General features: G+C 42.3%; 92 protein-coding genes (1 of these 92 running past the window's edge). 63 read left to right on the plus strand and 29 right to left on the minus strand.

Features of this window, described 5'->3' with window-relative positions; all coding sequences use genetic code 11:
* Positions 1-804: 804 nt before the first annotated feature.
* From BUB19_RS17105 to BUB19_RS24670, 4 genes are all read left to right on the plus strand, one after another.
* Positions 805-1,101, plus strand: coding sequence for a Bor family protein (locus BUB19_RS17105; RefSeq protein ID WP_073096039.1), 297 nt, complete (start codon positions 805-807; stop codon positions 1,099-1,101).
* A gap of 948 nt (positions 1,102-2,049) precedes the next feature.
* Entirely contained in the window at positions 2,050-3,270 is a 1,221-nt protein-coding gene (locus BUB19_RS17115; RefSeq protein WP_073096042.1) for a coiled-coil domain-containing protein, read from the plus strand.
* A gap of 283 nt (positions 3,271-3,553) precedes the next feature.
* Complete coding sequence (locus BUB19_RS17120; protein WP_073096044.1) at positions 3,554-3,811, plus strand: hypothetical protein; 258 nt, start codon at positions 3,554-3,556, stop codon at positions 3,809-3,811.
* A 61-nt stretch (positions 3,812-3,872) separates the two neighbouring features.
* On the plus strand, positions 3,873-4,112 hold the full coding sequence (locus tag BUB19_RS24670) for a four helix bundle suffix domain-containing protein (protein ID WP_262485843.1): 240 nt from the start codon (positions 3,873-3,875) through the stop codon (positions 4,110-4,112).
* Between the two features lie 272 nt (positions 4,113-4,384).
* On the opposite strand, the gene BUB19_RS17130 is transcribed toward BUB19_RS24670, so the two are convergent.
* The 6 genes from BUB19_RS17130 to BUB19_RS17155 form a co-directional block, all read right to left on the minus strand.
* Complete coding sequence (locus BUB19_RS17130; RefSeq protein ID WP_084097408.1) at positions 4,385-4,774, minus strand: hypothetical protein; 390 nt, start codon at positions 4,772-4,774, stop codon at positions 4,385-4,387.
* Positions 4,775-4,776: 2 nt separating this feature from the next.
* Entirely contained in the window at positions 4,777-5,229 is a 453-nt protein-coding gene (locus BUB19_RS17135) for a hypothetical protein (protein WP_178371523.1), read from the minus strand.
* Between the two features lie 217 nt (positions 5,230-5,446).
* Entirely contained in the window at positions 5,447-5,806 is a 360-nt protein-coding gene (locus BUB19_RS17140; protein ID WP_143156076.1) for a hypothetical protein, read from the minus strand.
* Positions 5,807-5,820: 14 nt separating this feature from the next.
* Complete coding sequence (locus BUB19_RS17145) at positions 5,821-9,960, minus strand: DUF6443 domain-containing protein (RefSeq protein WP_178371524.1); 4,140 nt, start codon at positions 9,958-9,960, stop codon at positions 5,821-5,823.
* Positions 9,961-9,964: 4 nt separating this feature from the next.
* The gene (locus BUB19_RS24230; protein ID WP_073096051.1) at positions 9,965-13,453 is read right to left on the minus strand and encodes a hypothetical protein; all 3,489 of its coding nucleotides are present in this window, start codon (positions 13,451-13,453) and stop codon (positions 9,965-9,967) included.
* Between the two features lie 79 nt (positions 13,454-13,532).
* A complete protein-coding gene (locus tag BUB19_RS17155; RefSeq protein ID WP_073096052.1) occupies positions 13,533-14,165 on the minus strand; it encodes a hypothetical protein in 633 nt (210 codons plus the stop codon).
* A 592-nt stretch (positions 14,166-14,757) separates the two neighbouring features.
* Between BUB19_RS17155 and BUB19_RS17160 the strand changes: the two genes are divergently transcribed.
* Positions 14,758-15,645, plus strand: coding sequence for a dienelactone hydrolase family protein (locus tag BUB19_RS17160; RefSeq protein ID WP_073096054.1), 888 nt, complete (start codon positions 14,758-14,760; stop codon positions 15,643-15,645).
* Between the two features lie 169 nt (positions 15,646-15,814).
* Complete coding sequence (locus BUB19_RS17165; RefSeq protein WP_073096056.1) at positions 15,815-16,969, plus strand: DUF4221 family protein; 1,155 nt, start codon at positions 15,815-15,817, stop codon at positions 16,967-16,969.
* A gap of 16 nt (positions 16,970-16,985) precedes the next feature.
* Here the strand turns inward: BUB19_RS17165 and BUB19_RS17170 are convergent, their stop codons facing one another.
* Positions 16,986-17,903 (minus strand): endonuclease/exonuclease/phosphatase family protein, encoded by a 918-nt coding sequence (locus tag BUB19_RS17170; RefSeq protein ID WP_073096249.1) that lies wholly within the window; start codon positions 17,901-17,903, stop codon positions 16,986-16,988.
* A gap of 642 nt (positions 17,904-18,545) precedes the next feature.
* Between BUB19_RS17170 and BUB19_RS17175 the strand changes: the two genes are divergently transcribed.
* The 11 genes from BUB19_RS17175 to BUB19_RS17225 all read left to right on the plus strand — a co-directional run bounded on the left by BUB19_RS17175 (position 18,546) and on the right by BUB19_RS17225 (position 34,466).
* Complete coding sequence (locus BUB19_RS17175; protein WP_143156077.1) at positions 18,546-19,088, plus strand: RNA polymerase sigma factor; 543 nt, start codon at positions 18,546-18,548, stop codon at positions 19,086-19,088.
* Positions 19,089-19,511: 423 nt separating this feature from the next.
* Positions 19,512-20,351 carry a FecR family protein gene (locus tag BUB19_RS17180; protein ID WP_143156078.1) on the plus strand — a complete coding sequence of 280 codons (840 nt, stop codon included), beginning with the start codon at positions 19,512-19,514 and terminating at the stop codon, positions 20,349-20,351.
* A gap of 194 nt (positions 20,352-20,545) precedes the next feature.
* Entirely contained in the window at positions 20,546-23,854 is a 3,309-nt protein-coding gene (locus BUB19_RS17185) for a SusC/RagA family TonB-linked outer membrane protein (protein WP_073096060.1), read from the plus strand.
* Positions 23,855-23,960: 106 nt separating this feature from the next.
* On the plus strand, positions 23,961-25,499 hold the full coding sequence (locus tag BUB19_RS17190; RefSeq protein WP_178371525.1) for a SusD/RagB family nutrient-binding outer membrane lipoprotein: 1,539 nt from the start codon (positions 23,961-23,963) through the stop codon (positions 25,497-25,499).
* Between the two features lie 16 nt (positions 25,500-25,515).
* The gene (locus BUB19_RS17195; RefSeq protein WP_245802888.1) at positions 25,516-28,569 is read left to right on the plus strand and encodes a PVC-type heme-binding CxxCH protein; all 3,054 of its coding nucleotides are present in this window, start codon (positions 25,516-25,518) and stop codon (positions 28,567-28,569) included.
* A 63-nt stretch (positions 28,570-28,632) separates the two neighbouring features.
* The gene (locus BUB19_RS17200; protein WP_073096063.1) at positions 28,633-29,997 is read left to right on the plus strand and encodes a neutral/alkaline non-lysosomal ceramidase N-terminal domain-containing protein; all 1,365 of its coding nucleotides are present in this window, start codon (positions 28,633-28,635) and stop codon (positions 29,995-29,997) included.
* Complete coding sequence (locus BUB19_RS17205; protein ID WP_084097420.1) at positions 29,994-31,358, plus strand: neutral/alkaline non-lysosomal ceramidase N-terminal domain-containing protein; 1,365 nt, start codon at positions 29,994-29,996, stop codon at positions 31,356-31,358. The genes BUB19_RS17200 and BUB19_RS17205 overlap by 4 nt, the downstream gene beginning before the upstream one ends.
* 7 nt (positions 31,359-31,365) lie before the next feature.
* Positions 31,366-32,610: a polysaccharide deacetylase family protein gene (locus BUB19_RS17210; RefSeq protein WP_073096067.1), complete on the plus strand. Its 1,245-nt coding sequence runs from the start codon at positions 31,366-31,368 to the stop codon at positions 32,608-32,610.
* Positions 32,611-32,674: 64 nt separating this feature from the next.
* Positions 32,675-33,337 (plus strand): hypothetical protein, encoded by a 663-nt coding sequence (locus tag BUB19_RS17215; protein ID WP_073096069.1) that lies wholly within the window; start codon positions 32,675-32,677, stop codon positions 33,335-33,337.
* 412 nt (positions 33,338-33,749) lie between these two features.
* On the plus strand, positions 33,750-33,944 hold the full coding sequence (locus BUB19_RS17220; RefSeq protein ID WP_073096071.1) for a hypothetical protein: 195 nt from the start codon (positions 33,750-33,752) through the stop codon (positions 33,942-33,944).
* 69 nt (positions 33,945-34,013) lie between these two features.
* On the plus strand, positions 34,014-34,466 hold the full coding sequence (locus BUB19_RS17225; RefSeq protein ID WP_073096072.1) for a phage tail protein: 453 nt from the start codon (positions 34,014-34,016) through the stop codon (positions 34,464-34,466).
* Positions 34,467-35,016: 550 nt separating this feature from the next.
* Here the strand turns inward: BUB19_RS17225 and BUB19_RS17235 are convergent.
* Positions 35,017-35,997, minus strand: coding sequence for a GlxA family transcriptional regulator (locus tag BUB19_RS17235; RefSeq protein WP_073096077.1), 981 nt, complete (start codon positions 35,995-35,997; stop codon positions 35,017-35,019).
* 445 nt (positions 35,998-36,442) lie between these two features.
* Between BUB19_RS17235 and BUB19_RS17240 the strand changes: the two genes are divergently transcribed.
* The 4 genes from BUB19_RS17240 to BUB19_RS17255 are packed head-to-tail and all read left to right on the plus strand — an operon-like array spanning position 36,443 to position 38,155.
* Positions 36,443-36,862 (plus strand): VOC family protein, encoded by a 420-nt coding sequence (locus tag BUB19_RS17240; protein WP_073096079.1) that lies wholly within the window; start codon positions 36,443-36,445, stop codon positions 36,860-36,862.
* The gene (locus BUB19_RS17245) at positions 36,852-37,229 is read left to right on the plus strand and encodes a DoxX family membrane protein (RefSeq protein WP_073096080.1); all 378 of its coding nucleotides are present in this window, start codon (positions 36,852-36,854) and stop codon (positions 37,227-37,229) included. Before BUB19_RS17240 ends, BUB19_RS17245 begins: the two co-directional genes overlap by 11 nt.
* Positions 37,226-37,510 carry a hypothetical protein gene (locus BUB19_RS17250; protein ID WP_245802889.1) on the plus strand — a complete coding sequence of 95 codons (285 nt, stop codon included), beginning with the start codon at positions 37,226-37,228 and terminating at the stop codon, positions 37,508-37,510. The genes BUB19_RS17245 and BUB19_RS17250 overlap by 4 nt, the downstream gene beginning before the upstream one ends.
* Positions 37,511-37,561: 51 nt before the next feature.
* Positions 37,562-38,155 carry a dihydrofolate reductase family protein gene (locus tag BUB19_RS17255; protein WP_073096082.1) on the plus strand — a complete coding sequence of 198 codons (594 nt, stop codon included), beginning with the start codon at positions 37,562-37,564 and terminating at the stop codon, positions 38,153-38,155.
* 155 nt (positions 38,156-38,310) lie between these two features.
* Here the strand turns inward: BUB19_RS17255 and BUB19_RS17260 are convergent, their stop codons facing one another.
* Together BUB19_RS17260 and BUB19_RS17265 are read right to left on the minus strand one after the other, a co-directional pair.
* Positions 38,311-39,759, minus strand: a complete 1,449-nt coding sequence (locus tag BUB19_RS17260; protein WP_073096084.1) for a zinc metalloprotease — start codon at positions 39,757-39,759, stop codon at positions 38,311-38,313.
* Positions 39,760-40,297: 538 nt separating this feature from the next.
* Positions 40,298-41,530 carry a cation:proton antiporter domain-containing protein gene (locus tag BUB19_RS17265; protein ID WP_073096085.1) on the minus strand — a complete coding sequence of 411 codons (1,233 nt, stop codon included), beginning with the start codon at positions 41,528-41,530 and terminating at the stop codon, positions 40,298-40,300.
* 421 nt (positions 41,531-41,951) lie between these two features.
* On the opposite strand from BUB19_RS17265, the gene BUB19_RS17270 reads away from it, so the two are divergent.
* The 12 genes from BUB19_RS17270 (at position 41,952) to BUB19_RS17325 (ending at position 51,369) form a co-directional block, all read left to right on the plus strand.
* The gene (locus BUB19_RS17270) at positions 41,952-42,254 is read left to right on the plus strand and encodes a hypothetical protein (RefSeq protein ID WP_073096087.1); all 303 of its coding nucleotides are present in this window, start codon (positions 41,952-41,954) and stop codon (positions 42,252-42,254) included.
* A gap of 86 nt (positions 42,255-42,340) precedes the next feature.
* The gene (locus BUB19_RS17275; protein ID WP_073096089.1) at positions 42,341-43,663 is read left to right on the plus strand and encodes a site-specific integrase; all 1,323 of its coding nucleotides are present in this window, start codon (positions 42,341-42,343) and stop codon (positions 43,661-43,663) included.
* An 18-nt stretch (positions 43,664-43,681) separates the two neighbouring features.
* A complete protein-coding gene (locus BUB19_RS17280) occupies positions 43,682-44,560 on the plus strand; it encodes a hypothetical protein (protein WP_073096091.1) in 879 nt (292 codons plus the stop codon).
* A gap of 70 nt (positions 44,561-44,630) precedes the next feature.
* Complete coding sequence (locus BUB19_RS17285) at positions 44,631-44,849, plus strand: hypothetical protein (RefSeq protein ID WP_073096092.1); 219 nt, start codon at positions 44,631-44,633, stop codon at positions 44,847-44,849.
* Entirely contained in the window at positions 44,843-45,175 is a 333-nt protein-coding gene (locus BUB19_RS17290) for a type II toxin-antitoxin system RelE/ParE family toxin (RefSeq protein ID WP_073096094.1), read from the plus strand. The genes BUB19_RS17285 and BUB19_RS17290 overlap by 7 nt, the downstream gene beginning before the upstream one ends.
* Positions 45,176-45,492: 317 nt before the next feature.
* The gene (locus tag BUB19_RS17295; RefSeq protein ID WP_073096096.1) at positions 45,493-45,774 is read left to right on the plus strand and encodes a helix-turn-helix domain-containing protein; all 282 of its coding nucleotides are present in this window, start codon (positions 45,493-45,495) and stop codon (positions 45,772-45,774) included.
* Positions 45,775-45,888: 114 nt separating this feature from the next.
* Positions 45,889-47,094 (plus strand): VapE domain-containing protein, encoded by a 1,206-nt coding sequence (locus BUB19_RS17300; RefSeq protein ID WP_073096098.1) that lies wholly within the window; start codon positions 45,889-45,891, stop codon positions 47,092-47,094.
* 209 nt (positions 47,095-47,303) lie between these two features.
* On the plus strand, positions 47,304-48,179 hold the full coding sequence (locus BUB19_RS17305) for a toprim domain-containing protein (RefSeq protein WP_073096100.1): 876 nt from the start codon (positions 47,304-47,306) through the stop codon (positions 48,177-48,179).
* A 529-nt stretch (positions 48,180-48,708) separates the two neighbouring features.
* Entirely contained in the window at positions 48,709-49,272 is a 564-nt protein-coding gene (locus BUB19_RS17310; protein WP_073096257.1) for a GNAT family N-acetyltransferase, read from the plus strand.
* Between the two features lie 5 nt (positions 49,273-49,277).
* Positions 49,278-50,198, plus strand: a complete 921-nt coding sequence (locus tag BUB19_RS17315; protein WP_073096102.1) for a helix-turn-helix transcriptional regulator — start codon at positions 49,278-49,280, stop codon at positions 50,196-50,198.
* A gap of 131 nt (positions 50,199-50,329) precedes the next feature.
* Positions 50,330-50,617, plus strand: a complete 288-nt coding sequence (locus BUB19_RS17320; RefSeq protein ID WP_073096104.1) for a DUF6922 domain-containing protein — start codon at positions 50,330-50,332, stop codon at positions 50,615-50,617.
* On the plus strand, positions 50,614-51,369 hold the full coding sequence (locus tag BUB19_RS17325; RefSeq protein WP_143156079.1) for a nucleotidyl transferase AbiEii/AbiGii toxin family protein: 756 nt from the start codon (positions 50,614-50,616) through the stop codon (positions 51,367-51,369). Before BUB19_RS17320 ends, BUB19_RS17325 begins: the two co-directional genes overlap by 4 nt.
* An 83-nt stretch (positions 51,370-51,452) precedes the next feature.
* Here the strand turns inward: BUB19_RS17325 and BUB19_RS17330 are convergent, their stop codons facing one another.
* The 5 genes from BUB19_RS17330 to BUB19_RS24555 all read right to left on the minus strand — a co-directional run bounded on the left by BUB19_RS17330 (position 51,453) and on the right by BUB19_RS24555 (position 60,745).
* Positions 51,453-54,470, minus strand: coding sequence for a DEAD/DEAH box helicase (locus BUB19_RS17330; RefSeq protein WP_073096106.1), 3,018 nt, complete (start codon positions 54,468-54,470; stop codon positions 51,453-51,455).
* Between the two features lie 467 nt (positions 54,471-54,937).
* Entirely contained in the window at positions 54,938-55,498 is a 561-nt protein-coding gene (locus BUB19_RS17335; protein WP_073096108.1) for a hypothetical protein, read from the minus strand.
* Positions 55,499-56,348: 850 nt separating this feature from the next.
* Complete coding sequence (locus tag BUB19_RS17340) at positions 56,349-60,101, minus strand: NACHT domain-containing protein (protein WP_073096110.1); 3,753 nt, start codon at positions 60,099-60,101, stop codon at positions 56,349-56,351.
* Between the two features lie 128 nt (positions 60,102-60,229).
* Positions 60,230-60,463, minus strand: coding sequence for a hypothetical protein (locus BUB19_RS17345; protein WP_245802894.1), 234 nt, complete (start codon positions 60,461-60,463; stop codon positions 60,230-60,232).
* A 15-nt stretch (positions 60,464-60,478) separates the two neighbouring features.
* A complete protein-coding gene (locus BUB19_RS24555) occupies positions 60,479-60,745 on the minus strand; it encodes an IS66 family transposase (protein ID WP_449390453.1) in 267 nt (88 codons plus the stop codon).
* On the opposite strand from BUB19_RS24555, the gene BUB19_RS24840 reads away from it, so the two are divergent.
* A complete protein-coding gene (locus BUB19_RS24840) occupies positions 60,632-61,234 on the plus strand; it encodes a hypothetical protein (RefSeq protein ID WP_449390452.1) in 603 nt (200 codons plus the stop codon). The genes BUB19_RS24555 and BUB19_RS24840 overlap by 114 nt on opposite strands.
* Positions 61,235-61,972: 738 nt before the next feature.
* On the opposite strand, the gene BUB19_RS17365 is transcribed toward BUB19_RS24840, so the two are convergent.
* From BUB19_RS17365 to BUB19_RS17380, 4 genes are all read right to left on the minus strand, one after another.
* Positions 61,973-62,704, minus strand: a complete 732-nt coding sequence (locus tag BUB19_RS17365) for a DUF5041 domain-containing protein (RefSeq protein ID WP_073096116.1) — start codon at positions 62,702-62,704, stop codon at positions 61,973-61,975.
* 481 nt (positions 62,705-63,185) lie between these two features.
* Positions 63,186-65,129 (minus strand): hypothetical protein, encoded by a 1,944-nt coding sequence (locus tag BUB19_RS17370; protein WP_073096117.1) that lies wholly within the window; start codon positions 65,127-65,129, stop codon positions 63,186-63,188.
* Positions 65,130-65,852: 723 nt separating this feature from the next.
* On the minus strand, positions 65,853-66,797 hold the full coding sequence (locus tag BUB19_RS17375; RefSeq protein ID WP_073096119.1) for a CPBP family intramembrane glutamic endopeptidase: 945 nt from the start codon (positions 66,795-66,797) through the stop codon (positions 65,853-65,855).
* Between the two features lie 597 nt (positions 66,798-67,394).
* Complete coding sequence (locus BUB19_RS17380; protein WP_073096124.1) at positions 67,395-67,745, minus strand: hypothetical protein; 351 nt, start codon at positions 67,743-67,745, stop codon at positions 67,395-67,397.
* A 982-nt stretch (positions 67,746-68,727) separates the two neighbouring features.
* Here BUB19_RS17380 and BUB19_RS17385 point away from each other — a divergent pair.
* Entirely contained in the window at positions 68,728-69,954 is a 1,227-nt protein-coding gene (locus BUB19_RS17385) for an IS4 family transposase (RefSeq protein ID WP_262485844.1), read from the plus strand.
* Between the two features lie 165 nt (positions 69,955-70,119).
* On the opposite strand, the gene BUB19_RS17390 is transcribed toward BUB19_RS17385, so the two are convergent.
* The 4 genes from BUB19_RS17390 to BUB19_RS17405 form a co-directional block, all read right to left on the minus strand.
* The gene (locus BUB19_RS17390; protein WP_073096128.1) at positions 70,120-70,707 is read right to left on the minus strand and encodes a DUF6904 family protein; all 588 of its coding nucleotides are present in this window, start codon (positions 70,705-70,707) and stop codon (positions 70,120-70,122) included.
* 670 nt (positions 70,708-71,377) lie between these two features.
* Positions 71,378-72,343, minus strand: coding sequence for a restriction endonuclease (locus BUB19_RS17395; RefSeq protein WP_073096130.1), 966 nt, complete (start codon positions 72,341-72,343; stop codon positions 71,378-71,380).
* A gap of 883 nt (positions 72,344-73,226) precedes the next feature.
* The gene (locus tag BUB19_RS17400; protein WP_073096131.1) at positions 73,227-74,714 is read right to left on the minus strand and encodes an ATP-dependent nuclease; all 1,488 of its coding nucleotides are present in this window, start codon (positions 74,712-74,714) and stop codon (positions 73,227-73,229) included.
* A gap of 682 nt (positions 74,715-75,396) precedes the next feature.
* Entirely contained in the window at positions 75,397-76,677 is a 1,281-nt protein-coding gene (locus BUB19_RS17405; protein ID WP_073096133.1) for an nSTAND1 domain-containing NTPase, read from the minus strand.
* Positions 76,678-77,219: 542 nt separating this feature from the next.
* Between BUB19_RS17405 and BUB19_RS17410 the strand changes: the two genes are divergently transcribed.
* The 27 genes from BUB19_RS17410 to BUB19_RS17535 all read left to right on the plus strand — a co-directional run bounded on the left by BUB19_RS17410 (position 77,220) and on the right by BUB19_RS17535 (position 97,590).
* Positions 77,220-77,600, plus strand: coding sequence for a plasmid mobilization protein (locus BUB19_RS17410; protein WP_073096135.1), 381 nt, complete (start codon positions 77,220-77,222; stop codon positions 77,598-77,600).
* Entirely contained in the window at positions 77,600-79,102 is a 1,503-nt protein-coding gene (locus tag BUB19_RS17415) for a relaxase/mobilization nuclease domain-containing protein (RefSeq protein WP_073096137.1), read from the plus strand. The genes BUB19_RS17410 and BUB19_RS17415 overlap by 1 nt, the downstream gene beginning before the upstream one ends.
* 12 nt (positions 79,103-79,114) lie before the next feature.
* A complete protein-coding gene (locus tag BUB19_RS17420) occupies positions 79,115-79,759 on the plus strand; it encodes a ParA family protein (RefSeq protein WP_073096139.1) in 645 nt (214 codons plus the stop codon).
* Between the two features lie 8 nt (positions 79,760-79,767).
* The gene (locus tag BUB19_RS17425; protein WP_084097440.1) at positions 79,768-80,079 is read left to right on the plus strand and encodes a hypothetical protein; all 312 of its coding nucleotides are present in this window, start codon (positions 79,768-79,770) and stop codon (positions 80,077-80,079) included.
* Between the two features lies 1 nt (position 80,080).
* On the plus strand, positions 80,081-80,431 hold the full coding sequence (locus tag BUB19_RS17430; RefSeq protein WP_073096143.1) for a hypothetical protein: 351 nt from the start codon (positions 80,081-80,083) through the stop codon (positions 80,429-80,431).
* Between the two features lies 1 nt (position 80,432).
* On the plus strand, positions 80,433-80,753 hold the full coding sequence (locus BUB19_RS17435; RefSeq protein ID WP_073096145.1) for a DUF4134 family protein: 321 nt from the start codon (positions 80,433-80,435) through the stop codon (positions 80,751-80,753).
* A gap of 54 nt (positions 80,754-80,807) precedes the next feature.
* On the plus strand, positions 80,808-81,113 hold the full coding sequence (locus BUB19_RS17440; RefSeq protein WP_073096147.1) for a DUF4134 domain-containing protein: 306 nt from the start codon (positions 80,808-80,810) through the stop codon (positions 81,111-81,113).
* Positions 81,113-81,424: a DUF4133 domain-containing protein gene (locus BUB19_RS17445; protein WP_073096149.1), complete on the plus strand. Its 312-nt coding sequence runs from the start codon at positions 81,113-81,115 to the stop codon at positions 81,422-81,424. Before BUB19_RS17440 ends, BUB19_RS17445 begins: the two co-directional genes overlap by 1 nt.
* Positions 81,396-84,044 carry a TraG family conjugative transposon ATPase gene (locus BUB19_RS17450; RefSeq protein WP_084097424.1) on the plus strand — a complete coding sequence of 883 codons (2,649 nt, stop codon included), beginning with the start codon at positions 81,396-81,398 and terminating at the stop codon, positions 84,042-84,044. Before BUB19_RS17445 ends, BUB19_RS17450 begins: the two co-directional genes overlap by 29 nt.
* Positions 83,935-84,567 (plus strand): hypothetical protein, encoded by a 633-nt coding sequence (locus BUB19_RS17455; protein WP_084097426.1) that lies wholly within the window; start codon positions 83,935-83,937, stop codon positions 84,565-84,567. Before BUB19_RS17450 ends, BUB19_RS17455 begins: the two co-directional genes overlap by 110 nt.
* 3 nt (positions 84,568-84,570) lie before the next feature.
* Complete coding sequence (locus tag BUB19_RS17460; protein WP_073096151.1) at positions 84,571-85,218, plus strand: hypothetical protein; 648 nt, start codon at positions 84,571-84,573, stop codon at positions 85,216-85,218.
* Positions 85,215-85,874 (plus strand): hypothetical protein, encoded by a 660-nt coding sequence (locus tag BUB19_RS17465; protein ID WP_073096153.1) that lies wholly within the window; start codon positions 85,215-85,217, stop codon positions 85,872-85,874. The genes BUB19_RS17460 and BUB19_RS17465 overlap by 4 nt, the downstream gene beginning before the upstream one ends.
* Complete coding sequence (locus BUB19_RS17470) at positions 85,871-86,668, plus strand: hypothetical protein (protein WP_245802890.1); 798 nt, start codon at positions 85,871-85,873, stop codon at positions 86,666-86,668. The genes BUB19_RS17465 and BUB19_RS17470 overlap by 4 nt, the downstream gene beginning before the upstream one ends.
* Complete coding sequence (locus BUB19_RS17475; RefSeq protein WP_073096155.1) at positions 86,665-87,837, plus strand: TraJ family protein; 1,173 nt, start codon at positions 86,665-86,667, stop codon at positions 87,835-87,837. The genes BUB19_RS17470 and BUB19_RS17475 overlap by 4 nt, the downstream gene beginning before the upstream one ends.
* Before the next feature lie 12 nt (positions 87,838-87,849).
* On the plus strand, positions 87,850-88,461 hold the full coding sequence (traK, locus tag BUB19_RS17480; RefSeq protein WP_073096265.1) for a conjugative transposon protein TraK: 612 nt from the start codon (positions 87,850-87,852) through the stop codon (positions 88,459-88,461).
* Positions 88,439-88,882 carry a hypothetical protein gene (locus tag BUB19_RS17485; protein ID WP_073096157.1) on the plus strand — a complete coding sequence of 148 codons (444 nt, stop codon included), beginning with the start codon at positions 88,439-88,441 and terminating at the stop codon, positions 88,880-88,882. Before traK ends, BUB19_RS17485 begins: the two co-directional genes overlap by 23 nt.
* Positions 88,869-90,080 carry a conjugative transposon protein TraM gene (locus tag BUB19_RS17490; protein WP_245802891.1) on the plus strand — a complete coding sequence of 404 codons (1,212 nt, stop codon included), beginning with the start codon at positions 88,869-88,871 and terminating at the stop codon, positions 90,078-90,080. Before BUB19_RS17485 ends, BUB19_RS17490 begins: the two co-directional genes overlap by 14 nt.
* Before the next feature lies 1 nt (position 90,081).
* Entirely contained in the window at positions 90,082-90,924 is an 843-nt protein-coding gene (gene traN, locus BUB19_RS17495) for a conjugative transposon protein TraN (protein ID WP_073096161.1), read from the plus strand.
* Between the two features lie 176 nt (positions 90,925-91,100).
* Positions 91,101-91,565, plus strand: a complete 465-nt coding sequence (locus tag BUB19_RS17500) for a hypothetical protein (RefSeq protein ID WP_143156080.1) — start codon at positions 91,101-91,103, stop codon at positions 91,563-91,565.
* Positions 91,566-93,548 (plus strand): type IV secretion system DNA-binding domain-containing protein, encoded by a 1,983-nt coding sequence (locus BUB19_RS17505; protein ID WP_073096165.1) that lies wholly within the window; start codon positions 91,566-91,568, stop codon positions 93,546-93,548.
* Between the two features lie 32 nt (positions 93,549-93,580).
* Entirely contained in the window at positions 93,581-93,760 is a 180-nt protein-coding gene (locus BUB19_RS17510; RefSeq protein WP_073096167.1) for a hypothetical protein, read from the plus strand.
* The gene (locus tag BUB19_RS17515; protein ID WP_073096169.1) at positions 93,750-94,757 is read left to right on the plus strand and encodes an ArdC family protein; all 1,008 of its coding nucleotides are present in this window, start codon (positions 93,750-93,752) and stop codon (positions 94,755-94,757) included. Before BUB19_RS17510 ends, BUB19_RS17515 begins: the two co-directional genes overlap by 11 nt.
* The gene (locus tag BUB19_RS17520; protein WP_073096171.1) at positions 94,754-95,662 is read left to right on the plus strand and encodes a DUF4099 domain-containing protein; all 909 of its coding nucleotides are present in this window, start codon (positions 94,754-94,756) and stop codon (positions 95,660-95,662) included. Before BUB19_RS17515 ends, BUB19_RS17520 begins: the two co-directional genes overlap by 4 nt.
* On the plus strand, positions 95,637-96,281 hold the full coding sequence (locus BUB19_RS17525; RefSeq protein ID WP_073096173.1) for a hypothetical protein: 645 nt from the start codon (positions 95,637-95,639) through the stop codon (positions 96,279-96,281). The genes BUB19_RS17520 and BUB19_RS17525 overlap by 26 nt, the downstream gene beginning before the upstream one ends.
* A 76-nt stretch (positions 96,282-96,357) precedes the next feature.
* Entirely contained in the window at positions 96,358-96,849 is a 492-nt protein-coding gene (locus BUB19_RS17530) for a hypothetical protein (protein ID WP_073096175.1), read from the plus strand.
* Between the two features lie 265 nt (positions 96,850-97,114).
* Positions 97,115-97,252, plus strand: a complete 138-nt coding sequence (locus BUB19_RS24235; protein ID WP_166144255.1) for a hypothetical protein — start codon at positions 97,115-97,117, stop codon at positions 97,250-97,252.
* A gap of 143 nt (positions 97,253-97,395) precedes the next feature.
* Complete coding sequence (locus BUB19_RS17535) at positions 97,396-97,590, plus strand: transposase domain-containing protein (RefSeq protein WP_073096177.1); 195 nt, start codon at positions 97,396-97,398, stop codon at positions 97,588-97,590.
* 664 nt (positions 97,591-98,254) lie between these two features.
* Here the strand turns inward: BUB19_RS17535 and BUB19_RS17540 are convergent.
* From BUB19_RS17540 to BUB19_RS17570, 6 genes are all read right to left on the minus strand, one after another.
* Positions 98,255-103,105 (minus strand): hypothetical protein, encoded by a 4,851-nt coding sequence (locus BUB19_RS17540; RefSeq protein ID WP_073096179.1) that lies wholly within the window; start codon positions 103,103-103,105, stop codon positions 98,255-98,257.
* A gap of 4 nt (positions 103,106-103,109) precedes the next feature.
* On the minus strand, positions 103,110-107,774 hold the full coding sequence (locus BUB19_RS17545) for a hypothetical protein (protein ID WP_143156081.1): 4,665 nt from the start codon (positions 107,772-107,774) through the stop codon (positions 103,110-103,112).
* Positions 107,775-107,783: 9 nt separating this feature from the next.
* Positions 107,784-108,911, minus strand: coding sequence for a hypothetical protein (locus BUB19_RS17550; protein WP_073096183.1), 1,128 nt, complete (start codon positions 108,909-108,911; stop codon positions 107,784-107,786).
* Positions 108,912-109,177: 266 nt separating this feature from the next.
* A complete protein-coding gene (locus BUB19_RS17555; RefSeq protein WP_143156082.1) occupies positions 109,178-109,729 on the minus strand; it encodes a hypothetical protein in 552 nt (183 codons plus the stop codon).
* Positions 109,730-110,011: 282 nt separating this feature from the next.
* A complete protein-coding gene (locus BUB19_RS17565; RefSeq protein WP_073096189.1) occupies positions 110,012-111,598 on the minus strand; it encodes a membrane dipeptidase in 1,587 nt (528 codons plus the stop codon).
* An 891-nt stretch (positions 111,599-112,489) separates the two neighbouring features.
* Positions 112,490-113,158, minus strand: a complete 669-nt coding sequence (locus BUB19_RS17570) for a transposase (protein WP_073096191.1) — start codon at positions 113,156-113,158, stop codon at positions 112,490-112,492.
* A 1,068-nt stretch (positions 113,159-114,226) separates the two neighbouring features.
* On the opposite strand from BUB19_RS17570, the gene BUB19_RS17585 reads away from it, so the two are divergent.
* Positions 114,227-115,343 carry the 5' portion of an amidohydrolase family protein gene (locus BUB19_RS17585; protein ID WP_178371527.1) on the plus strand. The gene runs 644 nt beyond the window's last position, so 1,117 of the gene's 1,761 nt are visible here — the first part of the coding sequence; it begins with the start codon at positions 114,227-114,229; its stop codon lies beyond the right edge, outside the window.

Below are 115,343 nucleotides of genomic sequence, written 5' to 3' on the forward strand. Positions count from 1 at the left end.
GCGGATTCTTTGAACAGTTGGAGCACCGAAAGTACTACAGTTTGGAAGTCGAGTGGGGAAGACCTGGAAAAATGGGCAGGATCAGAACAGTAACTGTCCTGATTTTCAGTATATTGTATTTTATCAAAGATTTTTTTTCGGACATTCGCAAGATATCTCCGTCGTGTTTTGGTTGGTATTTTGTACCTTCATAGCTATATGTTTAAGACAACATAATTTACCTAAAGTAGGCCGGTTTTCATAAGGAAAATCGGCTTATTTTGTCTCAAGAGGCCATTTTTTTCTTAACTTAATAGCATTGAAAACCAGGTGGCTCCGGCTAAACTCCATAGGGAATTTTTAATAGCACCCAGCCCAATTTATGCATATATCCTAAATCAACCGTTGGCGAAATGGTATTTTTCCGGTATATTGAAAGCAGGTTTTCAGGTAAAGGATTTTTAAAAGATGAAATGAAGAGGAATCAAGAAAAGTAGGGTAGGACTGCCCTGTATTAGCCTGTTTATATATTTTTGCAAACAAAAAGATGTAAAGCGATTCATACAGATAGAGGGGCTTAGGATGTGAAATCAAAAGATACTCGGAGATGGATATTAAGAAAAAAGATCTAATTGTGGTAATATGTAGTTGTTTTTTGCTTATTATTGCAGTTTGAAATAAGGATAATTAAACAGTTTTTTTTACTGCTACATTTTAAAATTCAGGCCTATGTGCCTGTTGTTGCCAATTAATTGTAAACAATATAGACCGAAAGCACTCAAAATGAGTATTATTAATATATGTTTAAATTAAATTTTTAAAAAAATGATTGAAAAAACAATGAAAATGATGGCAGTTGTATTTACTACATCTTTGTTATTAACTTCTTGTTATTCTTACACGAGTGTGGTAGGAGACGGAGCTCAGGGAAATCGTCAAACGACAGAATGGAATCATTACGTAATTTATGGATTGGCACCTGTAGGCGTGTCCGATTCAAATCAAATGGCAGATGGTGCTGAAAATTACACCGTTCACACAAGGCATTCATTTGTGAACGGCTTAGTTGCTGCGATTACATTCGGTATTTATACGCCGACTACCACGACTGTAACCAAGTAATATCTGAACTAGAGAGTTTGTTAGGGACTAACAAACTCTCTTTTTTTTAATCAATTTTATGAAAAAATGGACTTTTTATGTTTCATTAATAATATCAATTATTTTTCTGATAAACATTATTGAAATATTGATAAATGATTTAAATCGACTCACTGAATATGGCTATGGATATTTGGTGGGAAAAATTATTTTACTGCTGATTTTCGCTACAATTACTCTTCTGACAAGAAAATATAAAACTGAATCTAAAGAGGAGCTGTAAAAAGGTATTGTATACAACAACTAAGTTTTGTTGTCTGCCATTTTGGGAGATAATGAATGCACTTCTGCAAAACCTGTTATCTTTTAAGGGGAAAACCGCTGAAGTGCTTTGGTAGGATTCGAACTCTAGCAGTCCTTATGAGGCGTCAATTCAGGTTAAAAGTTGATTTTTTGTGCGGGGCATCCTGTGACAGGGGTGTAAAAAAGGGCCTATTTCCGTAAATTTATAGTCAGTTGGTTTCTTCTTCCAAAAACTCCTATTTCTACAGATAATTTTCATAGGGTACTTTAACTGTATCCACAAAATTTAATTCCATATCCTAAACCAACCGTTGGTGAAATGGTATTTTTCCGGTATATTGGACTTGTGTTTTTAAGTAATGGAGTTTTTTCAAAAGAATGAAAGACGGATTCCGGAAGAGCATACGTTGGGGGCGGGTATAGGACTCATTTTTCCTTTTGTGAACAATGGGGAACAGCACTATCCATGCATATGACCGGAAGGACAAGTTTCTATGTACGGTATCCCGAAAGGTATCCCGGAAGTAATTTATACCTGATAGGCTAGTTTGAAATAAGGATGATAAACTGGTTTTTATACAACTCTATTTTTAAAATAAGGAGATAAAATAGTAGCAATAAACAAGTTGTGCTTATTGCAAAATCGTATAACTAACTAACATTAAAATGAATAGTGAAAATTTTGAAAAACACGTTCTTTTTGACAGAATTTCTCAGTTAAGTGAAACATTACAAGAAGAAAAAACAGAAAGTAAAATCGACCTTGAAAAACTTTCTTTTTTCAGAACTGCGGTAAGTTATATTGAAGACAGAATTAATATTACATTCCCTGATCTTGTCCAAAAAAGTGAAATGGATGAATTGAGTGCTGAGCTTAATGCGGCAGTTTCACAGATTAATTCTTATATAGGAAATAATAATATTGGTCATTTAACAAATGCAACTAATAACTTCAATTCAGCTCTTAATAAGATTAGAAATTTTCCTATTCCGCTATCGAAAAGCAGTTTCAACTTTTCTAGAAAGATTGCGAATTTTGAAAAAATAGTCAAGAATAAATATAATGCCCTAGAGAAAGAAAAAGATGATTTAGGTAAAGAGATTTTTAAATTTAAAGAAGAATTAGACAAGAAAAACACCAATATAGAAGAACTTACAGAGCAATTAAAAATAAAACAAAATCAAATTGAGAATTTAAACTCAACTTTTCAAACTGATTTTAATAATATAAAGTCTCAACAAAATCAAGAATTTAAGTCCTCAAAAGAAACCATTCGTTCGGAATTTAATTCTATAAAAACCAATTTTGAAAAAGAGATTGAAGGAATTAAAAATACAATCGACAGTGATACAAGTTCATTGGTTCAAGATCTCGAAACAAAATTAGATGAAGCAAAACGCTTAGTAAACGTGATAGGCAATGTAGGTGTAACAGGAAATTATCAAAATATAGCAAATGAGCATAAAGTGACCGCAAATATTTGGAGAGTGCTGGCAATAATATTTATGGCAATCTTATCTGGTCTTTTAGTTTATACAATTTGGGATGTAAGTTCAGAAAATTATGATTGGATAAAATCTGTAATTCGAATAGTCGCTGCTGCAGCATTATCATATCCAGCAACATATGCTGCAAAAGAATCTAGCAAACATCGAAAACTTGAAACACTCAATAGAAAGTTGGAACTTGAATTGGCATCATTAACCCCATTCATTGAGATGTTACCAGAAGAAGAAAAGAGAGATATAAAGATTAAGTTAGTTGAAAAATACTTTGGGAACCATATCGAATTTGAAAAGAATGGAGATATTGGTAAAGAAGAATTATCTATCGGAGGATTCGAAAAGGTAATAAAATCTCTAATTCCAATTGTTAAAAATTCTTGATTAAATTACACTAATCATATCAATTAATAATACAAATTGCGGAATACTTTCCAAAAATGATATTTTTGACTGCTTTTTAAAAACAATGTGTAACTGATAAATCTGAGTCACTTAAGCCGCAACTTGCGATATTCGGAAATTTAATTCAACAATCTCCCCCCAACACCCCCTTACTCCCTCAAACTGAATTTTTAATCAAATTTCAACCCCTTTAATTTGTATTTTACATGCATAAAAGATATTTTCATTCTGTTAATTATGTTAAACCTAAAATCAATAGACCATGAGTACCAAAAACTCAATTTCCATTCAAATCCCTGAGGAGGAGCTGACAGCTATCAGGGACGCTCTAAACACACTTAAAACTACCCTCGGCCCCTATCTGGTAGCGCTTAGCCCTTCCGAGCGGCAGACCATTCCTAAAATGGGCGATGGCACTGCCCCCTTTGGAAAAGGTGATGGAATATGCGCAGAATTGCGGACAGTTTTTACCCCCTTTTCTGGATTTGCAGGAAATGGACAAGGACTGGACACGCTATAATACCGGGTCGGAACTGGGGATAGTCAATAAACTTAGCTATTGAATTTTACCCACTTCAATTGTGAATAAATGGGGTAATGGTAGCTACAGTGCACCATCACCATCCTACGACACATTCAAAAAAGCTATTGAGCACGCAGATCCGGAAATTTGTGCAAATGCCATGATAACGTTAATTAAAATCTGTACCTATCTCTTAAAACAACAGATTAATCAATTGGAAATTGCTTTTGTCAAGGACGGAGGGCTCCGAGAACGAATGACCCGAGCCAGGATTGAACAGCGAAAAAAAGACAAATAAGTTTTTGGGACATCTTGGGACACTTGGGATGCTGTTTCACGAGTCCCAAGTGTCTCGAAAAAATCAATTAGCCAAGCAGAAACACTGGAGACACCAATTGACCAAAACCCAACGCTATTGAGTTGGCCCGGAGTAATTACGAAACATTAAAAAACGAGACTCCTCTTGTACAAGGTCGCCAAGTGCCGCCTGGCAAATCCCCAGCTACCGGATTCCAGGGGTCAACCAAGTCAGTAGAGGAGAAGGTACTTCGCTAACCGAAAAAATTTAATTTAATCAAAGAGTTCCTGCTTTTTCAAAAACTCCGGTATTTCATCCCAGCCTTCATAAGGGGCTTTGAGCGTGTCCGGGACCGGATAATCCCAAAGAATTCGGCTTTTTTTGATATCCTTGATGGGAACTTCGATAAGATAAGTTACTTGGCCTTTAGAAATTTCATTTGAGCCAATAAAATTATCAGAATGAAATTTCTCACCCCAATATGTAAAATGAAAATTAATTCTACTTCCTTGGTTTGGAATTCGGTATTTTTCTCCCAAAACACCAACTGTATAATTTTTTTCAAGGGATTTGTAGTAGTTTTCAAAAATCATATTTCCAAAGTATACAACCAATAGAACAAATATGATTTTTGCAATGGTGAGAATGAGATTTTTGTTCATGATCAATATTCGGTTGTAGAAACTTTCCCAGTTAAAATTCGAGCTGAGCCATTTATATTGGAAATTATAGAAATCACATTTCTATTTATTTCGGAATGATCTAAAAGTTTGTTATAACCGAAATTAAATCCGCCTACACCTAAATCGATAGCAGTTTCCGAAAACTGTTTTTTATTCCCAATCCCGATCGACGAGCTAAATCCGTCCTTTGCATTAATATCTATTAACGCCTGTAAAAAAAAGGCGGATTTACCAAACAAACCTGCCATTCCAATATCCGCCAAATCCACTCCCGCCAAATCTTTATTAAATATTAAACTCATCCCCATCTGCAATCCTGCCTCCATTCCCATCCGCTGTACAACGCGGGCGCCTAATCCATCCACCAACCCCCAGACCAACACTGGCGAGGCAGCCGCAGCGACCATACTGCCGGTGATGCCGTAGGATACCATCCTGCCAATACCATCCAGGTATTTGCTGTTTCTGAAAGACTGGGCTTCGGAGGTGCTGAAATGCAGCTTCCTGCCGCGCTGGTACAAATTCCTGGTGGCACGCATCCCTTCGCGGTATGCCGTGAAGCACAGGTTAGCATAGATCGGACTGCGACTTTCCCGCATAAGTCGCTGATGCGACTCAAGCAGCATTCCTAATATTCCTGACTCCGTTACTTTATTCGTTATTCTTCAAGAACTCCGGTATTTCATCCCAGCCTTCATAAGGGGCTTTTAAGGTATCCGGGACGGGATAGTCCCAAAGGATTCGGCTTTTTTCGATGTCCTTGATGGGAACTTCGATAAGATATTTATTACTTTTTATTTCGTTGGTCCCTAGATAATTTGATGCTGTTTTGAGTTTGCCGTAATACTTAAAATTAAAATCGATTGAGGTTCCCTGCCCATACATTCTATAGGTGGCTCCTAATTCTCCTATTACGTAATTTTTTTCAAAAGAACGGTATCTATCTTCATACCATTGATTGCCGAAATAAGCAAATAAAAGAACGAAAATTATCTTTAAAGCCAATTTCATTATAGCATTTTTTTTCATTTTATTGAATGAATTTTCATTGTTTCACCAACTATCATTCTTGAAGTGCCATTGATTGAAGAAATAGTTTTTATTACATTTTTATTTATTTCTGAAGTTTTAAGCAATTGGTTAAAACTTCGATTATAGCCTCCGATTCCTATATCTATACTAGTTTCATAGAGTGATTTTTTATTGCCAATTCCAAGTGAGGTGGAGAATCCTTGGTCGGGTTTTATATCAATCAAAGCATTACTTGCAAAAGCCCATTTCCCAAATAAACCTGCCATTCCAATATCTGCAAAATCCATTTTCTTAAAATTCCCGTTGAATACCAAACTCATCCCCATCTGCAATCCTGCCTCCATTCCCATCCGCTGTACAGCGCGGGCACCTAAACCATCCACCAACCCCCGGAGCAGCACCGGCGAGGCAGCCGCAGCGACCATGCTGCCGGTGATGCCGTAGGATACCATCATGCCGATGCCATCCAGGTACCTGCTGTTTCTGGATGCCTGGGCATCAGTTTCGCTGAAATGCAGCTTCCTGCCCCGCTGGTACAAGTCCCTGGCGGCACGCATCCCTTCCCGATATGCCGTCATGCCCAGGTTGCGGTAAACGGGGTTGCGGCTTTGACGCATAAGCTGCAGTTGCGATTCCAGCTGCATCCGGCTGCTCCTGTCCGGCATGCTGCTGACCGTCACCGCCGGAAGCTGAAATTCAGGACATCCCTTACAATCTCCATATAATCCTGTGGGATCCGAAAAGAGCAAGGGATTATTGAAACCAAACGCCATGGGGCTAATAGAGGTGTACATATCGGATAGTTTGTCCATGCCCCAAAATCTTCCCAATGCCGGATCGTATAAGCGGTTTGGAGTTTGATACAATCCAATTCGTTCCAGCATATAACTTCCGCCGTTAAACCCATACCTGCTCTCCTCTCTATCCGCCGCCCGGTACTCCAGCCCGCTAAGTGGCAGACCCCAGGGATCGTAGTGGTCTTCCTGCACCACCAGGGCAGATTGGGTCTGCACCTGGAAATCGTCAAACCAGACATCGGCCTCCGTTTCGTTGACCAGAAAGGCTTCCAAATGCCCATCCTTCTCAATATAAAAATTTGCTTCCAATAATTCATGCTTGCCGGCAGCATTTTTTGTCAATGACCGCTTTTCTTTGCGGTAAATTTTGCCTTGCTCGTCGTAGAGTACATACAGCATGTAGGCCTCGGGCACCGGTTTGGTTTGCAGCTCTCTGATCAGCAGATCAGCCAGCGAAAACCAGAGCAGCGGGTTGCCGGCGGCCACCGGAGTATTTCTGAATTCCGTCAAATTGTCCAGGAGGCGCGTTCTGGCGCCGGTGGAGATGAAGGTCTCCGGTTTGATAGCGAGTCCCTTGCTGTCGCGGTATTTTCCTTTCACAGATAGCCTTACCTGCTCCCCGATCTGCACTTGCTGCCTGCGTGCAGGGCCCAGTATCCGGCCACGACTGGCATTCAGCCAGGCAGAATAGCTGCCCCCGGGGGTACTGTTATGTTCTATTCCGGCCTGCCGGTTCTGGTCTATTCCTTCAAAATATCTGATTTCTTCGTTACGTTTGACCGGCTCCATGCTGGCCAGTAAAGTAGTCGTCAGCGGTTTTCTGAGCACCTGTCGCACACTGCCCAGGTGGTCCCGTACAAAAAACTCCGGCAGCCAGTTTTCATTTTCATATACAAACCGGCCTTCAGGATGAAGGAGTTGATCACTATGGCCGTTTTTCAGTATCAGTTCACCGAGGTAATCAGTTCGCTCCACCGTTTTTCCATTTTTTTCCGCCTTTCTGGATAACAATATCCCCTCGGCCAAATAGGCAAATAGCAGTTTTTCACCCGTATCGAAAACCATCTCCTCGGGAAGGTCCAGGTGATTGTACCGGATATGGCGGATGCCCTTATCGGGATTGGCAATCAGGTTGCCGTTAGCGTCGTAACGGTAATGGTCACCGGCTGGAGATGCACTAAAATCGTTTGCTTCAAAGCCAGCGTTCGGCACTGCATCGCTAATGCTTTCCAGCCGGTTGCTGTGGGGTGCATAGCCGTAGCTGAGCCGGTCCACCTCCCCAAAGCGTTCAGCCGCTTGCCGGTTGCTGCGGGTTAGGGAGAGGATATTGCCGTTGGCATCATAGCGCAGGTCCCGGAGACTGTAGCGGTCCTGGTGTGCCGGGCTTCCGGGAACCGCATAGGTAGCTTCCCTCAGCCTACCGGCCGGATCGTAACCAAAGAGGTATTTTCTTTGTTGCCCATCCCTACCTTTCCAAACCATTTCAGAAATATGGCCATTGTAAAGGGGTTTGGTACCGGTCTCGTGCGAAAGCGTGAAGGAAAACAGACTGGGGTCTTTGCCTTCCGGGATGACGGCACTCGTCCAGCCGCGAATGTGACGTTGATGGTGGAAGGGTGCCAGTCCTCCCGGGTTTTTTGTGGCCAGCTCTCCGGTCATGCCGTAGGCATACCTTGCCACTAGGGTTTCCGTTTGCCCAGACATGCGTCGTTGTATGGTATTGAGATAGCCTTCCGGACTGTAGCTGTAGCTGTCCGAATAGTCCAGTGTCACTGATCCGTTGAGCCGGGTATTTGATTCAAGTATTCTTCCGCTAAAGTCGTAAGTAAAAGTTTGACGGCTTTCCCCTTCCAGGTGATCTTCTTTCAGCAGATTTATGACCCTGCCCTCCTTGTCGTAATGAACGGCCCTTTCAGTGAGCAGGTCTGCGCGTACCAGTCCACCCGTATAGAATCCTGTTGCGGGAAGAGAGGGAGAATTCTGAAAGGCCTTTTTGCTTTTGCTGTAATCATCATAATAGTTGACGGTAAGAACCCGACCTTCCTCGCGGGGGAAATTTCCGTCCGCGGTCATTTTCTCCGGTTGAGGACCTATATCTGCTGCAAAACTCCGTTTCCCCTGAGCGATAAAGTGAAATCCCGGTTTCAGGATCACCGCCTTTGCGGCGGTATAGCGCTCGTGGCCCTCAAAAGAGCTGCTGCTGATGGTCTGCCCGTACCGAACCCTTCCAGTTGCCGAAGTCGGCTGTTCATGGTGGGGGTCCTCCCCGTCCAGGATCTTTTGGAGGGTTTCCCTCTCCCGTTCATCGGTGGTGATTCCGGTTTTTACCGGGCGGTTGTGGACATCATATCGGGTATAGCGCCATTTACCTGCTGCCAGCAGGTTGCCATCCCTGCTGCCCACGAGCCGGTCGCGGCGATCGTAGAGATATTCTTCTTTTCCTTTTCCCGGGCTTTTCTTTTCGATCAACCGTTTTTTTCCATCAAATTGATAGAGGAAATACAAGCCTTCAGCCAGATCGGCATCGCCGGAGCGTTGCCAGTCGCTGTCCAGAACTTCTATTGCTTTGGGTGGGAGTATTGCACGCAGATCGCCTAAAATATCGTATATGTAATAGGTACAGTGCCATCCTGTGTGGGCCTGTGTGGGTTTATCCGTCGCCTGAATTTTTTTAAGTATTACTCTTCCCAGCCTGTCGGTGTACACCAGGCTGCGCATGCCTTCTCCGTCGGAAATGATATTTACCCAAAGCTTCCCTGCTTCAAAGCTTTCCTGGGTGAGGGGCAAGCCATTTTCGTCGATGGTCCATATCCTCACCTGCTCTTCCGCCAAATTGGGCCGCTGTTGATATTCCGTTTCTCTACCAGACCCTTGTTGCCAGGCTTTGCCGGGCGGAGATTGGGATTGAGGGATTTGGAGGGCAGAGGGCTGATAGGTTGTTTCCTGATAACCAAAGGCATCTCCTGCATAGTGTTGCTGATGAAAGGCAGCATGCTCGGCTTCAAAGCCGGGCCGGAAGTCCCCGGCAAGCTCAGGAGCTGCAATGGCATAGGGCATGTACTGCCGGCCCAGCCTGCCAAAGGCATCGTAATGGATGGGTTGCACGATGTCGCCCCCACCTGGGGAGGCACCCTGTTGGATAAGCTGTATTTCCCTGCCCAGACCGTCCAGATACAGGTTGGTTTTGATCATTGAGGAGGCAGTCTGCAGTGCAGCAACTTTTTTTACCGGCTCCTGAGGCCGGAAAGTACGTATATGGTTTCCCTGGGCGATAGCTGATATTCCCGGAAAAAAAAGCCATATCAGGAGGAAGAGTAGCGTGGATCTGGTTTTCATGGCTTTATCTGTTTTGGCTTTGATAGGTATAGGCATAATGTTCCAGAATGTCCCTATCCATGTTTCGGATGGTGGCCAGTCTCCCCAGGGCGTCGTATTCATAGTATTTGGTGTAGTGCCTTTGGTCTGTATGGCTGCTGATGCCAAGGAGGGGTTCGTAGGTGTAAGTCTCCATAAATGCATCTTTGGGATGCAGTCTTAACTCATCCACCAATACGCCCTGGCCTGCAAGGGTAACCCGGTCGTCTGTAACTTCTCTTTGGATCAGTTGCCAGTCATCGGTCAACATCTCTGTTTTACCCATAAAGGTCCATGCCCCGGAAGTCCTGCTGCTGGTTTTTTTAGCCCAGAAGGAAAGTAAAAAGAGGTTTTCCAGATCTGCAGGGATATTGGATTTACTAATGCTACCCCTTCCGAGGTGGTACAGGTTGTTCCCGGTTTTGGAACTTTTGTCGGAATACGGTTCTCCGCCAAAGGACCAACCTCCCTTCTCGGCAGACTCAAAGGAAGTGTAGGCAATTTCATTTGCAGCCGCATTTTGTACAGTTGCGGCCATCAGGCTACCTTCTTCAATCCAGAGAAAACTTTCACTGGGATCGGTTCTGGATTTTTGCTCCAGAATATTTCCGTAAACATCATAAGATAAAATGCTAAGTTCATTATAACTGGGCTGGTCAGCATGTTTTTTATGCAGTCCCACAGGTAAATTTTTCCCATGGTACCTTTTCATTTCCAACTGTTGTTGTTCCAGAAGTTTTCCACCTGATTTTTTAAGCTGGGCAAGATTGAGAGCTATCCTGTTGGCTTCCATCAGGCCGGCTAAAACTGCGGTCTGCCCGGCGGCATTCATACTTTCGGGGATATTGAATGGGTAATAATAATACTCTTCCTGAGTAGTGTTTTGAGATAAGAAAAAGGTCTTCTCAATGGGGAGCAGATAGGTTTCATCGTAGGTAATCCTGCTGACTTTTTCAAAGGCAGCACCTGTCTGGATATCATATTGAATTTCTTGAATTTCAATGAGTGGATTCCAGACTGTGGTATTGTAATATTTCAGGTAACGCACATCCTGGCACCCCCCTGGTCCGTATCCCATACAGGAGAAGGTAAAGTTCTCGTGCCTCAGCTTTTCACTTGGTTGATAGGAATAAACTAATTCTCTGGACTTTTTGAACCCCTCGTCGGTCTGCGCAAAATAAATTTCCCTTACCGGGACGCCTCGTTTGACTTCGTTGCTTCGGATAATGCCTGTTGGAGCAAGGTACCGTGTCTGGTCGGGGAAATCTTTTGGTGAAAGAAATTGGTAATCGGTACGAAGAATTACACCTTGTTCATTTTCCCTGATTTCCTTTACGTTGGCGTAGCCAAAGAAATCTGCGTTTGCAGATAGGGGAACCTGAGAAAATGACCGCAATTCGAATTTCATACAATGATCTACGAGGATATCATTTCTGCCCGGAACCTTTTCGGCAACTGTATTAAAAGTAACAAGGTCGTATTTTGGAAAGGAGGCAAGGGAGCCCGAGGAAAGGCTGTCTGCTTCCTGCTCGTAGCGGTATTCGATGGTTTCCGTTTGGTTGCCAAAATCTTTGGTAATGGATTTGATTCTTAGCCCACCTACCAGCACTTCAATCTGTCCGGTTTCCTCTTGTTTGGGTGGGTTTTTCCTTCCAGAAACGGAAGCGGATACTCCTGCTAGAATCCTTCTCGGCCCCTCCAGTACCAATTCGTATTGGGTACCTGCTTTTAACCATAGCTCACCTGAAATGCTCCCCTTTCTCATATTGTCGGAAAGCAAACTGATAAAGGACCGTTCAGCAGCAGAATACAAGTATATATCCAGTGTTCCAACGCAATCTTTCCCACGCCCGTCACAATCTCTCATATCATTCAAGTGGACGGTATATTGAATCAATTTTAGTGTATCAATAGGTGATCCCGCAGGTTCCACCTGGAAGATGGCTTTGGTGTTCTGGCTATTTACTGAGGCAGAATATCTGGGTTGATCTTCCTCGAGGACTATGGGACTGAAAAAATTGTAATACTCTCCTGAGCTGACCACCGCCTTATTGCTTTCCATTTCATAGGTAATGCTTCCTCCGGTTGGGTAGGTGATTTTCTTTAGCGAGCCTATCAATGCCTTGTCAGGTACAACCAACCGGTTGGCATTGGCATTACGGAATTTTAAATATTGGGGGATAAGGCTCTGATTGCTCTGTCCATTGTAGAAACCCCAATGATCCTGGGAATAGGAGAATAAATGAGGCAATTCATCGCCCCGATATTCTATTTGGTACAGCAATTCCGGGCTTGCCGTATTTTCCCGGATGTTCAGCAGGCGAAGCCTTTTGTTAGGGGTCGCCCTGGCAATAAAATCAGGAAGATCAATGTGCTGGTTTGATAAAGTGGACCGATAGTAATCATGGTCAAAGGAAAAGGATTTGATCAGTCGCCCCTGGCTGGATATCACTTTCAATCCGGAAAGCCTCCTGGCGCTGGCATCCTGCCGGTCATTCCGGCCTTCCAATTCAATTTTTCCCAAACCAAACTGTATAGAAATCAATTGTTTTCCCCTAACGGTAACCTCTGAATACCCATCGGTAATTTTGTCGGTTCCGCAGACGCCCTTGCCCGAACTTCCACTTAGGAAATACGAGGCCGATTGCGCGGACCTGGAGTAGTAAGATTCGGTATACCCTTCATAATGGAAGGTTATCTCCCGACCGCGGTAGCTAATGATCTTGGTCAGATGCCAGGCAGAAATGTAGTTGGAGCGGTAGGGAGTCGATCTGGCCTCAGAGATATCTTCTGTGACCGTTCGTTCCGTGTCCTGAAAGATATATTGGTTTCCATTCTCGTCCCGAACCTTCCAGCCAATAATGCTGCCGTTTAGCGTTTCATATTCAATTTTCAGATTGCTGGCATTCAGAAAGTTGATTGAACCGTTTTTCCCGAGTACAAATTTTCCCGAATAACTGCCGAAAGTGAAGTGAAATATGTCCTGCTCAAAATCAATTACTCCTGACTGGGACCGGTTGTAGTAATCCACTAACTCATTAAGCGATAGCTGGTCGGGAATAACGTGATGGTTGACATAACCACTTCGGGACCGGTCGGATTCGTCCGGAAGGCCCTTCAGCGTTCTGCTGATGCTCCCGCCCGCATTCAGGGCCCATCCCAGGCCTGCCCATCCGGCCCTTTCCTCTACCCGGATACCCCCGGCATGGTAGCTCATGGTTATGGGCATTTCAAGGTCTTGTTCTACAATAGTGTATAAAGGTATGTTGATATCGGGAATACCGGAATAGCGGGATATCCGGGTATCTGCAAATTTGGCTAAAGCACTCACTTCCGGAGAAGGTGGGAGGGTCTGTGTTTTGAGTTCGATTTGCTGGCCAACAGCCAAAGTAGGGATCAAATTCAATATAAGGATCAGCCTACCCAACATGGGAATGTCCCAAATGGAATTTTTGAAGATAGTAGGTGTGTTCATCTTAAAATTTATTGAGGTTTTGAAAAATAGGATTTCTGTTGTCGGTGGATACCCGTAACTTTCAGCTTGGTTTTACCGGTTATTCATCCTTTTTCCGGAGTTGAAGTTGGTTGACCTTCGCTTCCAGCGCTGAAATTTTCTCTTCGCACTGTATGAGGTAGAGGGTCAGTTCCTCTATCTTTTCCAGCAGGAGGCGGGATGTTTCGGCCAGTGGCAGCCCTTCCTGCTGGTAATGAGATGCAGGTTGAAATCCGGGAAGCCGACCATGGGATATGATGTGCTGCTTTACCTTTGCCAGGGGAGGGAGGTAGTAATCCGCAGAAAAAACATAATCCGGCCAGTTGGCGACTTCCAGTTTGAGCTCTCTGGCACGGATGTTCCCATTGACTGTCAGTCTTGCATCAGGCGTACTGGTGCCGATTCCTATTTTGCCGTTGTGTAGCAGGCGCATCAGGCTGCGGTTGCCGGTGGTCTGAATGTCGAGGCCGCCGGCAGCCCCTATTCCGTTGCCGCCAACGCGAATGCGAGCCGTATTTTCAAACCAGTTGAGCGAGGCCGTTGCAGATGGATTACCTGGATTCATGGCCTGCAGGTTGGATGTGGATCTGATATAGCCATCCACGATCAGGCTCTGATTGATTTTTTCCTGGGCATACAAATTTCCCAGGCACAGGCATAAAAGCCCGGTGAGGGAGGATAAAAAGCGTTTCATAAAATTTGAGGCACTATTCGGTTAATACATGATAATGCCGTACTCCTGTCTACAGGGTAAAAACAAGCTTGGGTAAACGAAGGCCTTTAGGCAATAAGGGTAAATGGCATTCAAAAAGTCACACGGGACTGCATCGACACCTGAAGGCTAATGAATTGGTAGATTTGTTTTTGAAAAAAGCTGTTTAATGTCAACAGTTTTCGGCTTTGCAGTTGATTGAAATACCTTTTTGCCCGAAAGTTCAACGGCTTTGGCAGCAAAAAGTACCCTTGACAATACAAATGTCAGCAAAGAATCGGCGGTAGTTAAATTGGCTATTGACAAATTACGGAGAGTGAAGTTAGTTAATTTATTCAAATATCCAAATTTTTTGATGAATAAATTCTGTTTATGTATTGGCTATGGCGTTTTCCCATTTCCCGCTGTTTACAGGTATGCGCTGAGCTAGTCCAAAGCTGCCGACAGAATTCAGTTCATCAAGTGGTATGCCTTAGCGGATCACAGAATGAAATACCCGGACATTACTTTAGCTGAGGATGTAACTTTTTCGATGGTATTCACTAAATTAACTTTTCATTCTAACCTACATCTCATGAAACCAATTGACAAAAAAGACCTGGACCAGGAAGTATTTGACCTGTATGACGATTATGCCCATAGCCGTATTGAACGAAGGGACTTTATACAGCGCCTGTCCAAATTTGCCGTAGGCGGCCTTACCGTATCGGCCATTATGGGCTACCTGATGCCCAACTATGCTGCGGCCCGCCGTTATACCCAGGACGATCCCCGGCTGATCTCCGAATATGTGACCTACAGCTCTCCCAAGGGTGCCGGTACCATGAAAGGCCTGCTGACAAGACCCAAGGACCATACCGGTCCGCTGCCTGGCATTCTGGTGGTACACGAAAACCGTGGACTGAATCCCTATATCGAGGATACAGCCCATCAGGCGGCACTAGATGGCTTTATCGCCTTTGCGCCGGATGCACTTACTCCCTTTGGGGGCTATCCGGGCACGGATGATGAAGGCCGCACCATGCAGTCCAAACGGGAGCGGGAAGACATGCTGCAGGATTTTATAGCCGGCTACGAAATGCTGAAAAACCATGAACATTGTACGGGTAAAGCCGGCGTAGTGGGCTTCTGCTTTGGCGGCTGGATATCCAATATGATGGCTGTCCGTGTGCCGGACCTGGACGCCGCTGTTCCCTTCTATGGCGGGCAGCCCACGGCGGAAGAAGTGCCCCAGATCCAGGCACCGCTGATGCTGCATTTTGCCGGGCTGGACACCCGCGTGAATGCCGGATGGCCGGATTATGAAAAAGAGCTGAAGGCGCACAACAAAGAATACCAGGCCTTTATGTATCCCGAGGTAAACCATGGTTTTCACAACCACTCCACCCCCCGCTACGATGAGGAGGCTGCCAAACTGGCCTGGGAAAGGACCATAGGGTTTTTTAAGGAGAAGTTGGGTTGATGTCCGGGCCTTGGGCGAGGATAATGGAGTGTACTGGTGCAGAAAGGAGAAGGGCTGCATTCTCCTTTCTGTTTCCTGGCTAAGAGTGGTGATGGTGGTTTTTATCGGCATAGACTCACCGACTGCCGACAGGCAAGCATCCGGCCTCAGAAAAACATAAAATAAAAACATGAAAAATTTCCTGTCTACACTACTGGTACCCATTTTCTTGCTGGCCTGCAAGAGCGATCCTTCGGCCTCTGAGAAGGTGGAGGGAATTGACCTATCCATCGATACGGTGATGATAGATACCGGAGAGGATATCATCAACCTGCGTTTTGGGATCTATTTTTCTGGTCTCAGTAAGGATGGGAAGTATCTTTACAATTCAGGAGGTACCAGTCCCTATCTGGAAAGAATCAATCTGGAGACCCTGGAATTTGAAGAGAAGATGGATTTTGAAACCGACGGGCCCAATGCTTTTGGTGCCTATGTATATGGGGTGAGTGCGGACGTCAATAATAACCTGATTTTGACAAGCTGGGATGGTACGAGTATATTTACCCGGGACAAACAAAAACTGAAAATGTACCAGCTAACCGGCAGGGAATTTGACGGGGATCGATTGGAGGGCAGAGAGCAATTTATTTCAAAAATTATCCCCTCCGGCGACTATAAGACCGTGTATGGCCTGACGGAGAATTATGAGACGAGCGATATCTTTTTTGCAATCCTGGATGAAGAAAGCGCTTCACTCCAGAAAATAAAACTGGGGGGATTTGAGAAGGCAAGTGAGTTTTCGGTAAGGCACAGTATGGGCGGCGGCGCCACCATTTCTCCCCAAAACACAGAAATAGCGAGGTTGGGAGATAAACTGGTCATTACCAATCCGGTATTCAGCAGGATAGCGGTTTATGATCTGGTCGATGAGAACCTGAAATATTACGATTGTAGACCCAGCCTCACTGCAAGCGAAAAGGTGGGCAAATATGTAGGGGAGGTCGATTCCAGAGAGGCTTTCGAAAGTGAAGTGGCCAAGATAAAAGAGGAGGTTACCTTCCTGCCCCTGATGTATGACGAGGACAATGACCGGTACCTGCGCCTGTCTCTCATAGGGCAATCAACGATAAACGAGGCAGGCCTGGAGGAAATTACCGATTATCAGGTGTTTGTCAGTATCCTTAACGGTGCTTTTGAAGTAATCAGGGAGGAGGAAATCGGGGATGAGGTGGGGAAACTTTTTTCTGCCGGTACCCAAAAGCCATTTGTGAAAGACGGGAAAATATGGCTGTATCTGAATGTCAATGACGAATTGGCATTTGTACGCCTGGGGCTGGCTGGGTAGAGATTTATTTCCGCTGTTATTCTTCCCAGCCAAACGAAGCGGCCACCGGGTAATGATCGGAAAGCCGGTCCGGTGCGCCGGAATTGATTACCTCCGCATGCGTGCAGGCAGCCTCAAACCAGGGACTTACCAGGATGTAGTCGATGCGCTGTTTGTATGCGGCGCGCTGGGCCGGATCGAGATCACGGGTGATCATGGGGGTAGGGAATGAAGACTTCCGGTTTTCCGCGGTGTGGACCTGTACCACATCGATCAGGGGGAGGGACAAAAACCTGGACATTACGCTGTAATCAAAATGGCCCCGGCGCAGGGTTTGGTAGGCATCCGGGCCCTGTTCGGCCAATCGCAGGCTGTCGCTTTGCTGATTTCGGCTCAGCGTTTCGGGATGTGCCCGGTCAAATCCGGCATCGAAAGGGGAGTGGGCATTAAAATCTCCTAGCACCATGAATTTTTTCTGATCATTTTTGATGAGCACATTTTCGATATAGGTGGAGATGATCTCTGCCTCAGATCGCCGGAATTGCCAGTCGTGCGGACTGAGGTGAACCACCAGAAAATCGATATCCCGGGTTTTGGCATGCAGCATGCCGTGCCATAATCCACCAAGCATGCGGCTTTTTAGTTCAAGCGGGGTTTTGGAGGTGATGCCAATGGGATAGCCATCTTCTTTCAAAAGCAGGCTGTAGGGATGCCCCCATTCCCGGGCCAGCCGGGCGAGTTTCTCCGGAGTAAAGGCATTGAGCTCCTGTAAACCTATCACATCTGCGTCTTGCTCTTTGAGCCATTGGACCATTGCCTGCTGCCGGTCCAGGTCCTTTCCCCAGTCAAATCCATTCCAGATGTTATAGCTGATGACTTTGAGGGATTGGTTTTGGGCGGATACTTCAGGCAGAAGAAATGCAAAAAGCGCAAGGATGATTATAGGTAGTCTCATGGTGTGTGGAGATGGTTTGGTATTTCCGATGGCAGCGTAGGGTGCAGAAAACTGAAAGCAGAAAGGTTTTTTGCGGAGATTTCCTTTTCCATGCACCTAAGTTACTAAATTATCCGGTTGACAGCAGGGTCCGGGAAGAAAATGATCAGCAGCAGGAGGAAAGAAAAGCTGGCATGCAAGGCGAAATCCGGGTGAACTGGTGGGGTTGACAATGCGCTTGCCTGACACGTTCCTATGCCGGGTTTTCTGCATTTGCCAAAGTCAGCAGGTTACCACAGTGCGGAGCAAAAGGGAGTTTCGAAATGGTATACTGCGCATAAAGCAGCCCGGATAGGGAGTAAAATTAAATCCTGATTGCGCCAATTTTTGCAAAGAAATATTCCCGGGTTGGATTTTTATCCACAGAGTGGATTTCATTTGGAAGGGTAAAAAATTGATGAAAAGAAGCGGATTAGGATAATCGGTTTAAATCAGCGAAGCAATGGTTTGTTTTGTATATCCTGATTTTTTACACTTTCCATTCCAAAATAATCTATTTTGGAAATAGCGAATTCTTTGATAAATTTATCACGACAGCTGTTTTATCACCTAATTGAAAAATCTATCAAAAATCACGGCAACCATACCGACGAAAACCTATTGATGCTTTTAAAAAAGGGCGACAGGGATGCCTTTAACTGTATCTACGGAAGGTATTGGGAGGAATTGTTTTTCTGTGCGCTTAAAAAATTAGGAGATAAGCAGGAGGCTGAAGACATTATCCAGGACTTGTTTGTTTCCATTTGGATGAAGAGAGCGGATTTTGAAATTACCTCTTCTTTAAGGTCCTATTTGTTTACGGCCTTGAAATACAAAATAATAAATTGCTTTGAGTCAAAAAAGGTGAGGAGAAATCACCTGGCTTCATTAAAACATGCGTTCGATGAATTGGATTGTGCCACCGAAAATAATTTACATATTGCTGAGGTAGAGAAGAGGGTGGAAATGGGCATCAACAAGCTGTCTCCGAAAGTGAAGCTGGTCTACCAATTGAGTCGGAATGAGCACATGTCCCTGGATGAAATTGCCGAAAAATTGGAAGTTTCGAAGCAAACGGTAAAGAATCAGATATCGAAAGCACTAAAGGTTATAAAGGCGCACCTGATACATAATTGCTTTTGGTTGATTTTTACACCCTTTGTTTGATATCCCGTTATTTTTTTCGCCGTGTGTAAAAAGCAATCTTAATTTGTTTTTTTTGAATTCGTCAACATTAAATTTATATAATATTCTTTCATTATTTACAGTTTGGAATAATATATCAGTAATTAGGTTTTGTGCAATTTTATTTTTTATTCATTTTACCCAATAGATTATATTTTTTTTGGTACCGGCTAGTACGATGCAGGTATTTAACTGACTTAAAAGTATTGGGGCATTTGTTTGAACAATTGAAAATCAATCAGTCTGGAATTGAAAATAAGAAGAATCAAGGAGATTTTAAGGAATTACCGATTTGGTCGCTCATCCGCCAAAGAGAATCAGGTGATAGACAATTGGTATGATTCCTTAAATAGTCATAAAAGCGAACTGTCTCGGGAAGAGATCGTCGACATCGGCCAAAAAATTTTGAAGCAGGTAAATGGGAAGATCGATGCCATGGCAGATTATCAATCTGAAAATTCGTCAAATCGACATCGTTTCCTACCTATTGATATCAGCTATGCCCTTAAAATTTCAGCAGTTTTCATTTTGGGCATACTAACATTTTCAGTGTTCGTAGGCAATCATACAACTTCTGAAAAAGGCAGTGCATCAGAGCTGGGTGTCCACGTAAACAAGATCAACTTATCTGATGGTAGTATAGTATGGTTAAAAAGTGATAGCAGACTATACTATCCGGAAAAGTTTGATCAGAATAGCAGAGAAGTTCGCTTGGAAGGAGAGGCTTTTTTCGATGTGGTCCATGATAAAAGCAGGCCATTTATCATCCATTCAGGCGATATGATCACAAAGGTCCTGGGGACAAGTTTTAATGTAAGGGATTACAAAAAGCAGGCCGAAAAGGCCGTTGAAGTATTGACAGGAAGTGTCAAAGTAACTTTAAACAGGGAGGACGGAACCCGGGAGAACGTGGTATTGAAATCGAGGGAGAAAGTCAGTTACAATAAGGCAGCTCCTTTCGGTGAGGAAGTGATAAAGAATGAACCACCCTTGATGTCGGGCGGATCAAACATGGATTTAAAATTTGAAGAAGCCTCTATTCAGGAAATTATAGAAAAATTGAATCATGTTCACAATGTCAGGATAAAAATAAAAAATGAAGCGCTAAGCGCTTGCAGTATTACTGCTGATTTGACAAACGAAACCTTAGATCTTTGTCTTGAAATCATCTCCAGGGCTATAAATGCGAAGTATTATCAAATAGATGATCAAATTTTCATTGATGGAAAAGGATGTATAAACTAAAAAAACAATAAATATGAAATAAATAAAAGAAAAGAAAAAAGGCCAAAAGTGTTGGAGCCACTTTTGACCTGATTGCTTCCCTAGTGCGAAGGCTAGATGCCTATAGGGACGTTTTTGCCTAAATTATTTTGTAACAAAAACTTTACAAATGTATGAAAATTCAAGTACACCACACTGCATTATTTATAAAAATAATGAGAATATCATTGGTTCAACTAATTATTTTACTGATAGTTACCGGGGTTTCGTTTGCAGGTCCTTCAAGTGCTCAGAACGTATTGAAGATCAATCTTTCACTGGAAATAGATGAGCGGCCAATAAAAGAGGTCTTGAAACAAATTGAGGAAATTGCTGATGTGAAATTTGCTTATTCGGTAGGGTTAGTGAATCCGAAAGAGACCATTTCTTTGAAAATCAAAAATGAGGAGTTAGGATTGGTCTTGGACAAAATGTTCAGATCGAAAGGTATCGAATATTTTGTTTTGGGAAAGCAAATCATTTTGAATCAATCATCTAATGATGAGATAAAAAACCGAATTTCATCGATAAAGTTAGTCCAAATGATCATTTCCGGTACGGTGACAACCCGTGATGGCGAGTCTTTACCGGGGGTAACTGTATTGGTAAAGGGCACGACCAACGGTACTGTCACGGACATTAATGGAGAATACAGGTTGGAGGTTCCGGGAAGTAGTGGAGTAATACTGGTTTTTTCGTCCATTGGGTTCAGGGACAAGGAGATTAGTGTATCGGAAACATCGACCATTGATATCGTTCTAGAGGAAGACGTTCAGAGTTTGAATGAAGTAGTGGTGACTGCTCTCGGTGTAGAAAAGGATCCCAAAAGCATCACTTATGCCACCCAGAAGGTTTCACCAGATGAAGCGATCAAAGTGAAGGATCCGAATTTCATGAATAGCCTGGCGGGAAAAGTTGCCGGAGCGGTTATTACAAAAGGTAACTTCGGGCCGGGAAGTGCACCGAGAATACTTCTACGCGGAAATAAATCTCTTACCGGAAATAGTGAGCCATTGTTTGTTTTGAATGGTGTGCCTATGGTAGGGGGTACAGACATTCTCTCCAATTACAATCCGGAAGATATTGAGAGTATTCAGGTCTTGAAAGGAGCGTCTGCAGCGGCTTTGTATGGAAGCGAGGCCGCAAATGGAGTTATTCTGGTGAATACGAAGAAAGGAATTCACGGAGAGTCCAAGGTGGAATTTTCCTCAACTTATACCGTCGAAAACGCGGTCGATTTACCGAGACTGCAAACTTCATACGGGCAGACAAATCCGGATTTTAATGACAGTTGGGGGGAACGGATTAATAATGGAAGCGATGGCCATCTGAAGGAATTTTTCCAGCCCGGGCAGACCATGATCAATTCGATTTCATTTTCCAATGGAAGTGACATTGGTCAGCTATACATGTCTTATTCCAATACCAATGCCAGCGGGATACTTCCTGAAAATGATTTAGAGCAAAACAATTTCACCGTAAGGTTAACCTCTCAATTTTTTAACGACAAGTTATCCGTAGATGCGGCTGTCAATTACACTGACCAGAAGATTTATAACCAAAATTCTGCAGGCGGTTATAGTGCGCTCCCGGGAATATATTCCTTTCCGGTAGGGGATGATTTCTCGAAGTACAACAAAGACAATTTTGAAGTATGGGATCCTGTAAGGGCCATGTATGTCCAGAACTGGCCCTATATACGGAATGAAACTTTCCCCAATCAAAACCCCTATTGGGTGCAGAACAGAAACCAGCGGGATTTTTTAAGGGACCATACCATTTCCGCAATTACAGCTAAACTTGAGCTTTACAGCTGGCTGGACTTACAGGGAAGGGTCACCTACGATAAAATTTTTGATAAATCCGAGTTCAGAAATTATGCCAGCACGCAGGGAACAGTGGCTGGTCCGAACGGCGGGTATGGAATCAGCAGGTCTGCGGTGAGAAATATTTATTCTGATTTGTTATTAATTGGCAATAAAAATATCAGTAATGATTTTAATTTATCCGGTACCTTGGGATTTAGCAATCGTGAGACTACCAGCGATGGATTAAATCTATCCAGCACAGTTGCCACCTCGCTTACATTTCCAAACTATTTTTCGGTTTTTGCGCTGAATGGACTCTTCAATAAAAGTGAAAGTCTGAGAAAGAGCATGACCCAGGCAGCATTTGGAAATGCAACACTTGGTTTCAGGGATAAAGTCTATCTGGATATTACAGGAAGAAATGAGTGGAGTTCAACTGTCTCTCAGCCTTTTTTCTATCCATCGGTTGGAGTTTCGTATATTTTGAAAGATGCATCTGCTAGCGGTGGAGGTTCATCAGGGGTTTTATCATTTGCGAAATTGTCATCCTCCTACGCGGAGGTTGGAAACAGTCTGCCTTTCGGAATAGCTAATTGGACACCCCCCATGTCCCTGGACAATAATGGAAATATTAACCCCAGAGGAACACTTCCCTATTTTGACGGAAGTGACACGCTGAACCTTAGCCCGGAGAGGACAAAGTCTTATGAAGTCGGTGCAGAACTCAGGTTTTTCAACAACCGGTTGAGCGTTAACTTGAATTATTATAATGCTACCACATATGATCAAATATTGCAAATTCAGGCTCCGGCTGGGGCAGGAGCCTCCAATTTCTGGATTAATGGAGGGATAATTCGAAACAAGGGCATTGAAGGTATCGTCAATTACAACACCGATTTGGGAGCTGTCAGATGGACCACATCACTTAATTTTTCCCACAATAGGAATCAAATCAGGCAGTTGAGCGACCTACTTGAAGCAGAGAGATTTGTGTTAACCAGCTTTAATCAGAGCAGGTTGGTATCCATATTCCTGACAAGACCTGAAGACGGAAAATATGGTGCATTTGGTGACATGTATGGGCGGACATACCAAAGGGACGACGAGGGGAATTTAATCACCAATGAGGCTGGAATCCCATTGGTTTCACCTAATCCCGACCAGTTTATAGGGAATGCAAACCCTGATTTTCTGGCAGGTTTAAACAATGCTTTCAGTTACGGGAATTTTTCATTGTCTTTCCTGATTGATAGCCGTTTTGGCGGAGGTGTGGTCAATCGAACTGAAGTTTGGTTGGATTATAAAGGGCTATCAGAGAGGACAGGATTGGCAAGGGATAATGGTGGTGTGATGGTAAATGGGCAGCTGGTGGATGCAAAAGAGTTTTACTTAAACCAAACTGGTGCCGGCGCAACGGCCATCGCCTCTGAATATTTTTATGACGCCACAAACGTAAGGTTGAGAGAGTTTCAAATCGGTTACAACCTGCCCTTCACTAATGATTTCATCAAGCAATTGAACCTTTCACTGATTGGGCGCAATTTGTTTTTCTTTTTCAAAAATGCTCCGTTTGATCCAGAGATCAGCGTAAATACATCTCCGACCTCTGAGGGTATAGCTTCGTTTAGTCAACCCCAAACCAGATCATTTGGTGCCAGTCTGAGGGCTGTATTTTGATCATTTAAAACGAGAGTTTAAAATGGATCTTTTCTGAGTCTGTCAACTTAAATAAAAGAAAATGAAAAATTTCATTCCAAATATAAAAAGTATCAGTGTCATAATCATGGCTGCAATTCTTCTGGTATCGGTATCTTGTGTAGAGTACATGCAAGATCTGAATCGGGATCAAAAGCTCATTACCGACGAATTACTACGTCACGATGCCAATGAGGGAGGGGTTTCTCTCCCGGGCATGCAACTCGGCATAATGGATGTACTCACCACCTGGCGCATTGAGATGCAGCAAAACTTAAATGCTGACAATTATGGTGGATATATGAGTCTGCCGGCACCTTTTTTTGATAACAGAAATAATGGAACCTATGCCATGGTCGATAGCTGGAACAATCAAATTTGGCTGGTACCGTCTGAAAAGGTATTGGATCAATGGGTGATGATGAAAAAAAAGGGGTTTGATGAATCTTATCCGGACCTTTATGCTTTGTCAATAATTTTTAAAACATTTGCAGGGCATCGACTTGCAGATATTTTCGGACCAATTCCCTATTCAAAATACGGTGAGTCAAGCGATGTGCGTTTTGATTCGGTGGAAGAAGCCTATGATGTATTCTTTGCAGAATTGAAAGATGCTGTAGCTGTCTTGAGAGAGGCTGAACAAGAAAATCCAGATGCAGATAAGGTCAGGTATGCTAAATTTGATAAGTCCAGATACGGGGGAGATTATGATACCTGGATAAAAGTTGCAAACACTCTAAGGTTAAGGCTTGCAATCAGGATTTCGAAAGTAGATCCGGAACGGGCCCGGCAGGAAGCGGAGAGTGCGCTGGCGGAAGGAGGAGTTTTGACAGCAGCAGATGTTTCTTTCGAAATGTCGACTGGTACCATACATCCTTTGGAAACAATTACTTCTGCCTGGCAGGAAACCCGAATCAATGCGATGGTTGAAACATTGCTCGGCGGATATAATGATCCCAGATTACCGGTTTATGCGGTACCTGCATCAGATCCCGATTTAAACGGGCAAATAAAAGGAGTTCGGTCCGGAGCTATTTTTGGTGCGCAACCTTACCTTGGTTTTTCTCAGGTAAACTTTTTTGGAAACCCCTATGTAAAGGTAATGGACGTAGCCGAGAGCTTCTTTCTCAGGGCCGAAGGCGCACTCAGAGGCTGGAATATGGGGGGTACAGCAAAGGATTTTTATGAAGAGGGGATCAGGGTTTCGTTCAATGCCAATGGAGTTGGAGGTGTAGATGAATACCTAAACAACAGTACTGGTACGCAATTGCCATATGTTGATCCTTATAATCCTGCAAATAACATAGCTCCCACCACTGACATCACTGTTAAATGGGAAGAGAATGATACATTCGAACGAAAGCTCGAAAGAATAATCACCCAAAAATGGATAGCCATGTATCCGGATGGGCAGGAGGCCTGGTCCGAATTCAGGAGGACCGGTTACCCAAAACTATATCCGGTTGCCGTCAATTACAGTGAGTTTACCGGAGGCGAATACATAAAACGGATTACATATCCCACCTCAATAACCAATAGTAGCCAGGCATCTGTGGAGGAAGCAATCGGCCTTTACTTAAATGGAGAAGACAATATTTTCACTCCACTTTGGTGGGATGTGGATTGAACGAATCAATAAAAATATGCTGAAAAAGAATTTGTGTGTACCTGTAGTTAACGTTTGTCTTTATCACCCTCGGATCCTGCCTCTTCTTTTGGGGGCAGGACTGATGGTTTTTGCTTGCCATTCCGGTGCACCGGCTGATGACAGATCTCCGGAAAATGCCTTGTCCACATTTACGCTCCAAGAAGGTTTTGAGATTGAGCTTGTTGCAGGGGAGCCATTGGTGGCAGATCCGGTAGCTATGGAGATTGATGAGCATGGCCGCTTGTATGTGGTTGAAATGCACGGATACCCGCTGGATTTGAGCGGGTCTGGCAAGGTGAAGCGGCTGACAGATACCGATGGAGATGGGAAAATGGATCAAAGTGTCATTTTTGCAGACAGTTTGGTGATGCCTACCGGGATCATGCGCTGGAAGCAAGGGTTGATTGTGACCGATCCGCCAAACGTGTACTACCTTGAAGATAGTGATGGTGACGGAAAAGCAGATATCAAAGATATCCTCCTGACAGGATTTGCGTTGTCGAATCCGCAACATAATGTGAATACCCCAAAACTAGCCTTAGACAATTGGATCTATCTTGGCCATGAACCTTCCGTAACCACCACTATTTATGAGGATAAATTTGGAGACAAAGGTACGGACGTCTATTTTCCCGAAAGGCCGGATATCAACAGGTTGCCGCAAAATGCAGGGGGAAGGAGTATCCGGTTTAAACCGGATACCTATGAACTGGAGTTGCTGAGCAGCAGGACCCAGTTTGGCCATACTGCGGATGCCTTCGGTCATCGGTTTTTGGTAAACAACAGCAACCATATCATTCAGGAGGTACTTTCTGCTGAATACCTGCAACGAAATCCTTATCTGGTAATTACGGAAGTTACACAGTCGTCCTCTGACCATGGCAGTGGTGCTGAAGTTTATCCCATTACCATCAACCCCCAACATCAGTTGCTTACAGACCTGGGAGTAATGACCTCTGCCTGCGGACTGACAGCTTACCTTGGTGGGGCCTTTCCGGAGCGGTACCACCAGGCGACTTTTGTATCGGAGCCGGTAAGTAATATTGTGCATGTGGATCTTATTAAAGAGGACGGCACTGGTTTTATTGCATCCAGAGAGCATCCTGACAAAGAGTTTCTGGCTTCTACAGATGCCTGGTTTCGCCCTGTGAATGCCTATGTCGGGCCGGATGGCGCCTTGTATATCGTTGATTATTACCGGCAGATTATCGAACATCCTGAATGGATGGCCGAAGAGGTGGTCCAATCCGGTGCTTTGTATAACGGAACCGACAAGGGTAGAATATACCGCATTTCATCTAAGGGCAGCCAACCCATAGCCTGGTCCGATAAATTGAAACTGGGAAATGCATCTCCAGAGGAGTTAATGGGCTACCTGTCTCATGAGAATGCCTGGTGGAGGATGAATGCCCAAAGGCTATTACTGGACCAGCAACCTCCTGCCCTGATACCCGCTCTAAAAGAGTTGGCAGTGTCCGGGGAAGACCCAATGGGCAGACTTCATGCATTGTGGACCTTGCAGGGTATGGATGCGCTGGACCAGCAAACCCTCAGCCATTCTCTGAAAGATCCGGTACCTGGGATTAGGGAAAATGCGATCAAACTCTCCGAGTTTTTTCTGGCATCTTCTCCTGAGTTGACCGACCTGTTGTTGACATTGAAGGACGATCCGGACCCAAAGGTCCGATTTCAGTTGATTCAGACGCTTGGGTATGTGGAAAGTGAACCTGCGTTTCTGGCTCGGGAAGAACTTTTGTTCCGGGATATTGATGACAAGTGGGTGCAATTGGCAGCGCTTTCAGCACCGTTTTCAGAAAGCAGCCGTCTTATTACACCGGTTCTGGACCAGTATACGGCCACACCGGCCTACAACAGTCTGGTGCAAAAGTTGGCCTCTATGGTGGGTTCCAGCATGGATGAGCAGGCTATTTTCACCATGGTCCATAGAGCGGTTCAAAGCAATACCCAGAATGAGTACAATTGGCAGCCCGCTCTGTTGCGTGGTTTGGCAGAAGGGATCAAAAGCAAAAAGCTGGAAGGAGCGCACGAAGCTGCTGCAGGTCTGCTGGCCTCAAGCGTTTTTGATCATCCTTCACCGGAAGTAAAGGCGGCGGCAATTCAGGTATTGGAAGGTATTGGACTGGAGCATGTGGAGCGAAAGAACGAAGCTTTGTCCAAAGCAAAGGCGATCGCACAAAACCAATCTTTAAGTGGAGAAGAAAGAAGCATCGGAATTCGTTTTCTGGCTTTGGGCAATATAGCAGAATACCAGGATATGCTGGTAGAAATGGTGGAAGTAATGGAGCCTTTGCCTGTTCAATTGGCAGCTTTTCGTGCTTTAAGTAAATCAGAGGATAGTTCTTTTTCAAAATTGGTGATCGACCGGTGGGAAAGCTTCACGCCCGAATTAAGGGATGCGGCTGTTAGTGCGATGATGATGAATGGGGAGCGGATTACTGTGTTACTGACAGCCCTGGAAGATGGATTGATACAGAAGGCCACTATTGGCTGGAGAAGAAGTGTAGGCTTGATGGCCAACAAAGACGAAACGCTCAGGGTAAGGGCCAGGGCTATTTTGACCCGGCCGGAAGGCGAAAGCGAGAAAATTATAGAGACCTACCAACCTGCTCTCGAACTTCAGGGGACCATAGATGAAGGTGCCGTAGTCTTCCGGAAAAATTGTGCTATCTGTCACCAAATGGGCGAGGAGCAGGGGATTGCCTTTGGGCCGGACCTTTCCTCTCTAAAAAACAGACGTCCTGCCAGTATTATGATGGATATTCTCAATCCTAATTTGTCCATTGCTGACGGCTATGATCTCTGGGAAGTAGAATTACAAAACGGGGAGCTTCATCAGGGGCTTATTTCCTCGGAGACTCCCACAGCAATCAACCTCAGGAACGCTGGAGGAATTGACAGGAACATTTCGAGGACCAACATAAAGACGCTGAAATTAGTAGAAATGTCTGCCATGCCCACGGGACTTGAGCAAGGTATTTCGGTCCAGGAAATGGCAGATTTACTTGCTTATATTCGTAAAGCAGAATGATACAATTGCATTACTTATTACAAATATTTCACAAGTAACCGAAAGAAAATGAAATTGCTATATATGAAAAGATTGATCCTATCGCTGCTGACTTTTGGAGCCTTTCAGCTGACTGGTTTTGGGTCAGCCCCCAAGCCTCTGAATGTAGGACTGGCAAGAGTAATTATTACTCCTGAAACGCCGGTTAGGCTAACCGGCTATTCCAGCAGGGATGTACCGTTTGAGGGTGTGCATCATGACCTTTGGGCCAAAGCGATGGCTTTTGGCGATGAAAAAAGAGGATACCGTATAATTATTACGGTAGACTTACTGGGTATTCCACATAAGATCACCGAAAAGGTGAGGGAAGCGCTCGCACAAGAGATAGGTGTTTTACCCGCCAATCTCTCTATCTGTGCTTCCCATACTCATAGTGGTCCGCAAATTGGGAATATTGTTTCCCATTTTCACAAGCCGCTGGATCCGGACGAGTTGGCAGAAATAGCCGTGTATGCCATGGGGTTGGTGCCTAAATTAAAAGATTTGGCGATGGATGCCATAGCAAATGCCTCGCCTTCCCTGGTATCCCATTCGAAAGGAGAAGTAGGTTTTGCAATCAACAGGAGAACCTCAATTAACCCAGAGGGGGTAACGGATCATTCTTTGCCGATCATGAAAATTACAGATTTGAATGGCGAAATTAAGGCCGTACTGGTAAATTATGCCTGTCATGCAGTAACACTGGGCCCCCTGAATAATGTGGTTCATGGGGATTGGGTTGGGGAAGCCCAGCTTCAGATGGAAGAAAACCTACCTCCCGGTGCCCTGGCCATGGTGGTCATCGGCTGTGGAGCCGACCAAAACTCCTCCCCGCGAATGAATACGGATAAGCCGGAAATGGATCTGGTTTATGCCAGAGATCAGGGAAAACAGATAGCAGATGAGGTCGATCGATTGCTGACTAAAGATGATTGGAAACCCATCCATCAGCTGCCTGAAGGCAAAATGAAATATGTGGAATTAAGCTTTGCGAGTATGCCTGATCCGAAACAATTGGCCGCCGATGCCAAAGGATCGGGACGGACGAGTAATTACTCACTTCTGTTATTAGGTAGAATGGCGAGAAGTGGCGATATTCCTGAGAAAATCAATTACCCGATCCAGGTGTGGGATTTTGGAAAAGACCTGGTGATGATTTTTTTAGCTGGGGAGGTCGTGGTAGATTATGCGCTAAGGCTGAAGCAGGAGTTGGGCGAAGACAGGGTATGGGTAAATGCCTATGCCAATGATATGCCCTGTTACATTCCATCGCTGAGGATATTGAGAGAGGGAGGGTATGAAGCGGAAACAGCGATGATTGGGTATGAGAAGCCCTCTAAATTTACTGAGGACGTAGAAGAGACAATCATGAATGGTATATATGCTATTTTACCTAAATCAAGTAAATGATGAGATGCTCTCAACTGATAGTTGCCACACCCCTTGAGTCTGACCAACAGAAAAAATCCATCGTGGTCTTTTTCCTGATGCTGCCTCTGCTTTTATCAACACATTTTTCTTTTGCCGGAGACTTTAGGGCAGCAGTGGTCAAGGAAAACATAACCCCAAAAGTATCCAAATTCCTTTTAGGGTATGGAGCCCGGCAATCCGAAGGGGTTCTGGATAGTATTTACCATCAGATTTTATTATTGGATGACGGTGAGTCTATCTTTGCGCTGGTGTCCACAGATATCTGTTTGATCTCTCCCGCTACCTATGACCAGGTAGCAAAATTGGTGGAGCAAAAGTTTGGGATAGCACGATCTCATTTCTGGTGGGCTGCCACTCATACGCATTCTGCACCGGAAGTAGGCGGGCCCGGACTCCCGGCGGCTTTTATGGGAGAGCGGTATACCCACCCCATTGATACCAGCTATACGGATTTGGTCACCTCCAAATTATTGGCCGGTATCGAACGGGGCATAAGGGAACTTGCGCCCGCAAGCCTCGGTGTTGGTTGGGGTCATTCATTCGCCAATATCAACAGGCGAGCCAGGGATATTGACGATATCGCTTTCCTGGGCCTCAACCCGGACGGAGCAGTGGACCGAAAGATTGGTATCCTGAAAATAGTGCAGCAGGAAGATCACCGGTTAATGGCTACAGTGGCGAATTATGCCATTCACGGGACCGTTTTGGGAGGACAAAATTTACTGATCAGCGGGGATGTCTCCGGAGTAGTCGCCAACTATGTGGAAGAAAAATCTGGTGCCCCCATGCTGTTTATCAATGGAGCGGCAGGCAATATCGCTCCTATTTACAGTGTATATCCGGATGCCAGATCAGGAAGACTGAATCAATTCAGAAGGCTTCTGGGAGATAAAATTCTGGAGGCCAATGCTCAGATCCTTAACTATGAAAACCAGGTTTCATTCACGGCTTCGGAGATGGAATTTTTGACGCCGGTGAAGGAGGGATTAAAATGGCCTGAGGCCTTAAATGATTACCTTGCGGATACCACTGCCGATGTAAAAATGATTAAAGTACCTGCGCGTTTCCTGAATATCAATGACAAAATAGGGATTTGGGCAAGTCCCCTGGAGCTGTTTTGTGAAATTTCGAATGAGGTCAGAGATCGGTCTCCTTTTCTCTATACCTTTTATTATGGCTATACCAATGGTTGGTTGGGCTATATGCTAACCGAGGAGGAGTGGGCTTATAAAGGTTATGAACCGACTGTATCGCCCTTTATTCCCGGTGCCGGTGAAAGATTCGGTGAGGCAGTTTTGTCTTACTTACAAAGTGAACTAAAAAGCAAAAAATTAAACTAATTTTGAGATGAAATCCTTATTTTCTGTGAGTGTACTTATCCCCGTCTTATCCATTTCCATGATTTTCAATTCCTGGGCCCAAAACCCGGATTTTCCCTGGCCGGAAGGGAAGAGGATGGCCCTGAGTTTGAGCTTTGACGATGCCCGGGCCAGCAATCCCGATCCGGGGGCTGCCTTATTGGATGAGTATGGGGTCAAAGCTACTTTTTATGTGGTTCCGTCCGGTATGGAAAGTGATATTGCAGCATGGAAAGAGGTTGTCGCCTCGGGACATGAGATTGGAAACCACTCCCTGTACCATCCCTGTAGTGGCAATTTTGTCTGGTCGAGAAATAAAGCCCTTGAGGATTATACCCTGGAGCGTATGCGTAGTGAATTGTCCGCTGCCAATGAGGAGGTAGAACGGCTCCTGGGGGTAAGACCGGAAGTCTTTGCCTATCCTTGCGGGCTTACCTATGTGGGCAAAGGGGAGCGTACCCAAAGTTATGTGCCTTTGATCGCAGAAATGTTTCTCTCGGGAAGGGGCTGGAAGGATGAAGCTCCCGTAGATCCCTATTATGCGGATATGGCGCAGCTCACCGGGATGGAAATGGACAACAAGTCCTTTGAGGAAATATTGCCTCTGATAGAGGCTGCTGCTGAAAACCGCCAATGGTTGGTCCTGGCCGGGCATGAGACCAGGACGGAGGGCAATCAGACCACTTACCTGAGCATGCTGAGAAAGCTGGCTGCTTACGCCAATGATCCGGCCAATGGCATTTGGATCGCTCCAGTCGGGGAGGTTGCGAAATATGTCAAGGAAAAACGGGCAGAAATGGAAGGGAACCTGAACATTCCCGGTATATCCCGGCCTGCTGAGGGAGAAACCATTTACCTTACTGCAGAAAAGGGCAAGGGTATAGGTCCGGATATCAAATACATGCCGGAATGGAATGCATTTGGCTGGTTTACGGCTGAGGATAGGGTGGAATGGGACCTGGACCTGCCAGAGAAAGGTAAGTATGAGGTTTGGATGGAATGGTCTGTATCCGACGAAGAGGCGGGCAAGCCTTTTGTGCTTACCTCCGGCGAACAGACCCTTGAAGGGATCGTAAAACCTTCCGGATCCTGGGAGACCTTTCAAAAAACGAAGATAGGGGAACTGGCATTGGAGGAGGATTTTAACCGGATTATTGTGGCTTCCGGGGAGGATTTTGATGAGGGGGCTCTGATGGATTTAAAAGCGCTGACGCTGGTGCCGGTAGGGAAATGATCAGAATTGGATAAAATTTATTATTTTTAGCCTGTATCTAAACCAATCATTTTTCAAAAACCGTATGGCTAAATTTCGTTTCAAGCAACGGATATTAAAATTCCTGAGGAGTTTTTCCAGGTATTTCATCGACCTACTAATTGTTGCTTTCGGGGTTTTCCTGGCCTTATATGTGGGTGAAAGGAATAACCAAAAGAAGACTGACCAAAATACATTAAACGCATTAACACAGATAATTTCCGAACTCGAAGCAAATGCCCGGAATTTAGAGAACAGCATTGCTTACCACGAAAAAATTAGCGTTGAACTGGATAGTCTAAGCAAAACACTGGATGAAGAAGACTATTTCTTACCGTTTCTGGAGCATTATAAGAAGTTTAATTTCACCAAGCTGCCCAGCTGGAAAGGCTATATAATTGCGAAAACAAACGCTACTTTTTATGAGAGCGCAAAGGTAAGCGGTATATTTAATGAATTGAATATCAATACCATTCAGGTAATAACCAATGTCTATGACTCTCAAAAGCAGTATTCAGACGTTGCCAACCTTTCATTGAACAAGTTACTGGACCTCGATTCCAATACAAAAATTGTAGATGTTTCTGTATTAATAGAACGGCTCGTAAAGGAAGACCTTTTTCACTTGGAGACTACTTTATTATCAGAGGCGAATGCAGGGGTTGAAAGATTAAAAGAGATCGTGGAAAGTAAGGGCTATAAAAAGTAAACAAGGAAACGGATGTTTTAAGAAAAGTAAAGCTAAATGGATTTGAGAAGGCAAAAGCTTTTACAATAAGATACCAGCAAGGAAGAGGGGCATCCGTTTCTCCCCAAAACACAGAGATTGTTCGATTGGGAAACAAACTCGTAATCACGAATCCCGTGTTTAGCAAAATAGCCGTATATGATTTAGTCGAAGAAAACTTGAAACACTACCCCTGCCTACCAACCTTAACCGCATCAGAAAAATCAGGGACCTATACCAGGTATGTCAATTCAAGAGAAGAATTTAACAGTCGAAAACCAGAGATCGGGAAAGAGGTCACCTTTTTACCTTAATGAGCGATTCGGCAAATAACCAGTAGGTTAGGGTTTCAATCGTAGGTTTACCAAGGAGGAATGACAAAGGGCTGCTGGAAATGTATGACCACAAGGTGTTAATCAGTATTCTCAATGATGCTTTTGAGGTAGTCAGAGAGACAGAGGTTGTAAATGGTATTGGTAAGCCTTTTTCGACTCCCATACCCCAGAGACCTTTCTTTAAGGATGGAATGGTATGGTTTTATTTGAATGTGAGCGATGAATTGGCTTTTGTTCGATTGACTGTGAAATGACATTTGTTTTGTGCACCACCTTCCATGTTATCAATCATTTAAAAATTAATAGCCTAAATTTAAGTTACCATGGCCGAAGAAGCAGAAGATAATATATGGCCTTTACCAAAGTTTTACTTCGAGGTAGACTTTGGAACCGGGGCTGCCGTTCCCTTTCAGGAGGTGAGTGGTTTGGAGACAGAACCACAACGAATGGAATACAGACATGGCAATAATCCGGTATTTGCTCCTATCAAAATGCCGGGAATGATTAAGTATGGCTGTGTGACTTTAAAGAAGGGCATTTTTAAGAGCGACCACCTATTTTGGGATTGGTTCAAAAAGGTCAGGATGAATACCATTGAACGCCGAACCCTAATCATCAAACTTTGTGATGGGAATGGTATTCCAACGATGACCTGGACCCTTAACAATGCTTTTCCTGTCAAAATAACTTCTTCTGATTTAAAATCAGACGCAGATGAAATAGCGGTGGAGGCGATTGAAATTTCATTTGAGGAGCTTTCCATGAGTAATGGTTAAACGATCACCACCCTCTGACTAAATAGGAATATAATTAAAAAGTCCCCAAGCTTTTCAAGGTCCGGAAATCGGAAACAACTACAGAAAACAGAAATCCCCAGGTCGGCCAAAGCCTGGATTAGTAGCATTTATTGAATTCAGGCAAGATAGGACCAGGGGACACCTTGGCTGGGTTACCTTTCAGCGGGCTAATTGGGAATATTAAAGAGAACTTCATTTTCTTTCATTTGTAAAACGGTTGGATTATATCCGTTTAACTTAATATTCTGCTTATAAAGGATGCCGTTTTGGAAAAGATAAGATAGTGGACAAAAATTGGTGAGGGTTTTATTATTCACAATGGTTAATATAAAACCACTTTCTGAACCCTATAAATTACCGACAGAAAATGGATTTTCCAAACCTTTCAGCTCAGCCTGGAACATCGTTTCAACGGATACATTTTTCGTTACTGCTTCTGTCAAAAAAATGATTTCCATTGCTTTCCACAAACTAGGGATTTCGATGAGTGGTTATCATAATGAACTGAATCTCCAGGCAGTAAACTGAACTATACAGGTGAAGTTCCGGTACGGACATGCTTCAGGCGGTAATCGGCCGGGGACATGCCCGAATACTTTCTAAACACATTCCGAAAAGCTTTGGTATCGGTGTACCCTACATCAAACATGATTTCATACACCGTCTTATGGCCGTTTTCCAACTCCCGCTTTGCACCCTCTACCTTTACCCGTTGGATGTATTCGACCACGGTGTTGCTTGTTGCCTTTTTAAACCTTCGCTCCATCGTTCTCCGGACCAGATTGAATCGTCCACATAATTCTTCCACGGTCATTTTTTCCTGGTAATGAGACTCGATAAAATGCTGAACCTGTTTTATCCGCTCATCCGCATGGTCTTTTTGCCCGCTAAAAATGATAAATGGCGACTGGGAGGTCCTGCCCATATCTATCTGGAAGATTTTGGAGCAATATATGGCGGCCTCCTTGCCTACGTACTTTTCAATCAAATATAGTATCAGGTTTGCTGATGAAAAAGCTCCCCCACCCGTGTAAATGCCGTCTTCATCTGTGAGTATTTTGTCCGGCACCAGATTGATTTCAGGAAACAGCTTTTGAAAATCTGCAGCTGCCCGCCAATGGGTTACACAACTCCTTCCATTGAGCAATCCGGTGGATCCCAGAATAAAGGCTCCCAGGCATAGGCTGGCCACCTGAGCGCCTTTGTCACGATTATTTCTGATCCAGGGGCAAAATCCCTGGTTCTTTTTGATGGCTTCGGCGGTTAAATGCTGCTGAACCGGCGGGATAAGGATCAAATCTGTCTTTTGGACTTCATGAAGTAAGCTGTCCGCTTCGATAGTGTAATGATTTAAACAGACTTTGCGTTCCAAGCCCACAAGCTCCACATTAAAAATGGCTGATTGCCCTTGCTGCTCCAGGTAGGCGTTGGCCTCAAGGAATCCCTGCCGTGCATTCTCCATTCCTGCCAGGTTTACGCCATGCAGGAGTAAGATAGAAACATGTTTCATCCTTAAAATTGTCTTGATGGTCAGATGTCGGCCCGAAAGACATAAGTCAGGCTGGGAATATTCATATAGGGAATAATTATCACCCTTTGTGAGGATTTCATCATGGCTAACTGACTTTAGGCAAGCTCGATTTCATGACGCAAAATAACTATCTTTTGTCGCATTCTTCCCTTTTCTTTGTCGTTTTTACACGCTAGTATCCTAATGCAGAAAGCCTATTTTTGTAAAGATGGATTTAAAGTAATCTATCAGCAGTTAAAAAAACATGAGCAAAAAAATTCCGGCCCTTGCTCGGGCCTCTGCCATGGATTAAAAGGCCGTTACTTATGCCTGTCGAAATGTGTGTGATTTAGTTAAGCCGGAAAAAAAATTAGAATAAAACGAATAGTGTTTCTTGCCAGAAATCAGATTTAGACGAAAAAAGATAGATAAAAACAACCGTACCATGAAAACCAATCCATATCTCAACTTTGACGGACAAGCCGAAGAGGCTTTCCGATTTTACCAGTCGGTGTTTGGTGGGGAATTGACTGTCATGAAAATGAGCGAAGCCCCGAACGTAGATAAACTTCCGGAAGAGGAGCGAAACCGTATCATGCACATTTCCCTGCCGATCGGCAAAGACACCATTCTGATGGCCTCAGATATCCTGCCTTCTATGGGGCATACACTAAAAAAAGGCAACAACCTGTACATCTCCATTCACCCCGAAAGCAAAGAGGAAGCGGATCGCCTTTTTGCCGGTCTTTCCGATGGGGGAGAAATTGAAATGGTACTTGAAAAGCAGTTTTGGGGTGACTACTTCGGAAGCTTCAGCGATAAATTTGGGGTGTTGTGGATGGTAAATTATAGTGATGAAGCATAAGATTTTAACGATTGTAAGCTTAATCTTCGGTTTACTGTTTATCAACGCCGGCCTCAACAAGTTTTTCTACTACATGCCGGTCCCCGATGATTTGCCTGAAAATATCCTAAAAACCATGGACGCTTTCAACATGATTGGTTGGATAAACCCATTGGTAGCTGTGATTGAGATTCTGGGAGGCCTGCTCTTTATTCCGGCAAAGACGCGAGCCCTCGGGGCAATGGTCATTTTTCCGGTAATGGTAGGAATCATCATCCATCATCTGGTGGTGGCGCCTGCCGGACTTGCGCTTCCAATCGTGTTGTTTGCGATTTTGGTTTGGGTGATCGTTGAGAATCGTAAAAAATACTTTCCGATGATCGCATGACGCATCTCATTACTGCTAACCAGAAGCATCAAATGGTAGAAGTCTTTAAAACCAACGTGAGCCACCCAAAAAACGCCAAATCGCTGGTCGAAATCATTCACAGGCAGTTCCCGGCGTATCGGGCCAACTTTGACCTTGAGGACTGTGACAATATCCTCCGGGTGGAATGTGCCGGAAAGCTACCCCATGCCCCTTATATTATTGAAACGCTTCAACGTACGGGTTTCCATGCGGAAGTACTGGCTGACGAGAAGGAAAATCAGGAAGATACCAGAGGGTGAAGTAACCCTATGGGCATAACTGTCGATTGTATTTCAAATAAATGATTTGTTATGAGAAGGATAATTGTGCTCTCATTCGTCACATTGGACGGTATCATGCAAGCACCCGGCGGACCTGAGGAGGATACATCCGGCGGATTTACTTATGGGGGTTGGCTGGCTCCGTTTTTTGATGAAACCTATGCTTCGGTCATGGAAAAGCAGTTGCGTCCCGCAGATCTGCTACTGGGCAGGAAGACGTTTGAAATATTTGCCTCGTATTGGCCGGAGCGTAGCGATGAATGGCCAGGTATCAATGATGTCACAAAGTACGTTTTGTCCAGGACGATGCAACAATCGGATTGGCAAAACTCGGTTTTCCTCAGCAGCCTGGAGGATATCAAACAGCTTAAAAATACGGAAGGGACGGATATTCAGGTTCACGGCAGCAGTAAGCTTATCCAGCTGTTGTTGAAACATGACCTGGTGGATGAATTATGGCTCAAAATTCACCCCCTGACTCTGGGTAGGGGTAAGAAATTATTTGACGCGGGTGTGATCCCTGCTGCATTTACGCTTACAGCAAGCACAGTGACACCCAGCGGCGTGATCATTGTTAATTACAAGCGAGCCGGAGGAGTGAAAACTGGTACAGTAGGGGACTAGGAAAGTGGCGTTGGCAGGGAGTGTTAGTTCCAGTAAATTTTCAGGTATATTTGGTTTAAAAGCATTAAGCAATAAATGTCCAATTATCTTTTGAAAGTGGCAAAGGAACACCGGTAGAAAGAGCCTGGCATCCTGCCATCTCCGAAGAGTTAATGCTATTGCAGGAAAATCGCCCGCGGCCGCTCCGGGGATTTATCCATCAAGTTTTCTCCATTTGCTGCGGTTCCGATCGAGATGGTCTGTATTTTCAAGCCATTGGCAAATGAAAGGTCTACCTGTCCTGTATCGCTATACCTTGTCAAGGCCTCCCGCAAGAGGTTGATCTCGATCTCCTGAAACACAGGAACACTGGTGCATTCTTTCTCCGAAGAAACGTACATTTCACTGGTGAAGAGCCCTGATCTTACCAATTCCCTAGTAAGAGAATGTGGCTGGAAGTCTCTTTCCCCGGCTCCGTACAAGGTGGTATTGCTTCGGCTTCCATTTTCACTCACTTCTACCTTAACAGCCATATCCACGCCTTCCTGATCGCTTCCTTCCACGATCAGACGACCGTTCCGTCCTGTATTTTCATTATTATCCAGGTCCAGCAAAACCCAGTATTCGGTTTTTCGAGGGCTAAAGAGACCATTTGTTCCCAGTAGCAGCTTCAGGTAGCCCCTTTCGGCAAGCTGGTCAAACACCATCGTTTTGTAGAGGTCAACGGAATTATCAGCAGAAGCAAAGCGTTCCGTTCCTTCGTCCATTAGGGAAACAATGCGGCTTCGAGTGCCATCTAAGGGGAAAAATAGGTCTGCATAACGGGTGCGCACTATATCACACTGATCCTCAACGAGGGTTCTACTGTTGGCTGTACTCCCGGCACCGGACATAAGATTTCCAAAATCGTCAAAATCGACAAAGCCGCTGTTGCAAGCCACCCCATCATCACCATTGGCGTGGCACAGTCCAAGGACATGTCCGATCTCGTGGGCCAATATCCTCTCGGTATTTCGCTGCATCTCCTGGTGGGAGGAAGGAAAGAATTCAAGGTCCCCAATAAACAAAAAAGGCCGGGTACCGGAATTGGCAAAAGCAATCCCGTTGATCGGGCTGGCGGAGCCATCGGCATTTACAAATTCACGAACAGCGATGGCGGCTATACCCGTAGGCTGCATATTCCAGTGGTTGTCGCAAAGGATGGCCAAATCCTCCATTTCCTGCGTTAGCGAGGTGTTGTGTACCACAACGTCACCTGCTGCCCCGACGGATAGGTCGGGGTCATTGAAGAGCCCGTAATTAGAAGTGGGGCCGAAAACGGTTCCCAGCAGGATCTTACACTGTGTCCAGTTACAGAGTCCTGCACGCAGATGCCGGTTTAGCAATACTTCATCAATGCTATCCTCGCAAAGGAGCGAAGGGTCGTCAATAGAAGGGGCGCCATTCAGTGCGTTCCATTTCATTTCCAGCGTTCTGAAAGGAATATCGTCGGCTAGAATGGATGGTAGCTGTAAATCGTCAGAACAGTGCGGGCAACCTGGTGGAGGGGGGTCGCAGGCGGAGATGAGCAGGACGGTCAGGGCACAGATCCAAAACCTGATTAACGGATAGGTGTTTGGTGTCATTGCTTGTATAATTTCAAATTGAAATTCAAATCATTCGCAATCGTATTATAGTTGTCATGCTCAACTATCCCCTGCAAGTGAAATCTTGCCTCTCAAATAATATATAGTTTTGGCGGTGGTCTATTTCACCGTTTCATCCGATAAAATAATTTCTTAATTTAATGATATATTGAATAGGAATAAAGATTTTTATTTGAAAATACAGTATTAAACTGCTTTTAATCAGAGAGTTTGGGTTTTGTATGCCTGGTTTTAATAGATTTTCGGTTTAAATGTGAATAACTCCAAGCAGACCGGTATGCCGGACAGCGGGTCAGAGAACCGTCCGGAAATCCAATAAAACAAGATGGATAGGGTGTAGAAAGCGATTAATGGTGGGTGTTCTTTTATCCGGAGAAACTGTCATGCACCTCTGAAACAGTCGCTACCATTGAGATGGTAAAGGATGACAGAACTAATTGATTTTGGTAAACCTTGTCCATTCACCTGTTCAGGTATTGAGCAAGAATAGAAAAAATACACACAGCCTGTATTTTTTTTACGCTGCTTTTTTAGAGAAATGCATACTATACCATTTTGTATAGGGTCCACTGGTAATCCCATGGGTCAGAGTAGAGCTAAAAACGATCAATGAAGGAATAGTCCAGTAAATCGGGTCATCGAGATGCTTATGCGCCAGCAGGGCATAGAGAATTGCAGCAACTCCAATGGGCCCAAACCAGCCTGCAAACCAAAAGTCAGCAGTTCGATTTAGGTTTTTGATCCCGCGTCGCGCAATGAGATAGGCAGGGATCCTGCGGGCAAGTAAAATAACAATAGGTATCACTACTGCGCTCCATCCGAGGGCCAGCCAATCATGCCAGGGAAGAACCAGGCCAAAAATAAAGAAGACGGGAATGGTAAAAAGACGCTCTACAGCCTCCTGGACACGTTCTTCTTCTAATTCATGACTCTCATCCAAGACTTTGTTCAATCCGAGTCCGGCTGCAAAGACCCCTATTATCCCATTGGCATTAACCAACTCCAACCCAGCCAGAACAAAGAATGCCAGAGCCACCGAAAACATCAGAAAAGCTTTTGCAGTCAACAGCTTTCGTTTGTACGAAAACTTAAGCAGATTGCCCGCTCCAACGCCCACCAGCGCACCAATCACTATGGCTCCTATGCTCTCCCATAACAGGGTATTAAACAGCCATTCAGTCCAGGCAGATCCGGAGGATTGTTGAAAAAGTAAAATCGGAAGCATGACAAAGGGCATTGCCAACCCGTCGTTTGCGCCTGACTCCATAGAAAGGGAATGCCGGATGGACCCAGGTATTCGTTCCCTGGCAACAGGTCCGGAAACAATAGACGTGGCAATAACCGGGTCGGTCGGGGCGATAATGGCCCCCAGGAGTATAGCGCATAGAACTGGGATTTCAAGGAAGACCCAAAAGGAAACCGCGGCAAAAACAGTCATTAAAGCCAACACGAGAGAGAGTACAACGGACATGGATTTCCAGTTTTGTTTTAGATAATTCTTAGGTAGGCGCAGAGCAGTCGCCATCAAAGCCATTGCAATGGAAGCTTCGCTAACAAGATGCAAAACCAGAAATCGATCGTTCCATTGGGATGGCTCTGAAAAATCTGACAATAAAAAACTGCCCATAATTCCGAAGATCATTGCAAGAAGGGGTTCCGATACCGGACCTTGCTGTATCTTTTTTTCAAAGAAAGAAAACAAAACAATTAATCCTGCGATAAGAAAAGCAGAAAGATGAAATAAGGGCATGGGAATGTATTTATTTTAGCCGAATGTTCTAATCGGAGCAGAAATTAGGCCTGTTTTTGGTTTTTAACGAATCTATTGCTAAAACCTGCATCTAGTCGGGATTTCTTTTCGGGTTGGTTTCAGGACTTTTAAATTTTTTATCTGCTATCAGTGACTGGTACAAGTCATCATTTGCGAGTAGCAAATTAGGAAATCAAGTTTTTGCTAATTGAAAAAGACTCATTTCCAATTAAACCTTTTTTCACACCCACTGTCTCTGCGCGTGGCCTTCCCCTCCAAGGGATCGAGGGGCGAGGGTGGGGTAAATATCACTTCACCTTTTTCTAAAAGAGAGTAATTATTTTGGAAATTGAAAGGGGCAGGGTGGGTGTAGGCTTTTGATTGTCCTGCACGGTTAAAATTAATTCAAAATAGCCCCCAAATGGCCCCTCTTTTAAAAATAAAATCCCTAGCCTACTATATTTTAAGTAGTTATGGTTTCGCTCAGCAGAGGAGGAGAGGACCGACCGTTAAAAAAAAGCTCCTGTGGAGCTTTTTAGGGAGGGGCCAGCTTGCTGGGCCGGTCCCGACGACTAGGAATGAAAAAGCCAGGCAAAATGCCTGGCTTTTGAATGCAGAGGAGGAGGGATTCGAACCTAACAATACTATTTTACCAAAAGGTATCATAAATGCCATATATACATATATATGGACATATTATATCTTGGTTAAAGATAAGTTTTGAACACATTTAATCATCTTTTTCGCCCCTGAATTCGCCCCTGAATTTTTTTATTCGTAAATTTAGCTATCATTATTTAAAATCAGGCGATGGAAGCATCATTGAGATATGAGTTAAGACGGGATTTGGAAAACAAAAGAGGGGAACAACCGCTCACCTTATTGATCCACCTGGCGAGCCAAAGGAAAAAAGTCGGTACAGGAATTAATTTGATCCCGGAACTTTGGTCAGGGGAGCGTCAGCAAATTTTAAACCTAACCAGAAGGCTTAAAATCCAACTCCAAAAAAAATATGGAGACAACCTCCCAAACAAGCATACCCTAATCCAGTACCAGGATGACCTTATTGAATTGAAAAACAAAGTCCGAAAATTAGAGGAGGGTTATAGGTCCAGGGGCATAGCCTATAGTGTAGAAATGCTGGTGGAAGGAATAAGGGATTCAAAAAAGCATCTCACCAAAAAGGAAGACCCCTCCAATCTCATTTATGATTTTGTAGACCGCTACATTCAGGAACACGAACTCACCAGGGTCAAGGGTAGTCTGGTGGTGTATAAATCCCTTAAAAAGCACTTAAAAAATTATGAGGCCAAAACCAGGAGCAAAATCCGGTTCGATAAAATCGATTACAACTTTATGCAGGCCTTTCAAAACCATTTGATTGGCTGGGAAGAGGTACATGAGACTACCGGCACGGTAAAAACCTTGAATAACATTACCATCGCCAAGCAACTGAGTACCCTTAAAACTTTCCTTGGCTATGCCAAACGGCAGGGCATCAAGGTCAATGATGGGTATAAGGAGTTTTCCATAAAGAAGGACAAGCTCGAAGTAATCGCCTTGACTCAGGGTGAATTGGACCTACTTTTTAATTTTAACCTGAGCTCCAACAAGCGTTTAGACCAGGTGCGTGATGTTTTCTGCTTTAGTTGTGCGACAGGTTTCAGGTTTTCGGACCTGCAGCAACTAAAACGAGAACATATCAAAGAAATGGAAATCCGGTTGACCATCCGAAAAACCAAGGAACCTGCCATTGTCCCTTTGAACCAGTATTCCAAAACCATCCTGGAAAAATACAAGGACCTGGCAAGCCCCATTCCGATGATCTCCAATCAGAAGTTCAACAAATACGTCAAGGAGCTCTGCAAGCTGGCGGGAATCGATGATCCCATAGAAATAATCCGGTACAAGGGTGCCACCAAGCAATCTACCATCTACAAAAAACACGAAATTATTAGTGCCCACACCGGCCGGAAAACCTTTGCCACCCTATCCCTGGAAAAGGGAATCCCTGCAGAGACGGTAATGAAGATTACCGGCCATGCCGATTACAAGAGCTTTCAACGTTATGTGAAGGTGACGGAAGAAAGAAAAAGAAACGAAATGCAGAAAGCCTGGGGAGCCCCGGTATGAAAAATTTAACATTGAGCCATGAAAAAGTTCGATCCAAAAAGGCCCCTTTGGCTGTACAAGCTCCGGGAGTACCTGCTGCTTTTTGACGGAAGTTCTGAAGAAGAAAGGATGCTGGCTTACCGGTACGGTTGGCATATTTTTTCCAGTAACCGACAACACTTTGAGGATTTTGCCCATTTCATCCGGCGGAGAAAATGGTTTATTTACTTGTCCTTAATCTATCCCATTATACTTACTTTTCTTAGCCTTTTGCTAGCCGTTTCGGTTTTGACGATTGACGTTACATTAAAATTACCCATGGCCCTGATTTTTTCAGGGATTACGGCGGGGATTATTTATAATCTGATTGGCAATACCCTTAAGAACATTCGGGAGACAGGTATTTTTCTAAAGTATGTAGATCCTACGGAGAAATTGGCCAATTTCCGGGAATTTGAAACCCTGGATTTTCTTGACAGGGAGGCTGCACTACTTTTCTATGAAAATATGCGGGCAAAGCGAGATTATGCCGTGATCGAAACCTCAGAAAACAAACTGGATAAAACGGAGAAATCACTGGCCATCGATTTTTTGTTGGGTGGACCGGGGACATTAAATGAACTGATCAACAAACTCTGCCTGGATCCAAATTGCAGTTTGTCGAAGGAAGGTGTTTACCGGGTGTTGGGAGAAATCCTGACAGCTTCTCCGGATAACATCAAAAAGGATATCACTAAAAAGGTAAGCGAAATCAGATATGGAGCAAATCTTTCACCCAAAAGGATCGATCAGCTTAGAAATGTCAAAGCAATATTCAATCAGGCAAAATTGGGGTCGAAGGCCAGTGAAATCGACAGACTTATTGACACCATGGAAAGTCCAAGGGTTGGATTGAAAAATGGGGTGGAATACCATTAACGGAAATAGTCAGAAAAATCTAAATTCCTTTAAAATCGTTATATTTGAAAAGACTTAAATATTGATAAGGATGGAAACAATTGCCGCCAGAAAATACGCGATTATAGAGAAGGTAATGCACTTGAATGAAGAAGAACTCACTGAATTAGAAACTTCTTTGATTAAGTTCAAGGAAGGTCCTATCAGCGTTGAGCAATACAACCGGGAAATGGATGAGTCTGAAGCCGAAATGGATCGGGGCGAATTCTACAGCCAGGATGAAGTAGAGAAAATGGCTAAAAAATGGTAGCGGATGATCCTATAGAAAATCTTCCTGAACATCCGCCTAAAGTTTCCTGGTCCAAAAGTGCCTATATTGCTTTTCAAAAAGCCTGCGAAAAAATTAAAGAAAGCTCACCGGTGAATGCGGAGAAGGTGAAAGCAACCATTTTTTTAATGACCCGGCAATTGCCGGATCACCCGGAAAAATATCCCTTGGACAGGTTTAAAAAAGACAACCCAGGGAATTACCGGGCTTTTGAAAAATACTCCTATCGGGTAGCTTACCGGCATACGGATAGCGAAATCAAAATCCTCCGGGTAAGGCATGTAAAACAAGAACCTAGGTCTTACTAAACTAACCCTACCAAGCTTCTGGTACAAAATTAAAGTTAGCAGAATCCTCATAAAAGCCCATTGGAAGCCGTTTGCGGCAAGCAATATCATTTTTCACGTTGGCTTTTTTCTCCTTTGAAAATCCGCAAAAGTTTAAATCCAATCTGGCTTTCTATTGATCGCCAATCTGTCAATTTCCTTTCGCTATTTTTTTTCATTAAAATCCCTCCATTCCAGCCATTAATGAAGCTTTTTGGAAACTTGGGGTACTACCCCAGCTAACTACCCCTGCCAAGTTCTGACCATATTCGGCCAACAAACCAAACAAAAAGCCGATTATGAACGACTTGATCTTTTCACCAATTGACAAAAGGCAACTCATCCAGGAGATTGCCGAAGAAGTGGCCTCAAGGATAATTCCCGAACTGCAGCCACCGGTACAGGAAGACGAACTGATACAGATCCCAGAAGCCATGCGGCTGCTGGGACGATCCCGCACTACCATCAATAACTGGCGCAGGGAAGGTTTCCTCAAAGAGCAGGTGATCAACACCAGGGTATATTTCAAAAAGTCGGATATACTCAATGCCGGTTACCAGAAAAACGGCCGGAAAAAATAAAAGCGGATCATGCCCGATCCGCTTGAAATAATGTCATTAGGAAATGGTATCCCTCTTTGAATGAGTCAAATATACCATTTCTGTGTGGATTTACCAACCCAAACCTACAGAATAATGGACGAGGAAAACCCTATCAGGAAGATAGATGAGAAATCTTCCAGCCCTACCATTCGGATGATCAGGTTCCTGATGTCAAAATACGACTTTAAGAATAACCTGGTACTAAACGAAGTCTTTGCCAGAGAAAAAGAAGGGAACAGCTACAGCCCGGTCAATCCCAATACCCTTTACATAGAATGCCGACAGGCCGGATACCGCACCTCGGTAGGCGAAATCAATACCTTTCTGTGTTCGGACTTTATTCCCAAAACCAACCCTTTTGTGGAGTATTTTAGACATGTCCGGAACAAATGGGATGACACCCTCCATGGAGACTATATCCAAAAATTCAGCGGCTATATCCAGGTACTTGGTCAGCAGCGCTTTGAGTTGCAGTTCAAAAAATGGCTGGTCCGCTGCGTGGCCTGTTGCCTACGGGATGACTTCTTCAATAAGCAGGCACTGATCTTTGTGCAGGAGCAGCAGAACAGCGGCAAGACAACCCTGACCCGTTTCCTGATCCCGGATCAATTGATGGCCTACCATGCCGAAAACATTTCGGTGGACAAGGACAGCCTGATCGCCTTAAGTCAGAATTTCGGGGTGATCCAGGATGAGCTTTCCACGCTTTCCAGAACTGAGATCAATGCACAGAAAACCTTGATGAGTAAATCTTATGTCAAAGTCAGGCACCCCTATGACAAAAAACCCAAAATGGAACCCAGGCGGGCATCTATTTGGGGATCCACTAATAAGGCCGAGTTCCTGACCGATGTGACTGGAAGTGTCCGCTGGCTCTGCTTTACGGTAAGGGCGATCAACTGGGATTATAAACGTGACATTGATATCGACCGGGTTTGGGCCCAGGCCTATCAGTTGTATCAGTCGGATTTCAAATACGAGATGACAGCGGGTGAAATTCAGGAAAATGAACTGATGAACAATCAGTACAAAACCATTTCCCCTGAAGTGGAACTGGTGCAGAAGTTCTTTTCCCCGGGTACCAAGGACAATCATGACAAATTTATGACGGCCACTGAGATTTGTCACCAACTGACCTTGAACCTTTCCGGAAACCTAAGGATCAGCCCGGTAGAAATCGGCAAGGCCCTGAAACTGCTCGGCCACATCCAGACCCAAGTGCGGAGAAGCGAAGCCCAAACCTTCCCCGAAAAGGGATATTACATTAAACAAAATCAACCTACTACTTACTACAAATAAGGCTTAAAAAAGTGAAAATCAAATCATTAGCATGTAGTAAGATAGAATAAATAAAGTTACTACAACCTACTACAAAAAGGATTTTTGTAGTAAGATGCTTTTTGATTTTCAACAGTTATAAATAACTGAATACCAAATAAATAACAACAAAATGTAGTAAGGTAGTAGGTGTAGTAGGTGGTTTTTTCAAAAAATTAAACTTCAAGACCATGAATGCCAAAGAAGCCAATAAGATATCCATAGTAACTTATCTCGATCAAATGGGAATAAAACCAAGCAAGGTAAAAGCAGGCTACTGTTTTTACTACTCCCCCTACAGGGAGGAAAAGACGCCTTCATTTAAAGTCCACCCCATCAAGAATCTCTGGGTGGATTTCGGAGATGGGAATGCAGGAGGTACGCTCATAGACCTGGTACTAAAAATGAATCCGGTCTTTACCATATCTGAAGCCATCCAGGAAATCGCCACCATAAGCGGGCCCTCTTTTTTTCTTCACCCGCCAATTCTTTCCAATGCGAAGCCTTCCGAAAAGGAACCACCTGGGATTACCATCTTTAAAACCAAGCCTCTTGGAAACAATCGTGCAATTACGGATTACCTGCACTCCAGGGGCATATCATTGGAGACGGCAAGCGACTTCTGCCGGGAGGTATATTACCGAATTGGGAACAAAAGGTATTTCGGGATTGGTAACGCAAATGAAAACGGCTGGTCCATACGGAACAAATACTGGAAGGGTTGCACCGCCCAGGGCTTTTCCCTTTACAGGAACAATGCGGCCCAACTTAGCCTGTTCGAAGGAATATTCGATATGTTGAGTTTTGCCGAGATGAAAAAGGGAGATCAATACAGGCAGGATTTTATGGTACTCAACTCCCTGGCCAATGTAAAACAAGCCCTTCCCGAAATCCGAAAGTACTCCCAAATAGATTTGTTTCTGGACCGGGACAAAGCTGGAAAAGGTGCTACGGAAGAATTAATGCAATCCCTATCGCAATGCCGGGATCAGTCAAAACTCTTCTCTCCCTACAAAGATTTGAATGAGTATTGGATGAGTAGCGAAAAACTTGGTGTAAAAAGATAATGGTCTGCTTGCAGGTGAAAATTTGGTTAGTGGATAGAAATCCAATTTCAACTATTTATGTATACCGAAATTCATATATACGCATAAAATTTGGTCTGTATGTCCCCATATATGGATGCCAAAAAATGGCAAATTTAATTTTAAAATTTTCCTATATGCGCATATAAAGGTATCAAAATACAGGAATACTATACTTTCATATTCAAATATCCGTTAAATAAATTACATATATTTGCTTTTATTTAGATATAAATTTATATTAGTTGGTAAAAATAGGATTATTCATTTAATCTACTATAGTAAAACCGTTCTTATTTACATCCCTGTAGGATGAAAGAACGTCCAAAAACGCACTTTGAATTAACCCTAAAACCCGCTGTGCGCGGTCCTTGCAAGTTGTGTCTTTGTCCGACAAAAAACCTCCCGGTTTTTATCAGCCAAAAACGAACTTGCCCCTCCTTTTCCCATACGGATTTGTGGGGGAGGAGGGGAGGAAAATCCTCGCAACTCGGATTTAAAAATGAAAATTATGAGAAGAGCAACCCAAAATGATCGGGAGAAAGTGGTAACCATACTGCTGGAAGCATTCAAAAAAAACAAGAGCGTCAACTACATTGCAGGGAAGCAAGAGAAAAAGATCCGCTATTTGATGGAGTATTCCTTTGACAATTGCATGGATACCGGAGAGGTATTTATTTCCGATGATGGCGAAGCTTGCGCCATGATCCAGTTTCAGGATCGGAAAAAGTTCTCCTGGAAAAGCACCTATCTGGATATACAGTTGATACTTAAAACCATCGGCCTGGGCAACATCCCCAAGGCCTTGGCCAGGGAATCTTTTATCAAAAAGCATTACCCCAGCGAACCATTTACCTACCTCTGGTTTATTGGTGTAAATCCGGAGCGGCAAGGGAACGGCTTTGGGACAGCAGTTCTGAAGCATGTATTGGATTACTCCAGGACGCTCGACCGGCCGGTCTACCTCGAAACCTCTACCGAGCGAAACCTGCCCTGGTACCAAAAACACGGCATGGAGATTTATACCGTTTCAGAGCGGTTTGGGTTTCCGTTCTATTTTCTAAAAACTGCCTGAACGCCATGACCGTTCTCAATACTGAAATACATATTGTAACCCTTCTGTTTGTAATTCTGGAAACGTTAATGTTTTCCCACCAACTGGTCTTTTACCTGCAAAAGCCCAAAGAGAAAAAGAGAAAATATTACCTGATCCTGCTATTCTTACTGATCATTTACAATCTTGCCGGGGGCCTCTTTCCCGACGAAAACCTACCCCTGTCGGTTGTGTTTCAATACATCCTGGCCTATGGGGCCGGTTTTTCCATGGGTGCCTATTTTCCTTATTATTTTTACCAGTCCTACAACATTACCCATCTTAAATTTCATGCCAAATATGGCGTGCTGATCTTCCTAATTTTGCCCTTTATCATTTTCTTCTGCATACTCTATCCACTTGGGTTGGATTTGATGACGGTCATCTATGTGGGAATGATTATTCCGTTTGCCTATGCGTTCTACATGGTATATAACATCCTTTGGGGCATTCGGCAGCGATACAAAAACAGAAAAGCCTCTTTCGATGCCATTTTATCCTACATTGCCGTAGCACCCTGGGCACTGATGCCCTTATTGGCCTACTTGCAGGTAACCCAACTTACTGAGGTGCTCTTTACCAACGGAGGATTCCTGATCATCACCTTTCTTTTTTTTCGGAACATGATTGAGGAAAACCGCAAGGATCTGGAAACACTGGACCTGATCCAAACCAAAAATGAAGAAGAAATTTTCGCCATCCGGTGTAAGAATTTGGGACTTACCAAAAGGGAAACGGAGATCTGCCAATTGGTCAGGGATGGCTACATTTACAAAGAAATCGGCGATACGCTGAATATCTCCGAAAGGACCGTCAACAAGCACATACAGAATATTTTCAAAAAGGCTGGAAGTAATAATAAGCTTGACCTGTTGAATAAGATTAGCAGAAGGGTGAAGTCGGCGTGACAAAATGAATGATTAAATTACTCCGGACCGCCTTACAATCGTTAGACAAAGTAAAATTACCAGAGGGTCGACGACAAACACCACCGCTCGGTTACGCATCTTTATTTATAAAATATCGTTAACTTTGTACTGTGAAGGAAAAAATCAACATAGCCAAAGTCTTCCCCAAACATCTATTTTGGGACATGGACCGTAGTGCGCTTGACTTTGAAAGGGACAAGGATATTATTATTCCACGTGCACTCTTTGCAACTACACCGGAAACTTTTGATACAGATATTGCTATTCTGGAAAACCTATATACCAGAAAACAGATCCTAAAACATCTCAAGACCACAAAAGAAAGGATAAGCAATGAGGTCTGCAGGCTGGTTGCCAACAGATATGATGTGGATATTTTCTTTCGTTTTAAACAATGAAAGCTGTTGACCCTTTATTGGTTTCAACAATCAAAGAACTTCAGCAACTCCCATCCCTTAACAGCTTTATGCTGGCTGGTGGTACCAATCTGGCACTTTTGTACAATCATAGGGTCTCTTATGATATAGATTTTGTATCAAACAACATTATCGGGAAAGACGGGTTTGAAAGAATCATAACAGAGGTAGCTGGCCTATATGGTTCAAAAAATATTATAGTAAACCGGATCAACCTGGAATTGGATGGACAGTTCATTTTTTTAAGACTATTTATTACCAAATCAGAAACTATCATAAAAATAGAATTGCTTCAAAACATCCAATACCTAACCGAACCTGATGAATTTGATGGAATGAGAATTTTATCCAAACAGGACATCGGACTGCTAAAGTTGATGAGTGCCTCCAACCGTTTCGCCAAAAAGGATATTTATGATCTGGATTACATTACCGATGAAATCCCTCTTGGAGAACTATTCAGTTTACTTCAAATAAAATCAGAGAAGTACAATAAACCGCAACACCGGAATATATTTGACCTGGACAATGAAATCAGCCCACTAACCAGGCCTGAGCTATTATTGGAATTTGACAAAAGGAAATATTCAAAAAACAAGCCCTTCCATTCCAACGACAGAATTGATCTCATTGATGGGAGCAAGTCCTGGCAAGAAGCCAGGATCAGTTGGAGGTTTAAAGTGCGGAAATTGTTCCAAGACTTGGGATTGGAATTCCCGTCTTCCAGAGGATAGTGATTCAATCTTAAAAACAGCCTTTTTTATTCGTTAAGAGAATTTTAACGATTTTGTAGAGCGAATTTTTGGACCCCTCGGTTTCAAAATAATCTTTCTTCTAAGTTATCTTTCCAAATGACAAATCCTTTTCTTTCGTCCGTATAGTCATGGAAGATTCGGCTGAAATTTTCTGGTTGCTTTTCCAGAAACATTTGTCTGCCTTTGTTTCGGATAATAGTTAGATCCTTGTCAATTGTTCGTAGCTTTTGTGGGAGCAGTTGCCTGTTTTTCGCAACATGCCAGATGTAAGTAGCTTCTTCGGAGTCCAGTGTTTCTAAAACAACATGATATTGTTCTGTGCCGGAAAGAAGGAACACGAATGAGAATGGATTTAAGACAAACCTGAGTTTTAATGTAGTGCCGTCATGCCTGGATGCCAGATATCGTAGGTGCCTGTAATGCCTCACTTTCTCATTTTTCAAAAGATCACTTAACAATTGTTCTTCTGAATCATAGAATGGTTTACCATTTTGTCCTTCCTGTATCTTGTCGAGCCCGAGTAAGTTTTCTTCCATACCTGGAACATATTGCTTACCGAGAATTCCCTGTTCAATAAATCGGAATTTTACGCTTTCAATGATCTCCCGGTTGATACTTTCCAGACCAGTCGAACTAGCTTTTTGTGAAACCAACTCGTTATTTTCAAACTCCGCAAAAACTTCAGCTTCCACGTATTTTGACTTTAATATTTTGGAGAAATATGGCTTCAAAACATCAAACTCAGGCCTCACCTCTTCATTTTCTATTTCAAACTCCACTTCCGTCTTGATCTCAGAAACTCGATAGCGGAAAGCAATTGCACCATAACGAAAATCCAATTGGTCAATAAGTACCTTGATTTTTTTATCAACTGTAAATGTTTGCCCGAAGGGGGGCTCGGCAATCGCTGTGTCATCAAATAATGTTGCCTGCCGATTAAGCTGTCGGTAATAGGTATTCCTTTTCAGAAATAACCGGTTCAGGTATTCAATTTTATGATCTCTGTAATCATAAATAACCGGGCTGATTTCAGATCGCTGAACACGACCAATATATTGAATCAGTTTACCTTTAAAAGAGAAGGGATAAACAAGGAAAAGGCAGGAGGCATTTTGCAAGTCGGTTCCCTCTCCGAAAAACTGTCCGGTTGTGATTAGTGCCTGGTAATTTCCACTGTTGAGTATTTGCCATTTTGCATTACGGTTGCTTTCCGAGTCTTTCCCAGAAAGTGTCACCACTTCAAAAGACTGTTTCAGTAACTGATAAAGCGCATCAATATGCTCTTTTCTTTCTGTAATGATAACAGCCTTTTTCCCATTATTCAATTCAGTGCTAATGTCCCCAAGTATCAACTTGTTTCTGGCAGAATCGTGAACCAATACCTTTGATAGGTTTTCAAACGGATCTGTTTTTGGATTGAAGGGAATATCTAAAGCCGTTTCCCTTACGATTATTTTTGCCTGCTTGTATTTTTCAATTTCCTGCGGTCTAATGTCTGCAATGATGTCGCCCAAATGGGTAAAAATTATTTTGCCATCATTTCCTTTCCGAAAAGGAGTTGCCGTTAACCCATATTGGTAGTAAGACGGAAAGTTTGAAATGGTATTTCGGAATGTTTCTGCTGGGATATGGTGGCATTCATCAACGATAATAATCCCGAAAGACAGGGCAAATTCATCTGTTTCCTGTTTGTCAAGATACTTACCCAAACTCTGGATCATTGCTACCGTAATCGCTTTTCCGGTTTTGGCATTTCCTTGTCCTATCCTACCAATCTCGTTTTTCGGTATGCCCAGAAAACCCTGAATCCGTTCAACCCATTGTTCCAGCAACTGTTTACGATGCACCACGATCAGAGCAGGTTGCTGTTTTTCAGCAATTATCTTCAACCCGATTACTGTTTTTCCGGAACCTGGAGGTGCGGTAATGACACCAAATTCTTTGCGGGAGGTAACTTCAATTGCGGATTTCTGGTGTGACTTTAGACTGAAATTTGTTGTGAATAAAACAGGATCCTGCTTCTTCCGTTCATCCTGAAATTCGAAATCAATGTTTTGCTGTTTGCAGTACCGGATCAATCTACCTATAAATCCTCTCGGAAGAATTATCTCATGCGTTGTTTCCTCTACAAACCGGAAATACCGCTCGGTTCCCCATGTGTTTCTGCCACTTTTCTTTTTAATGAAATATTCCGAATTGGCAAAATTTAATTCCTCTTTTAGAAAATTGATCAGTTTGGGTGTCATACCTGACCGATTAAGGTGAATTAAATTGTTGAGTTGTATATGCAGCTTACCTGAATTGACGTTGTTTGGAACCTGATCGTTCTTCGGTTGGAGTGGATGAAAGATCGTATCAAGATGAGATAAAGACACCCTCTTGATCGACGACAAAAATCCCCATTGATCCTGATAGGGGTTCAATTGTTCATCAACAAAACAACTGTTGCCTTCTTTCATTGTCGGTTTATATAGTGGTAATGCAATTAGATTACCCAACCTTTCTCCTGTCAGGAAATCCTGATTGGGGAAAAGTCTGTCAAAGCTGGAGCTTTTGTCAAATACAGAGAAGATACCTGCCTGTTCCAAAAGAGAGATTAAAATCTTACGACTTTTAATGGCAGGATAGGGCTCTTCGAAAAATATCCAGACGTGACCTCCTTTACCGGAACGGGATCGTTCCAGATAAGCCGGAATAGCATGTTCTTTGCAAATATTGAGAAATTCACGGCATTCCTCTGCCCATTTCTCTTTATCAAAATCTGCAGCAATGAACCAGGATGTATTGTTCTGTAGCAATGGATAAATGCCGATTAATTGTTTCCCATTGAAATGCTTTAGAAGTTGCTGATCAGTAAGTGGACGGTAGGTTTTGTCTTTATAGTCTTTGAAGGATCCCCCCTTCATTTTATGGAGCCTATACATGTAAGGGTCGTATTGATATGCAGGCATGTATCCGCTTTTAATCCTTCCACCAGCGGATTGGGCAGCTTTTTCCCAACGTATGGCAAAGACATCTTCCCTACCTTTGAAGAGGCTTTTGAACAGATTCAGTTTTTCATTTTCTGAATATTGGTTCATCTGTTTCGTTATTTATTTTGTTGGTACCGGGAATGTTATTGAATCCATTTCGAAATTATTTGACCAAAAGTTCTGTTTAAGTGCCAAATAACCACCTTATATCTGTCAATTAACCGCCTTCCTTTAACGCTTTGTTAGTATGCCACGACTTATGTTGGATGTGTGAACCTTGGATTGTGAATATAGGTCAAAAAGTTGACTGTTTCAACGAGTGAAATGGGCTTGCGCACGACGGTCGTTATCCGAAACAAAGTAAGTGGAAAGCCAGTCCCGCCGCTCCGGGGCTTTGCCGGGAGAGTTCAGAACGTTTAATAAAACCTGTATTTTTTTTAGTGAGGAGCCAGGCTGAAAGGAAGGGGACCGCCTGAAGCCTCAGGAAATACTATAACCCAGACAGTGGTGCCTGTACTGAGGAACTTACCGACTTTTTTTACCATTGGGATCTATGCAAAAAATTAGTTTGCATCTCACAGGGGCTTGGGCCTTGGAAGTGGCGAATCAATAAATTTGGGATGATTTTGAGAATGTTCAATCACTGTACTAACAAATTCATCACTAAATGAATAATTTTTCAATAATATTTCAGAATCAGAATCTAAGAGAAAAACACTATAGCCGTCCAATTTGGAAACAGTAGGATTAGCTTTCCGGAAAGCATCTTGGGAATCATATAATAGCGGATATTTAAAAAACAACCCCTTATCTCCGATGCCGTAACTAGCAGGATCAATATTATCCCCCCGGACATAAATCATAAAAGTGTATGGACTATGGCTACCAATCTTATCTATAGCCTTACCTATTTCTTTTAATTGAGCCATAAAATTAGGGTCATCACCATCAACTACAGTAACGATCTTATATCTGTTTTCTATATTCAATTCAGAAACGTCAATAACTTCACCAAATAATACCACTTCTATACTGTCTAAAACTAAGTTGATACTTCCTTGGTCAAAACAGTAATTTCTTGGTAAATGCAGTATAAACGCTAAGCAGGTTAACATTACATATGGATACAGTTTCATAGATTTTTACATGTTCAATTCTGGTTCAGACATTTCGGGTAAAATTGGACACCTTTACTGAAATATTTTGATTAAAGTGTCTTGAATGGTGAATATAGGTCAAAAAATTCACTATTCCAACGGGTGAAAGTCCCTATGTCCAGGAGTTCCCGATGAATTTCAGGACAGGCTGTTACCCCAAGCAAAGCAAGTGGCAAAGCCCGTCCCGCCAAAGCGGGGCTGGTTTGCAGTGAGGCATGCAGTGAAGTAACCTATCCTATGGTGTATGTACTGATGTACAGGCCCGAACACAGGAGTGTGAAGAGGGTGCATGTAATGCCATATACTGAGGCCATGAGGTCGCATGGGGTGCCACATCACACCTAACTGCATTGCTGATACCTCACTGGAAGCAGGCTCATTTTTAGGAATACCAAAAGTAAAATCAACAGGGCTGTTGCCGGGACAGCAAGGAAGTTGATGAACTTTTGTGCCCTAATTCCATTTTGGAATGCCCTTTCCAAGGCTGAAAATAAAAGTAGCCCAATTTATCAACCCGGTGTATAGGCAATGTGGTCACTTACACCAAAAGCCTCGGGTCTGAATATTAGCAAAGTCTAATTCGATAACTCAAAAAGCATAAAAGTAAATAGAAGTAGCAAAAAAGCCAAGAAGGTATATTTTTTTGGACCCTTTTTGGTCGTCTTTCACTGAGACGTAGACCGTGTGGGTTTTGCCATTTTAGTCTGCTTCTTTCAGTTTGGCAACGTTGAACTTGACGTAGGTTTCGCCTTCGTATTCTAAGGTATGGTTTTGAAGACGGTCTAATATTAAGCCTCCCAATTCAAAAGTTTATGGACATCAAAAAAGATCACCAATCTGGAGTTGAGAATTTCCTTTCTCTTTCATATTCAGCGTATCTATATTCTGCTTCGATCCTTTTCTTCAAAAAACCCTTAATGGGAATCATTGATAAAGTAGGATCAGACTTATTAACCAAATCCAAAATATTCCCCCATCGCTTGGCATTAAGCTCACCAAAATTAACGTCCCCCATGACAACCCCGACATTCCCGACCCAATCAATTGATTTAAACATCTCCAAATCAGAATTGATTGATAGAAAATCTAAAAATGCGATTTCAAACTTGTCTTTAAAACAACTCCTAATTGTTTGAAAATAGACTTGGATTTTCTTCGAATCCCTGCTGTGCCTTCGAATTTCATTTTGAACAAAGTCATATGCCTTCTCGATTGATTCTTGATTCAAATCCTGAAATAGAATAGAATGTGCATGATAGCTATAACCTAGGTATCTGTCATTCTCAGCGAAAAAATCGCTTACCTCTGATATAAATTCATCAACTCCTTCATATTTCCAAACAAACCCAAAGCTAATATCCTTTCCACCTCTCCCATTTCTTTCAATCTCTTCTAATTGATGTACAAAATCCATAAGAAATTCAGGATAGGATTTAAAAATTGCCTCAATCCCCTTACCCTTATAGTCAAATATTTGAAAATGGTTTATTCGAAACTGTTGAAAATAAGACTTCCTTATCAATTCATAATCTGAATCGAATAAATCTAGATTTTTTTCAAAGACATCACCCTCAAAGGCAATTACTAGACCTATGTCATCATTTTTCTTAGATATTTTTGTCAAAGCTGTTTTTGAGAAACCCTTATCAATCAAATTGAATCGAGAAAAGTCCTCGACATATAAATAGATATATCTATCAATACTATCAATCAAATGAAGCAAACAATCACAATAGAACTTGTCAATAAAATCAGTTGGAAGATGTCTAAAAAAACTAACCTTCCAAAAAGGACTACTTTCATTTTTCCATCTATCAAGCTCAGCCCAAATCTTCAGACACCAACTAGGTGAGCTTCTTACAATCACACTTATGGCTCTATGCGGAAACTGAAGCCCTTTTGGAAATTCTTCTAAAATTCTTCTAAATAAAAGAAATCCCAATTCATTATTTTTCCTAAAATTATCTTCAATGATAATATTTATTGATTGTCCAGCGGGAAAGTAATCCCTCTCCTTAACAGTTTGAAGATTTTCTATAGCAGTAAAAAGTTTAGGGAATTCGGACTCATTATCAAACAAGAAATAGTTCTTCAATTCCTCAGATTTAAGAGTCCCATATTCTTCCCAGTTTTCGAACTCAAATTCTTCTTTGTCTCGTAATTTATCCCAATCCAATTTTCGATAGTATAAATAATCCTCTGTTAAGAATTTTTCTTTTAGTTCCCTATATGATCTGTTGGTAATCCTTTCCTCCCTATCAAAGCGATATATCATCTCTTGCACACAATGCGCATACTTGAAAGTCTTTGGCGAAAAGTTTTCAGAAATAAACGGAACTAACAAACCTAAATCAAAGTCTAATACTTCGGGGTTTAATTCATGATAACTAGGTTTAAAATCCTTTATAACCCCGTAGACCTCCTCCGGGTAATTCTCAAAGCATTCAAAAAGCTTTTCCCAAATTAAAGTTCTCAATTCCTTAGTCACACTATACAACGGCAGCGGGTATTCATAAAATGAAATTGAGTGATTTCTTCCTCCTTCGGATACTTGAAAAGACTGTTGCAAAAAGAATTTTGAAAGGGTAAAAAAAGCAGCCATATAATGGGGATTTCCACTATGGGCATTATCAATAAGAATTTGTATAAAGTCCACCTGGCGTTTAAAACCATACTTTTCGTCACTATGTGCGAAATTTAAGGTTTCTTTAATGCGCCGAATATATTCCGGAAGATGCTCAGGCTTCTTTTTAATATATTCAAAACCTAAAAGAACAGCGGTATCAAACCAGCTGGTAATATGACGGAAGAATCTCGAAATAAAATCTAACGTCTTCTCTTTTTCAAAAACAAAATCATTAATCTCATATTTGGTCCTATAAACCGAAGAATAAGGTTCTGGTAATTCTGTGATTTTAGTGTAAAAATAAGTCAATGCATCTTCTGGTAAATAAAACCAAAACAAGTCGAGAAAATCGAGAGCTGCATCTTCATCTCCTGATTTTTGCTGAAAATAATTATTTAAATCTTGATGTATTTTTTTGAAAACATTCTCATAACCAAATGAATTATTCGCCGGAATGATTGAATCCTTGAATCTGGATTTCATAAGAGGATAAAAATTATTTATCAGGATATCAAATGATAAAATCTGATCCTTAATAAAAACCTTATAAAAAAAATAGGTTGCCATTACTTGTTCAGAAATGCGAACCCGATTGAACTGAACCTCAATTAACTCTCGTTTATGTAACTCTTCAACCGCCTCATTGAAATCGTAGTAACCAACTTCAAAATGCCTTGAAATTGACTCTAAAAGACTCTTATCATTGCGATTAATTGAGAAGAAAAAAGAAATTATCCCTAGTACCTTTAGAACGTTTTTATCATTAAACAAATCAAAATCAGACATAAAAGTCCCAAAGTAGGAGTCAAATAAATCCGAAACATCCCCGATCAAAAATTCCTCTTGCTTTTTGTTTGCTAGTCTGGAGGCCATTACAGCCAATCGGGCATTTCCATCACTTATTCCGACTATCCTCTTTTGGTATTCTGGATTAAGAATTTTAAATGAGTCACTTGATATAATCTGAATTATCTCCTCATCAGAAAATTTCTTTAAATCCATGACCTCTTTTTCGAGATCAGAGGTTAAATTTTTAATGTCATCGAGTGCATAATTTCTAACTGTGATAAGGATTTTTATTTTTCCTTTCCTTTCTTCTTTAAATAAGCCCAAAATTTGAGTCAAATTCGAAAGCTGTCTATTTGCATCATCAATGAGTAAAATATAATCCCTATCAACTTGGAGCTGAATTTTTAAATCGTCAAGAATGTCCACTCCTTTTTTAGCAATTGCAAAAGAAAAGTAAGAAGGATTAAGCTCGGTGAATTCCTGAATTACTTTTATCCCAATTTTGGTTTTCCCAATTCCCGGAGCTCCTGATATTATTAGTAAATCAGTTCTCTCCAAAAACCCAAGCTGCTCTTGAAGTTCCTTTTCTCGATTAAGAAACTCATTATCCAAGGGGGTAGATAATTGGTGAGCCTTATTATTGTACTCAGAAATAAACTTATCAAACGGTAAAATTTGCCCAGTTTCAATCGAAATACCCAAAAATTCTCTAGATAGTAGGAGATATTTTGATTGAATTTCAATAGCTAAAGTATCAATTCCAATTAGATCAATTCTCTTCACTACTTGTTGAGCAAAATCTTGGATTTCCGCTTCTTCCTCCAAAGTCAATCGAGAATTGAAGCAGACGATAATTTGATCCAATTTTTCAGCGTCTACTCCTGTTTTTTCCTCATCTAGGCATTTTTCGATATCTGCTTTAATTTTTGAAACTTTCGATTCTGCTTGCGTTGTGTACTCAATGCAGGCAAGTTTATTATCATCAAGTCTCACAAAACTATCAGGCGTACCTATTTTCGTTTTTTGCTTACCGACCTGGCTTCCAGTCCTATTGAAGCTGCGTATTCCTTCCTCCCGTAACATTAAATATGCGTCACAAAGGTTTTGAAATCCTGCTGGGTCTATGGCAATTAATTTTTGTTCGATAAGTTGAAGTCTTCCTGTCATAGTCAAATTATTCAAGATTATTTCAAATTAAGGATATGATTTAAAAAAACAAGCAGGATTTGAATTTGAAATGCATTTTAGCGCAATAATAGTTTTCATCCGACGAACCCGTTAAATTCCTGTAGGAATCATGGATTGGATTTTTTATTGGTCTGTTTTGGGCCGGTAGCTTTATTGGATTTCCTCCAACCACTTTCCCAGCCTATCCAGCACCGGTGAGCGTGCTCCATCCTTTTGCGTGTCCGTTCCTCCCGGCGGAGCCCTTCCTTCCTCATTTTCCTTTCGAAGGCATAGAGCACCCGTATCTCCTCCAGGACATGGTCGGCCTGCTTTGCGTGCATCGAAAAACTTGCGTCTGGCATGGGCCATGCAAAAGGTTAAATGGATGTCGGGATGGTCCCCAAAAAGGGAATCATATACCTAATAACCGTCCGTCTGGATGATCCCATGAAATCGGCAAGCATTTCCCTGGGGCCTGATCGGTCCCGGCCTTTTCTGTAATCGAAAAACACCAGCCTGTCCGCGGGGGCGTGGTACTGCCACATGTATCCATGGTGGATGCCCTTTGCCAGGTCCCTGTCCAGGAACTTTATCGGCGTTTTGTCATCCTGGTGGTACTTCTGGCCAGCGACGATCAGGAGGATCTCAAAGAGCGGGATGAACTGCTCCTAGCCCTGCATTATCCAGTCCGAGGCGCTTTGGGCGGGAACCCTTATCCCCATCTTGCCGTATTTGTCGATCTGCCTGTGCAGGGGCATGCCGTAGACATACTTGTCGACAACCAGTTGAGCGACCACGGATTCCGAGAGGAAGCCCTTTTCGATTACGGGGTAGGGAAGGGCAAGAAAGGGGGTGCCCCTTCCTCGGTGTTAAATTTTGGGTCCAGTTGTAAAAGGTGGTGCGGACCATGCCAACCCAATCTGCAAAGTCAGATTTGCTCTTGCCGGAAGACAACCATTCCCGATACAGATCCCTCCTTTTTTGTTCGATCTGACTTTTCATACCGCAAGATTAACCACAATCTGCCAACTGTGAAAGATGGGGTTTATCGGACGGATACTATTGTCCGGATAGCTTCGCACAATTCCGTTACCAGAAATGCACGTATCCTATTGATGGAACACAAGGTTTAATCGTTCTTTGCACGTTAGTACAATTATCTAAACGACTTGTCGCACTTCGGTGGTTTGAGAGCGTCAACCTGGGTATTAAAAATTTGCAATTACAGAAAGGAAATGACGGTATAGCCAGATAAGTGTCCTGAGCAACTTGCAGGTGAATTAATTATTGGAGCATTTTTTTAGAATAAAATATTGAATTAATTATATTTACAGAATAATTATAGAGCCGTCAATGGTAGCCATTTGGCTCAGTTCGGGCTACTCATTAGAGGCCGGGCGTTTTCGCTCTGGTTTTCACGGTTGTACTGATCAAATTTTCAAAACGTGAATGTCATCACCCAACGACCTGGACCAGATTCGTATATCCTGATCGAACCCCTTATGGTTTCAAGGATTGCCAGCTTCCGATGGATCACTATTTTCAGGGTTTTTCCGCCAGCTCCCCCAAAGCGGTCCGGGCCCTCTCAATCTTCATCTTAAAAGTCTTTTACTTCCGAAGACCAACCGCCCGGATTTATGAATCGACATACAGGACTTTTTGTTCACCCTATTTGGGACATGCCTCTTCCGGAATTCCTACCCTTTATTTGAAAAAAGCCGATTTCAGTCCTGAATTTTACGCAGGCCACCCTCGAAACGGTAAAAGCCCTCTGCCTTGGATGCCGGTAAATAACTCGAATCTGGTCCTTCGAGCACTTCCAAGTCACCCCTAACCGAATTAGGAGGCCGTCCTGCCATCTCAAACTTAACCTACTTGGCCAGAAATTTATTTGTTGTATGCCACTTTTTAGTTATTGTTTCTTGACAAATTTGACACCGATAACATAATGGTGGGGTATCTTTCAGTATTTGACTTGACATATTGGGGTCAATTTCTATCTCTCCACAAAATCGGAATACATTATATTTTTCATCGTACCAACCCGAGCCAAGTAAAATGAGAGGGATAAATTCTTCTTCCTTAAACGCAACTAATTTGAATGGGCGTGTAAAGTATAAAAACATCAGTTTATCCGAATCTTTTGTTGAAAGTCCTCTGAGTTTAAAAGGAATTCTGCCCATTTTAAGAAAGCCAGGAACCTCAAGTTGCATGGTTTTTGTAGAATCATTACCAGAAGGAAAGAATCCAAAACTAAACCTTTCAGCGTGGGAAATGGCTTGGGTTTTAGGGTCAATAACTCCACCCTCGTCTATTATTTTTTGCCTATGAGATTCTGGAATATCAGTCAAAAGACTTTTATTCGATACCGTAGCAAGGTCTGAAGACTTAATTTCTTTTCCTTTTAAAAACTCCTTTTTGGTAAACACTATATCATATCGCTCGTTGAGCATTTCTGTTATATCAAAGCTGAAAACCTCATAGCCAGAAGCACCGAGTAAGCTAATTATGTCGTCGAGTTCGACATTATTTTTTTTAATCTGTTGGCCATAAGCAGTGCAACACAAGACTAATATACAAGAGATGATTATAATTTTTTTCATTATTTTTTTAGTTCTATTTGTCTTTCAGCCCCTTCATTGCCTAAGTGTGGATTGTCCTCCAATGGCCCATAAAGTGATTCAGCGAGGAGGCAGCGGGCATTCTGAGCCATCATTTGAAAACTAAACTGCTCCGCCCGCTGGATCCAAGGTCATGTGTGTGCCTTGGATGGTGAATATAGGTCAAAAAGTTGACCGTTCCAATGGGCGAAAGCCTCTGCCGAAGCATTTCGGTGTCCCTTGTGTGCTGGATTCGTATCCTTAAGCATTTGCAATGTGCGAAGGGTGGTTGGGTTGTGCCTCAGAGTCCGTTTCTGATCACGACTATCACTTTTTCCCCCTGAGAAGAAAGGATTACTAATCCATGCTTTCCTAATTGCTCAAATTACAACCTTCAATCCAGTGAACTGGGGCTGAACGTTAAAAAATGATCCCTAGAATCATTTTAGCGAAGAGTCGGGATGCAGGGTGGTGCTCCGCAGGCTTATGGCCTGCGGCCATCCACTCGATTTGCAGCTGTTTTTTTATTTATAATTATATCATCCTCAATCTTTAACAAAGTAAGGATTATTATTTTAAGTAATAAGTAATAATCATTTTTATGTTTTTCTTCAGATTGAGTGTTTGTTCCGTGCGAATACTTATTTCTTAAATCATATCCGTTTGTATATATCTTTTTATTTAAATAAAAATTAAAATATTTTACTTCTTCTTTGGAAAATAAAGTATTCTCTACAAATAACTTTTTATCCTCAATTTGCAAGTCAATTTCGTCTCTAACGAATTTTGGATAATTCCAATAGTTTAATGATTCATTTCGATGTAATTCTCTTATGATGTAAATGAAAGTGATTTTATCTATTTCTACGTTATTTTCCTTATTGACTTTTAGATAACCATCTTTAATTAAACTCCGAATTATATCTTTTTGATAGTTTGCAAAATCTTCTATGTTAACTGTTTCCTGTGTTAATAAGTCAAACAGGTTAGTATGTTTTGTTCCGAAAGTCTCTGTGTAGTACATATGACTTTGGTCTGAAAAAAATATGTGCTTGAGCTGTAGAATTAGTCTTTCATTAGAATAAATATACTTTATTTTATTTTGACTGGTAATTTGATTAAATCCAAGTGGTTTAGAACTTACTTGAAGAAATTCAATATCAATAGCACCATCATCGGCTAAATTTTTATACTGTTTTAGTAAAAAATCAAAATCGGGTAAAAGAGTACGAATTTTGTCTAATTCAGGTAAGTCTGAAATTCTAACTTGAAACATTAAATTATTGGGTTCAAGTAGTGCGTTTATATAGGAGATAAAAGAATTAATTAATTGCTCAATTCCGCTACCTTTTCTTTTCAAATAATTTTCAATGAGATGTAACTGTAATATAGAAAGCATTTCCTTTCTCATAAAGACTTCACCTATTTCATACTCATTTTTTGATTTTAAACCCATTATACGTTCCATAACGTCTAATTCGCTTTCTTTACTCATTAAATAGATTAATGAGGTATCATCGGTGTAATTAAATAGATAACTAAAAGCTTTGAATAAAACAACTGGGTTTTCAATTCCATCTAGGTATTTTTCGCTGTAAATAGCTTCAATTAACCCATTTTCATTTTTAAAAATTACAGGCTCATCTTGGTCTTTACTAAGTCCACCTTGAACTCTTATACTCCAAGTGTGCCCTTTTTCTAGTATTTCTTTGTTTTGCTCCTCAGCCTTTTTCTTTGCCTTGTATCTTGTTTTATCTGAAAGTTTCAATTCACTAGAATCTTTTGATTTTTCGACTAATCCTACATAATTTAAATTCGAATCATAACCGTCTAAGTATGAGTTTATTATTTTTTCTTTATCTGCTAAACTTAAACTTTTTGGAAAGTAATATTTAGTTGATTTTTTGGCACTTTTTTTTTCTTCAAATTGTGACAGTAAAATTTCAGCTGAATTTTTATAAGTAAGTAAAAAATCTCTGATTTCTTTATTGAATTTCTGAACAATGTTCTTTTGTAGAAGGATATAGTTTATTTGAGATGAAAACTTTCCAAGAATATCGCTGAACGTTGAATGAGATATGTTTTTATAAATGCTCAGACTGTTAATTAACTCCCAAAAGTTATTTTTATACCTAAATTCTAAGTCGTTTAATATCCCCTCAATATTTAGGTCGTTTATTTTTGAAAATCTATTTTTTAGTATTAACCATTTTTTTTCTATAATTTGATTATACCTTTCTATATCTGATTTATTCCAATTCGTTAAATAAAGTTCGTTGTCAAAATGTAATTTTATATTGTAAAATTCAAGTAAATCATTAAATGTGAAATTTTGTTCGGGATTGAAACTATTTAATAGTTTTTCTGCTTTTATCAGGTTAGGATTTGTAGCCATATCCTCTTTCGAGTAAAATACTATTCTTTCCATTTCTGTTCTTGAATTCACATTTTTGTAAAATTGCTGCTAAAGGTCAAGTATAAGCGTGTGGGATTTCGGAGCCCTATCCACTTACAACAAACTTTGATAAATGGCAAAATACTCAATTTTAGACAATCGGCCTGCATTACGCTTATACAATGTGTGTACCTTGAATGGTGAATATAGGCCAAAAAGTTGATCGTTCCAACGGATGAAAGTCCCTATGCGAGGGGGTAACACTGACTTTTCACCGGGGTGGTCTGCCGTGAGAGGGCCAGCCGGGGGAATCGAAATCCATGTAGCAGAAACCGAAAAGCCTGCTGTCTACACCCCTTACCATTTTGGTCACAGCGTGTCAATGTCTTTCGCTGTTTACACGTCACGACTTTTATCGGAAGTTCAGATATGTTGACCAAACCCAAAACTCCCCCGCACCTGACGTTGGTGTGAAACAGAGATACTTCGCAGAATCCCTTTACAGGCTATATTGTCCGGATAGCTTCGCACAATTCCGTTACTAGAATTGCATGTATCACAATGTGATGGAACACAAGGTTTAATCCTTCAACGAACGTTAAACAGTAATCAAGGCGACTTCTTGTCGCACCTCGGTGGTGTGAGAGGTGCTCCGCAGGCTTAGGGCCTTCGACCATCCATCCGATTGTGCGCATTTTTTGGTGTTAATTATCCCGTATCATTAACCAAAATGGATCAAAGTTTTTAGTATTTTCGTTAATTTATTTTTTTATAACTCACCTTTCTTACCTTTAAAAAAAGTCGGTAGCAAGCAATAATTAAAAATATGCAAACTATAGTTGATAATACAGTAATTCCTAGTGAATCACTTGTGCTTAAAAGGATTTCATCTTGACGTTTTGAATAATTAATTAAAGCAAAAGTGAGTACATTGTTTACGAAATGTACAAATATTGGTACGAGTAAACTACCTGACCAGTAGTACAAATAACCTAACAGACCACCCAAAAACAATCGAGGAAGAAATCCCTGAAACTGAAAATGAATAAAGCTAAATAAAACTGCTGCAATCCAAATGGCAACATGGGGGTTTTTTAAAATGCTATGAATTTCATTTTGTATAACTCCTCGGAACAGCAATTCTTCTCCAATACCTGCTAAAACAGCTACTACAAACAAAATAGGAATTATCTCATACCAATAATCATAAAGCACAACTAATTCCGTAACTTTTTGAGCACGTTCTTCCATTTTGGAAAGAACTTCTTGCAGGTCTGACAGTCTTTCTGGTAGCTGGAATTGTTGATTAATTTCAATCAATTGAGATATGAAAGGTAATGCAGCTATAAAAATGAGAAGTGATATTAAAATAAAGCTTCCTAATCTTTTTTTTCTAATCAAAAAAATTTGTTTTAAATTCTTCTGTAAAAAAAATATGTAAAGTATTGGCAAGACAAAAAACACAAATATAGCATAGAGTGCTTGCATTAATAAAAACAAAAACCTCGCTTCTGTTCCATCTTCCATTTCAAATATCATTTTATCAGAATCAATAAGGTTTGGCCCAGTAAATGCAGACAAAAGCAACTGACTTAAAAAGGTTCCTACAATAACAAAACCCAATAGCCGTATAACTACTCCCGCTAATTGGAAAACCTTTAGTCTAATAGGATTGTCAAAATAATTGAATTGGTTCTCCATAACGTGTGCACTCGATGGTGAATATAGGTCAAAAAATTGACCGTTCCAACGGGTGAAAACCTGTGCCGAAGCATTTCGGTATCCCGAAGCACCGGGGGTAACCCTGACTGAGTCGGGGCAGGCTGTCCCGAAGGCAAGCCATTCGGAAAGCCCCCTGACTTTTCACCGGGGTGGTCTGTCGTGAGAGGGCCAGCCGGGGGAATCGAAATCCATGTATCAGAAACTGCAAAGCCTGCTAACTATACCCCTTACCGTTTTGATCACAGCGTGTCAACGTCTTTCGCTGTCTACACGTCACGACATTTATCAGCAGTTCACGTATGTTGACCATACCCAATACTCCCCCGCACCTGACGATGGTGTGAAACAGAGATACTTCGCAGAATCCCTTTACAGGCTATATTGTCCGGATAGCTTCGCCCAATTCCGTACCAGAAATGCAGGTATCCAACGTGAAGGAACACAAATCCTTTAGGAAATGTCTAATAGTAATCGAAGCCAATTTTGTCCCGCCTTGGTGGACATACCTGCGATTGATTAATGGTAGATTCTAATCCTGAAGTATTTGGCTCTGGTCTGGCCCAAAAAGAAGTAGTGTTAATTCCCTACTATTCTAACATAGAACCCTTCTTTTTCATTTTTAGTTAATATGGAGTCTCCTATTTGAGGATATTTTTTTATTTTAATGTTTATTAGATCATTTTCCCAATTCGGGATTATTTCAAAAGTAATTCTATGATCTTCATCGTCATTGTTTACGATAAAGTCAATTGGCTCATTAATTTCTTCAAAAATTTCCGGGACTGTTAATTTATTTAAAGGACCGGTAGAAATATCAAATCGTTCCTTATCCAAGTTTTCATCATGCTTCCAAATAATAGATGCGTATCTATTTGTACCTGTATTTTTAATATTCAAGGATACGCTTTGATTACCAAATTTTTTCATATCTTAAAATTTTTATGATTTCTCATTTTAACGTTCTTCGGGAAATGTTTGAAGAGAACGTCGATTAAATATAGTTCGTTTAATTTATTAATGTAGACAACACTAGAAGAGGGCGACAATTACTTATTTCACCGGTTCAAAAATTTCCTCATAGTGCTATCGCATCTAGAAAGATGAATATAGGCCAAATAATTAACAGCTCCAAGGGGTGGAATTGCTGTGCTGATATTTTTCGCTTTGTTTTACCGGAAATTTTCCGTTTGGAAAACGGATGGGGTTAGATTCTGCCTATTTGCCTGGAGAACAGGAATCTAAAAAGTAGGAACCGAAAAGCCTGCCAACAAGACCATTTTTTGGTCACAACCTGTCATCGTCTTTCGCTGTCTACACGCCACGACAATTATAAGCAGTTCACAAATGTTTATCCAACCAAATACTCCCCCGCACCTGACGATGGTACGAAGCAGAAATTCTTCACAGAATCTCTTTACGGGCTATATCGTCAGGATAGCTTCGCACAATTCCGTTACCAGAAATGCACGTATCCTATTGATGGAATACAAGGTTTAATGGTTTATGGAACGTCAAACAGTTATCAAAGGGACTTCTTGTCGTACTACGGTTCTGTGAAAGGTATAGGGGTGGGACTCCTCTTTACCTACTCGACTGGAGTCTGTTTTTACCATTTTATACTGTCGTAATCTATGTGGTCATCATCAATTTCCAATTCTGAAGGTTTGCAGTTCAATCTATTCGCATCCGCCTCCAAACGTCTATGGTGTTCGTTGTACTCCTCAGTCAATGCTATTAAGTTAAGAAAAAAAATGGCCTCAGGAGACAAAATAAGCCGATTTTCCTTATGAAAACCGGCCTACTTTAGGTAAATTATGTTGTCTTAAACATATAGCTATGAAGGTACAAAATACCAACCAAAACACGACGGATATATCTTGGGATTGTCCGAAAAAAAATCTTTAAAAAAATACAATCGTCTGAAAATCAGTACAATTACTGTTCTGACCCTGCCCATTTTTCCAGGTCTTCCCCGCTCGACTTTCAAACTGTAGTACTTTCGGTGCTCCAACTGTTCAAAGAATCCGCCGATTCTGATACTGAAGACGTCCTTTCCAAGCTGGGGAAACGAGAAGTCACCGGAAGTGCTTTCTCACAGGCGCGCTATAAAATTGAATGGCAATTTTTTTCTGATCTCTGCGCTATCAGTTCAGAAGATTATGACACGTTCACCACTGCCAGATGGAAGGGATACAGGGTTTTTGGTGGCGATGGAAGTACGCTAAATTTGCCAGCATCCAAGCAGATAAGAGGATATTTTGGAGTTCAATCCAGTAGTTCAAAGACCTCACTAGCCAGGATACTTCTTGTCTATGACGTACTTACCGGCCTTACGCTACAGGCAAGACTCGGAAGAATGAGTACCGGCGAATCCGGCTTACTCGATGACTGCCTGTTGGAAATTCCACCCAGGCCGGATGACCTTCTGGTGCTGGACAGGAATTTTGGAAACTTCCACATGGCACACAAAATGACCTGCGAAGCAAGACCCTTCTGCATCCGAATGTCTACCGGAATATCCAACTTTGCAAAAGCCGTAATGGCCGATAGCAGGATGGATTTTATCACCGAATGGGCACCAAGCAGATCGGAGAGGGAAACAGCCAAAACATCGGAACCGATACGGGTAAGGGTAACCAAAGCAGTTCTTGACTCAGGTGAAACCGAACTGCTGGTAAGCAGTCTACAGGATATGGAATCATTTAAAACTGAAGACCTTGTAGAACTTTATGGCATGAGATGGGGAGTTGAGGAAGGGATAAAAAATTTGAAGCCTAAGATTAAAGTAGAGCAGTTCGGATGTAGAAAGCCGCAGGGGATCTATCAGGAATTTTATGCCCATATCCTGGCCATGAACATGGTAGCACTTGCCGGCATAGCTGCTACTGAGCAGATTGAAAAGAAAAGTAGGTCCAGGAAAAAGAAACGGAAATTGACGTACAAATACAACTGGAAAAATGCTTTTCTACAACTCAGAAAAAGGATTGTGGAGTTGTTCAGCCGGGAAAGTGTGGAAAAAATACTGGAAACCCTGGTCAACAAGATAGCCCAAAAGCTGGTAGCGGTAAAGAAGGGAAGGAAATTTTCTAGAAAGGGTCTGGGAAAATCGGCAAGGACTAACCAATACTATAAATAGCAAAAAGCGGAAGGAAAGAGAAGAAAATACAACATATCGCACTAAAAATTGACACCTGCTTCAGGAGTAAGGAAGTCTATGCCCTAAACCTGATAAAAAGCCCGAAACCGGCAGGGAAAAATCAAAATTATTCCATTTTGAAACCAAAATAACAAACCAAAAAGCTTAACTTAATAGCATTGACTCCTCAGTATAGAAAATTCCACGCTTTAAAAGTTCTGGCAACTTCCTAAAAGCTTTCTTGCCACCTCCCAGCAAGAAGTATTCAAGGTTTGTTGTTCTCATGCATTGATAGATATATTCATTTGCTCCATGTAATCCATCATTGATAAATGGTATCAGATTTCTTGCCCCAGTTTCATCGTAGGAATTCATGGCCTTTTCAAGCCAAAATTCTATTTGAAGAATTACTGAAATATCGAATTTGTTTGTTTCGTAAAACTGCATGTTGTATTTCAGTGCTGATATTGAAAACAAGAAGTGTACCCATGAAAATTGTGTACCCAAATATTTTCCTTCTTCAAATGGATAAAGGTGATTGTTCTCCCTTTTTAAACGACTGTTATCTTTTGCTTTTCTTATTTCGAATGAAAAGTTACTTATCAATTTGTCTCGGTTTTCGAATCCTAGTTTTTCGGATGCTTTTTCGTCATTCCAAAATTTACCTATAACTTCATAAAAGTTATTTAAGTCACCGTAAGCTCCCCAGAGTTCAATTCCGATTCCTCTCTTAGTTGGAATTATATAAAGCATAGGTTATTACGTTTACACCAATAGAATAAAACGTTCAGCTAAAATATGTAGGCTGACCGCTTGTTAATTTATTAAAAGTACCCGATTCAAAAGCTCTTTGCAAATAGCTCATTAGCCTATGATTTTTTAGCATCTGTGTGTGCCTTGAATGGTGAATATAGGTCAAAAATTTGACCGTTCCAACGGGTGAAAATCCCTAATTGCGGGGAAAACGTCCCGAAGCCAACCAAGCAAAGCCTGTTCTATCTTTTCACAGAGGAGGCCTGCGGTGAGAAGGCTAGCTTTGGGAATCTCGATCAATGTAGCAGAAACCGAAAATCCTGCCAACTATACCTCTTATTATTTTGGCCACTTCGTGTCAACGTTTTTCGCGGTCTACACGTTACGACATTTCTTGGCAGTTTACATATGTTCATACCCGTAACTCCCCCGCCCCTGACGTTATTGCGCAACAGGCATTCTTCAAAGAATCCCATTACAGCCTCTATAATCCAGATAGCTTCGCACAAATCCGTTACCAGAAATGCAAGCATCCTATTGATAGAACACAAGGTTTAATCGTTCATGGAACGTTAAACAGTTATCTAAACGATTTCTTGTCGAACACCGGTGATGTTAGAGCCTCAACTTGAGATAAATTACTCAGGTCAGGCTAGATTAGCACGCGTAATTATTTGTCCATTCGTACGTAGGGATTTTTATCTATTATTGCTTTTTTAATCTTATCTCTCAGATATTGATTAAAGTCTATCTCATCCTCTATAATATTAACGAATTCTTCAAGTTCAAATAAAACAAGAAGGGCGTTTCCTTTTAATGCATCTTTAGCTGCTTCAATTCCAGATGGCGTATATCCAGATGCAGATATATAAATGCCATGAGCTCCAGTTCTATGATAAATTCTCCCTAGATGAGCGAAAAGATCGTTACTTCCGATTGGGCTTTTCATCCATTTCATTTCAACTAAGTAGACTTGGTAGTCAATTTCAATTATTGCATCAATTTGCTCTAGAATCCCCTCTCCGTTTTCACCAGTTCTCTTAAAATCTTCTTTTACTAAAATGTCGAATGTCTTGAAATAAAAATTCAGAACTTTCTCTAAATGTTTTCCTCTTTTTTGAGCATTTGATTCTCCAAATAGAGAATAAAGGTCTTTTTTTATTCGGTCTTTTATTTCTTGTTTTTTTCTTATTTCATCAACTTTTTTCTGATATTCTTGTGCGCGTTTCTTTTGCTCGGTTTCCCGTTGTTGTTTCATTCGAGTGAATGAGTCTTTTACGTTAACCACTTTTTGAACTTCAGAAACTAATCCTATAGCTTTAAGTCTATCACTTTCCCAGCAATTTGAAAAAGACTCAAATTCAGTGACTCTTTTTATAATTTCTCGTCGTTCTCTTAAATGTGTTTCATTTTTCTCATTTATCCTTTCAAGGATCGTGCGAACAATGTAAAATTTATTAATTCTGTCTTTGTCCACACGTACTTTATTTGATATATCTGAAAATATGCTCTCATTTACTCCTGCTCCTTTAAAAAATAATAGAACAGATTCCTTTGACTTATTTAGCAAAGGGATTGTCTGAACCAATAATTCAAATAAATCAGGAGGATAATGAAAAATGTTATTGTCACCCATAGTTGAATTGTGTCTGTTTTATTTGCCCCAAAGTTTTAGCACATAGGGTTGTACCTCACAAACTATCAGGTTGCACCATCCATTGTTTTGCTTACCCAAGTACGAATACTGTCGAACTTATCCAAGAGGGGGCGGTATGAGGCTATCATGCCTTATGTGTATCTTGAATGGTGAATATAGGTGAAAAAGTTGACCGTTCCAACGGTTGAAAGCATGTGCCGAAGCATTTCGGTAGTCTGTGCCAACTTCTATCGGTAAACCTAAGCACGGCGGTAACCCTGACTTTTCACTGGGGTGGTTTGCTGTGAGAGGGCCCAACGTTAAAAGAGTACTATGACGGAAGTGGGCCTATCCGCCACATTATATGGCGGCATTTGCTTTCTCCATCTTTCCTGTACCCGCATTCCGTTTGGCCTGCTTTGCAACCTAATAATCCCGGGATTACTGGGAAAGGATGCCAACTTACCAAGTTCCGCTTAGATAATGGACGGGGTTAGGTCCTGCCTCTTTGCCGGGGGAATCGAAATCTATGTAGCAGGAACCGAAAAGCCTGCCAACTGGACCTCTTACCGTTTTGTTCACAACGTGTCAACGTTTTTAGCTGTCTACATCTCACGACATCTGTTGCCAGTTCACCTATGTTGCCCATACCCATGACTCCCCCGCACCTTAGGTTGGTGCGTAACAGGCATTCTTCTCAGAATCCCTTTACGGGCTATTTTGTCCGGATACCTTCGCACAATTCCGTTACCAGGAATGCACGTATCCTATCGATGAAACATCAATCGTTCATGGACCGTTGAACAGTTATCTTGTCGAAAATCAGTTGTGGGTGAGTTGCTCAGGCAGGTCTTTCTCTTACGGCCACACGATTAACAACTGACTATTTCTCTTTCGGAATAAGTTGATCAAAATTATCGATAAGGGTTTTTGCTTCTTCAGGATATGCTTGATTCCAAACAGTTAGAAATGCCATCTTAACTAGGTCCTCAGGTAATAAGCCCAATTTCAATCCTACTTGTGAAAAGAGTAAATGAGGATCCATATTACTATTTTTAACTTCTTTTAATATCTTTTCAATTTTATCAGCATCATCGGGTTTTTTGTGTAAGGCAGCTGCCAGAATAATCTTGAATTCATTCATTTTTTCTAACACCGAATTAAAAATATATGTTTCTGGGGATTCACCTGGCAATCTATATATACGATTTTCAATATTTACATTTTGGCGAGAGTCACCATCAATGATACAAACAGATGGCTTATCTGTAGTCGTTGGATTGATAGTATGATGATTATGCATTTTTATAGCATTCCCATCTCCACTTAATGGATGGATTTCAATTGTTTCCATTACAATCCCATCCAAACTTCTAAGTATAGATTCAATCCACATTTTTGCGAAGGGGTCTTCTACAAAAATCACAAGACTTGCTTCAACCTCTCCTGATATAGCCCTTAAAGAATGTATGTTCAGCTTTCCTTGGAACAATTTACCAGTTATAGTCGCCCAAATTGCCATATCTGGAAGTGGCTTAAGTGCATCGTTTGAATGTGTTGTGAAAATTGTTTGAATTTTATTTCGAAAGGCTACATCAATTAGATATTCGACCATTTTAATAGTTGCAACGGGATGAAGACCATTTTCAATCTCTTCAATAAGAACGAGTGAATTTTCCGGAAGAGCCTCAATTTGAGACACCATCCTTATAATACTTGACTCTCCTGCTCCAAAATGGAATTCCGAAAACTGTTGACCTGCTTCATTAGTCCCTGAAAGGAAGTCGATTTTTCCAGACGTAGTAAATCGAACATATTTAAATTGTGAAATGTCTTTACCAAGAATACGTCCAATGGCAGATCCTAAAATATTTGATATTGGGTGAATTACACTTGGATCGAACGTAATTTTGCTGTTAGCAAATCTATTGAATTCATTCTTTTCTATAGGTGGAACAGTTCGAGATACTCCGAAATCTAGAACTTGTCTTTCGAGTGGATCACGATTCCATCTGAGTCGCCTATAATTTGCGGTTCTTCTTATCGAATCATTTTGAACTTTAGTTCTATCAATCAATTCATACTGGATCTCCCAATTTGCCATGTCTAAATCAAAATTACCCCCGCGAGCAAAGTATTTTTTAGGTTGAATATGCTTATAGATAATTGCCGAGGATCCGATTATTGTTGTTTTTCCGCCACCATTTGTTCCAATTATTGCTGTTACTGGAAAATCGAAACTTATTGTTTGATTTTGAAGCCCTCTAACCCTGTTCAAAAAAACTTTACAAAGGTATTTTCCGTAGTTTCTATTACGAGCTTTTTCGATTAATGCTTGAATAGTGCTATCTCTTATTTCACTTTGGTACATGAGTTGTTCATTTTAAATACTGGTTGCTAACGGACATGGCTAAGAAACGTGGGCGTTTTGGAACTAAAGGTTTTAAACAAAGAATCAAGTTTTATTTAATGTGCTTTTTAACCTGTCAGCCCCCATGTTTTCCTAGCTTTATGCTTGCCTTAATTGGTGAATATAGTCCAAAAAGTTGACCGTTCCAACGGGTGAAAACCTGTGCCGAAGCATTTCGTTAGTGCCGATCTTAATCGGTATCCCTAAGCGCAGGGGTAACCCTGACTTTTCACTGGGGAGGTCTGCAGTGAGAGCGCCAGCCGGGGGAATCGAAATCCATGTAGCAGAAACCGAAAAGCCTGCTGTCTATGCCCCTTACCATTTTGGTCACAACCTGCCACTGTATTTCGCTGTCTACACTTCACGACATTTATCAGCAGTTCACGTATGTTGATCATACCCATAACTTCCCGCACCTGACGTTACTATACAGCAGGCATTATTCTCAAAATACTGTCTTGTCTAGAAAGCTTCGCACAATTCCGTTACCAGAAATGCACGTATCCTATTGATGGAACACAAGGTTTAATCGTTTATGGAACGTTAAAAATTTTTCAAACAACTCCTTGTCGTACTACGGCGGTTTGAGAGCCTTTAGCTGCGCAAATTAGCTTAGTTAAAGGCTACCTCGATTGGGATTAATTTAGTCGTTTTTCTCATGGATTGACTCTCTTTTTTTGATATAGACTTTTAGAATAGGATCAGAAAATCTTACATGCCTTTCATCTCTAGAGTATACCAATATTGGTTCTATTTTACCTTTTTCGGTTAGTTTATGCATGAAACTTGAGGGCTTCTCTATACCATATTCTCTTGCTTGACTATAAACTTCTTCAATTAAGATCTTGTTGTCGTCTGAAGATGCAAAAAGTCTTAATAATAGCTCTCTTTCTTGCGAGGTTCTGCATGCTTCAACATAGCGAAATTCCTGTGTTAATTGAATCTTTCCTTTAATCAATTTATCTTTCACCTCACAATACAACTCTTCGGTCACAACTTTAAGTTGTCGTTTGAATGCTAAAAGCAGACACTCTTTGCCAAGCAAGTGGACGAAGTAGGGAAAGCCTTCAGCTTCTTTAACCATGTCTTTTTTGACATCAGAATCAAACTTAATTTCTTTTCTAATCGAACTTTCTGCATGGTTAATTATATCTAATAACTCCTTTATATTCATTGGTTTGACTAAAACACTGCTTATTTGTCTTCCAATTGATGCATGATCTTCAATTAAGTCTTCTGTGCTCTCACCAATACCAATTATTCCGAATTTTACATACTTAGATGAACAGGTTTTTACAAGAGATGCAAATCCTCTTTTATCTTTTAAAATATCAAACTCGTCAATAAGAATAAGCAATCCTGTTTTTTTCTGGTTGTCCTTTTGAGTTGTGGAAAGTGCCTTTCTAAATTCCTGTACTAAATCGTCAGTTTGTATAGACTCAAAGGTGGTTTCATCTGAACCTTCAATACCTCCTTTAATACCCATAAATCCTCCTCCAATATTTGCTTTTCCACCTTCCTTAAAAGATTTGACTCTTTTATCTCCGTTTTTATTGTGTGAAAAAATGGATTCATTTTTATCATCACCTAAAAGAACTCTCTTGATAAGGGAAGTAATATCTAGAATGAATTCATCACATGAAACTAGGTGCACCATGTAATTGAAACCTTTCTTTGGTAATAGGTATTCAAGGCTTAATAATTTTGTAAGTGTTTTATCTCCCTCTGCAATTAATTTAATTTGTTTCGCAATCGATGATTTACCTATTCCTCGTAGACCAAAGATTGACAGAAAAGAGCTATCAGTGGTCAATCCAAGAACTAGAGATTCAATTTCCTCGTAACGTCCTACAAATTTTGTTGGATCACTTATTTCATGTGTTGGTGAGAAAGCGTCATTTATATCTGTAATATCTAATTTCATGTTTTTTTACTAAAGCCCAAGTCGTTTGTGGATGATTTTGTTGAGTGTTTAAGCACTAAAGTTAGCAAATACAAACTGAATAGAAAATCCGCTAGGATTTTCGTGTGTAAGCTTGCACTAGAAATGAATTATACTCGGTGAATGTGTCTTGAATGGTGAATGAAAAACCTGTGCCGACTTTTCTCGGTATCCATTTGGCGCGGGAGTCGTGTCCAGAAGCATTAGCAAGTTAACGGCGGTGGTGCTCATACTGTCATCAGAGCTAAGATAATACCGAACAATCTTTCTTTTAAAATCGTACAAATAGTGCTTTACAATTTTAATGGTTTTTTGTTTTAAAACCACTCAAACAGTAAACCTATTTCAGGACAAAACAAACTTTTTAAACAACATAATTCAAATAGATGCATAAGCTTGCCTCCCCTTATACGTATACCTACGTATACCGCTAAAATATAGCTTTTTACGTATTTTATCCCATTTTTTTTCTCCTTCTCTTTGGATCAAACAAAACCTGGTAAGGACCAGGCTGCCCGATACATATGAAGAATTCCCATGAAAACAGAACACATAAAATCACCTTCCGGCTGAATGATCAGGAAGTGAAATTCCTGGATGAATTCTCCAAAAGTGCGGGTATTTCCAGAAGCGATACGCTGAGGAACCTGATAAGGAAAATACAGGGAGATGCTTCCATTATCAAGACGGATAAATTGCTTCAAACGCTGAATGAGCTGGCTGCAGAGCAGGGGAGGGTCAACAACAATATCAACCAGCTGGCCAAGCATGCCAATCAGTATTCCAGGGTGGAGGAGCTGGACCCGAAGGTATTTGTCCAATTCAACAGCCTACTTGCCCGGTACCTGGACTACCAGGAGGACATGAACCGGACGTTCAGGAAAATCTATAAATCCCTTAGCTGATGACCGTCAAAATCCTATCATCGACCAGTACCTTCAACGGGGTGTCCTACAACACCAACAAAACCCAGTCTGCCAAGGGAGAGCTGATGAAATTCCGGAATTTCGGTTACCTGCAATCGGCCTCGAAAGTGACACCGGATGAAATGAAAACCTTTCTGAAAGTCCACGCCAACCGCAACACCCGGGTGAAAAACCAGCAGTTCCATGCCATGATCTCCTGTAAGGGCAGGGAATTTGACAAAAAAGAGCTTACTGACATGGCCGAAAAATGGCTGCATAAAATGGGTTATGGCAGCAATCCCTACCTGATTGTCTTCCACGGGGATACGAAAAATAACCATGTTCATATGGTCTCTTCGAGAATTGGAGCCGATGCCAAGAAAATCAACGACAGCATGGAAAGGATCCGGGCGCAAAAATGCATGTTGGAAATCAGGAATCGGAATCCGGAGAATGAATGCCACAAGGTGCTGGATAAGCTAAAATCCTTTTCCTTTTCCACCATAAGCCAGGCCAAGCTATACCTGGAAACCCAGGGATATAGCCTCAATGAAAAAGAGGGCAAACTGGTCTTGTTCAAATTTGGCCTGTTGCAGGGGGAACTTTTGCTTAAGCAATTTAATACTAAAGCCAATTCCTATTCCCCGGACAAAGCAAGAATAAAGCAGCTACATGCTTTATGCGACAAATACAGAAAGGTATACAACAGTGCCCCCGTCCCTGTATTCGAACCGTTAAAAGGCAACCGCCTGGGAAAACCAACCGGATACCGATCCGAAATGGCGGACTTTCTCAAAGAAAAATTCGGAGTGGAACTGATTTTTCACGGAAAGGATGGGAAAGCCCCCTATGGCTATACCATCATCGACCATAATAGAAAAATCATCTTGAAAGGCAGTGAAGTTTTTCCACTCAAAAACCTGACAAAGGAAGATACAAGGGATGCCGTTAAGGTCATCAATTTCGCTTTCCAAGTGGATAAAACAGCTTATGAAAACATTACCGGGACTACGGATACCGTATTCCGGTTCAAACGCCTGCCCAGAGAATCCGCTTACCGGCTAAAATTACTTTCGGTTTTTGAAGGCCATCACCAGGTTCAGAAGGGTCTGGAAGAATACGGATTGCATCTACTGGTAAACGAAAAGCGCCTTTACTTGCTGGATGCCCGGGAGCGGTTTTTTATTAGCCTCGAATCCATTCTTAGGAGCGGCGAATACAATCGCTTTGCCCGCCTCTGGAATGTTCCAGAGCGGATTGAAATAGAACAAAGCCCATTGACCAGAATCGGCGCAGCATCCAGAGCACTGGTGCCGGTACATCCGGAGAAAGAAATCCCTACTTCAGAATCCCAGGCAAATGATCAGGTCGAACCTGACCGGGAGACAGCAAACCCGATCTCCAACATCAACCTGGACATCCATCAAGATGTGGACGATGAGGCCTTGCATGGCAGGAAAAGGAACAAAGAGAAAGACAACAAAAAAAGAAGCATCAGATAAAAACCAATGCATATGATTATCCTATTCGCAAACCAAAAAGGGGGAGTCGGAAAAAGCACCCTGTCAGTCCTTTTTTCCAATTACCTCTCCCTGGCCAAAAACAAACCGGTAAAAGTCTATGACATGGACTTTCAGCGATCCCTTTACAACAAAGCGCAGGCTGCGGAGGTGATTGACAACGAACCGCTATATCCGGTAGAGGCTGCCGAACTTTCCCAGTTTACATCTATTCAAAAAAAGGCTTCCAAGGAAGAAAACCAGGTAAGCATCATTGACCTGGCGGGTAAAATGGATGACGACGAATTGGTTCCGGTGTTCCGGAAATCAGACTTGATCCTCTGTCCCTTCAGCTACGATGAGTACTCCGTTTCTTCTACCATCGAATTTTCCTTTGTGATCCTAAAGATCAATCCAAAGGCTAAAATCATTTTTATTCCCAATCGGGTGCGGAGCAGTGTCAAATACGAGACCATGAAATCTGTTCAGGAGGCCCTGAAAAATTTCGGTGTGGTGACCAACAGCATTACCGAGCGGATAGATTTCCAACGTATCACCACCTATGACATACCGGCAAACATCATTGAGGTGATCGAGCCGGTTTTTGAGTCCATTTACAACGAATACATCGACCCGGCATGGCACAAGACGAATACATAAAAAATCTAATGAGCAATTTCCGTCCGGATAGGTCTTCCCCAAAACCTGCCAGCGGAAAGATGAGAAAGCTGACCAAAGGGAGCCCGCTAAACCATGACAAAGAAATATTCCATCAATTGGAAAATGTCAGAGACTTGAGAATTGAAGGGAGCAAAAAGAGACTGATAAAAATCGATGAGCGGCACGAGGAGATTCTAAAGGTGTTGTATCCGGTATTTTCCGTAGACGTGACCCGGTTTATCAATTTCCTGCTGACGCGTTTCTTTCAGGATCATCCGGAATTGATAGAGGAGATCCGCGAATCTTTTAAAAAACTATGACATGGGATGGACTGAATTTATCAAATACCTGGCATCCGGCTACCTGCTATACTACGGGCTATTGGTGGTCTTGGATCTGCTAAAACCTCAAAACGATGAATTGCTGATCGGAGGAGATGAACTCCTGGAACTACCAGAGGAAGCGCCGACAAGGATTATCGGGGAGGAGGACGATCAGGATGACCACCATTCCGCTTATGGGGTGGGGAAGGCCAAACCAGAAGGCAGCGACCAATGGCGACTTTACCGGGAAAATACCAATGTTTCCACCGGTGGGGTCAGTAGTATGACAGAACTGTTTAAGCTGGCTCAAAACGAAACGATAGAAGTCAAAAAACACCTGGTTTACTAATATGAAGACCTCCTATCTTATCCTGGCAGTCACCCTGTTTTTCCTGGTAGGAATTAGGGTGTCCATGGCACAAACACCTCCCGGAATTCCGGAGATCAATGAAGGAAAAATCCTGATGGCCCAAAACTTCAGGGCCCTTTCCTCTGCGATTCTGGTCTTGGGAGCTCTTTTCGGTTTACTGGGAGGATTGAGGATTTACAACAATTGGCAAATGGGCAGGAGAAACATTGACATGGAAGTAGCCGGCTGGCTTGGAGCCTGTATTTTCCTTTCCGTTTTAGGAATCTTTCTGAGTGCCTTGTATCAGGTACCTATAGCATAAAAAACGAATAATTCGAAATCAACAACAAAACCAATCCATTTAAATCATTCAATCATGTTTAAAAACAGCAAAAAATCAATTCTAAGTCTGTGCCTGGCGGTGCTAAGCCTGGCTCAAACAAAAGCACAGGGAGTGCAGGGCATCACGGCAGCAGAATCTTCCCTTATAGGCTATGTGGATCCGGTGGCCTCCCTGTGTCTGGTTATCGGCGCGGTAGTCGGAATCATAGGTGGGGTAAGGGTCTATATCAAATGGAACAGCGGCGATCAGGACATCAACAAAGAACTGATGGGCTGGGGAGGTTCCTGCCTGTTTATGGTCCTGGTCAGCGTGGTCATCAAGGCCTTTTTCGGAGTCTGATGGGCAAGCAATTTTCCATCTACAAAGGGCTTCAAAAACCCCTGATGTACAAAGGTTTTCAGGGCAAATACATTGGTTGGGGCATCACCTCCCTTGTGATGGGCCTGGTCCTGGGCGGTTTGATTGGAAGCCTTACTGATATGGTTTTTGGAGGAATTCTTACCATAAGCACGATTACAGGTGGCCTTTATTTTACCAGTCAACAACAGAAAAAAGGCCTGCATAATAAAACAAGAAACCTGGGGGTATTCCTGCCCCCAACAGATTTAAAGCATTATCACCATGCCAAAGCGGAGAAAAACACCCTTTAAATTGCCTTATCTTGGAGTGGATCACTGCAAAGGGTATGATATCCTTTTCAACGAAAAAGGTGACTTTGGGGTGGTATTGGAAATTAAAAACCCCGTCTTGCAGTTTGCTGCTGATCCGGGGAATTATGACAATTTCCACCAACTCTATGTCAATGCCATCAAAATACTGGGAGAAGGTTACCTGATCCAGAAACAGGATATCCTGAGCAGGAAGCAGTTCAACCCGGAAGCTTCCGGCGAATATCTGCAACGGAAGTACGATGAACATTTCCGGGGCAGGATCTACACCTTCCACCAAACTTTTCTGGTCATTACCAAAAGGGCAAAATCAGGTTTCTATACCTACAGCCAAAAACAGCTCCATGATTTTACACAATCCATTGACAAGGTAGCTGATCTATTTATCCGAAGTCATCTGCCTGTAAATGCCTTGAACAAAAATCAGATCAACCGTTACATCAGGCGGATCCTATCCATGAATTTCCACGAAAGCCAATTCTGTCTCAACAACCTGCTTGCAGGAGATGAGCAGGTAGAAATGGGCAAAATGGCAGTCCGCTCCATCAGTCTGATCAATACGGATACCATTGACCTTCCCCAAACGGTGAGCACCCATCAGGTCAGGACCGATAAGGATACCCTAAAGGGCTTTCCCATTGACAATATGGGCTTTTTGTTTTCAGTCCCCCATTTCAACACCATTATCTATAATCAGGTGATTGAAATCGTGCCACAGGCCATGACCCAGAGGAAGTTGGAACTAAAACGGAAAAGACATTCTGGCATACCCGATTCTGCGAACAATATGTGTGTGGAAGACATTGACCAACTGTTGGAGGACATTACCAGAAGCAACCAGTTGCTGGTCAATTCCCATTTCAATATCCTGGTGTCGGGAGAGAAAGAACTGATTCAGGGAACCGCCAATTTCATAGAATCTTCTCTATTTCAGCAGGGAATTATCCCCTCCAAGAATGCCTACAACCAACTGGAATTGTTCAGAACCGCATTGCCCTGCAATACGGCCGAATTGAAACCTTATGATTATTTCCTGACCACTTCCGATGCGGCTTTGTGCTTCTTTTTTAAGGAATCCATGAGCCGGGACGAGGTCAGCAATTTTCAGATCAGGCTGACGGACAGACAGGGCATACCGGTAAAGATTGATCCCGCCGACCTGCCCATGCAAACCAACCGGATCAACAACCGGAATAAATTTGTCCTGGGCCCATCGGGATCGGGCAAGTCGTTTTTTATGAACGCCCTGATCGAACAGTACTGCATGTACAATAAAAGCCCCGAACCCAGGTGGCTGATGGATGTGGTCATCGTGGATACGGGACATTCTTATTTTGGGCTTTGTGCCTATTATGGGGGGAAATACATTACCTATTCCGAGAAAAACCCCATTACCACCAATCCCTTTGCCATCAGCAGGGAAGAATACAACATCGAGAAGAAAGATGCCCTCTTGACTTTGATCTCTGTGCTGTGGAAATCAGCGGAAGGCCAGATTTCTCAGGTAGAATCTGATGTGATATCCGATACCATTGCCGCCTATTACCAATCCTATTTTAAAGCCCCCGCAGAAAAACCACGCCTTTGTTTTAACAGCTTTTATGAATTTGCCCTGGTATTTATTCCGGAGATGATCCAGAAGGAAAACATCCATTTCAACATCGATGAATTCAAGTTCGTCCTGAAGAAATTTTATAAGGGAGGGGAGTACGGCAGCCTGCTGAATGAAGAAGTGGACCAATCCCTTTTTGGGGAATCCTTTATTGTCTTTGAAATTGATTCCATTAAGGAACACAAAGTACTTTTTCCGATCGTCACGCTGATCATCATGGATGTATTTATCCAAAAGATGCGCTTTAGAAGCAGGCAGCGAAAAGCACTCATTATCGAAGAGGCCTGGAAAGCCATTGCCTCCCCGCTAATGGCCACCTATATCCTTTACCTGTACAAGACGGTCCGGAAATTCTGGGGAGAAGCCATAGTGGTGACCCAGGAACTGGGAGATATTATCGGCAATACCGTGGTCAAGGACAGCATTATAAATAACTCCGATACCATTGTTTTGCTGGATCAGTCAAAATTCAAGGACCACTACGATGAAATAGCCTCCCTGCTTTCCATCAATGAACACGAAAGGAAAAAGATCTTCACTATCAACCAGTTTGACAATACAGAAGGCCGGGGCCGGTTTAAGGAGGTCTATATCCGGAGGGGAGCTACCGGAGAGGTGTACGGTGTAGAGGTTTCCCTTCACCAATACCTGACCTATACTACGGAAAAGCCTGAAAAGGCGGCTGTGGAAATCTACATTGATCGCTACGGCAATTACGAAGAAGGCCTGGACCGCTTTGTGGCGGATTTCAAAGATTCAGGAGCGGAACTGAACCGTTTTTTCTCCTTGATCAATCAACTCGGAATTCCCTATTCAGAAAAAAAAAGAAATAACCACTTAAAAATCCTTCATGATGAAAACCTTCCCATTTCTTATTTTGATGCTCACCAGCGTTTTGGCGCAGGCCCAGGTGTATGTGGACCCTGCCGTTTCGGTAGCCCAGGCCACCCATGCAGCGGTGATCAATACCCAGCTGAACAACACCAATGAACGGCTGACCTTGATAGAAAGGGGGCAGTTGGCGGTGACCGGAAACCTTAAGGTGGTGAATACCATGCAGGGGAAACTTTATAAAGGTCTGACCGAGGTGAGCGCCATACTCACCAATCTGGCCGATGTAAAAGAGATTGCCCGGATCGCAACGGGCATTTCCGGTGATGTCCGGGATATCCTGGAACTGGCCCGTACCAACCCTGAATTCCTTGTCTTTGCCCAACAAAATGCCTCCCTGTTTCAGCAAAGGGCCACCGCCCTGGCTCTTGAAGTGCAGCAATTTGCCCTGAAGGGAGGCAAGGATAACCTGATGGATGCAGGGGAAAGGGCAAAAATAATCAACACCATTCTGAATGAATTGCTGATCCTGAGGTCCTATACCTATGGAATGTACCGGTCCATGCAATTTGCCAGCATGAAGGGACTATTCAAGTCATTGAACCCCTTCCAGGGATACATCGAAATGGACCTGGCCATTATGAATGACATCCTCAGAAAAAGAGAAGTCCTAACCCGATAAGCCATGCAAAAGCTCCTATTCACCCTTTGCCTACTTTTCTCTTCCCCTGTTTTTGGGCAGGTCAACGTTGCCTTATTACATCAATTGGTGGAAGATTCGAAAAAGGAACATGAAAGGCAATCCAAAGCAAAGACCAACCAGGCCAAAAATGCCATCAATGAAGAAGTGAACAGGAATTTGATGGGGCAAGTAAAGGTGAAATACCGTACCCTGCAGGAGCGCTATGCTAAACTGAATTTACTGATAGAGGCAGTAGGGCTGTCTTCATCAGCCAATCCTTTGCTCAGGTCTATCATTGGTCACCAGGAACAAATAACTTTCCATTGCCAAAAGGATCCCTTGCTGATCCCGCTGGCACTGGAAACCGAAAAGCTTTTCGTAAAGCAGTCCTATTCCCTGATGAATTATTTGATAGGGTTAGCGGCCTCCATCGGTGACCTTAACCAGATGAAGGTTTCCGAAAGGCGGCTGTTGTTGCAGCATGTCATACAGGAACTCCGGTCGATCAACCGGCTCGCGAGCGCCACTTCGCAAACGCTGGCTTCCGAAATCAGGCGCAGATCAGCGGGAAACAACATTCCGCAATACCCAAATGAAGCTACCGAAATGGTAGATGAAATATTGGCAAACATTCAACTGATAAAAGATTGAAACAGCTGCTGACGATATTCATTTTGGCTTTCTCCTTTGAGCTGCAAGCTCAAACGGTGGTGTTTGACCGGGAGCATTTCCGCATCATCAATGAAAATTCAGCCATGAGGAATATTACTGAGATAGGCTATCAGGAAAGCCTGAACGGTATCCGAAAAAACACGGATGACATTGGACTGAATGTATCCAGCCTGGCCATGGTAGAGACCATGATCTTCCGGTCGCTCAACCAGGTCAATGAAGGATTAAAGGATGCCATCCAGGTAAAACAGATCGGGAGGACCCTGCAACGGATTTATGCCTTAAGTGATGAAACCATTTCCATGGCTTCCCAAAATCCCGTTTTGCTCCTTTTTGCCGAAACCTATATCCGCCAGGCCAAAGAAAGGAGCTTTACCCTGGTAACGGAGGTTTCCGCCTTTGTATTGGCCGAAGGAAAAAATCTCCTTATCAACCCTAATGTGAGAGATGAGCTGTTAGGGAAAATCCAGAAGGAACTGGAACGGATAGCGGGATACCTGCTTGCAGTCCGCCATGCCATGTATTGGGCCAATATCAATGGCGTGCTCAAAAAGCTAAATCCCTATCAGGCTTATATCAATCAGAGTAAGAATTTGGCTAACCAAATCCTTGCCCATAGACACCTGCTGCGATGATGAACCCAAAATTTTGGATATTATTTCCGGCTTTCGGGCTGCTGTTTATGGCAGGTAGCCAGGCACAAACTCCCATTCAGGACCGGGCAGTGGTAGCCCAGCAGGAAAGAATGGTTTTCAAACAATGGGATGAAGACCGATTCCTGCCCCGTCCCAATCGCTTTCTGGGTATCCCCACCAATTCCAACTGGTATTTGACCTGGGCTTTACACCCCAACTACCCCAAATTGGACAGAAGGCCGCTTTCTGCGAGAGGGGAGCAAACGCAGCGAATGGCATTGGCAGTGGCGATGAAAATTTCCTCGGACTATTACAAGCAGCAAACAGATACCATCCGGAACCTGGCTACCAGGGAAATGGCCCGCATTTCCGGAGCCTTTTCTTCCGCTGATCCACTGTATCTGCTCTACTACAAAAAGGAGCTTGCGCCGCTGGAAAATAGTGAAGCCCAGGCATTCCAACACCAATCCGCTCAGGTGAAGGCCTATCTGGAAGAAAATGGTGCCTATGCCTGGTACCTGGAAAACATGAAAAGCCTGGCCGAAAGATATGGATTTGCAAAAACGGAGGACATGGAAAGAGGCCAACGAATCCTCATGTATCACCGGATTTTATTAGATCTCCGAAAACTTAAGAGCGATTGGGATCAGAAGTTGGCCCTGTCCCGGAAAGTCCTTGCCTTAAAGGAAACCATCCTTAAAAGGCAGAATGGGAGTGGCCAGTTAGTGAAAAAAGCAGATCCAACCGACGAAATTCTTTCGGGCATTTTACAACGACGAATCTCTTTAAGATGAAAAACTCTCTGATCACTTTCGCTTTATTTCTGATTTGTCTGCCTAAGGCAAATGCTCAGACTCCTGTACCTGCTGATGAGTACAAAGAAGCCATTTCTTTTCTTCAGGGAAATGGCGTTTATGATCGGGGTATCATGAGGTTTTTCGAAGGCATGCGCGATTATGCCTACAGTCATTTTGGCCCCTTTATTCAGGATGCCCAGGCATTGGCCTGTGTTTTTATGCTGATTTTCTTTTCGATTAAGGCCTACGAAATGATGGTGGGAGATAAAAAGATGGAGATTATGCCCCTTCTGCGACCCTTCGGCTTATTGATGCTAACCATGTGGTGGGGCGTTTTCTGTAGAATCATTGCCTTTCCGACAGACCTTATATCGGCCAAAACAGAGGCCATGTTTTCCACCCAAAATGATCGGATCAACGCTTTGCGTTTAGACCGGGCAGTATACATCATAGAGGTGGCTGACAAAATGGTGGAATACCAGGCGACCACTGAATTGGCCTCGCAACAAGCTCAGGAGGCAGATAAAGGCCTGGGAACGGTGATGGTGGATGGGGTTAAGGGATTTTTTACAGATAATGTATACGGTCCATTGGTCCAGATGAGAATCCGGATGCAGACCAATATGCAGCTATTGGTCACCCAATTACTGGAACTTTTAGCCATCTGGATATTACGGATATGTGTTTATTTCATCTTTTTTATCCAGATCATATACTCTACCATTTTGGTGATATTGGGTCCCTTTTCGCTGGCAGCGAGCATACTACCTGCCTTTAGGGATGCCTTCACTACCTGGATAGCCCGATTTGTGGCCGTCAATCTGTACGTAGGCATCGCCTACCTGGTACTCTATGTTTGCGGCTTGATGCAGGAATATGCCTTTCTGCAGGAAATTCAGAAATACGAAGCGCTTTTAGATACATCGGGCGGCGAGGAAGTGCTTACCAAATTGGCCTGGATGGCAGGTAATGGCATCCTCTCTTTTGGCCTGGTGATCATTAGTTTTTTGGTTGGAGCCATTGCCATCACCACGGTACCGTCTATTTCTACCTGGATCATCAGCACCTCAGGGATCACGGCAGCCGCAGCAACGGCAGGTAGGACTGGTTCTACCCTAAGCCGCAGCGGGTCCCGCATGTCGGCAAAAGGAATTCTTGGAAAATAAAACGCAATGAAAATGATCATCAAAAACATTGAAACAAAAATCAAACTCGCTACCCTTTTATCAGTAGGTAGTTTGCTGGCAGCAGCCATTATCTGTATTGCGGTTTCTTTCTTTGCCTACCGGCAGGTGGTCAATGCCCGGAAATCCATATACATCCTGGATAAAGATGTGCCCATTCTGGCGCAACAAACCAATATGGAAATGAATCGTCCTGCGGAATACAGAGCTGTCGTGGATCTTTTTCACAGCCTTTTTTTCTCCCTGACTCCAGATGACGAACATATAGAATACCAAATGAAAAAGGCCATGTACCTGGCAGACGAATCCGGTGTATTGCAATACAATAACCTCAAGGAGAAAGGGTTTTTCAACTCCATTCTCAGTTCCAGCTCTGTTTTGACTCTCCAGACTGATTCCATCATTCTGGACCCCAATAAAAAATTCACCTTTTATGGAAAACAGAAGATCGAAAGAAGGAGTGCCACGATCACCAGGTCCCTGATTACAGAAGGGTATTTAATGGATATTCCAAGGTCGGAAAATAATAGCCATGGAGTATTGATCACGAATTGGAAAACACTTGAAAACAAAGATCTGAGCCATGTTTCGAAAAATACCTTCTAGCGATAAGCGTACTTCCGGAGCATTGAGGAACGAACTCGGAAACCTTCCCATCAAGGGCAAAAAGCGTTGGGTATACTTGCTGAAAACGTATCCCCGGCAATGCTTTGCTGGCATGTTAATCAGCCTTATGCTGTCGGCTTTGCTAGCCTTTGTGATTCCCATTCGCCATCGGACTGAGCAGACTAACGATCCCCAACAACTGATGGATGAAATCAAAAACCTTGGTTCCGGGATGACAGATGAAGTTAGGTCACTTTTTAAAATTCAGGATGAGTTGAAAAAGATGGCAGAGCTAAAAAAGGAAGTGGAAAGCATCATGGCCAAGGAATACCTCGATGCAAGGGATAGTCTTTTCCTGGAAAATGCCCTTCGCCAACTCGAAAATTATAATCATTTAAACCCTGCAGATGATGAAGATTAACATCAAGCAACCGAAATACATCCTTCCCCTGATCCTGTTGCCCTTTATGCTGTTGCTGAATTTTGGCATGCAGTCATTTACCAGTGAAGATGAAATGCAACATGACGAAGGAACGGAAAACCTTCAGGAAAGTGTAGGAGAGGTATCGGATCAGATCCGGAACCGGGGAATTGATGGGAAATTGGATGCCTTTCGGTCCAGGTACAAAAGGGCAGATGGCTACACGGCCATCCAAAATCTGAGAATTGACGTGGAACCGGAAGATGAAATGCTTTCCCAGTACAATGAGGCCGAAAAAAGAATGCTGGATTCCATTGATCTGGCTTTTAAAAATTCATTGGATCAAGCTCAAATTTCAACGCAACCCGCTTTTAGCCCATCCACCGAAACCAGGCCTCGAATTTCCCCACCTACCGAAGAGGATAAGTTAATTCTTGAGGCATTGAACCAATTGGAAAACCAAAAAAATAACCGGGAGCCGGAAAAGTACGAAGATCCCATGGACCTTTTTCGCGCCCAAATGGCCCTGGTGGATTCCATTTCCAAAGCCAATGATCCATCCTATCAAGCCCCACAGGCGGAAGCTGAAGCGATAGAAAAAGATCCCACAACCCAGCGGTTGAAAGTTTCAAAGGCTAGCCAACCGGATACCCATTTTAATACCGTCAAGAAAACCTCCCAATCATCTTTTATTCAGGCCATTGTAGATCAGGAAATCCGCAACGGAACCTTGGGCGAACGGATCAGGATACGGCTATTGAATGACATTCAGGTAGGTGCTGAAGTCTTACCCAAAGGAACCTATCTCTATGCCTGGATCAGCGGCTATGAGTCCCAGCGGGTCAAACTGACGATTAGCAGCGTGATGGTAGGTGATAAAATCCTACCCATCGCCTTAACTATTTATGACCAGGATGGCATGGAAGGGCTGTATGTTCCCGCCAGTTCGTTTCGGGAATTTTCAAAGGACCTGGGCGGTAATGTCACCGGAGGACTGAACCTTCAGATGCAACAGGATCCTTCCTCTATGAACCAGATGTACCTGTCTGCCCTTCAACGGGTTTTTACCTCCAGTTCCCAGGCTGTGTCCAAGAGGATCCGGCAAAATAAGGCCAATCTGAAATACGGCACCCTTATTTACCTGATTGATTCGGAAGAATTGAATTCACAAAACTATTCAAACCAAAACCCTAACTGATATGCAAAGGATAATCTTAATCGCATGCCTGTATGGTTTTTTTACCATACCTACCCTTGCTCAGCATACTGCCTCGGGCAGTCACTTTCCTGAAAAACAAAGCCTATTTATTCGGGAAGGCATTACCCTTCATTTTACCTCACCCGAGCCCATCCAATATGTGGATATTTCAAGCAAAAAGCTGGTAGGGGATCTGCCGGTTGACAACGTGTTCCGAATTAGAATTAAGGATGATAGTGCTGTTGAAGGGGAAAATGAACCCCATGACCTTGGGGTGGTGACCATCATCGGTGAAAAATTCATTGCCCAATATGATTTTAAGTATGCCTCCGGCAGCCGGGAACTACCCACCTTGCTGGAAATTGGGCCTGAAAATATGCGCCCATTGAATACAGGAGCGGCACCCCTTACGCAAAATGAACTGAGGGAGTTTTCATTGCAGGCGTATAAGCGAAAGGGCAACAAAAAAGGCCTTTACAGCAGCCAATACGGCATCACCGGTAATGTCAATCATATCCATACACTGGATGACTACATTTTCCTGGACATCACCTACACCAATAAGACCAATCTGAAATTTGATATCGACCAGGTTAGTTTCAGGGTGGCAGACAAGAAGATTCCCAAAGCCACCAATGTACAGGCCATAGAAATGGAACCTGTTTTCACTCTTTTTGAAAAGGAATCTTTCAAACGCAAATTCCGGAACATTTACGTGTTGGAGAAATTTTCCTTTCCTAACAACAAGGTGCTGACCATAGAACTGGCGGAGAAGCAATTGTCCGGAAGAACCCTATTACTTGAAATTGACTACATCGACCTTTTACGGGCAGACACACTTTGAAATCGAGCCAGCCGGAGGCAACTCAGGGAGAGTGCTGAATAAAGTCAAGAGCAACTCCCGCTGACCGATGAAAACAAGTATACAGATGAAATCGAGCATGACGCAATCGTCACACAGTGGGATGAACATTAATCATGCGAGATTCCATGTGACCATTAAGAAACAATTATAAACACATGAAACGGCTTTTATGCATCCTATTGATTTTGTGGGCAGGTAGGCTAATGGCCCAAAACGGCTCCCAGCATCTCACTTTTGAAGGGGGGGTGGGCGTGCCGCTTCTGGATTTAGGCCGTCTGGGATACGAATTCAATTCCCAACACCACCGACGACATGAAGTGTTTTTGGAGTGGATGAAAACCAGGGAAACCGATTACCAAACGGTATTGCTGGGCCTGTTGATCAAACTGGTAATCTTCAGAAGGAATGCCACTTCCCTAAGGTTCAGGGCGGGGTCTGCACTGGGAACCGATTTTAGTGGGCTAATAATAGCTCCCTTAGTGGGTTGGGAGTTTTCCTGGGTTTTACTCAAGCGTTTGGAACTATGCCTGGGCAGCAACAGCCAGTTATTGCTTTGGGCCAAAAAAGCGGAGCAGTGGCGTGTGGTGCTGGATGCGGGCATTAAAATACCTCTCAATTAAATGGAACAGAAAAGACAGTTGGAAAAGCTATACGGAATGATCCAGTTTCTGGTGTACGGCATGGTATTCCTGGAACTGTTTCTTTTCATCTACAGTCCAAAAGTCCTGACAGGGGAGGGGATATCCAGGCAGGTTTTGCCCCTGGTGGATAGGTTGATGCAATTTCCGATCTACCAAAATCTGGTTTACAGTAAGCTATCTATTTTACTGGCGATTTGTTTGGCCGCCATCGGAACCCGGTCAAAGAAGGAGTTAAGCCTAAACGCCAAAAATCAAATTGTATTTCCCCTGATGTTAGGATTTGGCTTTTTCTTCGGTTCATTGTTTTTCTATTCCATGGAGGCTCGTGCCATTATACTACCCTATACGAGCTGGACTGACCTGGCTTTTGGGATTTCATCTCTGCTGGGAGCAGTACTGATCCATACCGCCCTGGACAATGTCTCCAAGTTGATCAAAAGTGAGCTGGGGAAAGATGAATGGAACATTGAAGGGGAATCATTTATGCAGGAAAAGAAAAGGCGGGAGACCCCTTATTCGGTCAATATACCCATGCAATTTTATTATAAAAAACGCATTCATAAGGGCTGGATCAATATTGTCAATCCTTTCCGTGGCACCCTGTTGATTGGCACTCCGGGAAGTGGTAAGTCGTTTAGCGTGGTAAATCCCTTTATCCGGCAAATGATTGCCAAAGGGTATACCATGTGTCTCTATGACTTTAAATTTCCAGACCTGAGCCAAATTGCCTATTACCATTATTTGTTGGCAAAGCAGAAAGGGAAGATTCCGAATTACCGGTTTCTGGTGGTTAATTTGGACCAGGTGGAATATTCCAGACGGCTAAATCCCCTGAAACGGGAATACATTCAGACCCTGGCAGATGCTTCTGAAACGGCGGAAGCCATCGTGGAATCCCTCCAAAAAACAGAATCTACCGGAGGTTCGGATAAATTCTTCACCCAATCCGCTGTCAATTTTCTGGCCTCCTCCATTTACTTTGTTTCCAGGCATCAGGATGGCAAGCACTCCACCTTTGCTCACCTGCTTGCTTTTTTAAACCGGACCTATGAGGAAATTTTTACCTGCCTATCCTCCTTTCCGGAATTGGAATCCCTGCTAAGCCCTTTTCGCAGTGCTTTGGAAAAAAGGGCCTTTGAGCAATTGGAAGGGCAGGTGGGGACCCTGAAAATCTTTATCTCCAGGCTGAATACCAAGGAAACGGCCTGGATTTTTTCCGGGGATGATTTTGACCTGCGAATTTCCGACCCGAAGTCTCCGGCCATATTGGTGCTGGCCAACAGCCCGGCCACCCAAAACATCAACTCCACCTGTTATTCGGTGATTGTAAACCGGCTTACCCGACTGATCAATACCAAGGGAAACTTACCCGTTGCCATTGTGGCGGATGAGGCACCCACCCTTTATATCCATCGGGTGGAAAACCTGATTTCCACTGCCAGAAGCAACAAGGTAGCCGTTTTGTTGGGGCTACAGGAATTGCCCCAGTTGAAGCAATTGCAGGGAAAAGATACGGCCACCACCATGAATGCTGTGATCGGCAATGTGCTGAGCGGTTCGGTTAGGAATAAAGAAACCCTGGAATGGCTGGAACGGATGTTTGGCAAAAAGAAACAGTTAGGCGAGAGCGTTTCCATTGATCGCATGAAGACCTCTGTTTCGATGAATGAAAAATACGACCCCCTGATCCCTGCCGGAAAAATAGCCGGAATGCAAACCGGGGAGCTGGCGGGATTATTGGCAGTCGATGCGGAAAAATTCAATGGAAAATACAAAAGCGCCGCCTTTCACTGTAGGATAAATCTCGATGCCAAAGCATTAAAAGCAGAAGAACAACACTACCGGGACATTCCCAAATGCTATGAATTTAACGATGCAAAAGAACGAATCCTCACCCGGAATTTTATGCGGATCCGGGAAGAGGTAGAGAACATCATCAACTACTATACCGCATCAGCTTAAGAAAATGCATCCATCATTTAAACACCATCCAAATGAATTCAAAAGATGAACGAACCATGCGATCCCTGATGGAAAAATTGGATCGGCTTCAAAGTAAAGGCCAGGTAGAATTGACTTCTGAGGAAGCGGAATTGTACCAGATTGACACGATGGACGAGCTTCCCGAAGAAGATCATGTTGAATCCAATAATCACTTGAGATATGGCGATTGAAACTCCGAAAATGCACGAACTGGTCGCTGAGAGGATCATTGCCCAGCTCAAGGAAGGAACGGCTCCCTGGCAACTGCCCTGGGAGAAATCAAGCGGGGCCTTCGAAAAGCCTTACAATGCGGTAACCAACAAGGCCTACCGGGGATTGAATTCCCTTTTTCTTCAACTGTTCACCCCCTTTGACGACCCGCGCTGGGCCACTTTCAAACAGGCCCAATCTCAGGGCTGGAGTGTACAAAAAGGAGCGAAGGGAATGGCCATCAATTTCGTTAAGACCCATCAATTGATTCCCAAAAGAGATGAGCAAGGCAAACCTGTCCTGGATCAAAAAGGAAAACCCGTAAAAATCCGGAGGAGATTGAATACTCCCATTGTCACCAAAGCCTGGGTTTTTAATGCCGAACAGATAAAGGGCGTAACCCCTCTGGAAAAAAAGCAGGAGGTAAGCCAATGGGAAAAATTGAACCGGGTAGAAAACCTGGTAAAAAACACCGGAGCCAATATTGAACATGTGCAAGGTAACAGAGCGTATTATTCTCCTTTAGCGGATCGGATCAGGATGCCGGAAAGGACGCAATTTACGGCCTCCGACAGGTATTATGCCACCCTTCTGCATGAATTGGGTCATTGGACCGGCCATAAGGGTCGGCTGGACCGGAGTATCATGAACACCTTTGGTACACAGGAATATGCCAGAGAAGAACTGAGAGCCGAAATAGCCAGCATGATGTTGGGATCAGAACTTCAGATCGGTCATGATCCTCGGCAACATGTGGCCTATGTGGACAGCTGGATCAAAATCCTTACCGAAAAGCCCTTTGAAATCCACCAGGCAGCAGCCGACTCCCAAAAGATCATGGATTACCTGATGGCCTTTGACCGAAAAAGAGAGCAGAAGCAACAGGAAGAAATGCAGCCAGGAACGGATTTTTCAAAACAGCCGGAAAATAAAGAACAGCAAGAAGATTTGGAACCCACTTTAAAATTTGGAAGATGATTATTGAAAAGAAATTACCCATGCAGGATTTGAAACTATTCGGAATTTATAAAGACGGAAAGTTTACCATCCCGGAAGACCAGGTCCGGGCATTACAGGAAGGAAAAATGACCGACGTAGTGGAATTGAAAGATTTGAAGGGAAAGGATGTGCATATTGACAGTTTACCTGCCAGGCTATCCATCGTAAGGGGTACAGACGGCAATCCCTCTCTGAGAATTGATCCGGTGTACCGCTCCCCCAATTCCCATCCCCAACTCTCTACGGAGGAGAGAAAAAGGTTGCTCCGGGAAGATCTGGCCAATATCCGGAAGAATTACGTGGACCGGGATGGAAACGTACGGACGGAGATCATTTCATACGATAAAAATACCCGTCAGTTTATGAGCCATGATCCCAGGTCCGTCCAGGCACCGGAAGCAGTGAACAATGAAAAACTGACCGCCGAGCAAAAGCGAAAATTCAAAGAGGGGGAAACAGTGAACCTGGCAGATGGTACCCAATTTCAATTTTCAACAACTGATCGAAGAGGTATCCGGTCCAACCGAAACGGGCTGGTAGTATCCATATTGCTGGACGGAGGAATATCCTATTTATTGCTGACCGGATTGGGAAGGATGCTGGGCAAAAAAAGTACTGAGGAACAATCCTATTCCAAGGGCTATCAGGAAGGTCTTAAAACGATGCAGAAAAATATGGAACGGCGAATTGCCCTCAGCCCCAATGACAGGGATGCAGTCAGAGACCTGAACAATGTCAGGGAGGAACTTTCAAAAGTTTCCGCAGGTCATCCGGCAAACTATCAAAGCAAGGATGTAGATGAGGTCAAACGGTTTAACTCCAAGGATACCGAGATAAACTCCCCGAATCAATCAGAAGATGAACAGCATCAAAGAAGGATTTGAATTGCTGGACAGTTTGGGGATTAGCAGAGAAGTTCAGCACCTGGTTTCAGCCGGTTTGCGGGAGGATGCCAGTGGCAAATTGATTGCGGATTACCGGGATGAAAAGGGAAGGGTTGTGGATCAGGAGATTCTTGCTGTTTCAATGCAGAAAATGTCTTCTTGCGGTATCCTTCACTTTTCACCCGCACTGCCAGAGAATGTTCGCACACTGTATATTTCCGATGCGATTATGCATTTGATCTTTATGGTGCAGCGAAAAATCCACCGGATAGATTTCTCATATGCTGCTTTTTTGGTCTCCGGAGCCAGAATGGATCGGAAATTAATCGAAAAGCGAATGGATCAGTATCCTGAGGGTGTGAAAATATATACCCTGTTTGGCCATTCGCTTATTGGAAGGATCAGGGACTGTAAAGTGCAGCATTGGGTAAAGGGATTGGATGGTTCATTTAGGGTAGCAGGTAATAAGGTGGTTATTTTATTTAAAGGCAAGGAGTTTTGGATCGAGGTGGGGGAGTTTTCGTTGAGGAATCATTGCAGGCAGGTAGGTTTGCGGCAAACGATAAGCGCCTGTAAACCAATTGATAAAAATATTGACAATTTTTATTTGTTTAGTTAATTTTAGGTATGATTTCCAATTTAACATTAAAATAGACCCAATTAAATCCCTAAAATAACCTAACCAAACCACGGATATGAAAAGATTTGAAAGCCTCTTATATTTTGCCGGCATCTTTTTGGCATTTTCCTGCAGTAATGATCCGGATGAAGAGCCGCTGGTAGAAAAGACAGCGCGGATTGAAATTGGCTTCGAGGGAAGTCTGGACCAGTATCTGGTTAATTTTGGCGTGCATTCCCTCTATACCGGGCAAAGCGGTTTTGTCAGTGCCACCATCGTTCAGCCCGGTGAGCTGGAATGGACCCAAGTAATCGAACAGGCCAATACCTTTAACATTTCCACGCCCCTTACCTTTTCCGAACTTATCGTTGAATCAGCAGCACCCGTTCATACCTTCGGTTTTATTTTCAACGTAGTGCACACTGGGGACATTCCCGATGAGGACTTTGTGGATTTAAGTGCCACCATCAGGGTATTTGGAAACAATTCAGAGGTCCAAACCTACCAATATACAGCAAGACCGGTAGGGGAGGTATCGGAGCCGTTGAGTGAGACGGTGAGGTTTTAGTAAAAGCTATTGAGTATACTTGCAGATTACCAACCTGAGAAAAGTTATATCCATGTCCACCTAAAAAACCCTCTTACTAGTGAAGGGGGTTTTACTTTTCTGAATAATTTATAGAAGGTGAAGAAGCTGGCAGAGGTCAAGCGGGGATGGGAAACTACCCCCCCCCCCGCTATCGGAGCAGTATCCACGCCAAGGTAAAAGCCATTGATGAATAGCTCAGAAATGAGGAAAGAATTCATGAACTCTATTGAAAACAATTATATCCGTGAATAAACCTCCTCCGCAACTGTATCTGGTCCTGGCAATCGGGAGAGGAAGCCTGAGCGGAAACCTAAACCTGCCTGCCGCCTTAGGCAGGAATTTAATCAGAATTGGAGTAGAGCAAGACCATGCCTATGAATAGAACCGAGCGTTAGAAATGATCCCTTTGTATCATTTCAGTGAGATGACAGTTAGCAGGGCAGGTAAGAAAAGGGGTATGGACGGATACCCAGATTCCAATTTTAAAAACAACTATCACTTTGTCCCACCGGAGAAGAAAGGAAAATGAGTCCATGCTTTCCTACTACGTCAAAACTTGCCCAACTATGTCATCATTCATGCGGGTGCAAGAAAAACAATATAAAGGAGTTTGAGTGGCTGAAGGATATCTTTGAAAGGATCCAGTCCCACAAACACAAAGACATCTACCAGCTCCTACCCTGCCACTGGGAGGAATATAGAATCAAAGGTTTACTATAAAAATTCCCTGCCCTAATTCCTAGCTAAATCTAATGGGTTCTTTGGACTGATACGTAAAGAAATAAATTTAACCCGGATTCCGGATTATTTATTAGCTTTCGTTATGAAGGCTGAAATTTCAAAAAAATCAGGCAGTTTGGAAACTCCACCGCTATGGTGAAGTTGAAAACCGCGGCAAAGTGACTGATTTTGAAGTAATTTCAGTCTGCAATAGAGTTCCTAATGCATATTTTGAGTTTAAGTAAAGTTCCGATTGAAGAAATTAGAGTCAATTTGCAATTTTACTGTTTGTGCTCCAATGAATTCTGTTTTGGTTACTAAATCAATCCGAATATGAAGTTGGGAAATTTAAAAATATGTTCTTTTTAGGTAGTCTATTGAGATTTAAGGAGGCTAATATTGGTTTTTTTCCGGAGATTTTAAATCGAGCAAAAGTATAATCTTGAAAACCATAAAGAGTGAGTCCTAGGAAAATTTAATGTTAAAAATGCTAAAGTTTCCTTTTCCGCAAACAGGGCCATCGCGCTAACCAAAAATATGTATCAAATAAGGACATTACTTCCTGACTCAAAAACCTATACAACAAACAGTACCAAATAATATCAATCAATATAGTAAGTCTAAATTTACCCCTTTCTAATTATTGGATTCTGAAATCTAAGTATCAGCTAATCATTAAACTAATTATTTTAACATGTTCATTCTTTTGTCTAGGCTCAATCACAATACCTTTAAAAAATACAATTTTAGCTTCCCTGATCAAAATCATTTTATCATCTGCGTCTCTTGCGATGACTGAAACCTCCAATTTGTAATTTAGACGTAAGTCATCATTCAGATTTTCCCGTTCTAATCGGTCGTCAAATATAAAAATATACTCTCCAGGCTCAGGGTTGATCGGTATATTACGTGCCTCGCCTATTTCAAGATATTCACTACCAGAAGGCGCATTCTGATAAGTCGAAATCGAGTTTTGGATCTCACGTTTCACTATCACCCGATAAAAGATATTCTTCTTGACGTTTCGAAGCAATTCAAGGCGTTTCGAACGGCTTAATTCAAATGAAAACTGAAGTTTAGGGGTCAGCTGGCCTTCCGGATATGCAGACTGTTCGCCTATCTTTTCTATTTTTTCAATAGACGGGAACGACGGTCTCACCCACCCCGACCAATGGCCGGGTTTCGAATAAAGATATTTATGTGTCAGGCCGAGCACTCCGGTTGGGTCAATGTCGATATAACTGGTTACCCGATAATTATACGCCCTGAAAGTATCCATGCCAAAGTGCAAATCTTCATTGTCATAAAAATAGTCAACAAACATCACATTGGGTTCTTCGGATAGCGGATCTGATATCAGGCCATCGACCATCGATAATTGCCTTTTAGGGTCGAATAGTTTACTTCCCGGGCCAACAAATATTAGGCCCGCACGCCCTGCAACATCTCCTTCGCCAGGCTTCACTACCTGCTCGGACAAATTGAGCCAGTCATACAATGAAACCCCACCGGTATTTTCCAGCCATTCCATTTTGATAAGGCCTTCAGGATTGTGCCATTCGTCTACCAACAGACCTTTTTCGATTCTGGACAGCAATTCCCACGAATTTTCGTCCTTTTTAGCCAATTTCGTACTAAGCGTTTGCTCTTCCCGTATTTCCCTTTCAATCGACAGGTAAATATCTGTCGGCAACTCATCTTGCCTCGTCCATTTCAGGAAGTTTCGCGGTTGTCTTTTCAAATCAGGATTTCCAACCTTCAGTTCGTCAGGTATCCAGTGTACGTGCAAGTTATTATCTAGAGCATATGAACTCCTCTCGTCAGGCGTGCTGATGGTCCAGGCTTCCAATCCCAATGGCAATTGCGGAAGGATCGAGGTTTGATATTCTTCATAAAATACCTGTGCCCCTTTAGATTGATTGCCGATGGCAGATGTGGTTTTGATGGCCCATATAAACAGTTCACGTAAACCGCCCCCAACCGGAATCAACAGGTCGCATTCATAAAACAACTGATCTTCCAGCTCAATCGATTTTTCCAAAATTTGTTGCCCATGTACAAACAATAGTTCTTTCGGAACGGTGCCATTCGACGTGTCTACCAATGTATTCTGCCCTTCGAGGGTATACATTCCATTTTGTGGAGCTGAGACCGGCTTAAGCGGCATGACCTGATAACCTGACTCACAGATCACCACCAGCGTGAGTGGAGTATCGTATTTTTCCGGTTCGATTTTTTGACCAAAAGTCACCTTATTGAATTTAGAGACAGATGTCCTTTCATATGATTTGGCCTTGAATGAGTAGGTAAAATCCGAGGTTCGTTTTAGCGTAATTCGGGTTTGATAAAGGTGCAATTTTACTGCCTCTGCTTCTCCTGTGACATCGTCGAAATTGGACAGCACACTGTTATACCTGACCTTAAGTTGCTTCAATCCCCTGAAACCAATCAAATCGGTAGAAACGATCTCATTTACCTCATCTTTGTCATAAGCATAATATACCTTGCCATCTACCCCTTTCAGCTCAGAAAAAACCTCCTTGTTTAGGTTAGAAAGTTCGTTTTTCAATATTCGCTGCGCATCGGCAAGGTCCAATTCCTTGATCGGGTTACACCGCTTTAATGCTGCATTTAGCATGTAGTCCTGCACCTCTGTATACAGAAATTCCTTATGTTCTTTGAATACAACTGATTTGATAGGGTCACCATTTGGGTCCGGGCTGACGTCCTTGACCTCATTTGGTGTAGTCAATATGTTGGAAAGTGCCAGGTCGCGGTCAATGGCCTGAACGCCTAAAACCGGTCTTGCAAATAAGAATGACGGCTCGTGTGGCAGCAATTTGACCAACCTTGGCGAACGTTGGTCACTTACCAGAATAGATTCGGTAAATGCAATCTGACTTGTGGATGGCAATTCGTTGATGTACGTCGTTTCATATTCTTTGTATCGTGTTAGCGGGGGGGCTTTTACCTGCTCTGTCACGTTTATAGGGCGCATGGGATCATCTTCCACCCAAAATTTTCTTTTATCCGACCTTATCGAAAAATTCATCAGCGCCATGTAATCATAGCCGCTATCCTCTTCCTTCAAGGTGATCTTATGGCTCCAGATATGACCGCTGGCTGTATTGGTCAATTTACCTTCGGCATGAAATACCTCCCAATCGATATTGTGTTTCAATACTTCGGTAAGCCCTATTATCCATTGATTATTTTTGAATGCAACAGGCAAACCGGCCAGCATTTTATCAATATGCGCATCGAGCTGATCATCCGACACCTCTGCCCATCTATGCCGATGCCGTTTCCTCAAGTACAATATATTGGACTCAATCTCGTCTTTGGGGTGCCGATCAGTCCCCCTTGAGGTCTTGCCGAAATGTCCAAGTTCGGATTTGAATGGAGATTGCCATTTGGTCTCTATCACTCCATTCTTATTTTCTATTTGGATGTAATCCTTGGTGGATTCATCGTTTGAAGGCGGCGCCTGCAACTCTGCTCTGTATTTAAACTGGAAAACATTGGTAACGGTACCTATTGAGCTTTCCAGATTTTCAACCGGCATTGGCTCACTTTCCTGACCAAACACATCTACAGCCGTTACCCAAAATCGATAAGCCTGAGGTACTTTACCCGTCTTTTTGGTCTTACCCCTTTGCATCTCCGGTTGCCATTCTTTTTCACGTGCATCCAATGGAAATTTATCCCAGGTCTCGGGCAGATTCGGGTTATAGTCGATCCTAAACCCGTCTCTTACATCGATCGAAAAGATCACTTCATCCTTCTTCTCATTTCGTTTTGGCATCTCTTCGTTGATCACCCGGTTGTTCTCCTCAACAGCCAGGACCTTTTCAAGGTTTTGGGTATTGTCTACCTGCTGAAATGCCGGCAATATCGGAGGGTTTTGCTGGGCAGCCTTGATATTGGGGTTGTCCACAGCAAAGAAAGGCTTGAGTTCTTTATTGTAGGAGTATTTCCTCGTGATTCGCCAGGGCTTGATGATATCCAGTTCGGGATTCAAATTAGGATCATCAAAATACTTCTTGAGATCTGCGGTTGCCTCAGATTGCCAGAGTCCGTACACATTTACACCGGTGATAATAGACGAGTTTTCCTCCTTGATCACATCTCCTGCAGTTGATACTACTTTTGGAAACGGTTTTTCTGCCGGTCTTTGCGATTTGATCAGGGCACGGCCGTCACCGGTACCCTTCTCTATGTTTTCTCCGTGACTAATCTTCTCCAACAAATCGTCGTCAAAATCAGGGATCAGTCTTTTCATGTAAATATCGTACTCAAACTCACCGGTCAAAGGCTGTTCGACCGTGCAACTGGTAGCATGATCCAGCGCATTTTTCAGGCTGTTGGTGCCGTCGGTGGTAATGATATTGGTCGGCGAGTCCAATTTCTGGACCCCAACCACCATATCCATATCATGAAACTTGTCCCAGTCATATTCCGAATCCTCCAGGGCTTTTTTGGTCGGAGGTATGTAGGAAACATTAAACAACAGACTGTCCCCATTGGTGTGCCATTCCTGCACTTTGCTACTTTCAATTTCTCCAAGCGTAACCCCCAAACCCAATGCCTCCGCGAGCGAATATTTCTTTCCACAATCAGTTTCCACGCGATTGGGTTGACTCTGCCAGGGATTGCACCAATAATCAATAATTTCTGTTCCCTGTCCGGCCAAAACCGATAGCTGAGACTTCAGGTTTTCGGGTTCGGCCACAGCCTCTTCCATCTCCCTCAGGAAAACTCTGTTCTTAAGCAATTCGGATAGGATACTGACCATTTGCCAGGTGCTTTCGAGATGGGTCGAAATTTCTTTCTTTCCGCTTAGTTTTTTGCCTTTCGGCAGATGAAAGGTGAAGAGAGACGGCAGCTCCGACATAGATAGCGGCGCTTCAGCTGCAAAGGTCTGTTTTTCGAGCTCTTTAAATTCCTTAACAAAAATGGCTTGTAAGTTTCTGGGACTGATCAGATTATCAATCAGGTATCGACTAAACTGATCGGCAAAAACACTTCTCTCCACTCCTTCCAATGATTCAGACAAACGTGCCCTTGCGTTGCCATTGATGGCTTTCATGGTGATGTTATGAAGTTTTTTAGGATAACTGCTCTTCGCACTGTCTGCCAGTATGTGATAAATGCCAATACCCTTTTCAGCTTTCACGTCATTGGGGTCGATTGGTGCTACCGGTTTGGTTTTTTTCGGGTTATCCGGGTCAGAATTCCCTACAGTCGGTGGGTCAAACATCAGGTAATTCATAGGCTTGATCACCGGTAGGTCAGCTGTACCGGTCGGTCGCCCTACTGCAATCGTTCCATCGGCTTTCAGGTATTCCTTCGACTTTTTGGTCTTAACGGTTAAAACAAACTTGCCTTCAGGGTTGGGTAGATAGGTGGTCAGGTCGCTGGTGGCGTCATCATTGAGGTACCATCGGGCAACTATTTCAAATTTCCCGCTGTTATTCTTTTTCAACAACCCAATACAGGATATAGCTAATGTCATGGTATTAGTTAAGGTTTAATTCAGGTAAAAATGAATAGTTAGAAGACTTATTAAGACATGGGCCGGAAATGACCGTTACCGTAATAGTAAATGACTTACATTTTGTTGCACAGCCTACTTTTACACAAGCCGTGGCACCGTAAGATCCTCCCAAAAAGGTAATCCCTTTATTAGTGTCTCCACAAACGCGTAGTCTCGCAAATACCGATACGTCTAACCCGGCCAGTGTTACACCAAATATTTTGATATAAGCATAGCCATGTACATTGGCGAAGATCTCACCTAAAATATACAGCACATCTTTTTCGGCTGTAAGAATGTCTTCTCTTACCAGGTTGTGAATATTGCGTATCCGGTAAAATGACTCATCTTCAAGAAATGAATGGCTTGCCAGTACAAATGCCCGGGCCTCAAGCCTAAGCTTTTCAGGTAATAGTGCTTTCCGGCTAACGGTAAATGCTTCCTGAAGCGCCTTGTCATAGACATATTTAACCATCAGTACACCTCCCAGATCGATGGTCAATCCTGCCTTACCAATGCCAAATTTAACCTCATAACTCCAACCGGCCTTCATGGCTATGGCAAACAGTACAAAGCCATTTCTGTGATCCAGCTCAAATTTGAAGCCACCGGCTATCACATTGGGTATCGGCCAGGTAGGCGGAAAGTAAGACAGCTGGCTGGCTTTGCTCCAGTTTCGTTGAAAACTGTTTCCTCCGGTTTGCGGTGGCCATCCAAAGCTCGCCAGCAAATAAGCTGGCCCTCCAAATGAAGTCCCTAACAGGATCTGACCGGGTCGAAACGACCAGCGTTTGGGTGCGCTAGGAGATGGAAAATGAAAGGTTGGCAATTGAAAACCTACCAAAATCCTCTTTTTCACCAGGTCTATGGTAAAAAGGATCTGTACGTCCTCTATGCCTTTAAACATTTTGACCCAACCCTCTATCCTGATGATACCTTCGGATGAATAAAGCAGTCCGGTAAATTTTTCTTCTTCCGGAGGAGTGGTTATTTGTAAATTATTACCTGCAGTAATCAGGTCATAAACCAGGTAACCGGAAGCGAGCATGGCAAAGCCTGTCTTGTCGGAATAGGTCCAGTTTTCCAACCACTCAGGTCGGCTGGCACTATCAGGCTTTCGAAGTGATTTGAGCCCTTCATCCACATTTTCTACAATATTGGCGATCTGGCCTTTGTAATCACTGTTTTTGGAGAACACTAACTCCGCATCTCTAAGTTTGCCGAATCCAAGGTTAATATCGCCGCCTATTCTCAATCCGGACACCCAATACTTCACACCGTTGTTGGATGCGATTTTCACAAAAATTTCATTTGAATCGCCGAAAATACCTGGTGCCTTAAGGAAGATCACGCCGTAAAATTCGCGATCCCTGCCCTGCGAAAGCAAATTGTCTCGCTCCAGTGCCTCTCTCGGTGGGGTATTGACCGGATCATAACCTGCATCCGGAAAGGCTTTACCCCAAGCCAGCATACCACCGATCCTGATCTCATCGGATAGCGCCAGGCTCCCTTCGATCTTGTCGAGGTGAATATCAAAATCCCAACCTGATCCGGCTTTCATGGTCACCACTACCCTGCCGCCGATCTTGGCAAAGTTTTCAAGTCCAAAGTTGAACTCTCCGGCCACCTCCAGACGATTGCCGTTGGCCTCGCTTATGATGATATTGATGGCCTTGATAGAAAGCGGCCACTTGCCAAATACATCAGTTTTGGTGTCACCTCCCATGATGATAGACAGCACGGCTGTTTTCCCTTCAAGATCAAATCCCATGGCGGTCCTCAGTATGTGATGCATGTTGGGTTCGCCATTGGCAGGCGTATATTTATCAAAAATCGGTAACGCGCTCGCGAGTTCTGCACTGGGAAACAGCTCTACCGACGCGAATAGCTGTTTGAAATTGGTATCGAATTTTCTGAAACGGATAAAGTCCAAGCCAGGAATAGTGTCCCTGACATCCAGAGGTTTTACATAATCCAACGATGGAGTGATCCTAAAGCTTTCAATTCCACCCGATTGGTCAAAAGTCATGGCTGCGTTGCCCTTGATATCGAACTTATAATCGGTACCTCTTTGTAGCAACTTGAGGTTGACATCGAAGGTAAAATCTCTCAACTGATTTTCTATCCCAATACAATGGATCTTGGATACATCAAACTTGATAATGCTGTTGTCAAGGATATTGATGGTGAAGTTGGGATCATTAGTAATCTCGTCCGGCACCTTGGCTATCCAGGTAAATCCTTTGGCATCACGCCAGCCAAAATCCAGAAAAAGGTTATCGTTGATTTCTTTTATCAGTTTATCTAGGGTCTTGCCAAAATACCCGGTATTGAAATTGAGACTGAGCACTAATGGCATATGCCGAAACACAATACCCATAAACTGGGGACTTGTAGGGTCTATTTTTCCATTGGTAGTATCCGGAAGATTGTGGTTGTATGATGGAAATAGTTTTTTGTATCGGTCAGATGTGGCCAGTGCATGGAAAGACTGTTTTGTAAAGCCCAATTGTCCGTCGAAATCCAGGCTGCCCTTTTTGTTTTGATCAATGGCTATACCCGATGGAATGTTGTGACCCGGATACCGCTCGGCTACCAGGTCATAGGCATAGTCTACTTTGATTGTACCTGAGTCCTCTTTTGTTTTTCGCACCAAAGGGATCCCCATAGACTTGAAAAGCGGCCAAAAGCCGTAAGAGGTCCTGATCTTGCCATCCGGATCCTTAATTTTTATATTATCGTCAACAAAGGCCTTGAACCTACTTTTGATATCCGCATTGGTTGTGTAAAAAGTGATCAACAGCTCATTGACATTTCTGTTCAAAAGCCACTCCTTGAACGTATCGGGATCAATTTTTTTAACATCGAAACGAACATTGAGCAGTTCTTTCTCTTCTCGGGGCAGACAGGTCGCATAGATCTCAGCTGGATTAAATGATTCACATATCAATCCTGCAGTAACATATCCGGCACTCAATACAAGCGTGGATGCATAAGCCATGTAGATCAGCTTTTCTTTTTCCTCCTCGTCATATTTTTCCGTTGTGATCTCAGTCTTGGTAATCTCAGTTCTGAAAGCCTTTGGTGCGTCATATGAATCGTACTTCACTTCGGATTCCTCATGGTCCAACAGCTTAAACTCACTTGTGGTCGGATTGATGCTAAATTCTGTCAGCCATTTGTCATCTTTCGGCTTAATACCGTCCTCAAGCATGTCAAACGCCACCTGACTTTTCTTGTACTTCCAATTTATTTTGTCCAGGCTTGGTTTATCGTTTGATTCAAAATTGCCCGGTGCAAAAGGTGAGATTTCCAGTTCAGGCTTAAGTACGACAAATTCCTTGTCTCCGGAATCCAGCACAAAGCTGTTGGTCTGCCCATCGCTCGAAGCAATCAGAAATGAGGGAATGCTTGGTATCCTTACTGTTCTTCGCCCACCTTCCTGTATATTCTTTTTCGGCACCAGCAATGAATCTGCCGTACCCAAAGCCGTATGCAACTTTTTACCGGCCTGCAATACGAGGTCATCAGTATTCGGATCGAAGGCTAGCAGTGCCAGATTTGCATCCAGCTTGATTGAAGAGCCTTTTTCATTACTCAAACCCCGAACACGAATGCCGTAATGTTGATTAGCCAGTGTCAAATCTTCCCTGAGATCTCCCTGATAGATAAACTGCGGATTGAACCTGAACACCTTTTCGTGATTGGTGATCTCATTTTTTTTAGCCGTTCTACCGGTAATCTCCAAGGGAAAGAGAAATATCAGTCTGTCTTCTTCCCCGGCCATCTTGTTCGTGCCGGTGAAAATCTTCGTTCGTTTACCCTGATGTCCTACTTTTCGGTCAGAATGTTTATAGGATATGGTTGTTTCCGAAGCCTGAAATCCCAGACTTCTGATCTGACCATCCAGACAAGTCATTCGACTGAAGGTCAACAATGATCCCTGCCCCAAACTTCGCCCGTCCAGTTGCCAGTTGCTTTGTCCATTGAGTTTGACATGGTGTGCATTACGCTGATCCGAGATCAGATCAAGTGCCTTAGACACGAAATTGAAAATGAAGGTAGTCTTTCTTTGTATGGTAAAGCTAAGCGTACCAAAAGACTCCAGGTTTGCGGCCGAGGTAGGTGAACCCATTTCTACACAAGCGTGGTTGTTTTCCAACTTAAGGAAATGACCGAGTCGACCGCTTATATCCGATACTATTGGACTGAGCAAAGTGGGCGTTTCGTCCGACTTGTAGTAAAACAAGTTTTTCGAGGTATCGACCTGGGTGATATCACCCGTAATCGAAACAGAAAATCTCTCCAGAGAAACTTCCAGCTGCTGCCCCATCGCAATCGAAATTTTGCTGATGTAAAGATGAGGGGATTCCGGATTTTTGGCCACCTTTATGGCAGACGCAAAACTGAATGCATAAAACTGATCAGTTTGTTGGAGGGTGTATTGATTGCCTTCTTTCGAAACCCGAATCTTGCCATTTGGAAATAGAGCAGGATCAGAAATGCTGGTTTTCCCGTCCACGGTAAATTGAAGCATAAATTTCCCTTGCGCATAATTCACACCATTGTCCTCAACGATTGAGCTTTCGCCCGCCTTACCCTCCAAGCGAAACAATGATTGATACTTGTATAGCAGAATTGTAGTCATGGCTGCAGATTACTTTAAGTAGATAATGTCTCCCGGATAAAGAGATTCTTCATCGAAATTCCGACTTGGATGATAGCGGGCCTCTCGTTTCGGATCGGTGCCCAAGGTATTAGGCCTTGAAAAAATAATTCCTTTGATAAATTTCTTTCTTAACCTGATCCTGGCACGTATCGTCTCATCAGCGAAAAATTTACCGAAGCTTGTGTTCGCATAGCTCAGCTCGTAGCACTTTCGTTTGTAATTGACTCGTAACGTAGAAAAGTACTTTTCAGGGGTAATCCTCACTGAGATATCCGACACCTGTGACCCTTCACCAATCCGCTGGTAATAAAAGTCTGTGATCTTTTTCTCAACCTGATGATAGTTCAGCCCGGCAGCATTCATTTTATATGTATTGGACTGTGCGTCAAACCACACGCTTGAATCCGATTCCCTGATGGCAGGCGCTACATTGCTGTTTATGCTTTCATAAAACACCGGTAGTGTTATCATGCTGTCAGCATCTACCAGACATTTCTGTACAATTCGTTCTTGTTTAAGCTGCGTATTATTAAAAATCAAACTATGTTCGTAGCTAATATTCAATTCAAGAATTGAACTAGGGGGTACAATCAATAAAGTTGTAGGATCATAATTGATTTGATAATTTAGATCTTTATTTTTAGCAATTAGCGCAATAAAAAAGAGCAATCGTAATCGTTCATCGTCAACCTTGTTGGGGTCCCATTCAACCGAATTGGTGGTTCCATCTTTGATATAAGTAAGTTTAATTTTTTCATTTCGAACCATACTTTGCAAGAGAAACAACTCTTTATTTTGTCTATTGACATTGAAATTTTTGTTGCCTTCGTCAATAATAGCCTGCAGGTTTTTACTCCCAAATATTCTGATCCTGACGTCATGGACGGGCCAGTTGTCCTCAGTATTTTCGGTTAGTCTTTTGGCTTCTTGCCTTAGCGCATCGGGAAGATTGTTTAATGGTTCGGGAAGTTCCTGAGCGATACTTATCCGCTGAACAAAAATCAGAAGGATGATAAATATTACTGATTTGCTAAAAAATAAATCGGTCCATGACGACATAAGAGCGGATTGTACTTTTCGGAAAGCAATCTTGATATGTGAATTGGGATTTTTCATTACTTGGAAGATTATAGTTCTATATATCTTTAATTTTTGCGGATTATATAGTTCATGGAATAACACGATTTGACCAATTCATGAAAATATTATCTGAAAAGGTGTCAGGGCAATCGATTGGATGGTTAAGTTCATTTAGGTAAGAGATTAAATTTCATACTACAATTTGAAAATACTGAATACCTCCCTGCCTTCTACCCTTAAAATCGAACAATTCTAAAGTAGAGATAATCGGGTATCTTTCACTTGACATTTTGTGGGTTGGCTTATTTGTTCATCCCTTTACCAATTAAATAACCTCCTGATGAAATCCCCATTAAAACATATGCGGTTTCATCAAAACTGGGATATTCCATTCGACCCTTAAAGAACAAAGAAACGTAAATCGTAATATAAATTAAAGTGAAAAGTAGATTTTGTAATCTACCAACTGAAAACTGTCCATTATCATCGAGCAATATGTCAATCCAAAAACCTTGCGTTGTTGTTGAATTAGACTTTAATAAAGTTGTTGGTTTAGCAGATGCTTTTTGAGTCGCACTCACAATACCTGCGGTTAATCCTATGCCTATAGTGATACCTAAAAGAATTAAGGAGGTCTGGTTAATTTGCGGAAGGTTGGTGTTCTTAAATCCCCAATTTAAGACGAAAGCAGGGCATATTATCAAAGTCCATAACCACAACTGACATCTTGAAAAGCTGTAAGGAGAAGACTTAGAACTTGATTCTCTAAGAAGTGTTGTCATAAATGCGACAAAGCAACAAATTGTAACTACTACAACAGCAACTATTATTGAGATGATTTTTACTGTTTCCATTTTTTTAAAATGTATTTCGTTTTCTACACAGTATTCAAAATTATCGATATTCTTAGTAACTCTAACTATGTAATCCTTAATTTTAATAATAGTTCAAAAGTATTTTTTATTTTATTGTTAGGAATAAATAATTTTAGTTTCAACCTACCTATTTCTATTATATATCTTTGTTTTACAATAAACTGCCAAATCAAACAGGTTTTTTTGGTAGTTTTTAATTCTGAATTTCTTAAAATTAAAGTGAAACTGTATCAGCTAACTAATACTTTTGTTAATTGAATCTTATATTTTTCCACTATTAAGATATTGTTTTGTAAAATATTTATCAAGAAATTGCTTTCCATTATTGTACATGATATCCCGAACCTGTGTCCTAATATCTTCAATATGATAATTAAGACCAGGGTTATTATTTTGTCCTATTTTAGCCATAGCCGGTAATTCATTGATCAAATCCTTTTCGAGTTTTGGGTAATCCTTAATAGATTTACACGAATTAATTGGTTTGATAAGTCCATCAAAATCAGAACCTATACAAAGGTGTTTCCAAGTTTTTTTGCCTCCGACAGAAGCTGCATGTAATATGGTATTGCATAAGTGTCTAAGTTGTTTTTCTTCTAAGAAGGCTTTATTTTCGTCAGAAAATGTTTCATCATCAAATTCCTCTGGCTCATCCATCAGAGATTGGATTAGGTCTAAATCTTCAGGAGTAGATGCGTATTTAACAGGATTTGATGACTTAACCTTCTCAATATTAAAAGGTCCTTTTAACAGTTCATTGAATTCATCAGCTTGAAAAAATTCCAATTTTGTCTTTCCAAATCCCAGAATACGTTGATCTAGACTTAAGCCGATCAAGCCATCGGAATCAAGAATAATTTTAATCTCTTCATCAAATAGATTGATTGACCAAGGGTTAAAATTAGTTTCTTCGTCTTGCTTCTTACCTTTAATTCCACAAATTTCTTTATAGACTACCACTTTATATGGAGTTTGATCTTGAACTACCTCTATATGCTTTTCGATTTCCTTAACGTTGAAACCTGCTAAGCCCATATGGGTAGCAACAATGGGGATATCACTAAATCCATTGTTCTTCCTATGTTGGTAGAACTGGAATCGAGCGTATGCACTCATGTGCTTTATATCGACCAGAATACGCTTCCCAGCGCTGGTATTATAACATAGATTAATTATATCTATGCCATCTTTGCTAATGCCTTTTTGATTTTCTAATGGACGGAAAACGACACTTTTCGTAATTTTAGCACCATATGAATGATTGCATATGTAATTCCAGGTTAAATGAGTAAGAGTTAGATACAGAATGGTAAAGTCAGGAAATTTTTTGATTTCGGTAAGGTTTTTTAACATTATATTACCTTGTCCTGTGCTCCCTGTAATTGCATGACTTCCTTCTATACTTATTATTCCATTTATAATTGATTCATCAGGGTTAAAATCCTCTATGCAAGTTAGAATTTTCACTCGTTTCTCTCCCTTTATTAGTTTAGAATTTAAATGTTCCCATTCATCCCAAAATAGTTCATTGTAAGAATAAACTCCATCATTTATATTTTTAAGAAATTTTTTATTTAATGCTGAAAATATGTTAATAATATCCCTGATTAGCCAATAGTTTGAAAATCCTTTTTCTATTGGAACTATGGGAAAAACTGCTAAACGTACATTACCTTTAAAAAATTTTGAAAAATTACTTTGAGATTTCAGTATTGGAGCAAGTACTCCCCAAGGTCCAACCTTTACTTTCTTCCACGGACTTTTTTTATCAGCCCTATCTTCATTCGTTAAAAATGATTTTGAACTGGGGTGAACATGTAAATCAAATCGGATATCTAAATTTACCATATAAATAATAATGAATTAAGTTATAAAATTTTGATTTCAGAAAAATTATTATTTTAATAGTAGTTAAAGTGTTTTCAATTATTTTACGATTCATTTTACTTCTCTATATTTAAATATTTTTGCTGTATTAAGGGTTTGAATCATTCTTTCGAATATCTTTGTACAACAGATATTTGGATTCATGCAAGCTTCCTGGAGGTCCACGCAAACATGAACGAGCATTTCCGGATTATTTTGCTATTACTTAAGAAACTCTCCCAGGGAGATGGCTGTATTATTAAAGGAATTGAAATTTGACTTCAGTGCCATTCACTCAGAAAGCATGAGTTGGCAAATTCCTGAGTTTTTTCTTTTAAAATTTAATTGAAATAATTTTTGAGGGTAAGAAACACTTAATTTTAGGAAATCTTTAAGAGACTGTAAAATAATAAGTGAAAATCTTAGAGATTAAAACTCAAAATTACCGGTAGCTATTAGAACTCTATCAATTAATTTGTAAGGGTTCCCTTATTTGCTGTAGATTTTACAAGTCTGTTCAATTTAAGAAAATTTTTTTAAAAAAAAATGTTTTCGGCTTTTTTAGATAAAAATATTTTCTAAAGTTTATTTAATTATTCTAATCCTCTTTCATATTTCGGTGCTGGGAAATATGTCCAACTTTGAGCCTTCATAGTGCCTTTGCCCTACTTTTGTATAGTGAGGCCAGTACCCACTCAATTAAGTTAAGTTTTTCGAATTACCATTTTCTTGTCTGAAAATGTTTTTTTAATTTTTCAGGTTCTGTTTCTCGACCAATTATCATGTAATGGGCATACTTTTCCTTTCCCCTTTTTCAAGAGCTTATTTTGTGGTGATATTTGACGGTTTTGTTTGTCCACTGATTTTTGATTCCTATTTATAGTACTGATTGACCCGGGTAGGCTCGTCTGTGTCTTTTCGAGGAAATTTCCTTCCCTTTTTTACAGCTACCAGATTTAGGGCTACTTTAATGATGAGGTTATCCAGAATCTTTACCACACATTCCCGGATGAATAGCTTTACAATCTTGGCTCTTAGGTGTAAAAAAGTATTTTTCCAATTGTATTTATAGGTCAGTTTCCTTTTTGCGTTCTTCTTTTTGATCTCCTTGCCAGCAGCCATTCCTGTCAGGGCCACCATGTTCATGGCCAGTATATGGGCGTAAAATTCCTGATAAATCCCCACCGGTTTCCTGCAACCAAACTGTTCCACTTTGATCCTAGGTTTCAAGTTTTTTATTCCTTCTTCCACACCCCATCTCATTCCATAAAGGGTTACTAAATCCTCAGTACTAAATTTACTTTCTTCCAAATTACTGACCAGTAGCTCGGTTTCGCCGGTTTCCAGGACAGCCTTGGTTATCCTTACCTGTATCGGGTTTTCTCTTTTTGAGTTTTTCTGCTCCTTTTTACTGGGTATCCATTCGGCGGTAAAATCTATCCTGCTGTCAGCCATTACCCCTTTGGCAGAATTGGACATCCCGGTGGACATCCGAATGCAAAAGGTCCTTCTTTCACAGGTCAATCGCTGCACTATTGGCATACACTCCGAAATATCCCCGGATCTGTTTGGAAGCGGGCAGATTTAAAGTACTGCCGTCCCCGGCAAGAATCCGGTATCCCTTTCATCTGAGGGATAGAAAAACTTTAATAAGCCTGGGAAGTGATAGCGCAAAGATCGGAAAAGAACCTCCAATCGATTTTATACCTCGCCTGGGTAAAGGCACTACCGGTAACAGCCTGTTTACCGAGCTAGGAAGGAACCTTTGAGGATACAATTTCCGCTGATTTTTTAAACAACTTAAGAACAGAAAGTGCGACAGTCTGAAAATCAAGCGGTGAAGTTCTGGAAAAATAGGCGGAATCCGGACAGTAAAATGACAGATGTTCAGTCGATTGAAATTTATCAAAGATTTTTTTTTGGACAATCGCAAAGAAATACCCGTCGTGTTTGAGTTGGTATTTTGTACCTTCATAGTTATATGTTTTAAAATACATAATTTACTTAAAGAAGGCCGGTTTTCATAAGGGGAATCGGCTTTTTTGGGGTTAAAGGCCTATTTTTCTTAACTTAATAGCATTGAGTACCCACTGTAGGGGGAGTCCATGCTATTAAGTTATACCGCGGGTGGCGGTCTGATGAGAGTGAATTATACAAGTAGTGGAAGTTTTCCCGAGAAGATACTGGACTATGAGGGCGATCTCGTTTTCGAAGAGTCTTGGAGAAACAAAAAATTAAAGTAAATTTATCATATCCTTTTAGGGGCTAAAAACTTTTAAGGATCAAAATGTCAGGATAAAACCCTAGCATACTTTTGTAGAAATAATCAATGAGTTTAGTATTAAAATATTGTAATTTGGTTAGACTTCATTACTATTTGCTTCAAATTATAATTGGTCAGTTTTTAAAAGAAAACAGTCAAAAATCTTCTTATTGAATAACGAGATAGGTAGCTTGTAAATCTGAGGTTGAAACGCTTCTTGGAGTATATTTTAACTAGTTGAAATAAGTAGTTAAGTCTCCAAGGCTTTACAATTTACTTTGATTGATTGTTGAACATCCTGTTGTTTGAGGTTCATTTTAAATGTTTAATAATGAAAGTATATGATTATGCCTGAAAAACCACCAATAATAAACTGCCATACCCATATTTTCACTGGAGATTATGTTCCGCCCTACCTAGCTAAAACTTTTGTTTTTTGGCCATTATATTATTTTCTTTCTCTTTCCTGTATTGTAAAAGGTTTTAGGTTCTGGTATAAATATCCTAACACCTGGCAGTATAAACCCTGGTATAAATCGATTTTGAAAAGAATCTATTTAATCAAAATGCTCGGTAATCGATATTGGTACAATAGTTTAATTGGAATTGTAGTGGGAGTTCTTTTGGGTATACAGGTGATTTTTATCTTGAATGAGTGGATCTCCCTGATTTTTGGAAAAAAGACTGTTTTATGGGGCAGTGTTCAACAATCTAAAGAATGGGTAGCAAATCATAGTTTACTATATATTCCAGAATCATTTTTCGGGAAACTTTTAATCCTTTTCCTGTTTTTTTTCTTATTTAAGTCGGGAAGGAAACCGGTGTTTTTTATCCTCAAATCAATTTGGACATTTCTTGGCAGGCTACCAGGACCAAAAAGTAAGGATTTGGCTGAACGTTATATGCTTATAGGACGTTTTGCTTTTCGCCACAAGCAACAAACAATATTAAGTCGATTAATTACTCAATATCCTCCGGGAACCGGTTTTGTAGTGTTGCCAATGGATATGGAGTATATGAAAGCAGGAAAGCTCAATCCAGAATTCACTTACCAATCGCAAATGGCTGAATTAAAATCGATAAAAGATAATTCAAGTACTAAGGATTTGTTTTTCCCTTTTGTTTTTATTGACTCAAGAAGAATTATTGATGAGGGAAATAAACATTTTAATTATAGTGTTAAGGACGGGCAGGTGGTTTTGGAAGACTGCTTTATTAAAACCTATATTGAAGGGAATAAATTCAGTGGATTTAAAATCTATCCTGCCTTAGGATACTACCCCTTTGAAGAAGTTCTTCTACCGTTGTGGAAATATGCTGCCGATAATGAATTGCCGATAATGACCCACTGTATTAGAGGGACTATTTTTTATCGGGGAAGCAAAAAGAAGGAATGGGATGAGCATCCTGTTTTTGAAGAGATGGGATTCAATAAAGAATATGAGCCTTTAAAATTAAATGAAA

This window comes from Cyclobacterium lianum, from assembly GCF_900143075.1.
GTDB classification, from domain to species: domain Bacteria; phylum Bacteroidota; class Bacteroidia; order Cytophagales; family Cyclobacteriaceae; genus Cyclobacterium; species Cyclobacterium lianum.

Excerpts from the sequence above, each read along its gene's own strand:
- BUB19_RS17105 (WP_073096039.1), top strand. The coding sequence starts at position 805 with ATGATTGAAAAAACAATGAAAATGATGGCAGTTGTATTTACTACATCT.
- BUB19_RS17115 (WP_073096042.1), top strand. The coding sequence starts at position 2,050 with ATGAATAGTGAAAATTTTGAAAAACACGTTCTTTTTGACAGAATTTCT.
- BUB19_RS17120 (WP_073096044.1), top strand. The coding sequence starts at position 3,554 with ATGAGTACCAAAAACTCAATTTCCATTCAAATCCCTGAGGAGGAGCTG.
- BUB19_RS17130 (WP_084097408.1), bottom strand. The coding sequence starts at position 4,774 with ATGAACAAAAATCTCATTCTCACCATTGCAAAAATCATATTTGTTCTA.
- BUB19_RS17135 (WP_178371523.1), bottom strand. The coding sequence starts at position 5,229 with ATGGTATCCTACGGCATCACCGGCAGTATGGTCGCTGCGGCTGCCTCG.
- BUB19_RS17140 (WP_143156076.1), bottom strand. The coding sequence starts at position 5,806 with ATGAAATTGGCTTTAAAGATAATTTTCGTTCTTTTATTTGCTTATTTC.
- BUB19_RS17145 (WP_178371524.1), bottom strand. The coding sequence starts at position 9,960 with ATGAAAACCAGATCCACGCTACTCTTCCTCCTGATATGGCTTTTTTTT.
- BUB19_RS24230 (WP_073096051.1), bottom strand. The coding sequence starts at position 13,453 with ATGAACACACCTACTATCTTCAAAAATTCCATTTGGGACATTCCCATG.
- BUB19_RS17155 (WP_073096052.1), bottom strand. The coding sequence starts at position 14,165 with ATGAAACGCTTTTTATCCTCCCTCACCGGGCTTTTATGCCTGTGCCTG.
- BUB19_RS17160 (WP_073096054.1), top strand. The coding sequence starts at position 14,758 with ATGAAACCAATTGACAAAAAAGACCTGGACCAGGAAGTATTTGACCTG.
- BUB19_RS17165 (WP_073096056.1), top strand. The coding sequence starts at position 15,815 with ATGAAAAATTTCCTGTCTACACTACTGGTACCCATTTTCTTGCTGGCC.
- BUB19_RS17170 (WP_073096249.1), bottom strand. The coding sequence starts at position 17,903 with ATGAGACTACCTATAATCATCCTTGCGCTTTTTGCATTTCTTCTGCCT.
- BUB19_RS17175 (WP_143156077.1), top strand. The coding sequence starts at position 18,546 with ATGCTTTTAAAAAAGGGCGACAGGGATGCCTTTAACTGTATCTACGGA.
- BUB19_RS17185 (WP_073096060.1), top strand. The coding sequence starts at position 20,546 with ATGAGAATATCATTGGTTCAACTAATTATTTTACTGATAGTTACCGGG.
- BUB19_RS17190 (WP_178371525.1), top strand. The coding sequence starts at position 23,961 with ATGGCTGCAATTCTTCTGGTATCGGTATCTTGTGTAGAGTACATGCAA.
- BUB19_RS17195 (WP_245802888.1), top strand. The coding sequence starts at position 25,516 with ATGCTGAAAAAGAATTTGTGTGTACCTGTAGTTAACGTTTGTCTTTAT.
- BUB19_RS17200 (WP_073096063.1), top strand. The coding sequence starts at position 28,633 with ATGAAAAGATTGATCCTATCGCTGCTGACTTTTGGAGCCTTTCAGCTG.
- BUB19_RS17205 (WP_084097420.1), top strand. The coding sequence starts at position 29,994 with ATGATGAGATGCTCTCAACTGATAGTTGCCACACCCCTTGAGTCTGAC.
- BUB19_RS17210 (WP_073096067.1), top strand. The coding sequence starts at position 31,366 with ATGAAATCCTTATTTTCTGTGAGTGTACTTATCCCCGTCTTATCCATT.
- BUB19_RS17215 (WP_073096069.1), top strand. The coding sequence starts at position 32,675 with ATGGCTAAATTTCGTTTCAAGCAACGGATATTAAAATTCCTGAGGAGT.
- BUB19_RS17220 (WP_073096071.1), top strand. The coding sequence starts at position 33,750 with ATGTATGACCACAAGGTGTTAATCAGTATTCTCAATGATGCTTTTGAG.
- BUB19_RS17225 (WP_073096072.1), top strand. The coding sequence starts at position 34,014 with ATGGCCGAAGAAGCAGAAGATAATATATGGCCTTTACCAAAGTTTTAC.
- BUB19_RS17235 (WP_073096077.1), bottom strand. The coding sequence starts at position 35,997 with ATGAAACATGTTTCTATCTTACTCCTGCATGGCGTAAACCTGGCAGGA.
- BUB19_RS17240 (WP_073096079.1), top strand. The coding sequence starts at position 36,443 with ATGAAAACCAATCCATATCTCAACTTTGACGGACAAGCCGAAGAGGCT.
- BUB19_RS17245 (WP_073096080.1), top strand. The coding sequence starts at position 36,852 with ATGAAGCATAAGATTTTAACGATTGTAAGCTTAATCTTCGGTTTACTG.
- BUB19_RS17250 (WP_245802889.1), top strand. The coding sequence starts at position 37,226 with ATGACGCATCTCATTACTGCTAACCAGAAGCATCAAATGGTAGAAGTC.
- BUB19_RS17255 (WP_073096082.1), top strand. The coding sequence starts at position 37,562 with ATGAGAAGGATAATTGTGCTCTCATTCGTCACATTGGACGGTATCATG.
- BUB19_RS17260 (WP_073096084.1), bottom strand. The coding sequence starts at position 39,759 with ATGACACCAAACACCTATCCGTTAATCAGGTTTTGGATCTGTGCCCTG.
- BUB19_RS17265 (WP_073096085.1), bottom strand. The coding sequence starts at position 41,530 with ATGCCCTTATTTCATCTTTCTGCTTTTCTTATCGCAGGATTAATTGTT.
- BUB19_RS17270 (WP_073096087.1), top strand. The coding sequence starts at position 41,952 with ATGGCCCCTCTTTTAAAAATAAAATCCCTAGCCTACTATATTTTAAGT.
- BUB19_RS17275 (WP_073096089.1), top strand. The coding sequence starts at position 42,341 with ATGGAAGCATCATTGAGATATGAGTTAAGACGGGATTTGGAAAACAAA.
- BUB19_RS17280 (WP_073096091.1), top strand. The coding sequence starts at position 43,682 with ATGAAAAAGTTCGATCCAAAAAGGCCCCTTTGGCTGTACAAGCTCCGG.
- BUB19_RS17285 (WP_073096092.1), top strand. The coding sequence starts at position 44,631 with ATGGAAACAATTGCCGCCAGAAAATACGCGATTATAGAGAAGGTAATG.
- BUB19_RS17290 (WP_073096094.1), top strand. The coding sequence starts at position 44,843 with ATGGTAGCGGATGATCCTATAGAAAATCTTCCTGAACATCCGCCTAAA.
- BUB19_RS17295 (WP_073096096.1), top strand. The coding sequence starts at position 45,493 with ATGAACGACTTGATCTTTTCACCAATTGACAAAAGGCAACTCATCCAG.
- BUB19_RS17300 (WP_073096098.1), top strand. The coding sequence starts at position 45,889 with ATGGACGAGGAAAACCCTATCAGGAAGATAGATGAGAAATCTTCCAGC.
- BUB19_RS17305 (WP_073096100.1), top strand. The coding sequence starts at position 47,304 with ATGAATGCCAAAGAAGCCAATAAGATATCCATAGTAACTTATCTCGAT.
- BUB19_RS17310 (WP_073096257.1), top strand. The coding sequence starts at position 48,709 with ATGAGAAGAGCAACCCAAAATGATCGGGAGAAAGTGGTAACCATACTG.
- BUB19_RS17315 (WP_073096102.1), top strand. The coding sequence starts at position 49,278 with ATGACCGTTCTCAATACTGAAATACATATTGTAACCCTTCTGTTTGTA.
- BUB19_RS17325 (WP_143156079.1), top strand. The coding sequence starts at position 50,614 with ATGAAAGCTGTTGACCCTTTATTGGTTTCAACAATCAAAGAACTTCAG.
- BUB19_RS17330 (WP_073096106.1), bottom strand. The coding sequence starts at position 54,470 with ATGAACCAATATTCAGAAAATGAAAAACTGAATCTGTTCAAAAGCCTC.
- BUB19_RS17335 (WP_073096108.1), bottom strand. The coding sequence starts at position 55,498 with ATGAAACTGTATCCATATGTAATGTTAACCTGCTTAGCGTTTATACTG.
- BUB19_RS17340 (WP_073096110.1), bottom strand. The coding sequence starts at position 60,101 with ATGACAGGAAGACTTCAACTTATCGAACAAAAATTAATTGCCATAGAC.
- BUB19_RS17345 (WP_245802894.1), bottom strand. The coding sequence starts at position 60,463 with ATGCCAGACGCAAGTTTTTCGATGCACGCAAAGCAGGCCGACCATGTC.
- BUB19_RS17365 (WP_073096116.1), bottom strand. The coding sequence starts at position 62,704 with ATGAAAAAAATTATAATCATCTCTTGTATATTAGTCTTGTGTTGCACT.
- BUB19_RS17370 (WP_073096117.1), bottom strand. The coding sequence starts at position 65,129 with ATGGAAAGAATAGTATTTTACTCGAAAGAGGATATGGCTACAAATCCT.
- BUB19_RS17375 (WP_073096119.1), bottom strand. The coding sequence starts at position 66,797 with ATGGAGAACCAATTCAATTATTTTGACAATCCTATTAGACTAAAGGTT.
- BUB19_RS17380 (WP_073096124.1), bottom strand. The coding sequence starts at position 67,745 with ATGAAAAAATTTGGTAATCAAAGCGTATCCTTGAATATTAAAAATACA.
- BUB19_RS17390 (WP_073096128.1), bottom strand. The coding sequence starts at position 70,707 with ATGCTTTATATAATTCCAACTAAGAGAGGAATCGGAATTGAACTCTGG.
- BUB19_RS17395 (WP_073096130.1), bottom strand. The coding sequence starts at position 72,343 with ATGGGTGACAATAACATTTTTCATTATCCTCCTGATTTATTTGAATTA.
- BUB19_RS17400 (WP_073096131.1), bottom strand. The coding sequence starts at position 74,714 with ATGTACCAAAGTGAAATAAGAGATAGCACTATTCAAGCATTAATCGAA.
- BUB19_RS17405 (WP_073096133.1), bottom strand. The coding sequence starts at position 76,677 with ATGAAATTAGATATTACAGATATAAATGACGCTTTCTCACCAACACAT.
- BUB19_RS17410 (WP_073096135.1), top strand. The coding sequence starts at position 77,220 with ATGAAGAATTCCCATGAAAACAGAACACATAAAATCACCTTCCGGCTG.
- BUB19_RS17415 (WP_073096137.1), top strand. The coding sequence starts at position 77,600 with ATGACCGTCAAAATCCTATCATCGACCAGTACCTTCAACGGGGTGTCC.
- BUB19_RS17420 (WP_073096139.1), top strand. The coding sequence starts at position 79,115 with ATGATTATCCTATTCGCAAACCAAAAAGGGGGAGTCGGAAAAAGCACC.
- BUB19_RS17425 (WP_084097440.1), top strand. The coding sequence starts at position 79,768 with ATGAGCAATTTCCGTCCGGATAGGTCTTCCCCAAAACCTGCCAGCGGA.
- BUB19_RS17430 (WP_073096143.1), top strand. The coding sequence starts at position 80,081 with ATGGGATGGACTGAATTTATCAAATACCTGGCATCCGGCTACCTGCTA.
- BUB19_RS17435 (WP_073096145.1), top strand. The coding sequence starts at position 80,433 with ATGAAGACCTCCTATCTTATCCTGGCAGTCACCCTGTTTTTCCTGGTA.
- BUB19_RS17440 (WP_073096147.1), top strand. The coding sequence starts at position 80,808 with ATGTTTAAAAACAGCAAAAAATCAATTCTAAGTCTGTGCCTGGCGGTG.
- BUB19_RS17445 (WP_073096149.1), top strand. The coding sequence starts at position 81,113 with ATGGGCAAGCAATTTTCCATCTACAAAGGGCTTCAAAAACCCCTGATG.
- BUB19_RS17450 (WP_084097424.1), top strand. The coding sequence starts at position 81,396 with ATGCCAAAGCGGAGAAAAACACCCTTTAAATTGCCTTATCTTGGAGTG.
- BUB19_RS17455 (WP_084097426.1), top strand. The coding sequence starts at position 83,935 with ATGCTCACCAGCGTTTTGGCGCAGGCCCAGGTGTATGTGGACCCTGCC.
- BUB19_RS17460 (WP_073096151.1), top strand. The coding sequence starts at position 84,571 with ATGCAAAAGCTCCTATTCACCCTTTGCCTACTTTTCTCTTCCCCTGTT.
- BUB19_RS17470 (WP_245802890.1), top strand. The coding sequence starts at position 85,871 with ATGATGAACCCAAAATTTTGGATATTATTTCCGGCTTTCGGGCTGCTG.
- BUB19_RS17475 (WP_073096155.1), top strand. The coding sequence starts at position 86,665 with ATGAAAAACTCTCTGATCACTTTCGCTTTATTTCTGATTTGTCTGCCT.
- traK (WP_073096265.1), top strand. The coding sequence starts at position 87,850 with ATGATCATCAAAAACATTGAAACAAAAATCAAACTCGCTACCCTTTTA.
- BUB19_RS17485 (WP_073096157.1), top strand. The coding sequence starts at position 88,439 with ATGTTTCGAAAAATACCTTCTAGCGATAAGCGTACTTCCGGAGCATTG.
- BUB19_RS17490 (WP_245802891.1), top strand. The coding sequence starts at position 88,869 with ATGATGAAGATTAACATCAAGCAACCGAAATACATCCTTCCCCTGATC.
- traN (WP_073096161.1), top strand. The coding sequence starts at position 90,082 with ATGCAAAGGATAATCTTAATCGCATGCCTGTATGGTTTTTTTACCATA.
- BUB19_RS17500 (WP_143156080.1), top strand. The coding sequence starts at position 91,101 with ATGAAACGGCTTTTATGCATCCTATTGATTTTGTGGGCAGGTAGGCTA.
- BUB19_RS17505 (WP_073096165.1), top strand. The coding sequence starts at position 91,566 with ATGGAACAGAAAAGACAGTTGGAAAAGCTATACGGAATGATCCAGTTT.
- BUB19_RS17510 (WP_073096167.1), top strand. The coding sequence starts at position 93,581 with ATGAATTCAAAAGATGAACGAACCATGCGATCCCTGATGGAAAAATTG.
- BUB19_RS17515 (WP_073096169.1), top strand. The coding sequence starts at position 93,750 with ATGGCGATTGAAACTCCGAAAATGCACGAACTGGTCGCTGAGAGGATC.
- BUB19_RS17520 (WP_073096171.1), top strand. The coding sequence starts at position 94,754 with ATGATTATTGAAAAGAAATTACCCATGCAGGATTTGAAACTATTCGGA.
- BUB19_RS17525 (WP_073096173.1), top strand. The coding sequence starts at position 95,637 with ATGAACAGCATCAAAGAAGGATTTGAATTGCTGGACAGTTTGGGGATT.
- BUB19_RS17530 (WP_073096175.1), top strand. The coding sequence starts at position 96,358 with ATGAAAAGATTTGAAAGCCTCTTATATTTTGCCGGCATCTTTTTGGCA.
- BUB19_RS17535 (WP_073096177.1), top strand. The coding sequence starts at position 97,396 with ATGAGTCCATGCTTTCCTACTACGTCAAAACTTGCCCAACTATGTCAT.
- BUB19_RS17540 (WP_073096179.1), bottom strand. The coding sequence starts at position 103,105 with ATGACATTAGCTATATCCTGTATTGGGTTGTTGAAAAAGAATAACAGC.
- BUB19_RS17545 (WP_143156081.1), bottom strand. The coding sequence starts at position 107,774 with ATGACTACAATTCTGCTATACAAGTATCAATCATTGTTTCGCTTGGAG.
- BUB19_RS17550 (WP_073096183.1), bottom strand. The coding sequence starts at position 108,911 with ATGAAAAATCCCAATTCACATATCAAGATTGCTTTCCGAAAAGTACAA.
- BUB19_RS17555 (WP_143156082.1), bottom strand. The coding sequence starts at position 109,729 with ATGGAAACAGTAAAAATCATCTCAATAATAGTTGCTGTTGTAGTAGTT.
- BUB19_RS17565 (WP_073096189.1), bottom strand. The coding sequence starts at position 111,598 with ATGGTAAATTTAGATATCCGATTTGATTTACATGTTCACCCCAGTTCA.
- BUB19_RS17570 (WP_073096191.1), bottom strand. The coding sequence starts at position 113,158 with ATGCCAATAGTGCAGCGATTGACCTGTGAAAGAAGGACCTTTTGCATT.